The sequence below is a fragment of the Streptomyces sp. NPDC047081 genome (genome assembly GCF_040643775.1).
Classification (GTDB): Bacteria; Actinomycetota; Actinomycetes; order Streptomycetales; family Streptomycetaceae; genus Streptomyces.
The window spans coordinates 1-110,726 of sequence record NZ_JBEYUY010000004.1 but is presented as its reverse complement, the minus strand read 5'-3'; the positions used below and the strand labels follow the sequence as shown (position 1 = coordinate 110,726).

The window sequence follows — 110,726 nt, the reverse complement described above, 5'->3', positions numbered from 1 at the left end:
GGTGCGACGGCTCGCCGGGGCAGGTCACGAGGTACAGGTCCTCGGCCGGAGCGCCGAGTCCCGCCGCGCGCTGGAGCCGGAACCCGCCCGGATCGTGTCCGAGGTCGCCCGGGCCGGCGAAGGCGCCGCCACCGTCCTGGTGTGCGTGCACACCGACGACCAGGTACGTGAAGTCTGCCTCGGCAGCGGACTCCTGGACACCATGCCCGCCGGGGCCGTCCTGGTCCTCCACACCACCGGGAGCCCCGCCACCGCCGAAGCCGTCGCCGCACAGGGGGAGCGGCACGGCGTCGACGTGGTCGACGCCCCGGTCAGCGGCGGCCCGCACGACATCGCCGCAGGCCGCATCACCCTCTTCGTGGGCGGCAACGACGACCCCGTCGCCCGCGTCCGGCCCGTCCTGCGCACCTACGGCGACCCGGTCCTGCACGTCGGCCCGCTCGGCGCCGGCCAGCGGGTGAAGCTCGTCAACAACACCGTCTTCGCGGCCCAGATCGGCCTGCTGGCCCACGCGGTCCGCCTCGGCGGCGAACTGGGCCTCGACGAGAGCCTCCTGCTGGACGCCCTCGCCAACGGCAGCGCGTCGAGCCGCGCGCTCGCCGGCGTCGTACGCCACGGCTCGGTCACCGAATTCGCCCGCACGACAAGGGAGTTCCTCGGCAAGGACCTCGACGTCGTGCGCGCGGTCGCCGGACAGCTGGGCGCCGACCTCGGCGCCCTCGCCCCTGCCCTCGACGCCCTGTCCGACGCCGTCGCACCGGCCGGCACGGGCTGAGCGAGCGGCCCGGGCGGGACACCTCGGGCCGCGGAACAACCACCAAGGAAGGAACCCCCGATGGGACGAGTCGATGGCAAGGTCGCGTTCATCACCGGCGCGGCACGCGGGCAGGGGCGCAGCCACGCCGTACGGCTGGCAGAGGAGGGCGCCGACATCATCGCGGTCGACATCTGCCGCGACTTCGAGACGGTCCGCTACCCGATGGCCACCCCCGAGGACCTCAAGGAGACGGTACGGCTGGTGGAGGCGCAGGGGCGCCGGATCGTCGCCCGCCAGGCCGACGTCCGCGACACCGGCCAACTCCGCGAGGCCCTGAGCGCGGGCCTCGACCAACTCGGCGGCCTGGACATCGTGGTGGCACAGGCGGGCATCGCCCCGCTGCGTGGCAAGCCCAAGATGCAGGCCTGGTGCGACGCCATCGACGTCGACCTGATCGGCACCATCAACACCATCCAGGTGTCCCTGCCGCACCTGCGCGAGCACGCCTCCGTCATCGCCACCGGCTCCACCGCCGCGCTCATGGACCACGGCATCGTCCAGGACCCCGGCAACAACCCGGGCGGCGCCGGATACGCCTTCGCCAAGCGCGCCCTGTCGGAGTACGTGCACGAACTCGCCCGCAACCTGGCCCCGTTGAACCAGCGCGCCAACGTCGTGCACCCCACCAACGTCGATACGCACATGCTGCAGAACCCCTCGATGTACGAGTCCTTCCGGCCCGACCTCGAACACCCCACCCGCGAGGACGCCGAGCCCGCGTTCGCCGTGCAACAGGCCATGCCGGTCCGGTTCGTGGAGCCGCGCGACATCAGCAACGCCGTGCTCTTCCTCGCCTCCGAGGAGGCCCGCTACATCACCGGCACCCAGCTCCGCGTGGACGCCGGCGGCTACATCAAGTGGTACGACTGGCGCCGCTGAACCGCAGGAACCCCCACCGTCACAGGGAGGCAAGCCGTGAAGGTCCGCGTCGATCCGGAGCGCTGCCAGGGCCACACGCTCTGCTGGATGACCGCTCCGAAGTCGTTCCAGCTGGACGAGGTCGACGGTCACTCCTCGGCCGTCAGCGAGGACGTACCGGCCGATCAGGAGGAGGACGTGCGGGAAGCCGCGCACTCGTGCCCGGAACGCGCCATCCAGATCTTCTGACAAGGGAGGCCCCGTGAGCGAGGCACTCAGCAACGACGACCGCAAGAAAAACCGGGTGCACTTCGACCGGCACACCCCCGAATACCGCCATGAGTTCGAGGAGATCACCCACGAACTCCAGGGCAAGTGCCCCATCGCCTGGACCGACACCCACGGCGGCCACTGGGTCGCCAGCGGCAACCGCGAGGTCTTCGAACTGGCCCGGTCCGCCGAGTTCCTCTCCAACGACCACGACGTGAAGGGCGAGCGGCGCGGCTACAAGGGCATCACCATCCCCTCCCCGCCGCGCGCCGCCGAAGTGCAGGGCGGATTCCTGGAGATGGACCCGCCCGGGCAGCGCCACTACCGCCAGGCCCTCAACCCGTACCTCTCCCCGGCCGCCGTCGCCCGCTGGGTGCCGTTCGTCGACGAGGTCGTCCGTGCCTGCCTCGACGAGAAGATCGAGGACGGCGGCATCGACTTCGTCGACGACCTCGCCAACATCGTCCCGGCCGTCCTCACCCTCGCCATGATGGGCATCCCGCTCAAGGACTGGACGGTCTACAACGAGCCCGCCCACGCCTCCGTCTACACCCCGCCCGACTCACCCGACATGCCCCGCGTCGCCGAACTGAGCCGGAACATGGGCATCTCCCTGTACATGGCGCTCCAGGAGGTCCGCCGCAGCCCGCGGCCCGGCCTGATCGACGCCCTGGTACGCGCGGAGATCGACGGCAGGAACCCGCCCGACGAGGAGCTCGTCGGCGTACTCGCCCTGCTCATCGGCGGCGGCTTCGACACCACGACCGCGCTCACCGCGCACGCCCTGGAGTGGCTGTCACTCAATCCCGCTGAGCGGGACCGCCTCAGCCGGGAGCGGAGCACTCTGCTGGACTCGGCGACCGAGGAGTTCCTGCGCTTCTACGCCCCCGCACCGGGCGACGGCCGCACGATCTCCGCCGACTGCGAGATAGCCGGCCAGCGCTTCGAGGAGGGTGAACGACTGTGGCTGTCCTGGGCGATGGCCAACCGCGACCCCTCCGTCTTCCCCGACCCGGACCGCGTCGACCTGGCCCGCAAGGGCAACCGGCACAGCAGCTTCGGCCTCGGCATCCACCGCTGCATCGGCTCGAACGTCGCCCGTACGGTGTTCAAGCGCATGGTGACGGCCGTACTGGACCGGATGCCCGACTACCGCTGCGACGCCGAGGGCACCGTCCACTACGAGACGATCGGCATCATCCAGGGCATGCGCCACCTCCCGGCGACCTTCACCCCCGGCAAACGGCTCGGCCCCTCCCTCGACGAGACGCTGGAGACCCTCCAACGGGCCTGTGACGAACAGCGCCTGGCCGAACCCGTCGTCCGGACGGCCCGCGCCGACACCGCACGCTGAACACAGGAGAGGACGAGTGGTGGCCGCAAACCCAGGACGCCCGCTGCCCCTGATCACCGACCAGAACGAGTTCTTCTGGACCTCGGGGGCGGACGGCCGGCTGCGCATCCAGGAGTGCACCTCGTGCAGCTCCCTGATCCACCCGCCGCAGCCCGTCTGCCGGTACTGCCGGGCACAGGAGTTGGGCGTACGGGCCGTCTCCGGGTACGCGACCCTGATCGGCTTCACCGTCAGCCACCGCTTCAGCGCGCCCGGACTGCCGTCGCCGTACGTCGTCGCCCAGGTCGCCCTCGAAGACGACCGGCGGATCCGCCTCACCACCAACACGGTCGACTGCGACCCCGGCGAACTCGCCCTCGGCATGCGGATGGAGGTCGTCTTCGAGCAGGCCGGCGAGGTGTGGCTGCCGCTGTTCCGGCCCACGGCCGAACAGGGCGAACCGGCACCGCTGCCCGCCGACGAGGTCGAACCCGACGAGGTGCGGCGCCACATCCGGCCCGTGCTCACCACGGAGAAGTTCGAGGACAAGGTCGCCCTCACCGGCGTCGGCGCCTCACCGATCGGCCGCCGCCTGATGGTTCCCCCGCTCTCCCTCACCGTCCAGGCCTGCGAGGCCGCCGTCGCCGACGCCGGCCTCACCCTGGACGACATCGACGGCCTCGCCGCCTACCCGGGAGCAGGCGCCTTCGGAGGCTTCGCCGAGGGCGGAGTCCTCGCCCTGGAGTCGGCCCTCGGGATCCGCCCCACCTGGTACAACGGCGGCAGCGAGACCTTCGGCCCCGGCGGCTCCCTGGTCGCGGCGATGCTGGCGATCGCCGGCGGCCTCGCCCGGCACGTGCTGTGCTTCCGCACCGTGTGGGAGTCGACCTACGGCGAACTCGTCAAGCAGGGCAAAATCCCGCTGCCCGTCGGCGGAGACGCGGGCTGGCTCAAGCCCTTCGGCGCCACCTCCGCCGCCCACACCCTGGCCCAGAACGCCCAGCGCCACATGCACCGCTACGGCACCACCCGCGAGACCCTCGGCTGGATCGCCCTCAACCAGCGCGCCAACGCGGCCCTGAACCCCACCGCGATCTACCGCGACCCGATGACCATGGACGACTACCTGGGCGCCCGCTCCATCACCACACCCTTCGGCCTCTACGACTGCGACGTGCCCTGCGACGGAGCCGTGGCCGTCGTCGTCTCGGCCGTCGACACCGCACGCGACCTCGCCAAGCCGCCCGTCCTCGTCGAGGCCGTCGGCACCCAGCTCGTCGAGCGCGTCGAATGGGACCAGAGCACCCTCACCCACGAACCCCAGACCGTCGGCCAGTCCGCCCACCTGTGGACCCGCACCTCGCTGCGCCCCGCCGACGTCGACGTCGCCGAGCTCTACGACGGCTTCTCCTTCAACTGCCTCTCCTGGATAGAGGCGTTGGGCTTCTGCGGCATCGGCGAGGCGAAGGACTTCCTGGACGGCGGCAAGAACATCGCCCGCGACGGCGTCCTGCCCCTCAACACCCACGGCGGCCAGCTCTCGCACGGCCGCACCCACGGCATGGGCCTCGTCCACGAGGCGATGGTCCAACTGCGCGGCGAGGGCGGGCCACGCCAGGTACCCGGGGCGCGGGTCGCGGTGGTCAGCACCGGCGGACTCGCACCCAGCGGGGTCCTGCTCCTCAGGACGGACACGTGACAGAAAGCCATCCCGACGTGGTGCCCGGCGCGGTCGACATCGACGGCATCTCCCTGTCGTACCGGGCGAGTTGGGTACGACAGCCCCGGGCCGTCGTCCTCGCCCTGCACGGCGGCGCGACCGATTCGGCCTACTTCGACTGCCCGGGCCACCCCCGGCTCTCACTCCTGCGCACCGGCGCAGCCCTCGGCTTCACCGTCGTCGCCCTGGACCGGCCCGGCTACGGCGCTTCCCTGCCCCACGCCCGCGAACTCACCGACCCCGCACGGCGGGTGGACCTCGCCCACGCGGTCCTGGACCGCCTGCTCGCCTCCCGCCCCACGGGAGCGGGCGTGTTCGTGCTGGCCCACTCGGCGGGCAGCGAACTCGCCGTGCGGATGGCCGCGGACGTGCGCGGCCACGGGCTGCTCGGCCTGGAGATCGCCGGCACCGGGCGCCACCACCACCCGCGCTCGGTGGCCTTCCTGGAACTCGGCGACAAGGACCTGCTCCGGGCGCGCGACCGGCTGCGCCAAGCACTGTGGGGAACAGGGGAGTTGTATCCGCCCGAGGTGCACGGCGGCGCGAGCATCGCCGCCGCCTCGCCCGCCTACGAGTCCGCGGCCCGCGGCTGGCGGTACGAGTTCCCGGAGCTGGCGGCGCGGGTGCGGGTCCCCGTGCAGTTCAGCCTCGGCGAGCACGAGGAGGTGTGGAGCTCGGGCCCCGCGGCCCTGGCCGACATCGCCTCGCTGTTCACCGCATCCCCACGCGTGAGGGTCAACGAACAGCCCGACAGCGGGCACAATCTGAGCCTCGGGCATTCGGCCCGGGCCTACCACCTGAAGGTGCTGTCGTTCGCCGAGGAGTGCGCGGTGACCCGGGAGGCCGCCATCGCCGCACCCCCACGACAAGGGAGAGCGGGATGAACGAGACGGATGCCGTCGCACTGCTGCTGCGTCTGATCCTGGGCGTCGTCATGATCGCGCACGGCCTCAACCACTGGCGCGGCGGCGGCCGCATCGCGGGCACCGCCCGCTGGTTCACCGGCCTGGGCCTGACCCACGGCACCCTCCAGGCCTGGCTGAGCGTCCTCACCGAGATCGGCGCCGGCGCCCTCCTCCTGATCGGCCTGTTCACCCCGCTGGCCTGCGCGGCCGTCATCTCGGTCATGCTGGTCGCAGGAGTCCTCGCCCACCGCCCCAACGGCTTCTTCGTCTTCAAAGAGGGTTACGAGTACGTCCTCACGCTCGCCGTCGTGTCCCTGGCACTGGCGGTACTGGGCCCGGGCGGCGCGTCCCTGGACGAGGCGGCCGGTATCGACGTGACCGGCTGGGCGGGCGGCGGCATCGCGCTCGGCGTGGGAGTGGTCGCGACCGCCGGCCTGCTCGCCACCTTCTGGCGCCCGAAGCCCGCCCCGCGGCCCGCGCCCGCCCCCAACCCCGTTGAGCAGGAGGCCAGTTGATGCGCGTCGGTTTCATCGGACTGGGCAGTCAGGGCGCCCCCATGGCCCGCCGGATCATCGACGCGGGCCACGAGACCACCCTGTGGGCCCGCCGCCCCGCGAGCCTCGTCCCCTTCGCGGACACGCCCGCCAAGCGCGCCGCCTCTCCCGCCGAACTCGCCGTCAACAGCGACCTGGTGTGCGTGTGCGTCGTCGACGACGCCGACGTCGAGGAGGTGCTCACCGGCGAGCACGGCGTCCTGGCCGGCCTGCGCAAGGGCGGGGTGATCGCCGTGCACAGCACCGTCCACCCCGACACCTGCCGCCGCCTCGCCGACCGCGCCCGGGCCCACGGCGTCACCCTGATCGACGCCCCCGTCAGCGGAGGTGGGCCGGCCGCGGCCGAGGGCAGGCTGGTGGTGATGGTGGGCGGCGAGCCCGGCACGGTGGCCTACTGCCGCCCGGTGTTCGCGACCTATGGCGACCCGGTCGTCCACATGGGCCCGCTGGGCACCGGCCAGTTGGCCAAGCTCCTCAACAACGTGCTGTTCACGGCCAACCTGGCCACCGCCGCCGACACCCTCGCCCTCGGGCGCGAACTCGCCATCGACCAGGCGGCGTTGGCCCAGGTCCTCGCGAACGGCAGCGCGGGCAGCTTCGCCATGACCAGGGTCGCGGCGGCCGGCGGCACCCTGGACCGCTTCGCCGCCCACGCCGGACCCCTGCTGCGCAAGGACGTCCGGCTGGTCACCGACGTGGCCGCGGCCGCCGGGGCCGAGGCGGACATCGTCACCTCGGCCGCCGGGGCCGCACTCGCCCTGATGAACCAGCAGCGCCCGACGGTCAGTTGAGCGCGTCCGGGTCCGGCCCGGTGCGCAGACCGCGGTCCAGCCGGGCGATCGCGGTCATCTCCTCGTCCGCCAGGGCGAAGTCGAAGACGTCGATGTTCTCCCGGATACGCGCGGGCGTGACCGACTTCGGGATCACGACGTTGCCGAGCTGAAGATGCCAGCGCAGCACCACCTGGGCGGGCGACTTCCCGTGCCGTGCTGCGACGGCGGTGATCGCGGGATCGTCGAGGACCGCGCCCTGCGCCAACGGACTCCAGGCCTCGGTGGCGATGCCCGACTCCGTGTGCAGCGAGCGCAGTTCGCGCTGCTGGAGGCCGGGATGCAGCTCGATCTGGTTGACGGCCGGCACCAGTGAGCTCCCCTCCAGCAGCCGACGCAGATGCGCGGGCTGGAAGTTGGAGACACCGGCGGCACGGATCCGCCCGTCGGCGACCAGCTTCTCGATGGCCCGCCAGGAATCCCGGTACAGGTCGCGGGCCGGCGTGGGCCAGTGGATCAGGTACAGGTCGACGTGGTCCAGGCCCAGCTTGCCGAGGCTCGTGTCGAAGGCCCGGAGCGTGGCGTCGTGACCCTGGTCCGCGTTCCACAGCTTGGTGGTGACGAACAGGTCCTCGCGGGCGATGCCCGAAGCGGCGAGGGCGGCGCCGACGCCCGCCTCGTTGCCGTAGATCGCGGCGGTGTCGATGCTGCGGTAGCCGGCCTCAAGGGCCGCGGTGACCGCGGCGGTGGTCTCGGCGTCGGGGATCTGGAAGACGCCGAAGCCGAGCTGCGGGATCTCGACGCCGTTGTTGAGGGTGACGGTGGGGATGGTCATGTGCCTTGCTTTCCTTGCGAGTTGAGGTCAGTGCCGTGCCGCGGCCGGGGTGTGCTCGACCGGTGTGGACGCGGCCACGACCCGGCCGGCCGGGTGGGTGCGGCGGTCCAGGAACGCGGCCAGGAAGGACAGCAGCAGCGCGGTCCCGGACAGGAGGGCGCCGATCCAGCTGGGGGAGGTGTAGCCGAGCCCGGCGGAGATCACGACGCCGCCCAGCCAGGCGGCCAGCGCGTTGCCCAGGTTGAACGCACCGATGTTCGCGGCGGAGGCCAGGGTCGGGGCGGCCGAGGCCTGGTCGAGCACCCACTTCTGCAGCGGGGGCACGGTGGCGAAGCCCAGGGCGCCGATCAGCGTCAGCGTGACCGCGGCCAGGACCTTGTCGTGGGCGGTGGCCGTGAACAGCAGCAGTGCCACGGAGAGCGCGCCGAGCGCGGTGAACAGCATGGGCATCAGCGCACGGTCGGCGAACCGGCCGCCCACCAGGTTCCCCAGGAACATCCCGATGCCGAACAGGACCAGCAGCCAGGTCACCGCGCCCGCGGAGTACCCGGCGACCTCGGTCATCATCGGCGTGATGTACGTGATCGCGGCGAAGACACCGCCGTAACCCAGGACGGTCATCGCCATCGCGAGCCACACCTGGACGTTGCGGAAGGCGGCGAACTCGGTGCGGATCGTGTGGCTCTCCGGGCGGCCCAGCTCGGGCACCAGCCGGGCCACGCCGAGGAACCCGACGATCCCGAGCGCGGCGACACCGGCGAACGTGACCCGCCAGCCGGCGGCCTGGCCGACGTACGTGCCCAGCGGGACGCCCACGACGTTGGCGACGGTCAGACCGGTGAACATCAGGGAGATCGCGGAGGCCTTCTTCTCCGGCGCGACCAGCCCGGCCGCGACGACCGAGCCGATCCCGAAGAACGCGCCGTGCGCGAGCGAGGCGATCACCCGGCCGATCAGCATCACGCCGAAGACGGGAGCCACCGCCGACAGGGCGTTGCCCACCACGAACACGCCCATCAGGAACATGAGCATCTTCTTGCGGGAGACCTTGGTACCCAGCACGGTCAGCAGGGGCGCACCGAAGACGACGCCGAGGGCGTAGCCGGAGACCAGCCAGCCCGCGGTGGGGATGGAGACGCCGAAGTCGCCCGCGACCTCGGGCAGCACACCCATGATCACGAACTCGGTGGTGCCGATCCCGAAGGCCCCGATGGCCAGGGCCAGAAGGGCGAGAGGCATGGGAAGAACCTTCCAGAGGATTGCGTGTGGCGCTTACCAGCGTTGACAATAGTTGTAGACGCGAATAAGTGCAAGTGCACTGAATAGAGATAGCCGGTAGTCGTCGTCTGCAAGCATCTGGGCAGAGGTGTCCTACAGCGGGTGGGAAGACCTGGCTATGCGGGGATGCGGAGCGTCTCGACCGCCTTGACGAGCGGGGCGAGCTCCGGGTTCCGGGCGGCCGCGTCGAGGGCCTCGCGCAGGGCGGCCTCGTTGGTGGGGCGGGCCTCTTCGAGCAGCTTGAAGCCGGACTCGGTGACATTGGTGTAGATGCCGCGGCGGTCGGTCGGGCACAGGTAGCGCGTGAGCAGTCCACGGTCCTCGAGGCGGGTGACCAGCCGGGTCGTGGCGCTCTGGCTCAGCACGACCGCGTCGGCGACCTGCTTCATCTGCAGATGCCCGCCGTCGCCGTCGTGCTGCCTGCTCAGCACGTCCAGCAGTGAGTACTCCCTGACGCTCAGATCGTGCTCCGCCTGCAGGGCGCGCTCGATATGGGCCTCGATCCGGCCGTGCAGCAGCGACAGGGCGGACCAGCCCGAGGCGAGCGCGGTGAGCGCCGGATCTGTCGCGGTCATGGGTCCTCCGTCACGAAGTGGCTGGGATCCAGGATAGGCCATGGTTGAAATAGTGGGCGAGAGCATGTAGTGGGCGTACACAATCACTGCCCTCACTTGCTATACACATACGGTGACGAACGATTCCAGTGGCTTCGTGGCAGGACAGTCGGCCCTCGTCGTGCGGATCCCCGAGGCCGAACCAGCCGTCCGGACCTGGCGCGAGCGCTACGACCCTGCGGCCCGCGCGGGCGTTCCGGCCCACGTGACGGTGCTGTTCCCCTTCCTCCACGCGGACCTGATCGACACCGCCGCATCCGACGTCCTGGCCGAGGTGATCGGACGCCACAGCCCCTTCGACGTGAGCTTCGAGAGCTGCGGCCGCTTTCCGGGCGTGCTCTACCTGGCCCCGGTCCCAGAGGCCCCCTTCCGTCGCCTGACGGAGGCGATCGTCGAACGCTGGCCGCAGACCCCGCCGTACGGCGGCAAGTACGAGCCCGTCCCACACCTGACGATCGCCCAGGGCCAGGACGACGCCGTCCTGGACGCCCTCGCGACGGACCTCCGCGGCAACCTCCCCGTCACGGCTCACGTCTCCTCGGTCGACCTGGTCGCCTACGACGGCACCGAATGGACCCGCCGGGCGACCTTCACCCTCCGCCGGGGCGACGCATAAGGTGACGCCATGATCAGCCCCCGCCCCACGACGACCCTCTGGCGCCCCACCGGCCCCAAGGAACTGGACCTGGTCCGCGAGCTCGACTGGCGTGCCTGGCCACCGCGTCTGCCCGAGCAGCCGATCTTCTATCCGGTGCTCAACGAGGACTACGCCGTCAAGATCGCGCGGGACTGGAACGTCAAGCACGACGGCGCCGGGTACGTGACCCGCTTCGAGGTCGACACGGAGTTCGTGAGCCGGTACCCCGTCCAGCAGGCCGGTGGCGAGACGATCCTCGAACTGTGGGTGCCCGCGGAGGAACTCGACGAGTTCAACGCCCACATCGTCGGCAAGATCGAGGTCGTGCACGAGTTCGAGTGAGACCGGAAGCCGGAGCAGGCGAAGGTCACCGTCTCGGCCGTCCACGGGGCCGTCCTGCCCTCCGCCGAGACCCGGCAGAGGCTTCACCTGCGAACTGCCGAACCTCGCAGCCCGTCTGACACGACACCCGGCAAGGGTTACGACCGTGCCAAGTGCCGCATGGTCAGCGCCAGTTGGAGCCTGAGGCGGCCCTGTGGAGTGCGTACCGGCCAGCCCAGCAGATGCTCGGCCTGCGTCAAACGGTCCTGGAGCGTGGAGTGGTGGACGTTGATCTCCGCGGCCGCCGCCCGCTGACTCGCCGTCGCGGCCACGGCGTGCAGCGTGGCCAGCAGCCCGGGCACGGCCGCCGCGGCCGCATCGACGGCCTGTACGTCGGCCGGCGGCTCGGCACCGGGCGCGACCAGGTCGGCGAGGAGCGCGATCCCGCCCAGCTCGTCGGCGTACACCACCCGGGGCCCGGGATCCTGCGCGGTGCCCTCGGCCGTGAACCGCAGCGCCGTCCGCGCGGCGGCCAGGGAGCCCGGCAGATCGAGCACGGCAACCGCGGGCCCCACGCCGAGCCGCCCCGCCGGAAGCTCCGCCCCGGCCGGCAGAACGCGGGCCCGCCCGTCGGACGGGGCGAGCGCCCGGACCCGTACGGCCGGATCGGCGGTGTCGATGCCGAGGCCGCGTGCCGCGTGCAGCCGGGCGGGTTCCGGCGTCGTGGCGTCCAGCAGTGCCTCGACCAGCGCGGGATCGTCGGCGGGGGAGGACGGGGCACGGCCCCGGGTACGGTCCAGCACCAGCCGTATCGCACCCGCGGCCCGCTCCAGGATCACCGCGTCGACCACACTCGGCTCACCGCCCGCCCGCTCCAGCCACAGCGCCGGAACACCCCCGGGCTCCAGCGCGGCGCACGGCCAGTCGGTGCCCGGCGGACCCTCGGTGTCCCTCCTGGCCCCGTCGGGCTCTACCCGCACCCGCACATGCCGCCCGGCGTCGACGAGCCGCGCCGGGCATCCCGCCAGCACGGCTGCCCCGCGCACCAGGGCCTCAAGCCCGGCCCTGGTGTCGGCCAGCCGGTCGAAGTAGGAGATGACCTGCACCGCGGCACCCGCGTCCGGATCCAACGCGGTCAGCCGTCCCGCCAGCTCTTTCATACGCACATGGTGCGACACGACCCCACCGGATGGGGACCCCGGTGCCCGCCCCCGCCAGGCGCCGGCGTTCTCCCCAATGGCTCAGGGACCGACCACCTCAGGTCCCGATCAGCCGCCGCAGCCACGTCAGCTGGGCCGCTCGTGCCGCCTGGGACAGGGCCGCCTGCGGGGCGAAGCCGTCGAAGCCGTGGAAGCCGCCGGGCCAGACGTGCAGCTCGGCCGTCCCGCCCGCCTGCCAGATGCGGGACGCGTACGCGACGACCTCGTCGCGGAAGGTCTCCGCCGAGCCGACGTCCAGGAAGGCCGGCGGCAGGCCGGTCAGGTCATCGGCGCGGGCGGCGGCCGCGTACGGCGACACGTCCGGGCCGCCGCGGTCGGCGCCGAGCAGCGCCGTCCAGCCGGTCTCGTTGGCCGTACGGTCCCAGACGCCCAGCCCCGCCATCTGGTACGAGGACACGGTCTCGTTGCGATCGTCCAGCATCGGACACAGCAGCATCTGTCCGATCGGCCGCGGCCCCTTGCGGTCCCGGGTGAGCAGGGCCAGCGCAGCACTCAGCCCGCCACCCGCGCTCGCGCCCGCGACCACGATCCGCTCGGGATCGGCACCGAGCTCCTCGGCGTGCTCCGCCGTCCACACCAGACCGGCGTACACGTCCTCGATCGGAGCCGGATGCGGATGCTCGGGCGCCAGCCGGTACTCGACCGAGACGACGACCGCGTCCAGCTCCTTCGCCCAGGCCAGCGGGCCGTCCACGCCGACGCGGTTGTCGCCGAGGATCATGCCGCCGCCGTGCACGTGGTAGATCACCGGCCGCGGACCCGCCGTCGCCGGGGCCGTCGGGCGGCAGATCAGCAGCGAGATCTCGGGCGCGTTCTCCGGGCCCGGCACGACACGGTCCTCGACCTCGAAGAAGCCCTCCACCGTCAGGTCGAGTTGGCCCAGCATCTCGATGCCGGCCCCTTGGCGCACGGTGGCGATCTCGTCCATGGTGAGGCCGGGCGAGATCATGTCCTTGATCATTTCCAGGGCGGCGGCGAGCTCGGGGTCGAACGGGGGCGGAACCTGACTCATGGCAACTCCTGACGCGGGGCGCGGCGGCTCTGGGCCGTCATGATTCACGCACCGCGGCCCCCGCGGACCGCCGCCGTACGGCGGAACCTCCCCGCCGAACGGCGGGTGGGCGCGCGATACCAGTCCATTGCCTGTTGTTCACCTGTGAGAGGTGGAGGGGATCGCGAACGGCGACAACGCTGTCAAACCCCCCCACCAAGCGGGTCATGACCCCGATGCTCGCGATCGGCTCCACCGACATCTTGTTCGCGCTCTTCGCCCTGAACGTCCCGGAGATCAGCATCCCGTTCTCGCTGGGCTTCATCGTGATCGTGCTGACCGTCACCACGATCACCAGCCTGCGCGCCTCCAAGAAGCAGGAGGGGCAGGGGAGTCCGGAGGTGACCGAGGTGGAACGCTCGGCCTGGCCGCGGCTCAGTCCCGCTCGGGGGCGGCCTTCGCGCGCATCATCACGCAGTCGAACTCGACCACCCGCCCGGTGGCCGCCTCCCGCGTCACCGGGTACATGCCGGTGATCTCGAAGCCGCCGTCCTCGTACGCCGCCACCGCCTCGCCCATCCGGGGGCTGCCCTCGTACAGCCGCAGCGCGGCGACCTCGGACTGCAGGCCCACGAAGTCCCCGATCCGCTCCCCGGCGCCGGCGAACACCTCCAGGTCGTAGCCCTGGGTGTCCATCTTCAGGAACGGGCGCGGCTCCTCGATGCCGTCGAGGGCCTCGTCCAGCACGCCGTCCAGGCGCCGGACGCGGATCTCCTCCGTGCGGGTCTCGGTGAACCGCCGGTAGCGCCCGAGGCCGTAGTCGCTGGGCGGCAGCAGGGAGTTCATGGTGTTCCAGCCGGTGTGGATCTCGGTCACCGCGTCCTCGCGGCCGAGGCCGAGGTGGTGCACCTGCCACGCGGGGTCGTCCGCGGCTGCGGCGGAGAGCCGCTCGAAGGCGTGCGCGGTCGGCTCGAAGGAGACGATCCGGCCGGTGTAGCCGAGCCGCCGCAGCCGTTTCGCGTACTGTCCGGCGTTGGCCCCGACGTCGAACACGCAGTTCACGCCGTACAGTTCCAGCATCCCGGCGACATGCTGGGTGCACAGGTACTCGGCGGCAGCCAGCTGCAGCCTGCGCTCGTCCTTCCCGGCCCGTTCGTCGAACAGCAGCCGCGCGCCGCTGTCGCCCAGCCGCTCGGCGCGCCATCTGCCGAGGCCCTTGCCCCGCGCCACGACCCAGGTGTCCTTGCCGGCCTCGGTCACCGCGTACCGGCCGTCGCCCCTGGTGAGCAGGTCGGCGCCGGGCCCCAGCGGGGTCCGGACCCTTCCGCCGCGCCTGGAGACCACCGCGGTCCCCGGTCCGAGGTCGGTCACGTGCACGCCCAACCTGGGCATCAGGCCGAGCAGTCGTCGGTAGAGGGTCTGCATCCGGTCACCCTTCCAGACGTGACCGGAAGGGGTCCTTGCTTTGAACGAACTTGGTCATTGCTGTGAAGCCCCGATGTCGCGAGATGGCGCAGGAGGGCCACCGCGGTGAGCGCACCGACCACCACGCACACCCCCGACCAGCCGAAGCGGGCGTAGGCACGGGCGCCGAGCCAGGAACCCGCCGTGCCGCCGAGGTAGGCGCAGGTCATGTACGCGGTGTTGAGCCGGCTGCGCGCGTCGGCGGCCAGCGCGTAGATCCGCACCTGGTTGGCGACCATCCCGGACTGCATACCGACGTCGAGCAGCAGCGTCCCGACGACCAGGGCCACCAGCCCGCTCACGCCACCGAGCCCGCCCAACGCCAGCACCAGGGCTGAGGCACCGACGACGAGGAAACAGACGAGGTTCACCGCGTCCGGCCCCCGCCGGTCCACCAGCCGCCCCGCGACCGGCGTGCACAGCATGGTCGCCGCGTTGACGAGCGCGAGCAGCCCGGCGGCCCGCGCGCTCATGCCGTACACCGGACCCGTCAGCAGCAGGGCCACGCCGGTCCACACCGCGGAGAAGCCCGCGAAGACCGCCGCCTGGTAGAGGCAGGAGCGGCGCAACTGGGGTTGCGTGCGCAGGAGTTGCAGGGGCTCGGCGAGCAGGGCCGGGTAGCGCTGGGCGGACGGCGGGGCGAGTGTCGGCAGTGCTCGGGCCAGGAGGGCGGCGGCCGTGAGGGAGAGGGCCGCCGACAGGACGTACGGGGCCCGCCAGCCCAGCCAGTCGCCGAGCGCGGCGCCGAAGGTGCGGGAGAGCAGCATGCCCGCGATGGAGCCGCTCAGCAGCAGGCCGCTGGTCGCTCCACGCCGCTCGGCGGGCACCAGGCCGGCCGCCAGCGGTCCGGCGAGGGGCGCGACCACCGTCGTCACGCCGATCAAAACACTCGCGGCGGCCAGCGGCAGCAGGTCCGGCGCGAGGCTCGCGGCGAGCAGGCCGAGGCCGGTCAGGGTGAGCAGGGTGACGAGCAGGCGGCGCGGAGGCAGACGGTCGCCGAGCGGGACGAGCAGGAAGATGCCGGCCGCGTAGCCGAACTGCGTCGCGGTCACCACGGAGGCGGCGGTGCCGGGGGAGACGCCGAGGCCCGAGGCCACCAACGGGCTGATCGCCTGCGGGAAGTAGACATTCCCCACGGCCACCCCGCAGGTCAGCGCGAGCAGCCAGGTCAACCGGGAGCCGGCGATAGGCTGGCGCGGGTCGTGATCCGTCATGGGCCCAAGTCCAGGGCACCGGCCGACGGTTGCCAAACGATGAAGCCGGGGGCTTAATGATCAGCTTCCTGCTGGATGCCGAGGACCTGGCGGACACCCGGTTCGCCATCTCCCCGTTGCGCGAGGTCATGGGCAGCCTGCGGGCCCTGCGCGCCCCCGCACTCTTCCCGCTGCACACCGAGTGGCGCCGGTCCGTGCTCGCCCGCCTCGACCCGGCCGACGCCCGGCTGCTGTCCGCGCTGGTCGGCGAGACCCTGGCCCTGCCCGACTTCCTCACGCCCAGACCGACGACCTTCGCGCCCACGATCGAGGACCAGCTGGCCGTCGTACACGCGACGCCCGAAGAGGTCGTACGACGGGATCTGTACGCGGCACACGCTCCGCGCCCGCTGCCCGCGGAACTGCGGCCGCGTGCTCCCGAGTTGCTGGAGGAGGTCTGTGAACTGCTGTTCAGGTACTGGAGGTTGGCGATCCTGCCCGACTGGTCTCGGATGCGGCTCGTGCTGGAGGCCGACATCGCCCACCGGGCACGGCAGTTGGCCATGGGCGGGGCCCGGCTGCTCTTCTCCGACCTGCACCGCAACCTCACCTGGCGGGACGGCGAGCTGCGCGTCGGGCAGATGATCGGGCGGCACCGCATCGACGGCGCGGGGCGGGGCCTGCGTCTGGTGCCGTCGCTGTTCGCGCACAAGCCCGCCCCGCCGGTCGGCGCCGGCGAAGCCCCGATGCTGGCCTACCCGAGCCGCGGCGGCGCGACCCTGTGGGAACCGGCCCCCGACCCGGACGGCTCGGCGCTCACCGCGCTGCTCGGCGCGCCCCGGACCACCGTCCTGCGGCTGCTCGCCGAGCCGCTGCCCACCGTCGAACTCGCCCGCCGCCTCGGCGTCACCCCCAGCGCCGTCTCCCAGCACCTCCAGGTGCTGCACGCCACCGGACTCGTCACCCGGGCCCGCGACGGGCGCCGCGTGCTGTACCGGCGCAGTGCCCTCGGCGACCAACTGGCCGCAGGCGCTTGACTTCGAGAGCGCTCCAAGATCTAGCGTCTTGCGAGGACGGTGAAGGTACGGGCGAACGGAGACGGGCATGCGGGTGGGCGTACACATCAACAAGTTCGACCACAGCGGGGGAGGACCCGCGCTCGGCGCCGAACTCGCCGCCGCGGGCGCCGCCGCCGAGGCGGCCGGTGTCAGCTGGCTGTCGGTCATGGACCACTACTTCCAGATGGAGTTCAACGGCGGCGCCGAGGATCCGATGCTGGAGGCCTACACGACGCTCGGCTACCTCGCCGGGCAGACCTCCACGCTCCGGCTCGGCGCGCTGGTCACCGGCGTGACCTACCGCCACCCCGGACTGCTCGCCAAGATCGCCACCACCCTCGACGTGCTGTCCGGCGGACGCGCCACGCTCGGCATCGGGGCGGCCTGGTACGACCGTGAACACGCGGGACTGGGCGTGCAGTTCCCACCGCTCGCCGAGCGCTTCGAGCGGCTGGAGGAGGCGCTGCGGATCTGTCTGCAGATGTGGGACCCGGAGAACAACGGCCCCTTCGAGGGCAAGCACTACCGGCTCGCCGAGACGCTGTGCGTGCCGGCGCCGGTCAGCAGCCCACACCCCGAGATCATGATCGGCGGCGGGGGCGAGAAGAAGACGCTGCGCTTGGTCGCCCGCCACGGCGACGCCTGCAACCTGTTCGCGACCTCGCCGGAGGAGGTCCGCCACAAGCTCGACGTGCTGCGCGGCCACTGCGACACCGAGGGCCGCGACTACGACGCGATCCGCAAGACCGTCGCCTACATGGGAGACGCCGCCACCGAGGGCGACCTCGACGCGTTGCTGAAGGACGTCAACGACTACACGGGGCTCGGCATCGACACCGTGATCCTGGTGCCGCGCCTCGGCGAGACAGCGGCCTGGATGGAGCGCTTCGTCTCCCGGGTCGTGCCTCGCCTGGCCGAACTGGACTGAGCGCGGGCCGGGTGCAGAGCCTGTGTCATGTCCCCGGCCGGGCGCGCGGCGTCTGGCACGCACGCTCGCGGCGTTGCCGAACCGCCCACGTGGCTCCGCCACGCGGACGCTCCGGCGCCTTGCGATCGCACGCACCAGACGCCGCGCGCTGATCCGACCAGGGACATGACACAGGCTCTCAGGCCGGACGGCTGCGGGAGACGATCCGCGTCCCGCAGCCGTCGACCGTCCGGACCTGGAGCGAACCGCAGGCGCACCGGGTCCACACCGTGCTCCCGGCGGCCGTGGTGTGCCGGGACACCACCTGGAAGGGCTCGGCGCCGTCGGGCCAGCCGCAGTGCGGGCAGGCGGTGCCGGTGGTGCTGGTCATGGCTGCTGACTCCTCGGACGTGTGGGGACGGCTGACCGTCGCGACACAGCCAGAGTGCAACCGAAGGTTCGTGCACGTCCAGGTTGACTTTCTGGACCTGACCTTGAAGCGTGGGCTTCATGATTGACCTGCGCCGGCTCCACGTCCTGCGGGCGGTCTCGCACTACGGCACGGTCACCGCCGCCGCCCGCGCCCTCCACTTCACCCCGTCCGCCGCCTCCCAGCAGATCCGCCAGCTCGCCCGCGACCTCGGCGTCGATCTCCTCGAACCGCAGGGCCGCGGGGTACGGCTCACCCCGGCCGCCGAGAGCCTCCTCGCGCACGCCGACGCCATCGCGGCCCGCTGGGAACAGGCCGAACTCGACCTGCGCGCCGACCACCGCGACCCCGCCGGTCCGCTGCGCGTGAGCGGCTTCGCGGCGGCGGTGTCGGTGCTGCTCGCGCCCATGGCGGCACGGCTGCAGAAGCGGCACCGGCGGCTGTCCGTGCGGATCCAGGAGGTGGGCGTACCGGAGAGCTTCGACCTGCTCTTCGAGGGCGCGACCGACCTGGCGATCGTGGAGGCCACCCCGCACAACCCGCCGCTGAGCGACGCCCGCTTCGACCAGCAGCCGCTTCTGGACGACCCGTTCGACCTCGTCGTACCCGAGGACCACGCGCTGGCCGGGCGGGCGCGGGTCGATCTCGCGGACGCGGCGCACGAGCAGTGGATCGCGCCGGTGCCGGAGAGCCCGTGCCGTACACATGTGATGTCGGCGTGCGGTGAGGCCGGGTTCAGTCCCGACGTCGTCCATCACGCGGTGGAGTGGAACGTCACCGCCCACCTGGTCGCCAGCGGTCTGGGCGTCGCCCTGATCCCGCGGCTGGCCCACCTCACCCCGCACCTGCCGATCGCCCGGGTGCAATGCACGGGCAACCCGCACCGCAGGCTCCTGACCTGCACCCGGCGGGGCGGCCGGGAACTGCCGGCGGTCGCCGCGGCGCTCGGGGAGCTGCGGGAGCTGGCGCCGACCGCGGTGGCCTGAGACACGGGAAAGGCCGGAGCCCCTCGGCTCCGGCCCTCTCGGGTGCGTACGGGTCAGGCGGCGACGGTCTCGCCCGCGTGGCCGTGCAGCCGGGCGACGACCTCGGTCACCTGGGCGGCGACCTCGGCGTCGTCGGCCGGGTGGGTCTCGGCGAAGCGGACCACGGAGCCGGGGATGGACAGCTTGACGTCCTCCAGGACCTTGCCGCCGGCGATGCCCACGGCCTTGCGGGTCTCGTCCTGCGCCCACACACCGCCGAACTGGCCGAACGCGGTGCCGACCACGGCGACCGGCTTGCCGCCGAAGGCGCCGGCGCCGTACGGGCGGGACAGCCAGTCGATGGCGTTCTTCAGGACGGCCGGGATGGTGCCGTTGTACTCGGGCGAGAAGAGCAGGAAGGCGTCGGCGGCCTGCGCGGCCTCACGCAGCTTGGCGGCGGGCGCCGGGACGCTGCCCTCGACGTCGATGTCCTCGTTGTAGAAGGGGATCTCGGCCAGGCCCTCGAACAGCTCGACATCCGCGCCCTCGGGTGCGAGCTTGACGGCCGCCTCGGCGAGCTGGCGGTTGTGCGAACCGGCGCGAAGGCTGCCGACGAGCGCAAGGATGCGAACAGACATGCGAACTCCCAGATGCTGAAACATTGCCGTTACGATCCGGACCGAGGTCCGTTTAAAGTTCTAGCACCCTAAGCGGACCGCGGTCCAGTTTTGTTCCCGATGCTTTACGCTGGCTTCATGTCCGCCACCCTGCCGCCCTTCCCGATGCAGCCCCAAGAGCCCGTCGGTGAGCCCGAGTTGCTCCAGCTCGGGTCCCCCGAGGACGAGCCGTGCCTGCGTGCCGACGCGGCGCGCAACCGGGCCCGGCTGCTGGACGCGGCCTCCCGGCTGATCGCGGAGCACGGCGTGGCCGGGGTCACGATGGAGGCGGTGGCCGCGGCCGCCCAGGTCGGCAAGGGGACCGTCTTCCGGCGCTTCGGGGACCGCACCGGGCTGCTGATGGCGCTGCTCGACCACTCGTCGAGGACGCTGCAGGCCGACTTCATGGGCGGGCCCCCGCCGCTGGGTCCCGGCGCGCCGGCGGACGAGCGGTTGCGGGCCTTCGGCGTGGCGGTGCTGTACCGCCTGGTGGAGCAGCTGGACCTGCATCTGGCCGCGCAGTCGGATCCGACCCGCCGGTTCGCCCACCCGTCGTACCGGGCGCTGCACACACACGTGACGATCCTGCTGCGGCAGATCGTGCCGGACGCCGACTGCGAGCTGCTCGCCCAGCCCCTGCTCAGCTATCTGGACCCGGCCCTCATACATCACCTGGTCCGGCAGTGCGGGATGCCCATGGAGCGCCTGGAGGCCGGCTGGGTGGACCTGGTCTCCCGGGTGACGGGCACCGCACCGCCGTGCTGAGCCCCGCTCAGTCGTGGGCGGCGAACATCTCGACCAGGCCCAGGGGCGCGTCGGCGCGGAAGAGCAGCTCGCCGCCGTGCGCCGAGTCGAGCGCCGCTCGCTCACTGCGCGGGAACAGCTTCTCCTCGTAGGCGGCCAGCGCGGCCTCCGTGTCACCCGGGTGCGCCACCAGCGCCAGGCCCAGCTCGGCCCCGTCCAGCAGCGCGAGGTTGGCGCCCTCGCCGGCGAACGGGGACATCAGATGCGCGGCGTCGCCGAGCAGCGTGACGCCGGGGACACGCTCCCAGCGGTGCCCGACGGGCAGGGCGTGGATGCGCCGCGGCACCAGAGCGCCGTCGGCGTCCGCGACCAGCGCCCGCAGACTCTTGTCCCAGCCCGTGAAGTGCTGAAGCACCCGCTCCTTGGCCGCCTCGGTGTCGCCGAAGTCGATGCCGTCGAGCCACTCCTCGGGAGCCGTCACGGCCGCGTAGACGTGCAGGCTGCCGTCGGTCTCGCGGTGCGCGAGGAAGCCCCGGCCCGCCCCGAGCGCGAACAACATCCCGCCGCCCACCACCTCGGCACTCACCGGGTGCCGCAGATCGGCGTCCCGCAGGTCCGCCTCGACGAACGAGATCCCGGTGTACGAGGGCTGCGCGCCGGACACCGGCGACCGCACCCGCGACCAGGCGCCGTCCGCGCCGACCAGCAGATCCGTGGTGAAGACGGTGCCGTCGGCGAGCGCCACCTCGTGCCGGCCGCCGCCCAGCGGGCGCGCGCCGGTCACCTTCGCGCCCCAGCGGACGGTGCCCTCGGGCAGTGAGCCGAGCAGCAGGTCGCGCAGGTCGCCGCGGTCGATCTCGGGGCGCCCGCGCGCCGGGTCGTCGGCCTCCTCGCGGTGCACCACCGCGTCCTGGTCCAGGATCCGCATGGCCTGTCCGCCCTGGTGGACGAGCGACCAGAACTCCTCGTACAGGCCCGCGGCGCGCAGCGCCTCCTGCCCGGAGTCGTCGTGGATGTCGAGCATGCCGCCCTGGGTGCGGGCGGCGGGGGAGGCGTCCAGGTCGAAGACGGCCGCCTCGACGCCGTGCACGTGCAGCACACGGGCGAGGGCGAGGCCGCCCAGGCCGGCGCCGACGACGGCGATGGGGTGATGCGTGGTCATGACGTACTCCTTGAGGTCAGTCGGGCACGGCGGTCCGCTCGATGCCGGCGATCAGCGCGCGCAGGGCCCACGACAGACGGGCCTCGGGCGCTCCGGAGAGCAGGGTGTCGCCGAGCGCGGCGATGCGTGGATGGGTCCGGTCCGAGATCGAGCGCAGGGTGGAGCGCAGCGCGTCCCAGTCCTCCTCGGAGGCCTCGGCGCTGTGCTCGGCCGCCGTCGCGGTGGCGTGCTGCAACAGCAGGTCCACACCCCACGCGGCCTGGGCCGGGGGGACCCCGCCCTCGTCGAGCAGGGCGAGCAGCGTCTCGATCAGGTTCAGATAGTGCGGGCCGCTCGGTCGGGCGGTGAGTGCGGAGCGGGCCAGGCTCGGGTGCTCGAAGAGCATCGCGGTGTAGGCGGTGAGCACCCGCTCCAGGCGCTCGCGCCACGAGCCCTCGGCCGGGGCCGGTCCGACCGTCCCCAGCAGCTCGTCCAGGACCGCCGCGTGCAGCTCCGCGGTGTTGCGGACGTACACGTACAGCGAGGCCGGGCCGGTGTCGAGCTCCTGCGCCAGGCGCCGCATGGTCACCTTCTGCAGGCCCTCGGCGCGCAGGATCGCGACCGCGGCGGCCACGATCCCCTCCCTGGTCAGGGCGGGTTTGGCCGGGCGCTCACGGCGGCTGCGGGGGGTGTCGGGACGCTCTGTCATGCCTTCAGGTTAACGAACATGTTCGCTCCGAACAAGTTCGTGACGAACACGTTCGTCGTATCCCGGGTGTGGCCCCGGCCACAGGTTCTGCAAAGATGCCGTACGTCATGGTGCAGATACCGAACCCGCCCCCGCACTCGTCCCCCGCACCGCGCCCCGTGCCGACGAGCGCCGATGTGGCCCGCCTGGCCGGCGTCTCGCGCGCGACCGTCTCCTACGTCCTGAACAACACCAGCGCCGTACGGATCAGCGAACCCACCCGCCGCCGCGTCCACGAGGCCGCCAAGGAACTCGGGTACGTGCCCCACGCGGCCGCCCGCAGCCTGCGCGCCGGACACAGCCGCATGGTCCTGATGCCCGCCCCGGACTTCCCCGTCGGCCCGCTCTACAGCCGGTTCATCAGCGAACTGCAGTGGGCGCTCGGCCGCCTCGACTACACGGTCGTGCAGTACGGCTCCATCGGTGTGTACGGCGACGAGGCCGCCCGTGCCTGGGCCGAACTGCGCCCGGTCGCCGTCCTGGTGCCCGGCGCCGGACTCGGCCCGCAGGGCGTGTCCGTGCTCAAGCGCTCCGGTGCCCGGGCCGTCGTCACCCTCGGCCCCGAGTGCGTCGACGGCGCCCACTCGCTCCTCATGGACCACGAGGCCGTCGGCCACTGCGCCGGCAGCCACCTCTTCGACCGCGGCCGGCGCCGGATCGGCGTGGTCGTGCCCGCGGAGGCGGGCCTGGAGTCCTTCTCCCAGCCCCGCCTGGAAGGCGTCCGGCGCGCCCTGCACGGCACCGACGCCACCGTCACGGAACTGCCCCTCGCGTACGAGGAGGAGGCCGCCGCGCGCCTCGCCGCCCGTTGGCGCGAGTTCGACCTCGACGCCGTGTTCGCCTACAACGACGAATACGCGATGCTGGTGATGCGCGCCCTGCAGGACGAGGGCGTGCGCATACCGGAGGACACGGCCGTCATCGGCGCCGACGACCTCATGCTCGGCCGGCTGCTCAGGCCCCGGCTCAGCACGGTCCACATCGAGCTGCCGTCCGGCCGCGACCTCGCCGAACTGGTCGACCGCGCGGTGCGCAACCCCGGCGCCGCGCCCGAGACGCACAAGGTGCTCGGAGCCTCGGTGGTCCACCGCGACTCCAGCTGAACCCCTGGGGAGACGCCCATGCGCACGACGGTCGGCATCATCGGCGGCGGCCCGGCCGGGCTGCTCCTCGCCCGGCTGCTGCACCGCACGGGCGTCGACTGCGTCGTCCTGGAGGCCAGGACCCGCGAGTACGTCGAGCACCGCCAGCGCGCCGGCATGCTGGAACAGGGCACGGTCGACGCCCTGCGCGAGGCCGGCGCCGCCGAGCGATTGACCGCCGAGGGCCTGGTCCACCAGGGCATCGAGCTGCGCTTCGACCGGGAACGCCACCACATCGACTTCCCGACCCTCACCGGCGGCCGCACCGTCACCATCTACGCCCAGACCGAGATCGTGAAGGACCTCGTCGCCCTCCAACTCGCCGACGGACCACCGCTGTTGTTCGAGGCCGAGGCCCTCGCCGTCGAGAAGCCGGAGAGCGAGTCGCCCGTCGTGCGCTTCCTGCACGAAGGCCGCGAGCAGACGCTGAGCTGCGACTGGGTGGTCGGCGCCGACGGCTTCCACGGCATCTCCCGCGACACCTTCCCGGCCGCGGGCAGCCGCTCGTACGCACACGACTACCCGTACTCCTGGCTCGGCATCCTCGCCGATGTCGCCCCCTCCTGCGAGGAGTTGATCTACGCGCGCGGCGAGCGGGGCTTCGCCCTGCACAGCATGCGCTCACCGCACGTCTCCCGCCTCTACCTCCAGGTCCCGAACGACACCGACCCCGAGGACTGGCCCGACGACCGCATCTGGGACGAACTCGCCGCCCGCTTCGCCGTCGACGCAGACTGGACCCTTCGGCGCGGCCCGATCACCGCCAAGTCCGTGACACCGATGCGCAGTTACGTCCACGAGCCGATGCGGCACGGGCGGCTGCTGCTCGCCGGGGACGCCGCGCACATCGTGCCGCCGACCGGCGCCAAGGGCCTCAACCTCGCCGTCTCCGACGTCCGGGTCCTGCACCGCGCCCTCGCCGAGCTGCACCGCACCGGATCCGAGCAACTCCTCGACGCCTACTCGGAGTTGTGCCTCGGCCGGGTGTGGCAGGCCACGCGATTCTCGTACGACATGACTAGGATGTTGCACGCTCAACCAGATGGGGACGCGTTCGAGGACCGGCTGCAGCTCGCACGGCTGCGCCGCATCACCGCGTCCCGCCATGCCGCGGCCGAACTGGCCGCCAACTACTCGGGACTTCCGCTCATCACCTGAGCCGAGTCCCGCCGGTGACGAAACGGAGAGCCGCCATGCCGTTGCTCGACCCGAAGACCTGGCAGTCCCGCCCCTTGTCGAGGCCGGAGTACGCCGTGACAGAGCCCGCCACCGGGGACACCCTCGCCACCGTCACCCTCGCCTCCGCCGAGGACGTCGGCACGGCCGCCGAGACCGCCCGCGCCGCCCAGACCGAGTGGGCCCGCGTGCCGCACTTCGTCCGCGCCGGGGTGCTGCGCAAGGCCGGCGACCTGTTCGCCGCGCACGCCGACGAGCTGCGCGAGTGGATCGTGAGGGAGTCCGGCTCCATCGCCGGCAAGGCGGACTTCGAGCTGCACGTGGCCGCCCAGGAGTGCTACGAGGCCGCCGCGCTGGCCTCCCGCCCGGCCGGCCAGATCCTGCCCAGCGAGGCGCCGAGGCTGTCGTACACTCGGCGGGTCCCGGTCGGTGTGGTGGGCGTGATCTCGCCCTTCAACGCGCCGCTGATCCTCTCCATCCGCTCGGTCGCCCCGGCGCTCGCGCTCGGCAACGCGGTCGTCCTGAAGCCCGACCCGCGCACGGCGGTATGCGGCGGCCTCTCGCTGGCCGCGGTCTTCGCGGAGGCGGGTCTGCCCGAGGGGCTGCTGCACGTGCTGCCGGGCGGCCCGGACGTCGGCCAGGCGCTGGTCGCCGACCCGCGGGTGCCGGTCATCTCCTTCACCGGCTCCACCGCGGCCGGGCGCGCGGTCGGCGAGGCGGGCGGCCGCCACCTCAAGCGCGTGCACCTGGAACTGGGCGGCAACTCCGCCATGGTCGTCCTGGAGGACGCCGACATCGACGCGGTGATCTCCACGGCCGCCTGGGGATCCTTCTTCCACCAGGGCCAGATCTGCATGACGACCGGCCGCCACCTGGTCCATCAGTCGCTGTACGAGGACTACGTCGAACGGCTCGCCGCCAAGGCCGACTCCCTCGCCGTCGGCGACCCGCACCGCGAGCAGGTCCACCTCGGCCCGATCATCGACGACGCCCAGCTCGCCAAGGTGCACGGCCTGGTCGAGTCCAGCACCTCCCGCGGCGCCAAGCTGGCCGCGGGCGGCACCCACGAGCGGCTCTTCTACCGGCCGACCGTCCTCGCGGTTGTCGACGACCAGAGCCCCGCCTACGCACAGGAGGTCTTCGGTCCGGTCGCGCCGGTGCGCTCCTTCGCCACCGCGGACGAGGCGGCGGCCCTGGCCTCGGCGGGGGAGTACGGCCTGTCCCTGGGCATCGTCACCCGGGACACGGCCCGCGGCCTCGACCTCGCCGAGCGCATCCCGACCGGCATCGTCCACATCAACGACCAGACGGTGAACGACGAGGCCGTGGCGCCCTTCGGCGGCGTCGCCGCGTCCGGCACCGGCGCCCGCTTCGGCGGTGAGGCCAACCTGGAGGCCTTCACCGACGTGCGCTGGACGACGGTGCGGGGTGACGTGGCGCCGTACCCGTTCTAGAGCAGGCTGTTACTGGCCGTTCTGCTCGGCCTGGGCCTGCTGGGCCTCGACCGCCTTGCGGACCTCGTCCATGTCCAGCTTGCGCGCCTGTCCGATGACGTCCGCCAGGGCGGCCTCGGGCAGCGCGCCCGGCTGCGCGTACACCGCGACCTGGTCGCGGACGATCATCAGGGTCGGGATCGACTGGATGCCGAAGGCCGCGGCCAGCTCCGGCTGCGCCTCGGTGTCGATCTTGCCGAACACCAGGTCCGGGTTGTCCTCGGCCGCCTTCTCGTACACCGGCGCGAACTGACGGCACGGGCCGCACCAGGACGCCCAGAAGTCGATCAGGACGAATTCGTTGTCCGTGACCGTCTGGTCGAAGTTCTCCTTGGTGAGCTCCACGGTGCTGCTCATGACCTGAAATCCCTCTTCCTGCTGTCGGGGCGAAGCCGTCCGCACAACACGGCCGACCGGACACGTATTCCGCGCCCCTACCCGTGTGGTCTGAGCGCACACCACCCACCAGACTGACCCCATGACGGAAACGGAAACCTTCGTGTACGACGTCGTGGTGCTCGGGGCCGGCCCGGTGGGGGAGAACGTCGCCGACCGCACCCGCGCGGCCGGCCTGTCCACCGCGGTCGTGGAGAGCGAGCTGGTCGGCGGCGAGTGCTCGTACTGGGCCTGCATCCCCAGCAAGGCCCTGCTGCGCCCGGTGATCGCCCGCGCGGACGCCCGCCGCGTGCCCGGTCTGCGCCAGTCGGTGCAGGGCCCCCTGGACGCCGAGGCGGTCCTCGCCCACCGCAACTACTACACCTCCGACTGGCACGACGACGGCGCCGCCGGGTGGCTCGACGGCATCGGCGCCGATCTGCACCGCGGCCACGGCCGGCTGACCGGCCCGCGCACGGTGACCGTCACCGGCGCCGACGGCGCGCAGAAGGTGCTCACCGCCCGGCACGCCGTCGCCGTCTGCACCGGCACCGACGCCGTGCTGCCCGACCTGCCGGGCCTGGCCGAGGTCAAGCCGTGGACCAGCAGGAACGCGACGAGTGCCCAGGCCGTGCCGGGCCGGCTCGTCGTCGTCGGCGGGGGAGTGGTGGCCACCGAGATGGCCACCGCCTGGCAGGCCCTGGGCTCGAAGGTCACGCTGCTCGTCCGCGGCAAGGGCCTGCTCAACCGCATGGAGCCGTTCGCCGGGGAGTTCGTCGCCGAGGCCCTCACCGAGGCCGGCGCGGACGTCCGCACCGGCACCTCGGTGGAGTCGGTGACCCGCGAGAACGGCACGGTCGTGGTCGTGACCGGCACCGGCGACCGCATCGAGGCCGACGAGATCCTCTTCGCCACCGGCCGCAAGCCGCGCACCGCCGACATCGGCCTGGACACCATCGGCTTGGAACCGGGCAGCTGGCTGTCGGTCGACGACAGTCTCCGCGTCACCGGCAGCGACTGGCTCTACGCGGTCGGCGACGTCAACCACCGCGCCCTCCTCACCCACCAGGGCAAGTACCAGGCGCGCATCGCGGGCGCCGCCATCGCGGCCCGCGCCTCCGGGGTGCCGATCCTGGAGTCCGACCCCTGGGGCGCCCACGCGGCCACCGCCGACCACCACGCCGTACCGCAGGTCGTCTTCACCGACCCGGAGGCGGCGGCCGTGGGCCTCTCCCTCGCCGAGGCGGAACAGGCCGGCTACCGCGTCCGCGCGGTCGACGTCGACATGACCTCGGCCTCCGGCGCGGGCCTGTACGCCGACGGCTACAAGGGCCGCGCCCGCATGGTCGTCGACCTGGAGGCGGAGATCCTGCGCGGCGTGACCTTCGTCGGCCCCGGCGTCGGCGAACTCATCCACTCCGCCACCATCGCGGTCGCCGGCCAGGTCCCGATCAGCCGCCTGTGGCACGCGGTCCCGTCGTTCCCGACGATCAGCGAGGTGTGGCTGCGGCTGCTGGAGGCGTACCGGGACAACTGACGTACAGACAGGGCCTGTTGACCGGACGGGCCGCCGAAGGGGTTACGGCAGTTCGAAGCCGAGCGCCTTCGCGGCCTCCTCCGGTGTCGGCTGCGTCCACCGCTCCGCCATCGCCTGGTTCGAGGCCAGCGAGCGCAGTTCGGCGCGGTCGAGGTAGAGCACCCCGTCGAGATGGTCCGTCTCGTGCTGCACGATCCGTGCCGGCCAGCCGCTGAACACCTCGTCCAAGGCGCGCCCGTGCGCGTCCTCGCCCGTCAGCCTTACCTCCGCCGCCCGCGCCACGACCGCCTGCCAGCCAGGGACGCTCAGACAGCCCTCGAAGAACGCGGCGCGGGCGGGGCCGACGGGCTCGTACGAAGGATTGACCAGGACCCGGAAGGGCTGCGGGACCCGGCCGCGGGCCAGCCGTACCTCGTCCGGCACCGGCGCCGGGTCCTCGATCACCGCGATCCGCAGCGCCACGCCGACCTGGGGTGCGGCGAGGCCCACCCCTGGTGCCGTGTGCATCGTGACGCGCAGCGCCTCCACGAAACGAGCCAGCAGCGGGGCGTCCAGCTGGCCGTCGAAGCGCTCGGTGCCGCGGCGCAGCACCGGGTCGCCGGCCGAGACGATCGGCAGCGGGCCGCCCGTGGCGAGGAGTTCCTCGACCTGGTCGGCAAGAGACGCGTGGTCACGGGGAGTTGCCATCGGGCCAGCATGCCACGGCAGCCGACCACAGACGTCTCGGTGTGTGACGTACGCCACTCGTGCCTCCGGGAACTCGGTGCCGTTCCGGTCCGACTACTGGACCGCTACAGCCGCACACCCTCCCGTCCCCGTCCCCCGGAGAAGCCCGCCGATGTCCACCGCTCCCTCGACCTCCCCCAATCCCGGCTCCGCGCGATCGGGGGAACCCGCATCGGACGAGGCCCCCCAAGCCGACCCCGCCCCAGCTCCCTCACGCGGCCCCTGGGCCTCCCTGCGACCGCTCGTCCTGCGCCTCCACTTCTACGCCGGCGTGTTCGTCGCCCCGTTCCTGCTGATCGCCGCCGTCACCGGCTTCCTGTACGCCGGCGCGTTCCAGGCCGAGAAGCTCGTGTACGCCCACGAGATGACCGTCGCGAAGGTCGGTGACACCGAGCTACCGATCTCCGAGCAGGTGACGGCCGCTCGCAAGGCCCACCCCGAGGGCACCGTCTCCGCCGTCCGTCCGTCCCCGGAGGACGACGCCACCACCCGCGTATTGCTGTCCGGCGTCAACGGCGTGGACCCCGACCACACCCTCGCGGTCTTCGTCGACCCGTACACCGGCAAGGTGCGCGGCGCGCTCGAACAGTACGGCTCCACCGGCGCGTTGCCGCTGCGCACCTGGATCGACGAGTTCCACCGCGACCTGCACCTGGGCGACACCGGCCGGCTCTACAGCGAGTTCGCGGCGAGCTGGCTGTGGGTCATCGCGGGCGGCGGTCTGGTGCTGTGGTTCTCCCGCCGTCGCGCCCTGCGCAAGGTGCGCGGCACGAGCGGCCGGCGGCGCACGCTCGGCCTGCACGGCACCGTCGGCGTCTGGGCCGCCGCCGGCTTCATCTTCCTCTCGGCGACCGGCCTGACCTGGTCCACCTACGCCGGCGCCAACATCGACACGCTCCGCACCTCCCTCGGCCAGGCCACCCCGTCGGTCTCGTCCACGGCCGGCGGCGACCACGCGGGGCACGGCGCCGCCACTGCCTCCGGGGACGCCGAGCACGGCGTCGGCCTCGACAAGGTGCTGGCAGCGGCCCGCTCCGAGGGCCTCACCGACCCCGTGGAGATCGTGCCGCCCGCCGACGCGGAGTCCGCCTACGTCGTCAAGCAGGTGCAGCGCAGCTGGCCCGAGAAGCAGGACTCGGTCGCGGTCGACCCGGCCACCGGCGAGGTCACCGACACGCTGCGGTTCGCCGACTACCCGCTGCTGGCCAAGCTGACCCGCTGGGGCATCGACCTGCACACCGGCGTCCTCTTCGGCCTGGTCAACCAGCTCGCCCTGATGGCCCTCGCGCTCGCCCTGGTCCTGCTCATCGTCTGGGGCTACCGCATGTGGTGGCAGCGCGGCCACGGCTCCTCCTTCGGCCGCCCGATCCCGCGCGGCGCCTGGCAGCAGGTGCCGCCCCAGGTCCTGGTGCCGTGCGTCGCCGCCGTCGCCGTCCTCGGCTACTTCGTCCCGCTCCTCGGCATCCCGCTGGCCGGCTTCCTCCTCGCGGACGTCGTCCTCGGCGAGATCGCACACCGGCGGCGGAAGGACGCGGCCGAGACGACCGTCAAATAGCGGCAGGGGTACGGGACTTGGTGCCCCCCCGTACGCCGGAACGGCCGGGCCCGGTTCCTGTGCGGAACCGGGCCCGGCCATCCCTCGTGCCGTGCCGCTCAGACCTGTTCGAAGTCGCCCGCCAGCGCGGAGGCGATCCGCAGGTGCGAGGCCGCCTCCTCCTGCCGGCCCTGCCGCTGGAGCGTGCGGCCAAGCAGCAGCCGGGCGTAGTGCTCCACCGGGTCGCGCTCCACGAGGGTGCGCAACTCGCTCTCCGCGCGCCGCAGTTGGGCCGAGTGGTAGTAGGAGCGGGCCAGCAGCAGCCGCGGTCCGGTCTGCTCCGGCACTTCCTCGACCAGCCCGCCCAGCACGCGCGCGGCGGCGGCGTAGTCCTTGGCGGCGAAGAACATCTGGGCGCGCTCCCAGCGCTCCGCCGGTGTCCCGTGGTCGTAGTACGTCGTGTCCACTCGTGACCTCCTTCGGCGTACCACAACCGCGACAGATGGTTGAACATTCCACGAGTCGTGGGCGGTGGCTCAGGCAGACGCCGCGGCCAGCTCGGCGTTGGCCCGCTCGGCCACCAGGGCCAGGACGCGCCCCGCGGCTGCCAGGTCCTCCTCCGGGATGCCGCCCCAGACCCGCGCGGAGATCTTCGAGGACTCGGCGCTCACCGCGGCGTAGAACTCCCGCCCGGCGTCCGTGACCAGGACCCGGGACGCCTCGGCCGTGAGCAGCCCCTTGCCGATCAGCTCCTCGACGACCTGCTCCGCCTCGGCGGCGCCGGCCTTGAGCGAGCCGACGACCTGCGCGACGAGCTCCGCCCGCTCGACCGGAGCCTCGGCGACCACGGCGAGCCGGAGGGTGATCTGTTGCTGGAACGTCGCGCCGTGCCGGCCCAGGACGCTCTCCAGGGCGGCGCGGGCGGCGTAGTGGGCCAGACCGAGAGCGCGGGCGTCGGCCTTGGGTGCGGTGGTGGTCATGACTGCTCCTTCTCGCTGTCACGGGTGTCGACGCTGTCGACGTGGTCGATGGACGGATCAAGAGGTGCGTCGAGCAGGGTCGCCAGATCGGCGCTGAACTCCCGTGCGCGCGGACTGTCGAGGCCGCCGAGGGGCGCGAGCAGCTGCCGCAGCAGTCCCTGTACGACCTTGATCGCACGCCCGGTGACCTCGTGACCCTGCTCGGTGAGCGCCAGCTGCACGGCCCGCGGGTCCCGGGGGTCCCGGGTCCGCTCCAGCAGGCCGGACGTCTCCAGAGCGCGGGCCAGCTTGGACACGTACAGCGGCTCCAGGCCGGTGTGGTCGGCGAGGCGGCGCTGGCTGGGGCGCTCGCCGTCGCGGTGCATGCCGTGCAGCGAGGCCATCAGCGAGTACTGCGCGTGGGTGAGGCCGAGCGGAGCCACCGCGCGGTCCACGGCCACCCGCCACTTCATCGACAGCCGCCACACCAGGAACCCGGGCGTCGCCTTCTCGGAAACCTTGCTCGTGCCCTTGCTCACGGAACCCTTGCTCATGACGAATACAGTACATGGCTACTATGTACATGGCTACTATTTTTCGAACGGCATCGCGAACGGCATCGCGAACGGCATCGCGAACGGCATCGCGAACGGCATCGAGGAACGGCATCGAGTCGGGCCGAGTGACAGCGCGGTGACGGACTGACGGGACCGCCGCGGCGGGACTAGGTTGTCGCCATGAGCAATCTTGATCGCGAGGCGGTTCCCGCCCTGTGCGGTGGCCGTGGCTTCGTGGTGGCGGAGCCCGTACGTGAACTCCTCAGCCCTCGCCGCGTCAAGCTCGGCGAGTCGACCGAAGTCCGCCGGCTGCTGCCCAACCTGGGCCGCCGCATGGTCGGCGCCTGGTGCTTCGTGGATCACTACGGCCCCGACGACATCGCCGACGAGCCCGGCATGCAGGTCCCGCCGCACCCGCACATGGGCCTGCAGACGGTGAGCTGGCTGCACGAGGGCGAAGTGCTGCACCGCGACTCGACCGGCAGCCTCCAGACGATCCGACCCCGTGAACTGGGCCTCATGACCTCGGGCCGCGCCATCAGCCACTCCGAGGAGAGCCCCCGCCCGCACGCCCGCCTCCTGCACGGCGCCCAGCTGTGGGTCGCCCTCCCGGACGGGCACCGGCACACCGACCCGCGCTTCGAGCACCACGCCGACCTGCCGGTCGTCACGGCCCCCGGCCTCGCCGCCACGCTGATCCTGGGCGACCTGGACGGAGCGACCTCGCCCGGTACGACGTACACGCCGATCGTCGGTGCCGACCTCGCGCTCGCCGCCGGCGCGGACGTACGCCTGCCGCTGGAACCGGACTTCGAGTACGCCGTCCTTTCCATGTCCGGCGAGGCCCGTGTCGACGGCGTGCCCGTGCTGCCCGGCTCGATGCTCTACCTCGGCTGCGGCCGCACCGAACTCCCGCTGCGCGCCGAGTCGGACGCCGGCCTGATGCTCCTGGGCGGCGAGCCGTTCGAGGAGGAGCTGATCATGTTCTGGAACTGGATCGGCCGCACCCAGCAGGAGATCGTCCAGGCCCGCGAGGACTGGACGACGGGCACCCGCTTCGGCGAGGTGAAGGGGTACGACGGTGCTCCGCTGCCCGCCCCTGAGCTACCGCCGGTACCGCTCAAGCCGCGAGGGAGACTGCGCTGACCTGCTGAGATGCGCCAACGAGGTTGCCCGGGCCTGGGCTATGCGGGCATCCGACTCCGACGTTCGGTCTGTCGTTGGGGGGAAGCTTGCGGGTGGACTCCGATGTGCCTTGTGCTGTGTGGGTTGGTACTTGCCCTCTGACCAGTGCGGATACGAGGGCTTTGGGCCACGTGATGGGCGCTGGCCCGGGTGTGGTCCGGATCTTGACTGAGGCCGCCGGCCGGGGTGGTCTCCGGCGCAGTTCACCGGTAGCTCCGCCGCCAGACGTGACGGCAGCCACCGAGTGCCCGGGTTCAGGTGCCCGGGCGGACGCCGGGTGCGAAGCGGGCCAGGGCGACGGTCTCGACGGCCGCGATGATGTTGTACGCGAGTGCGGAGACCGCGGTGAGGACCGCGACCGAGGCCCACAGGTGGTCGTAGTCGAAGGTGGACGAGTCCTTGAGCATGGCGTAGCCGAGACCCTGGCCGGTGGAGAGCCACTCGGCGAGCATCGCGCCGATCAGGGCTCCGGGGACGCCCACCCGGGCGCTGGCGAAGAACGCCGGAACCGCGCTGGGCAGCATGACCTTGCGGGCGATCGTCCAGCCCCCGGCGCCGTACGCGCGGCACAGGTCGGCCGCCTGGCGGGAGGCGGAGCGCAGGCCGAAGGTCATGGTGACCAGGGCCGGGAAGAAGACGACCAGGCCGCTGATGACAGTCGTCGCCATCAGGCCGCGGCCGAAGACGAGGGTGATGAGAGGGGTCATCGCCACCAGCGGCACGGACCGCACGACGACCGCCAGCGGCAGCAGCGCCTGCTCGACGCTCCGCAGCAGGACGAAGACGACCGCCACCACGACCGCCGCCACCAGTCCGGCGACGAAGCCGAGGCCGGCGTCCAGCAGGGTGCGGCCCAGGCCCGAGGCGACCAGGGAGCGATGGGCACCCGCGTCCGCGCCCGTGAACAGGTAGTGGAAGATGTCGACCGGTGACTTGGCCACCAGCGGATCCAGGTCGTAGACCTGCAGGAAGACGATCCACAGGACGATGACGGCCGTCATCGTCACGACCACGTTCATGAGCGGGCGCAGTATGCCCGCCGCGATGCGCAACGTCGGGGCCGTTCCCGTCTCCGTCGCGGTGCTCATGCGCCTCCGCCTTCCACTGTCGTCGTGCGCGACCACGGCAGCGCGTAGCGGGCGACGATCCCGACCGCGCCGTACGCGACACCTGCCACCGCACCCGAGACCAGGGCGATGCCCCAGGTGCGGGGCACGTCGAGCTGTTGCTGCGCGATGGTCATGGCGATCCCGAGGCCGCTGTCGACGCGGCCGAGGTACTCGCCGATGATCGCGCCGAGCAGCGCCGCCGGACCGGCGATCTTGAGCGCGGCCAGCGTGCTGGGCAGCGCGGCCATCAGCCGGACCCGCAGCATCTGCTGCCAGCGGCCGCCGCCGTAGGCGCGGACGAGGTCGAGCGTGGCCGGGTCGGCCGAGCGCAGACCGAGCAACGCGCCGATGAGAGTGGTGAAGAAGACCGAGAGCCCGGCCATCGCCGACATCGGCTTGTCACCCTCCAGGACGAGGGACAGGATCGGGCCGATCGCCACGATCGGCAGGCAGTAGGAGGCCACCGCGATCTGCGTGATCACCCGCTCCAGCACGGGCACCAGCAGCACCAGCACCGCCAGGCCCAGCGCGAGCCCGTTGCCGACGAGATACCCGGTCAGGGCCTCGCCCACGGTCTGCGTGACGTGCGGGCTGTAGAAGGACCAGCCGTCGTCGAACACGCTCGCCACCACCGCCCAGGGGGTGGGCACGCCGTCCCCCGCGCCGACGAGCGTGGTGGACAGCAGCGACCACGCCCCGATCAGGGCCGCGACACCGACGGCCCCGCCGGTCCAGGCGGAGCGCCGCGCACTCATGACGCCTCCGCCACGGACTCGTCGGCGCCGGCGGGAGTGCCGATGTCGGCGGCCGGGTCGTTGCGGCCGAACAGGAGCTCCGACAACTGATCTGCGTACGCGTGGAATTCGGGCGAACGCATCATCTCCGGGGTGCGCGGCCGGGGCAGGTCGATGGTGACGACCTCCACGATCCGGCCGGGCCGGGGAGACATCACGGCGACGGTGTCGCTGAGCAGCACGGCCTCACTGATGGAGTGGGTGACCAGCAGGGTGGTCACCGCGCGGGCCTGCCAGATGCGCTGGAGTTCGAGGTTGAGCCGCTGACGGGTCATGTCGTCCAGCGCACCGAACGGCTCGTCCAGCAGCAGCACCTTGGGGTCGACGACCAGCGAGCGGGCGATGGCCACGCGCTGGCGCATACCACCGGAGAGCTGGGCGGGGCGGGCCTTCTCGAAGCCCTCCAGGCCGACCAGACGGATGAGGTCGGCAATCGCCGCCGGGTCGGCCTTGATACCGCTGATCTCCAGCGGCAGCCGGATGTTGGCGGCGACCGAGCGCCACGGCAGCAGGGCGGCGTCCTGGAAGGCTATGCCCAGGTGGTGCCGCTTGCGGGCCGCCTCCGGAGCCTCGCCGTGCACGAGCGCCGTACCGGCCGTCGGGCTGTCGAGCCCGGCGAGGATCCGCAGAACGGTCGACTTGCCGCAGCCCGACGGCCCGAGCAGCGAGAGGAACTGGCCCTCGGTCGTGTCCAGGTCGACCCCGGCCAGCGCGGGGACACTGCGTCGCCCGAGCCGGAACTCCTTGCTCAGCCCGCGCAGGGACAGTCCGGTGCCGATACCGGGCTGCCCACCGGGGTCGTCGGGGGCTTCGGGAACGGTGGCTGCGGTACTCATCAGACGGTGACCTCTGTGTGCGGGGAGGGGCGGTGCGGGAAGTGGCAAGGTGGTGCGCGGCGGGTACGGGTGAAGCCGGTACCGGCGGGCGGACGGGGCCCTGCCGGTACCGCCGGCGGCCTCAGATCAGGCTGGGGTCTTCCTTGTAGACCTCTTCGAGGATCGAGAGGTCGAAGAGCTTGTCGGCGGCGATGTCGAGGCCGCCGTACTTCAGCGTCGCGATGTTCTCCGCGATCAGCTTCGATGTGACCGTGAACAGACCGTTCTTCTTCGTGTCCGCGCTCACCAGCAGTTCGTTCTGGTCCTTGGACTCCAGGGTCTGTTCCTCCGTTGTCAGCCCGAGCCCCTTGCCGTACGTCTCGGCCGCGAGCTTCGCGCCGAGCGCCGGGTCGGCGATGCTCGCCTTCCAGCCCTTGATCTCCGCGCGCAGGAACGCCTTGAGCAGGTCACGCTGCTTGTCGATGGTGTCCTGGCGGACACAGTACGTCTCCGAGACCAGCGGGTAGCCGGTGTCGGCGAGCAGCATCGTCGAGACCTTGAACCCCTTCAGGCGCAGCGCGTTCGGCTCGTTGGTCACGAAGGAGAACCAGCCGTCGACGGTGCCCTGGGTCAGCGGCAGCGGGTCGAACTGCACCGGCACCTTCGTGATCTTCGACTCGTCCAGCCCGGTGGCCTTGAGATACGCCGCCCACACGGACTCGTTGCTCGCCTGGACGCCGATCTTCTTGCCGTACATGTCCTCCGGCTTGGTGATCGGCGCCTTGGTCATCGACATGATGCAGAACGGGTTCTTCTGGTACTGCGCACCGATGATCTTCAGCGGCGCACCCTTGGCGACGGCGGCGCCGGTGATGTCCGGGGCGCTGATCGCGACGAGCGCCTTCTTGGTGACGACGTCCGTCTCCATCGGCGTCGCGGACGGGCCGCCGCCGATCAGCGTGGCCTTCGAGAAGCCCTCGTCCGTGTAGTAGCCCTTGCTGTCCGCTATGTAACTCCCCGCGAACTCGACGTTCTTGATCCAGGACAGCCGCAGTGTCAGCTCACCGAAGCTCTTGGAACCGGACGCCGAGGACGAGGCCGAGGCCGACGAGTCGGAGTCGCCGCACGCGGCGAGCAACGGGCCGCCGAGCAGCACGGCACCCCCGAGCTGCAGTCCCCGTCTGAGGAAGAGTCGGCGGTCGGTGGCGGCGAACGCTCTGTCGTCACTGTTCGTGTTTCTGGGCATTGCGCGTTTCCTTTCACTGGCCGGGCGGGTCCCGGTCATGGCGGACATGAAGAACACCTATGCGGTGAAGAAGTGGCTCAGCCCGAGGTCGCGCAGCCCGCGACGGTAGGCGACGGAGCTACGGTCGGCGGGGATGTTGACTTCGAGTCTGGGATCGAGGGGGAGGTTCTCGGGCTTCTGGACCTCGACGACGGCGCGGTCCTCCTCGAACACCGTGCGGTTGAAGTCGTATACGGCCTGGACGGGCTGGTCGGTGTCGAAGTTGCGCGCGATGGGCGCGAACATGCGGGTTCGGCGGGCGGAGACCGGGGAGGCGGCGTTCATGATGTTGAGCAGTCCGCCGTCGGGGAAGTGCACGACGAGCGTGGCCGTGAAGGGCAGGTGCACGTCGAAGCGGCGCAGCCACTTGAAGCCGGGCGGGGCCTGCTTGGTGCCGTGCGGGTAGTTGCCGACGGTGCTCCAGTAGTCGACCGAGTGGCCGTACCGGTGGCGGACGGGGGTGTAGTCGGGGACCTCGGTGTTGTCGGGGTCGCCGAAGGAGTCGAGGTGGACGAAGCCGAAGTGGGCGACGTCGAGGAAGCCCTCGACCTGGCGGCCGGCGAAGGCGGCGATGTCGATCCAGGGGCAGTTGATCCGCTGGAAGCCTTCGTCGTCCCAGTGCGCCATGGCCGGGATCACCGGGTCCGCCTCGGCGGACGGCCGTAGACAGGTCCACACGAGGCCGTAGCGTTCGACGACCGGGTAGGTCCGCAGGTTCAGCCGGGAGGGGATCTTCGAGGCGGGGTGCGCCGGCACCTGCACGCACCGCCCGCCCGCTCCGAAGCGCAGTCCGTGATAGGCGCAGGTGATACCGCTTCCGTCGCCGCCGCCGAGGCTGAGCGGCACACCCCGGTGCGGGCAGATGTCGTGGGCCACGACCACGCTGCCGCCGACGCGGTAGGCCACCAGGGTCTCGTCGAGCAGGCGTACGGCGGTCGGCGCGTCGCCGATCTCACGGGACAGGGCGACCGGGTACCAGTGCCGGGCGAGGATCGCCCAGTCGTCCGGGTCGAAGGTGCAGTCCCGGGGCAGGGCGGGCCGGGGTGGAGCAGTGGTCATACGAAGGTCCTTCTGTGCAACGCGGCCGTGGCGGCTCGGCAGACACCCATGGGGCGCACATGCCAGGACGACGGCGTCTGGAGCGGCGGGTGGTGAAGTGTGCGGCGGCAAACCGGCCCGGAGAGAGCGACACCGCGCATCCGCGGGTCGGGGGACTCGCCGGCCACCGTCACCGGTGCGCGGTCAGGCGTGCGGGTTCCCGGAACCGGAACCCGGATGGGGACCGTGTGCCACGCGTCCGCGCGTCCAGGCCGACTGGTGGACACGGCACCGGAGGTCCATGCAGGATGCGCTGACGAGGCTCATCGTGTTTCCCTCCGTGCTCAGTGCCGACTTCCTCTCGCCGGACGACCAAGGCGAGCGTGACGCACGGAGATTGCTCAGCCATTCCGCATTTGTTACGTACGAATATTCCCTTGCTCGACTTGTCCTGCTTGTCCCGCATATTCGGCGGAGGAGCCATGACGGATCTGACCGACTTCATCTCGCGTCTGCCCAAGTGTGAGTTGCATGTGCACATCGAGGGCACGCTGGAACCGGAGCTGAAGTTCGCCCTCGCCGCCCGGAACAACGTCCCGCTGCCGTACGCCGACGCCGACGAGATGCGGGCCGGCTACGTGTTCCACGACCTGCCGTCGTTCCTCGCCTGCTACTACGAGGGCATGTCGGTCCTGCTGACCGAGGCCGACTTCTACGATCTGGCGTGGGCGTACCTGAGCAAGGCGAAGGAGCAGAACGTCCGGTACGCCGAGATCTTCTTCGACCCGCAGGCGCACACCTCCCGCGGCATCACCTTCGGCACGGTGATCCGTGGACTTCGCCGGGCGCTGATGGACGCGCGCCGGCTGCTCGACGTGCGGGCACAGCTCGTCATGTGCTTCATGCGGGACTTCTCCGCCGAGTACGCGATGGCCACGCTGATGGAGTCCCTTCCGTACCGGGAGTGGATCATCGGGGTCGGACTGGACTCGGACGAGCGCGGCAATCCGCCGGTCAAGTTCGCCGCCGTCTTCGCGCGGGCCCGGGCGGAGGGCTACCAGCTGACGATGCACTGCGACGTCGACCAGGAGAACTCCGTCGACCACATCCGCCAGTGCCTGGACGTCATCGGGGTGGACCGGATCGACCACGGCGTGAACTGCCTGGAGAGCGAGGACCTGCAGAACGAGATCAAAGCGCGCGGCCTGGGTCTGACGGTCTGCCCGGTCTCCAACAGCTATGTGCGCGGGACCGACGGGCTGGCCGTGGTCCGCAAGATGCTCGACGGTGGACTGCGGGTCACCGTCAGCTCCGACGACCCGGCCTACATGAACGGCTATGTCACCGAGAACCTGCTCGCGGTGCAGGCCACCACTCCGCTCAGCCCGGCGGAGCTCGTGCAGCTGCAGCGAAACGCGTTCGACGTCGCCTGGCTGCCCGACGCGGTCAAGGACACCTACCTCGCCGAACTGGCCGCCTACCGCACTCCCTAGGGGCACTCCCTAGGCGTGGGGAGGCCGGTGAGCAGCAGGGTGAGGGTGAAGTCGAAGCGGTCGTGGCCCTCACCCGCGGTGAGCTCGGCGGCGTGGCGGGTGGTGTGGGGGAAGGTCTCGGGTGGTGGCGCAGCAGTTCGTCGCGGTCGAGGACCCAGGCGTCGTCGTGGGTCGACCGCCTGTCACCCTCGAGGAGGTGCAGCGCAGTCTGCGCCGGGTCTCGGGCACCGACGTCACGGCCCTCTCCCGGCGCCTGTTCGCGGACATCCTCGGCGAGCAGGACGGTCAGCGGAGTTCACCTGGCCGAGCGGCTCGGTCCGCGTGCATGTCGGAGGCCCTGCGGGCATCACCGGGATCAGCGTCCACGGAGGGCCCGGGGAAGGAGTGACGGTCGGTTCGGCCCGGCTGGCGGTCACGTGACCGGCGCCGAGGGCCGGCCGGCCTTGCGGGGCGCAGGCCGGTGACCAGGCCGACGATCACTACGGTGATGCCCAGCCAGACCCACGGCCCCGGTACCCCGGCGCCCGACACGGCGCCGACGACCGCCGCGGCCAGTGGGGCGATCCCGGTGAGCAGCCCGGCCCGCCCGGCCCCCACGGAACGTACCGTCGAATACCACAGGACGAAGGCGACCGCCGTCACCATCACCGCCAGATAACCGAGCGCCGCCCAGTCGGACGCGGTCAACTCCCGTGCCGCAGAAGGCCCTTCGGAGGTCGCCCCGATGACGGCCAGCAGCGCTCCGCCCAGCCAGGTCGCGTGCACGGACACTCCCCACGGCCCGTGCCGACCCAGCACCGGCACCGCGAGCAGTGTGAACGCGGCCTCGCACCCCAGGGCCAGCGCCGCCCAGGCCACCCCGACAGCGTCCGTGCGGCCGGTTCCCTCCACCAGCACCGCGCCCGCCATGACGACGGGCGCCGCCAGCAGGACCTGCCGGCTCGGCCTGCGCCGCTCCAGCAGCGGGCCCACCACCCCGAGAACCAGCGGTACGCACGCCACCGCCACGGCGATCACCGCGGGTTCCGCATGGGCGACGCCGCGCACCACGGCCACGTTGAACAGCACCAGCCCGGTGACGGCGAGCCCGGTCAGCCACAGCCACTCCCGTCCGCGCGGCCACACCAGGCGCGCGCCGGCGATCCGGGCGATGACCACGAGCATCGCGGTCGCGGCCACGTACCGAGCGGCCTGGCCGGTGAAGAGCGGGGCGTCGACGAGGGCGTGCGAGACGGTGACGCTGCTGCCGACCAGCACCATCCCGACCATGCCGGGCAGGAGCTGGGCGAACGATGCGGAAGGTGTGTCCATGCCGTCCACCCTGCCCGCACAATGGACGCCATGGGCAGGTCCACAGAACCACCGGCGGAGGGGTCCAAAACCTCGCGCCCGGCAGCCGGTCCGGCCACGGCGGACAGCGCCTCGGCCGTCGGCTCCGACTTCCTCCAGCTCGACATCGGCCAGGCGCCCGCCGGCGGGCGTACCGCGTGGCTCGCCGAGCGGCTGCGGTCGGCCATCGCCGATGGCCGGCTGCCCGTCGGCACGCGGCTGCCCGCCAGCCGTGTGCTCGCCGAGGAACTGCGTGTCACCCGGGGCGTGGTCACCGAGGCGTACCGGCGGCTCGCCGAGTCCGGTCAGATCGCCGGTCGCGGCAGGCTCGGCACGGTGGTCGTGGCGGCACCGGCAGCACCCCGCGACCGGCCCCCCGAGGCACTGCCCGACCACGCCCCGGACGCCACCTCCGCACTCTTCCGCTCCACCGACCGCGAGGGTGTCGTCGACGCCCTCCGCGGCCTGCCCTGCCGCATCGACCTCTCCCCGGGCGTCCCCGACCTCGCCGCCTTCCCCCGCACCGCCTGGCTGCGCGCCGAACGCGCCGTCCTCGCGCGCGTCACCCCCGCCGACTTCGGCTACGGCGACCCCCGCGGCGCCTCTGCCCTCCGCCGCGCCGTCGTCGGCTGGCTGGCCCGCAACCGCGGCATCCGCGCCGACCCGGACGAGGTCGTGGTGGTCGCGGGCGTGGCGCAGGCGCTCGCACTGCTCGCGCAGCTCCTGCGGGCCGAGGGCATCCGCCGTGTCGCCGTCGAGGACCCCGGATCGCTGGGCGCGCGGCAGCAGTTGGAGTACGGCGGCCACACGATCGTCCCCGTCCCCGTGGACGCGGGCGGACTCGACGTCGGTGCGCTGCGCGCGAGCGGCGCCCGTGCGGTGCTGATGACGCCGGCCCACCAGTTCCCCACCGGTGTCGTCCTCGACGGGGAACGCCGCCGCGATCTGCTGGCCTGGGCGGCCGAGGGCGGGATGGTCTTCGAGGACGACTACGACGCCGAACACCGTTACGACCGGCCTCCGGTGCCGGCGCTGCGATCACTGCTGCCGGAGGGCGTCTGTTACGCGGGCAGTGTCTCCAAGCTGCTCGCACCCGCGCTCCGGGTGGGCTGGCTCCTCGTACCGCCGGACCGGCTGGACACCGTCGTGGCCGCCAAGCGCTACGCCGACCTCGGCAACGGCATCCTCACCCAGCTGGTCCTGGCCCGGCTGATGGACTCCGGCGATCTGGAACGGCATCTTCGCCATGTCCGCGGGCGCCACCGCCGACGCCGGGACGCGATGCTGCGGGCGATCGGCAAGCACCTGCCCGGCGCCCGCGTCCACGGGGCGGCGGCCGGCCTGCACCTCATGCTCACCTTCGACGACCGGGGGACCGGCTTCCGCGACACCGACCTCGCGGCGGCCGCCCTCGCCAAGGGCGTCAAGGTGCACCCCTTGTCCTGGCACCGGATCACCCCGGGCCGGCCGGGTCTCGTCCTCGGCTACGCGGCGGGCCCCGCCCACGAGATCGAGGAGGGCATCGCCCTTCTCGGCGAGGCTCTGCGCGGTTTCCCGCTGCCGGCCGGCGGCCCGGAGCATGATGTCTCATGGAAGCGAGGCCGCGAGGAGCAGTCATGACCACACCACTGGCGGAACAACGGATCCTGAACCGCGTCACCGACAAGCAGCAGCTCGGCCCCGACGCGCAGGTCGACGACAAGGCCCTGGTCTTCGTGCCGACCGACCCGGCGCTGACCGACCCGTTCCTCGCCCTGGTCGAGGACTGGTTCTCGACGCCCGGCTTCGAGTGGCATCCCCACCGCGGGCTGGAGACCGTCACCACCGTGCTCGACGGCGTCCTCGAACACGGCGACAACCTCGGTCACGCCGGTGCTCTGGAGCCCGGCGAGGTGCAGTGGATGACCGCCGGGAGCGGCATCATCCACCGCGAGCTGGCCTACCGCGACGAGCACGCTCATGTGCTGCAGATGTGGTTGAACCTCCCCGCCGGGAAGAAGATGACGCCCTCCCGCTACCAGGACCTCACGAAGCAGGCCATGGCCCGCGTGCAGGCGCCGGGTGTGCGCATCGACGTCCACGCCGGCACCGTCGACGGCGTCACCGGCACCGCCGACACCCATCACCCGGTGCAGGGCCTGGTCGCCACCCTCGACCCCGAGGCCTCGTACGACCTCCAAGTCCCCTCCGAACACCGTCTGTTCGCCTACGTGATGGACGGACGCGTCCTGGTCGGCGGCCGTGAACTCCGTGCGGGACAGACCGGCTGGTCCGACCCCGTCGCCGGGTCGGCGGACACCACCCTGCAACTCGCGGCCGCGGATCCCGACGAACCCGCCCGTGTGATGGTCTACAGCGGTGCACCCCTGCGTGAACCCGTCGCTCTGGGCGGCCCGTTCGTGATGAACACCAAGGTGGAGATCACCCAGGCGTTCACCGACTTCCACTCCGGCGCCTTCGGCCCGGTCCCGCGTCTGGCGCGGCTGGCCTACGACCGCTGACCGCCGCCAGCGGGACGTCCGCGAACCGCTCGGCTACTCTGACTCCGGAGGTGGCCAAGTGGCGGAAAACGCTGGGGAGTTGGCGGATTCGGGGGAGTCGGCCGAGTCCACGACCGTCGTGGTGATCGGCGCGGGCCCCGCCGGGCTCACCGTCGCCAACCTGCTGCGGCGCAGCGGGGTCGACTGTGTCGTCCTGGAGCGCCGGTCCCGCGAATACGTGACGCAGCGCCAGCGCGCCGGCATCGTCGAGACCCGTGCCGTGCGGATGTTCGAGGCCTGGGGGCTGGCCGACCGCGTCCTCGCCGGACCGCCGCACCAGGGCATCCTGGAGTTCCGGGTGGACGGCGAGAGCCACCTGGTCTCCGACAGCGACGGCACCGAAGGCCCCGGGGCTCGCCTCTGCCCCCAGCAGGTACTGGTCCAGAAGCTCACCGCCACCTACCTCGCCGACGGCGGCGACCTGCGCTTCGAGGCCCTCGACGTCTCCCTGCACGACCTGACCGGCGACCGGCCCACCGTCCGGTACCGCACCGCCGACGGCACCCGCCACGCCCTCACCTGCGCCTTCGTCGCCGGCTGCGACGGCGATCACGGCGTCAGCCGCACCGCCGTACCCGAAGGCGCCCTCACCGCGCACGCCTTCGACCACGGCATCGGCTGGCTCACCGTCCTCGCCGACGCCCCGCCCCCGGCCCACCCGCTCCTCGCCGTCAGCGCGCACGGTTTCGCCGCCCACTTCCCCCGCGGTCCGCACAGCAGCCGCTACTACCTCCAGTGCCAGCCCGACGACGACCCCGACGCCTGGCCCGACACCCGCGTCTGGGACGCCCTGCGCAGCCGCCTCGGCGACCCCGCCCTCGCCTCCGGCCCGATCACCGACCGCGAGATCTTCCGGCTCCGCAGCCTGGTCCACGAACCCATGCATCACGGCCGCCTGTTCCTCGTCGGGGACGCCGCGCACATCGTGTCCCCCATGGGCGGCAAGGGCATGAACCTGGCCCTCTACGACGCCGACCTCTTCGCCCGCGCCGTACGGGACTTCGTCGACGACCACGACGAGACCGGCCTGCGCGAGTACTCGCGGCGCTGCCTGCGGCGCGTCTGGAACGACCAGGAGTTCTCCCACTGGCTGACCCGGACCGTCCACGACGCCGGCGACGACACCCACTCCGGCCCCTTCCTCCGCAACCTGGCGCGCGCCCGCCTCGACCGGCTGTTCACCTCCCGGGCAGCCGCCGGCGCTTTCGCGGAACTCATGACGGGGCTGGATCCCGAGTCCCAGTCCGATTCCGTCGGTCCCTGATATCAAGAGGTCCGCATTCCGGGGCCGTTGGTGATCTTGGCCGGGGCCATTGTCAGTGGCGCGTCCTACTCTCGCCATATGACCTACAGCGTCTGGCACAGGGGCCTCGGAATCACGCTCGATCTGACCGAGGCTGATCTCGGCCACCCCGAATACCCACGGCTGCTCGACGAGATCTACGGCAATTACCAGCCGGATCTTCTGTACTGCCTGGAAGCCCATGAGGACGAGGGCTTCGTCTGCCCCGGCTTCATGGCGATCCGCAAGGTCAACGGCCGCCCGCACGCGATGCATGTGGCAAAAGGCGAGCGCCCCGAAACACCGGCCGAAAGCGATCTCCACAAGGCCCTCGGCGAATACACGGCCAAGGTCGCCACGGGAGAGGGATTCCGGGTGGGCCGGCCCGAGGGCGGAGATCCTGGAAAGGGCCGGGTGGATGTGACGGTCGAGGGCGCGGACGATCACCGGCTCGCCTACGAAATCCAACTCGCCGCGATAGCGGGCGGTTCCGTCGACGAGCGCACCCGACTCGCCCGCCAGGCCGGTCTCACCCCGCTGTGGCTCGTGAACAACGAGAACGCGATACCGATAGACCGCGCCCCCTGGGCCCGGCTGAACGTACAGAGCTGGCGTGACGTCACCGACCGGGCCGCGCTCCCGGTGCGCGGCGGGATCAAGCAACTGCACATGTCCCGCTGCGACTGGAGCAACCCCGTGCCCTGTCCGCAGCAGGGCGCGGGCCGCTGCGGCGGCAGGCACGCGCTGTGGGAGCCCGTACGCGGTCTCTATTACGACGACGTCATCCGACGCACGGCCACCGGCGAACTGGTCTCGCTGTACCTGCCCCACCCGGCGGCGGGCCGGCGCGGCTGGCACATGTGGGTCACCCCGACGGACAAGGAGGAGTTCCTCGAAGGCCGCCCCGAGCCTCTGCCCGGGGTGCCGACTCGGCGGCGTGCGAACGGCACGGAGGCCCGGGCGGACGTCTGGCAGGCGGGCCGCGAGGGCCTGGAGCCCGGCACTCCCGCCGAGCTCACCCGGGCCCGGGACGACGGACTGCCCATCGACGCCTCGCTGTGGCACAGCGAGCCCGGCGCGTCCGAGTTCTCCCGGCCCTTCACCGTCGGCGAGTTCGTCATACCCGGCGACCTCGTCGCCGCCCGCCGGACCTTCACCCGGGCGCTGGAGCACTGCGCCGACATCGTCTCGCGCCTGCCCAGCGGGGCCGAGATCGCGGCGGGCCGCGCCGAGATCACCGGCGAGCAGCGGGAGCGCCTGGCGGACGCGCGGGAGCGCTGCCGGCGGCTCGCCGAGGAGATGCACACCCACCCCTGGTGGGAGACGGTCGGAAACCGGCCTGCCGCACGGGAGGCGCTGACGTACGCGGCGACGCACGACACCATGATCTGAATCCGTCCCGGAGTTCATGACCGGAACCTGCTCTGGACTTTCAGTCCAACGGCTGGACGAGTAGTCTAGGCAGCATGGCTGCTGAGCACGCTCGTGACGCCGAGCGGGACGCGATCCTCGCCGCGCTGCGGCCCGTCGTCGACGGGATCGCGGCCACCTTCGGGCCGGTGTGCGAGGTGGTGCTGCACGACTACCGGCGGCCCGAGCAGTCGGTCGTCGCCGTCGCCGGGTCGGTCACCGGCCGGGCCGTGGGCGGGGCGATGAGCGAGATCGGCATGCGGGTCCTCGCGCGCGGCGACGACGTGGCCGACGAGCTGAACTACGTCACCCGCACCGGGACCGGCAAGCTGCTCAAGGCGTCGACCATGGTGCTGCGCGACTCCGGCGGAGCCGTCTTCGGTGCCCTGTGCGTCAACGTCGACGTCACCGCGGTCGGCGAGGCCCACGCCCTGCTCGGCGCCCTCGCCGGACTCGGGGCGGGCGCGGCCGAGGCCCCGCTCACCACCTTCGGCAATGACATCGACTCCGTCGTGGACGCCGTCCTCGACGCCCACCACCTCGGCGGGCACCGCGCCTGGGCCGGGCTCGACCGCGCCGAGCGCCTCGACCTGTTCCGCAGCCTTGACGAACACGGCGTCTTCGCCGTGCGCCGCGCCGTCGAACAGGTCGCCGGCCGCCTCGGCATCTCCCGCGCCTCCGCCTACAGCTATCTCTCCCAGGCCCGCGCCGACACCGACCGAACCCCCGCTGGAGGACACGCGTGACGACCACCGTCCCACCCGTCACCCTCGACGACGTCCGCGAGGCCGCCGCCCGGCTCAAGGGCGTCGCCCACCGCACCCCCGTACTGCGCTCCCGCACCCTCGACGCTCTCGTCGGCGCCGAGGTCCACCTGAAGTGCGAGAACTTCCAGCGGGTCGGTGCCTTCAAGTTCCGCGGCGCCTACAACGCCGCCTCCCGGCTCACCTCCGAGCAGCTCTCCCGCGGCATCGCCGCCTACTCGTCCGGCAACCACGCACAGGCCGTCGCCCTGGCCGCCCGGGAGCTCGGCACCTCCGCCGTCATCGTCATGCCGGAGGACGCCCCGGGCTCGAAGCGGGCCGCGACGGAGGGCTACGGCGCCGAGATCGTGACGTACGACCGCTACACGGAGGACCGCGTCGCCGTGGCCGAGGCCCTGGCCGCCGAGCGGGGGCTCGCGCTCATTCCGCCGTACGAGCATCCGCACGTCATGGCCGGGCAGGGCACCGCGGCCCTCGAACTGCTGGAGGAAGTGGGGGAGTTGGACGCCCTGGTCGTGCCCGTCGGCGGTGGTGGGCTGATCGCCGGGAGCGCCACGGCGGCCAAGGGGCTGCACCCGCGGATCCGGGTGATCGGCGTCGAGCCGGAGGCCGGGGACGACACCAAGCGGTCCCTGGAGGCGGGCCGGCGCGTCAGCATCCCCGTGCCGCACACCATCGCCGACGGACAGGCCCTGCACACGCCCGGCGAGCTGACGTTCTCCGTGAACCGGAGGCTCGTCGACGGGATCGCCCTGGTGTCCGACGACGAGATCCGTGCCGCGATGCGCTTCGCGTTCGAACGGCTGAAGATCGTCGTCGAGCCGAGCGGGGCGACCCCGCTGGCCGCTCTGCTCGCCGGGCGTGCGGGTTCTCTTCCGCGCCGGATCGGGATCATCGTCTCCGGCGGCAATGTGGACGCGGACCGCTTCGCCCGGCTGTGCGGCCGGGCGACGGGGTCATGACCAGAACTCGTTGCCGACGTCGATGTCCTCGACGCACTCGTCGAGGTCGGTGATCTTGTCGCCGACGATCCGGAAGACGATGCCGCCGGTCTCGTCGATGTGCTTGCCGTTCCGGTCGGCCGTGAACCGGTGCACAGAGACGGCGTGCCCTCGCCCGTCCACGAGGATCGAGCGCAGCTCGACCCGGAGCGTGCCGGCGGTCTCCTCGAAGAGCCGGCGGTACATGTCGAGCGCCGCGTCGACGCCCTTGAAGTCACCGGACAGCGGGTGGCTTCCCGGGACGTGATGCGTGGCGTCGCCGGTCATCAGCGAGCGCAGGGTGTCCATGTCACCGCGTGAGAAGGCTTCGTAGCCCTTGCGGACGAGCTGTGCGTGCGGGTGTTCAGCCACGATGATCGCCACCTTTCCAGTGCTTCGGCGATGTGCGGCCTCGCGCCCATTCTCCGCTCGTTCGGCCGGATTGTCCGCCGGTTGCCGGAATGCGCATTCCTTCGGATGGCGGCACCGGCTGGACGGGCGGACGATGGTGTGGTGGGCGGGGCTCGCAATGGAGGGAGCCGTCATGATCGAGATCAAGGCTGTCGAGAAGCCGGACGAGCGGCGCGACTTCCCGCGCGGTCACCTCGAAGCGGTCCATATGAGCGGACTGGACTTCGCCGTGGGGACGTTCGAGCCGGGCTGGCGCTGGTCGGAGTCCGTGGGGCCCATCGCCGGTACGGAAAGCTGCCAGGTGCACCACAACGGGTACTGCGTCTCGGGCCGCATGCGGGTACGCATGGACGACGGCGCCGAGCAGGAGGTCGGACCGGGCGATGTGTTCGTCATAACCCCGGGGCACGACGCCTGGGTGGTCAGCGACGAACCGTGCGTCGTGTACGACTTCGCGGGCGGCATGGCGACGGACTACGCGAAGGCGCAGGGCTGACGGCCAGGAGTCAGACCGGCAGCAGGCGGGCGACTAGCTCGCTCAGCTGCCGGGCGTTGCGGCACTCGTGCATGCCGGCCACGTCGGCGTACTCGGGTGCCGCGGAGTCACCGGTGCCCCACTGGGCGCGCGGCTCCGGGTTCAACCAGTAGAAGCGGCGGGCCCGTTCGGCGATCTGCCGGACGGCCGCGAGGTTCGGGTCGCTCATGTTCGTACGCGCGTCGCCGAGCACGAACACGGTCGTGCGCGGGCCCACCGCGTCGCCGTAGCGCTCCGCGAACTCGCCCAGGGCGACGCCGTAGTCGCTGCTGCCGTGCCAGCCGGTGAGCGTCGCCTCCGCGCGGATGCGGGCGCCGAGGCCCTCCGCGTCGGCCGCGCCGTGCTCCAGCAGTCCGGTCACCTCGTCGATCCGGTTGACGAAGGCGAACACCCGCACCTTGCTGAACTGGTCGTGCAGCGCCTGCACCAGCAGCATCGTGAAGTCCGAGAAACCGGACACCGAGCCCGACACATCGCAGAGCAGGACCAGTTCGGGGCGCGCGGGACGGCGCCTGCGCAGCACCGGCTTCATCGGCACCCCGCCCGTCGACAGCGAGCCGCGCAGCGTCCGGCGCAGATCGATGCTGCCCCGCGCGGCCTTACGGCGACGCGCCGCGAGCCGGGTCGCCAGCTTGCGGGCCAACGGCTGAACCGTCCTGCGCAGCTCGTCGAGTTGAAGCTTCCCGGCGTACAGGAAGTCGAGCCGATCGGGGGTCGTCGCGACCGCGCGCCGGGCGAGCATGTCCCGTTCGCGCCGCTCGGCGACCCGCCGCCGCGCCTCGATCGCCACCTGCCGGCGGAACACGTCGATCCGCCGCCGGATCTCGTCCTCCAGCAGCCGGTCGGTGAACCCCGAAGCCCCGTTGCGCGCCCGGACGCTGTCGCGCACCCGGGCGAACAGCGTCTGGGGACGCAGCTGTTCGAGCGTCTGGTACGACGACCAGCCCGCCGTCTCCGGCGAGGAGCCGTAGCCGCCGAAGCCGTCGACCGCCTCCGCCGCCAGCTGCCCCATCAGCATGATGTCGCCCGCCGCCAGCGCCGCCGCGAGCCGCTCGCGCAGGTCCTCGCGGCTCCCGGGCTGCGACTCGGGCCCGCCGATCGCGCTCGGGAAGTAGAGGTCGAAGACCGGGTCGAAGACCTGCCGCTGGGACGGCCCGTGCAGCAGCGTCGCGGCCAGCCCCTCCCGCAGCAGCTCCCGGTCCGCCAGGCCCAGCGCCGCCACCGCCTCGGCCGCGTCCACGGTCTCGCCCGTACCGATCCGCATGCCGTGCGCACGCAGCGCCCCGACCAGCGAGGTCAGCCGGTCGGCGACGCCGGACGCGGTCACACCGCGTCCAGGTCGAGCTTGGCCGCCGCCTTCTGGATGTCGTCCTGGTGCTTGAGGAGAACGCCCAGGGTGTCGCGTACGACGGTCTCGTCGAGGGTGCCGGCGCCGAGCGCGAGCAGCGTGCGCGCCCAGTCGATCGTCTCGGCGACCGACGGCACCTTGCGCAGGTCCATGGCCCGCAGCGCGCCGACCACCCGGACCACCGACGCGGCGAGCGCCTCGTCGAGCCCCGGCACCTTCAGCCGTACGATCCGGCGCTCCAACTCCTCGTCCGGGAAGCCGATGTGGAGGAAAAGGCAGCGGCGGCGCAGGGCCTCGGACAGCTCGCGGCTCGCGTTCGACGTCAGCACCACGAAGGGGCGGCGGGTCGCGGCGATCGTGCCCAGCTCGGGCACCGTGACCTGGAAGTCGCTGAGCACCTCCAGGAGCAGGCCCTCGACCTCGACGTCCGCCTTGTCGGTCTCGTCGATCAGCAGCACCTTGGGGTCGTCGCCGCGGATCGCCGTGAGCAGCGGGCGGGAGAGCAGGAACTCCTCGCTGAAGATGTCGGTGCGCGTCTCGTCCCAGGTCTCGTCGCGGCCGGCGCTGATGCGCAGCAACTGCTTGGCGTGGTTCCACTCGTACAGCGCCCGGGACTCGTCCACGCCCTCGTAGCACTGGAGCCGCACCAGACGGGCCTGCGCCACCTCGGCCACGGCCTTGGCGAGCTCCGTCTTGCCGACCCCGGCGGGCCCCTCGACCAGCAGCGGCTTGCCCAGGCGGCCGGCGAGGAAGACGGTCGTGGCGACCGCGGGCGAGGCGAGATAGCCGGTCGCCGCGAGACGCGCGGAAACGTCGTCGACGGATGTGAACAACGGGGCCTCCCGGTCGGCGGCGATACCTGGCTCACTATCTAAGCGCTTGTTCACCCCCTTTGTCACGAGGAATCCGCTGCTCCCACCGGTAGACCGATCGGTTTCCGATGCCGCTGCCGCGGAGGTACCCTCGCCGTATGACCACGACAGACAAGGCGTCCACCAGGGACCGGCTGCTCGACGCGGCGGCCGAGCTCTTCTACCGCGACGGCGTGTCCATCGGCGTCGAGGCGCTGTGCCGGACCGCCGGAGTCTCGAAACGGTCGATGTACCAGCTCTTCGCGAGCAAGGACGAGGTCCTCGCGGCCAGCCTGGAGCGGCGCGCGCCCGGATACGCGGCACAGCTCACGCCCGGACCGCAGGACGCCGGCACTCCGCGCGAACGCATCCTGTACGTGTTCGAACAGGCGGAGCAGCTCTCGACCGCACCCGACTACCAGGGCTGCCCCTACCTGGCCGCGCTGGTCGAGCTGAAGAACCCCGAGCACCCGGCGAGCCTGGTGGCCCGCGAGGCCAAGGGGCGACTGCAGGAGGGCTTCCGTGCACAGGCGGAGCTCGGCGGCGCCCGGGATCCCGAACTCCTGGCCCGCCAGCTGATGCTTGTCTTCGACGGCGCCAGCGCCCGCGCCGGCGCCCGCATCGAAACGCTGGACGGACTCACCACGGCGACGGTGACGACGCTGTTGGACGCGGCGGGCGTGCAGTAGGGGAGCGCGGCGACAGCGACACCCCGGACGGGCCACCACAACGAGCCGACCCCGCAGGCCACCCGGTGCAATGGACCCGTGACCGCGCCCCCGGACGACTGCCTCGCCCGCAACATGGGGGTCCCCCCGGGTCGAGCGAAGTCGAGAGCTGGGGGAGGATCTGCGGCGAGTACCTGACCAGCCGCCGCCACATCCTGATCGACGCGATCGTCCAGCACCTCCGGCTGACCGCGGTCTCCGTGCTCATCGGCCTCGCCCTGTCCCTCCCGCTGGCCGTCCTCGCCCGCCGCGGGGGCTGGGCGGTCGGCCCCGTCCTCTACTCGCTGACCCTGCTGGTGCGGAACATCCTGGCCTGCCTGCGCGCCGCCCCCGAGGAGACCCGGCAGGCCGCACGCGGCATGGGGTACGGCCCGATCCGCCTCCTGCTCACCGTGGAACTGCTGCTCGCGCTGCCCGCCGCGATGGCCGGACTGCGCATCGCCATGGTGTCCGCCATCTCCCTGGTGACGGTCGTCAACCGGTCGCGCGCGGGCGGCGCCGGGGTGACGAAGGCGCTCGGCGAGCTGAACCACGTACTGACGACCGCGGATCTGGCGTCCAAGAACGAACAGGTCGACAGCTGGCGGCGGTTGGCGTCGGACGTGGCACGGACCTATCTCGAGGACAAGGGTCTGCTGAAGCAGGGCGGTCAGGCCCCTGCTTGAGTCGGGCGCCCTGCTTGAGTCGGGTCCCCGTCTGAAAGGGGCAGGTCAGGAGTCGGGGTCGATTGTCAGTGGCGCCTTGTACCTTGCGGGCATGGGTATCTATCTGGTCAGCAGCAGTGCGCGGGACTGGTTCGACGCGGACGAGGAAGAGGGCGGCCGGGGCGCCGTCGGGGCCCTGCTCAACGAGGAGTTGGGACGGCGCGGGCTGCCGCCGTACACGTCCGTGCCCGAGCCGGCGAAGCTCGTACGGGGCTCGGGGCAGTCGTTCGAGGAGAAGCTCGTGCCTCCCATGGACGGGTTCAGCGCGCTCTGCGAAGCGCACCTGACCCAGGAGGAGTGGGAGCTGCTCTGCGGCTGGACGGTGCTGGTGCCAATCTCCCTCGACGAGCCGATCGTGCTGCCCGTCGCCTCCTCCTACACCGACGAGACCGTGGTCGTGGGCGCGCCTCAAGTGCTCGCGCTCGCGGAGCGGTTGGCGACGGCCGTCGGGCTGCCTGTGGACGAGATACCGGAGGCCTGCGACAACCTCGACCTGACGTACCTGTTCCTCGACGGTCCCGTGAAGGAGCTGGCCGCCGCGCGACCCGGACCGTGGGCCGAGGACCTGGACGCGGCGTTCTACGTGGCGCTGTACCTGCGTGCCGCCCAGCACTCGCTGCGGCGCGGCTGCCCGATGGTCTACTGCTGACGGACCGGCGAGGCGGCGTACGGCTGTCGCGTACGGCACCCGTCAGGCGTCGGCCAACGAGTCGAACGCCACCTGCCCCCACGACGCACCCAGCGCGTCCGCGTCCACCGACCGCCGCAGCGCCTCATGCAGCTTGCCCGGCGTCAGCACACCCAGGGAGCGGGCCCCGTCCAGCACCGCCACCCACCCGGCGTCGTGCTGGAGCATCACCCCGAAGGCCTGCTTCAGGGGCGCGCCCACCGGCACCCAGGCGTTCATCCGGCGGGCGCGGTCGCCGACCGAGCCGCCCGCGCCCAGGTCGTCGATGCCCACCCAGCCGTGCAGGTCACCCTGCGTGTCCAGGACGACCGCCCAGCGCGCACCCTCCGCCCGCAGGCGGTCCGCTGCGGACGCCGCCGCCTCGTCGAGCCGGGCGACCGGCGGCTGCTCCAGATCCTCGGCCTCGATTTCAGTCACCGACAGGCGCTTCAACCCCCGGTCGGCGCCGACGAATTCGGCGACGTACGGCGTCGCCGGTGTGCCCAGCACCGCCCCCGGCGTGTCGAACTGCTCGATCCGCCCCTGCCCGTACACGGCGATGCGATCACCCAGCCGTACCCCTCCTCGATGTCGTGCGTGACCAGCAGCACCGGCGGATCGGCCGCCATCGCCCGCGCCACACCGACCCTCCCCCAGTGCCTGAACGGCCTGGGGGGACCCCCACCGCTGACCGCCGGACAGCTGGTCCGGGTAGCGGGGCCCGTACCGCTTGGGGGCGAGGCCCACCAGGTCGAGGAGTTCGGCGGCCCGCGCCCGGGCCTTCGCCCGCTTCCAGCCGATCAGCCATAGCCGATACGGCGGCGCAGCCGCACCGGGTCCACGGCCGCGATGTCCTCACCGCCCACGTAGATCCGCCCCGAGGTCGGCTCGATGAGCCGGTTGACCATCATCATGGTCGTCGTCTTGCCACAGCCGGAGGGCCCCACGAGCGTGACGAGCTCGCCCTCGGACACCTCGAAACTCAGGTCGTCCACCGCGGTCGTACCGTCCGGATACCGCTTGCTGACCTGCTCGAACCGGATCATGACCTCACGCTGGCGGCGCTCCCGGCACCCCGCTCTTCGTCAGCCCTCCGCACCCGGCGAATGGCTGAAGCTACCCGTCGGCCTCCGTGCTCGCCCGATCACCCACCAGCACCACCTCCAGCGTGCGCGGACCGTGCACCCCCTCGACCCGGTCCAGCTCGATGTCACTGGTCGCCGACGGACCGGAGATCCACGTCAACGGGCGGGCCGCGTCGAGGCGTTCGAGAGCCTGGGGCACGGAGGAGACGACCTGCTCCGGGACCCGTACGACACAGATGTGGTGGTCGGGGACGAGGGTGATGCGGCGACGGCCCTGGTCGGGGGAGCCGTCGAGGACGATGGTGCCGGTCTCGGCGATCGCGACGGCGCACGCCGTGACCACGCTGTCCACGCGGTCGAGCTCGTGCGGCGTGTTCGACCCGGCGTCGGGGATCTGTTCGGCATCGGTGGCCGCCAGCCATCTGGCATCCAGCCCCGGTGGCACGGCGACCGTCCTCGACCCACGCTCCGCGAGCAACCGGCCCACCACAGCGGTCAGTTCGCCCTCCGGGCACCGGTGCACGATCGCCCGGTAGTCCGCGAGGTTCTCCGCCAGCAGATCCACCGTCTCCGCGGCACTCCGCTCCCCGTGCTCGCGCAGATACTCCCGCGGAACCGCCTGCTCGTACGGCGTGTCGTCCTTCGGTACGGACGCCAGCGCGCGCCGCACCCGGCCCAGGACCCGTTCCCTGCTGCTCACTTCGCCCCGCCCTTTCCGCCCCGCGTCCGCTGCCACCAGTCGCGGAACGGCTCCGCCGGTACGGTCGGCAGCTCCCGCGTCCCGCTCCACGCCTTGCCGGGCCCCGGCAGCGAGCGCGGATGGATCCTGCGCGTGCGCGAGGCGAGCCGCTGTCCGCCGCGCAGCGCGCCCGGGTGCGTGAACGCCCAGCGCGCCGCCCGCATCGCCGCCCGCTCGGCGGCATGCCCCTTGGCCGGCTTGAGGACGACCTTGTTGCCCTCGCGGACCACCGGACCGCCCTCCACGACCCGCTCGCGCAGATGCACCAGCACCTCGGGGATGTCGATGGCGACCGGGCAGACCTCGTAGCAGGCACCGCACAGCGACGATGCGTACGGCAGTGAGGCGTCGATCTCGCTCTGCGTGCCCCGGAGTTGGGGGCTGAGGATGGCGCCGATCGGGCCCGGGTAGACCGAGCCGTACGCGTGGCCGCCCGCCCGCTCGTACACCGGGCAGACGTTGAGGCAGGCCGAGCAGCGGATGCAGCGCAGGGCCTGGCGGCCGACCTTGTCGGCGAGGGTGTCGGTGCGGCCGTTGTCGAGGAGGACCAGGTGGAAGGCGCGCGGACCGTCCTCGTCCGTGGTACCGGTCCACATGCTCGTGTACGGGTTCATCCGCTCGGCCGTCGAGGAGCGCGGGAGGGTCTGCAGGAACACCTCCAGGTCCCGCCAGGTCGGCACGATCTTCTCGATGCCGACGACAGAGATCAGCGTCTCGGGGAGGGTGAGGCACATACGGCCGTTGCCCTCGGACTCCACGACGACCAGCGTGCCGGTCTCGGCGACCATGAAGTTCGCGCCGGAGATGCCGACCTTGGCGCGCAGGAACTTCTCGCGCAGGTGCAGGCGGGCGGCCTCGGCGAGTTCGGCGGGTGTGTCGGTGAGACCCTCGGGCGCCGGGCGGCCCCACTCGCTCATCTCGCGCTCGAAGATGTCCCGGATCTCGCCGCGGTTGCGGTGGATGGCGGGGACCAGGATGTGCGAGGGCCGGTCCCTGCCCAACTGCACGATCAGCTCGGCGAGATCGGTCTCGTAGGCGCGGATGCCCTCGGCCTCCAGCGCCTCGTTGAGCCCGATCTCCTGCGTGGCCATCGACTTGACCTTCACGACCTCCGACTCGCCCGTCTCCTTGACGAGTTCGGCGACGATCCGGTTGGCCTCGTCGGCGTCGGCGGCCCAGTGCACCGTGCCGCCCGCGGCCGTGACCGACGCCTCCAACTGCTCCAGATACCGGTCGAGATGAAGCAGCGTGTGGTCCTTGATCCGCTTTCCGGCGTCCCGCAGCGCCGCCCAGTCCGACACCTCCGCGACGGCCTTGGCCCGCTTGGCGCGGATGGTGTGCGTGGCATGGCGCAGATTGCCCCGCAGCGTCTCGTTGCGTACGGCGTCGTGCGCGGCCTTCGGAAAGGCCGGCATCCCCACGAACGTCCCGCTCATACGGCCGGTTCCTCCTCCGTGCTCGCCAGGATCTCCGCGATGTGCACCGGCCGCAGGTCCGTGCTGAGCCGGGCCATCGTGCCGCCGATGTGCATCAGACAGGAGTTGTCGGCCGCGCACAGCACCTCGGCGCCGGTCGACTCGGCGTTGCGCACCTTGTCCGCGCCCATCGCCGCCGAGACGTCGGAGTTCTTCAGCGCGAACGTGCCGCCGAAGCCGCAGCACTCGTCGGCACCCGGCAGCTCCACCAGCTCCAGCCCCTTGACCGACTGCAGCAGCCGCCGGGGACGGTCGCCCAGCCCCAGGCCGCGCAGGCCGTGGCAGGTGGGGTGGTAGGTGACCTTGTGCGGGTAGTACGCGCCGACGTCCGTCACCCCCAGCACGTCCACCAGGAACTCCGTCAGCTCGTACGTCTTCGGCACCACCGGCGCCAGGGTCGCCGCGAGCGTGTCCCCGCGCCCCTCGGCCCGGGCCCGCTCACCCATCCGCGGATACAGCTCCCGCACCATCGCCCCGCACGATCCGGACGGCGTCACGATCGCCTCGTACTCCCCAAAGACATCGGAGAAATGCCGGGCGAGCGGCTCGGCCTCATGGCGGTATCCGGTGTTGTAGTGGGCCTGTCCGCAGCAGGTCTGGGCCATCGGGAAGTCGACCTCGACGCCCAGCCTGGTCAGCAGTTTCACCACGGCGCGCCCGGTGTCCGGATAGAGCGTGTCGTTGACGCAGGTCAGGAACAGGGCGACACGCATCGCGGCTCCTTGTTGTCGATCATCGGATGAGTGCAGCGTAGTCCGGGTGAGGGGTCCGGGGGAGACCCCGGCTCACCGAGCGGCGAGCCGGGCCTCCGCCTCGCGCCAGCGCGCCACGTCGCCGCGCGGTTCGTAGCGGGTCAGCTGCTGTGTCCGGGCGAGCAGCCGCCGCATGTCGGTGCGGTCGCCGACGAGGCCGTCGGTGCGGGCCTGCACGAGGACGTTCCCGAAGGCGGCCGCCTCGGCGGGACCCGCCACGACCGGCAGGCCGCAGGCGTCGGCGGTGAGCTGGCACAGCAAGGCGTTGCGGGCGCCGCCGCCCACGATGTGCACGACGTCCACCCCCCGGTCCGCGAGCAGCTGGGCGTCCCGGACGGCCCGGCTGTGGGCCAGGGCGAGCGAGTCGAGGATGCAGCGCGTGGCCTCGGCGACGGTGTACGGCTCCGGCTGGCCCGAGGCCCGGCACGCCTCGGCGATCCGCTCCGGCATCCGGCCGGGCGCCAGGAACGCCGGGTCGCCCGCGTCCACGACCGACCGCAGTCCCGGCACCTCGGCGGCCGCGGGCAGCAGCACGTCCAGGCCCGGCTTACCCCAGTGCCGCCGGCTCTCCTCGAGCAGCCACAGCCCCATGATGTTGCGCAAGTACCGGACCGTGCCGTCCAGCCCCAGCTCGTTGGTGAAGTTGGCGGCCCTGCTCTCCTCGGTCAGCACCGGCCGGTCCAGCTCCAGGCCCGCGAGCGACCAGGTGCCGGTGCAGATGTACGCGAACCGCTCGCCCTCGGCCGGTACGGCGGCCACCGCGGACGCCGTGTCGTGCGAGCCGACGGCCGTAACCGGCACCGGACCCGCGAGACCGGTCTCCTCCAGCACCTCCGGCCGCAGGAACCCCGCCGGATCGCCGGGCTGCCGCAGGGGGGCGAACAGATCGAGGCGGACGTCAAGCCGGGAGGCCACGCCGTGCGCCCAGTCGCGGGTCCTGGGGTCGATGAGCTGGGTGGTCGAGGCGTTGGTCAGCTCCGTGCCCTGCTCGCCCGTCAGCCAGTACGAGATCAGGTCGGGGATGAGCAACAACCGCTCGGCCTGGCCGAGTTGGGCCGACGCGCGGGCCGCGGCCAGCTGGTACAGGGTGTTGAAGGGCGCGTACTGCAGACCGGTCGCCGCGTACAGCCGCTCCGCGGGCAGGGTCGCCCACACCTTCTCCGCGATGCCCTCGGTGCGGGAGTCCCGGTAGTGCACGGGGTTGCCGAGCAGCGCTCCGTCCGCGTCCAGCAGCCCGTAGTCCACGGCCCAGCTGTCGATGCCGACCGAGTCGACCGGCCCGGCGGCCTTGAGACCGTCCAGGACACCGCCGTAGAGCCCGAGGATGTCCCAGCGCAGACCCTCGGGCACCCGCACGGGCCGGTTCGGGAAGCGGTGGGCCTCCGTCAGCTCCAGGCTGTCGGGGCCGACGTGGCCGACCATGACGCGCCCGCTGGACGCGCCGAGGTCGACCGCGGCGTACGACTTCACGGGCGCGCTCACCGCAGGAACGCGGTCGCGACGCCGGCGTCGACCGGGACGTGCAGGCCGGTGGTGTGCGTCAACTCGCCGCCGGTCAGCGCGAACACGGCATTGGCGACATGCTCCGGCAGCACCTCGCGCTTGAGGATGGTCCGCTGGGCGTAGAACTCGCCCAGCTTCTCCTCGGGCACCCCGTAGACGGCCGCGCGCTGGGCGCCCCAGCCGGCCGCGAAGATCCCGGAACCGCGCACCACGCCGTCCGGGTTGACCCCGTTGACGCGGATGCCGTGCTCGCCCAACTCGGCCGCGAGCAGCCGCACTTGATGCGCCTGGTCGGCCTTGGTGGCGGAGTAGGCGATGTTGTTCGGACCGGCGAACACGGCGTTCTTGGAGGCGATGTAGACGATGTCGCCGCCCAGCCCCTGCGCGATCATCACCCGCGCCGCCTCCCGCGAGACGAGGAAGGAACCGCGGGCCATGATGTCGTGCTGCAGGTCCCAGTCGCGCGCCGAAGTCTCAAGCAGCGGCTTGGAGATGGAGATCCCGGCGTTGTTGACCACCAGGTCGACCCCGCCGAAGGCAAGCGCGGCGGCCTTGAACGCCTCGGCGATCTGCTCCTCGGACGTCACGTCGACGGTCACGGCGACGGCCTTGTCCGACCCGCCCAGCTCCTCGGCCACGGCGGCCGCGTTCTCGGCGTTCAGATCGGCGACGACGACACAGGCGCCCTCGCCGACCAGCCGGTGCGCGATCGCCTTCCCGATCCCGCTGCCCGCGCCGGTGACCAGCGCCACCCGGGTCGCCAGCGGCTTCGGCTTCGGCATCCGCCGGAGCTTGGCCTCCTCAAGGGCCCAGTACTCGATGCGGAACTTCTCCGACTCCTCGATCGGCGCGTACGTCGAGACCGCCTCGGCCCCGCGCATCACGTTGATGGCGTTGACGTAGAACTCGCCGGCCACGCGGGCGGTCTGCTTGTCCTTGCCGAAGGAGAACATGCCCACGCCCGGGATCAGCACGATCGCCGGGTCGGCGCCGCGCATCGCGGGGGAGTCGGGCAGCGCGTGCCGCTCGTAGTAGGCGGCGTACTCCTCGCGGTACTCGGCGTGCAGCTCCTTGAGGCGGGTGACGGCCTCCTCCAGCGGCGCGGTGGGCGGCAGGTCGAGGACGAGCGGCCGCACCTTGGTGCGCAGGAAGTGGTCCGGGCAGGAGGTGCCGAGCGCGGCCAGCCGCGGGTGCTCGGCGCGGGCCACGAAGTCCAGGACCACGTCGGAGTCGGTGAAGTGCCCGACCTGCGGCCTGTCCTGGGAGGCGATCGCGCGGACGTACGGCGCGAGGGCCGCGGCCCGTTCACGACGCTCGTCCTCGGGAAGCGCCTCGTACCCCTCGATCACCGGCCCGAACGGCTCGGCCCTGCCCCGCTCGGCCAGGAACGCCTCCGCGGTCCGGATGATGTGCAGCGAGTTGCGCTCGCACTCCTCGGACGTATCGCCCCACGCGGTGATCCCGTGCCCGCCCAGGACGCACCCGATCGCCTGCGGGTTCGCCTCCTTGACCGCCGCGATGTCCAGCCCGAGCTGGAAGCCGGGCCGCCGCCACGGCACCCACACCACCGTGTCGCCGAAACACTCGGCGGTCAGCTTCTCCCCGTCGGCGGCGCAGGCCAGCGCGATCCCGGAGTCGGGGTGCAGATGGTCGACGTGCGCGGCCTCGACGAGCCCGTGCATCGCGGTGTCGATGGACGGCGCGGCGCCCCCCTTGCCGTGCAGGCAGTAGTCGAACGCGGCGACCATCTCGTCCTCGCGCTCGACACCCGGGTACACGCCCTTGAGCGCCCGCAGCCGGTCGATCCGCAGCACGGCGAGCCCGGCCTCGTTGAGCGTCCCGAGGTCGCCACCGGACCCCTTGACCCACATCAACTCGACGTCACCCCCGGTCACGGGGTCGGTCTCGACGCCCTTGGCGGAGGCGTTGCCGCCTGCGTAGTTGGTGTTGCGGGGGTCGGAGCCGAGCCGATGGGAACGGGCCAGGAGAGCGGCGGCTTCGGGGTGGGGTGCCATGATCGGTTCTCTTCCTTGCGTCGTGGGAACGTCTGCGGGTCTGCGCATGGCGGGGGAGTCAGGCACCCCAGCCGGCCTGGGTACCACCGACACGCTCGGTGGCGATCTGCTGCTGCCATCCGGAGCGGCGGTAGGCGGCGATCGGGTCGGGGTCGAGGCCCAGATCCTGGCGGACCTCGGCGAGCAGCGGTCGTACGTCGGTGTTGTAGGCGTCCATGAGCACGGCGTTCGCCTCCAGCACATCACCTTCGCGCTGCGCGGCCGCCAGCGCCTCCCGGTCGACGAGCAGCGCCTTGGCCGTGGCTTCCTGGACGTTCATCACGGATCGGATGATGGCCGGGATCTTGGCTTCGATGTTGTGGCACTGGTCGAGCATGAAGGCGACGTCGTCGGTGTATCCACCGCCCCGGATCACCTCGTACATGATCCGGAACAGCTGGAAGGGGTCGGCGGCCCCCACCATGAGGTCGTCGTCGGCGTAGAAGCGGGAGTTGAAGTCGAACCCGCCCAGTTTTCCTTCTCGGAGGAGCGTGGCGACGATGAACTCGATGTTGGTGCCGGGGGCATGGTGTCCGGTGTCCACGACGACCTGCGCCTTGTCGCCGAGCTTGAGGCAGTGTGCGTACGCCGTCCCCCAGTCCGGGACGTCCGTCGCGTAGAACGCCGGCTCGAAGAACTTGTACTCCAGCAGCATCCGCTGCCCCTCGCCCAGACGGTCGTAGACCACCGAGAGCGCCGAAGCGAGCCGGTCCTGGCGTGCGCGGATGTCGTCCTGGCCGGGGTAGTTGGTGCCGTCGGCGAACCAGAGCTTGAGGTCGCGGGAGCCGGTGGCGTCCATGATGCCGACGCATTCCAGCAGGTGGTCCAGGGCCTTGCGGCGTACGGCGGCGTCCGGGTGGCAGACGCTCCCGAGCTTGTAGTCGTCGTCCTGGAAGGTGTTGGAGTTGATCGCCCCCAGGGAGACGCCCAGCTCCTGGGCGAACGCCGCGAGCTTGCCGTAGTCGTCCACCTTGTCCCACGGGATGTGCAGGGCGACCGTGGGGGCCACGCCGGTGAACTCGTGCACCTTCGCCGCGTCCCGCAGTTTCTCCCAGGGGTCGCGCGGCACGCCGGGCTGGGCGAACACCTTGAAGCGTGTGCCGGAGTTGCCGTAGGCCCACGACGGCGTCTCGATCCTCTGGGCCGCGAGTGCTGCCTTCGCGGCGGACAGGTCTTGCATGACCACCTCTGAACACTGTTTGAATCGTTTCAGGGAAGCTAACCGCAGCTCCGTGACGGCGTCAAGACGTCGGCAGGCCCACCTCCGGCTCGCATCGTGAGAAACCGAATCTTCTGCGCCGGAACCCTTGACGGAGGGACCTCCCGGCCCCACGATGCCGTGAAACGTTTCATCGACGTTTCAGGACTGGTTACACGTGTCAGTCGTACCGTGTGGACCGGCCCCCGTCCCCGTACTCCTCTCCCCGAAAGGCCGCCTGATGAGCAACGACGCCATCTCCAGCGCGCCCGGAACGCCCCAGGTGACCCGTCCGCAGTGGCGCCTGGCCGTCCTGTCCGGCATGGCCTCGTACCTGGACTCCGGCATCATCGTCTCCTCCGGACTCTCCCTGGGCCTGTGGCAGAGCCGCTTCCACCTGTCCTCCTGGGGGCTGGGCGCGCTGAGCGCCGCCCTGACCTTCTCCATCGCCGTCGGCTCGCTCGTCGGCGGCCGGCTCGCCGACCGGTTCGGCCGCAAGCGCGTGTACGGCATCGACATCCTCGTCTACGCCGTCGGCGCCGCCCTGGTGGTCCTCGCGCCCAACAGCGCCTTCCTGTACGCGGGCATGATCATCGGCGGACTCGCGGCCGGCGCCGACCTGCCGACCTCGCTCGCGATGGTCTCCGAGTACTCCCCGCGCTCGGTCCGCGGCCGGCTGATCGGTGCGACGCAGACCATGTGGGTCGTCGGCATCACGGCCGCGGTCGTGATCGGCTTCGGCACCTCCACGCTCGGCTACCTCTCCGCCCAGCTCCTCTTCGCCCACCTGGCCGTCGTCGCCCTGGTCAGCTGGGTGCTGCGCAACCGGATGCGGCTGTCCCCGGTGCTGGAGGAGGCCGAGGCGGCAGGCGGCGGCGAGAGCATCGACGCACGCGCCCTGCGGCGCCTGGGCGCCCGGCCGATCCTGGTCCCGCTGCTCGCGACCGGCGGCTTCTACCTCGCCTGGAACCTCGCCGCCAACACCATGGGCCAGTACGGCACGTACTTCCTGACCACCGTCAGCGGCGCCTCCCAGACGCTCGCCACCGGCATCAGCCTGGCGGGCCTTCCGGTGGGGCTGATCTGCTCGCTGACGTTCGTGCGGCTCGCCGACACGCCCTGGCGCGACCGGCTCTTCTACGTCTGTGCGGCCCTGCAGGTGCTGGCCTTCGCCGTGGCCGCCGCCACCGGCGGAGCGGTGATCGCGGCGATGATCTTCTTCATGCTGCTCTACAACGTCGTGAACCAGTTCGCGGGCGAGGCCAACTACAAGATCTGGTCCCAGGAGGCCTTCCCGGAAGAGCTGCGCGCCACGACCCAGGGGCTGACCTACGGCCTCAGCCGGGCGCTGTGCGGCCTCGCCGGTCTGGCCACCCCCACTCTGATGGCGGCCAGCGGTTCCGCCGTCCTGTGGATCACCACGGCGTGTGTCGCGGTGTCCGGGGTGATGGGCGTCTGGATCGTCCGTGGCATCGCCCCGCAGGGCCGGGCCCTGACGGCCGCCGCCGTCCCGCAGAAGGAGGTCATCCGTTGAAGGTCGCCGCACCCGTCCTCGAACACCACCGTGAACCGCTCGGCATCGGGGAGCCCCGGCCCCGCCTGAGCTGGCGCACCGAGACCGGCACACCGGACTGGACCCAGCGGGCCTACCGGATCGAGATCACCGACGCCGAGGGGGCCGTGCTCGCCGACACCGGGCGGGTGGAGAGTGCCGAGCAGGTACTGGTGGAGTGGCCGGGCCCGGCGCTCGGCTCCCGCGACCGGGTCGGGGTGCGGGTCCGGGTGTGGGGCGAGGGCGCCGAGCCGTCCGCCTGGTCGCCGGTCACCCGCGCGGAGACCGGACTGCTCGCCCATGGCGACTGGACCGCACGCCCCGTCACCCCCGACCGCGCGCCCGCCGACACCCCGCTCCCGCCGGCCCTGCTGCACCGCGCCTTCACCCTCGGCAAGCCGGTCGCCGCGGCCCGCCTGTACATCACCGCGTACGGCGTCTACGAGGCCGAGATCAACGGCACCCGCGTCGGCGACCACGTCCTCGCCCCCGGCTGGACCTCCTACCACCACCGACTGCGCTACCAGACCTTCGACGTCACGGACCTGCTCCGCGAGGGCGACAACGCCATCGGCGCGCTCCTCGGCGAAGGCTGGTACACGGGCCGGCTCGGCTTCCACGGCGGGCGCCGCAACCTCTACGGCGACCACCGTGCCCTGCTCGCCCAACTGGAGGTCACCCACCCCGACGGCACCCTCACCACCCTGGGCACGGACGAGACCTGGCGTACGACGACCGGTCCGATCCTGCGCTCGGAGCTGTACGACGGCGAGGTGTACGACGCCCGGCTCGTACGGCCCGGCTGGTCCGAGCCGGGGTACGACACCTCCGACTGGTCGCCGGTCACCGAACTCCCGCGTCCCGAGGCCGAGTTGGTGGCACCCACCGGCCCGCCCGTGCGCCGCACCGAGACGCTCACGCCGGTCGACGTCCTCACCACACCCTCAGGGAGGACGGTTCTCGACTTCGGGCAGAACCTGGTCGGCCGCCTGCGTATCCGGGTCTCCGGCCCGGCCGGCCACACGGTCACCCTGCGCCACGCGGAGGTCCTCGAACACGGCGAACTCGGCGTCCGGCCCCTGCGCCAGGCGGCCGCCACCGACACCTACACGCTCGCCGGCACGGGCGTGGAGACGTACGAGCCCCGCTTCACCTTCCACGGCTTCCGCTACGCCGAACTCGACAACTGGCCCGGCGAGTTGGACCCGGCCGCGGTCGAAGCCGTCGTCCTGCACACCGACATGGAACGCACCGGCTGGTTCGAGTCCGCGCACGAACTCGTCAACCGGCTGCACGAGAACGTCGTGTGGGGCATGCGCGGCAACTTCCTCGACATCCCCACCGACTGCCCGCAGCGCGACGAACGCCTCGGCTGGACCGGCGACATCCAGGTCTTCGCCCCCACGGCGTCCTTCCTCTACGACTGCTCGGGCATGCTCGGTGGCTGGCTGCGCGACCTCGCCGCCGAACAGCTCGCCCGGCCCGACGGATCACCGCCGCTGGTGGTCCCCGACATCCTGCCCGCCTCCTTCGGCGGCACCCCGCACGCGGTGTGGGCCGACGTCGCCGTGCTGGTGCCGTGGACGCTGTACCGCCGCTTCGGCGACCTGGAGGTACTGCGCGTCCAGTACCCGAGCATGCGCGCCTGGGTGGAGTGCGCGGCCCTTCTCGTCGAGGAGGGCGGCGGCCTGTGGCGGCAGAATTTCCAGCTCGGCGACTGGCTGGACCCGGCCGCCCCGCCCGAGGACCCCGGCGCCGCCCGCACCGACGGGGACCTGGTCGCGAACGCCTACGTCGCCCGCTCGGCCGACGTACTCGCCGAGACGGCACGGCTGTTGGGGGAGAAGGACGACGCCGTACGGTACGAGGAACTCGCCCGGTCCGTACGGGCCGCGTTCGCCGAGGAGTTCGTCACGCCCGGCGGGCGGATGTCGAGCGATGCGCAGACCGCGTACGCCCTCGCCCTGTGCTTCGCCCTGCTGCCGACGGAGCGTCAACGGCAGGGCGCGGCCGAGCGGTTGGCGTTCGTCGTGCGCAAGGCCGGCTTCCGGATCGCCACCGGGTTCGCCGGCACGCCGCTGATCTGCGACGCGCTGTGCGCGGGCGGGGAGCCGCAGCTGGCGTACCGGATGCTGCTGGAGGAGGGCTGCCCGTCCTGGCTGTACCCGGTGACGATGGGGGCCACGACGGTGTGGGAGCGCTGGGACTCGATGCTGCCCGACGGGAGCATCAACCCTGGTGAGATGACCTCCTTCAACCACTACGCCCTCGGCGCCGTCGCCGACTGGCTGCACCGGACGGTGGCCGGTCTGGAGGCCGCCGAGCCAGGCTGGCGGCGACTGCGCGTCGCGCCCGTCCCGGGCGGCGACCTCACGTACGCGAAGGCGGCGCACGAGACGCCGTACGGCCGTGCCGAGGCGGGCTGGCGGATCGAGGGCGACACGCTGGTGGTGGAGGTGCTCGTGCCGCCCAACACCCGGGCGGAGGTCCAACTCCCGGGCGAGGAAGAGCCGTTCGAGATCGGCTCGGGCCGCCGCACCTTCCGGCGGCCGTACAGCGCACCAGCTTGGCCGCCGGCCGCGATCCGGCACCCGTTCAGCAGCCCCGAGTAGCCGGCCCGCAGTGGTGCTCAGGCCAGGAACGCGGGCCTGAGCACCTCCTCGCACCACTGCCGGAAGCCGGTCGGGCTGGGCTGCGCTGTGCGGTGCTCCTCGTCGTAGACGCCCGCGTTCTGGGCCTTGGTCATGTCGACGAGCGCCTGCGCCCACGCCTCGTTCACACCGTGCTCCAGCGCGGTCGCCCGGAGCGCGTCCAGGGAGACCTGCTGGTAGCGGACCGGCCGTTCCAGCACCTCGGAGACGACCCGCACCACACCCTCGGGGGTCAGGGTGTCCGGGCTCACCAGGGGCACCTCACCCTGACCGGTCCAGGAATCGTCGCGCAACAGCTCGACGGCCTTCGTGGCGATGTCCCGGGTGGCGATGAGCCCGACGGTACGGTCCGCGGTGTACGGCCAGAAGAGGACGCCCTGGTTCCTGATCGCGTCGAGCTGCCGCAGCAGGTTCTCCATGAAGCCCGCCGGGCGCAGCGCCCGGAACCGCACACCCGTCCCCGCCATCAGGTCCTCACCGGCCTGGGCCGCCGACAGCAGACCGGCGTTCTTCTCGATGCCGCGGCCCATGGTCGAGACGGCGACGACCCGCTGGACGCCGTGGCCGGAGATCGCCTCGCACGCCGCCCGGGTCGGGTCGAGGACGTGCGCGTCGACGTCCGGTGCGGCCGGGTCCGGCGGCACCAGCCAGAACACGGCGTCCGCGCCCGCGAACGCCTTCATGAGGACATCGGGGTCCCGGTGCGAACCCTGGACGACCTCGACCCGGTCACGCACGGCGGGGGAGAGCCGGGCGGGATCGCGTGCGATCACCCGGACCGGCTCCCCACCGTCGAGGAGGCCGTCGACGACCTGCCGTCCGATCTGACCGGTGGGCGTGGTGATGACAAGCATGCGGAAGCTCCAAGAGAGTTGACCGGAAAGGCGGTCGAGACCTGGGCCGGACGCCCGGTGACCGCCTGCACCGATCCTGCGCCGGGGCCCGCGGAGACGGAAGGACCGCCCGGATCCCGCTTGTTACCCTCTGGGTCATACCGAACCGGAGGTGCCAGGCCATGGAGTCCCGGTCACTGCGCTACTTCGTCGCCGTCGCGGAGGAACTCAACTTCGCCCGCGCCGCCGAACGCCTGGGCATCTCCGCCCCGCCCCTCTCACGCGCCATCCGCAAGCTCGAAGCGGACCTGGGCGTCACGCTCTTCGAGCGCACGACCCACAGCGTGACCCTGACCCCGCCCGGCACCGTCCTCCTGACCGAGGCCCGGTTCGCCCTGGAAGCCCTGCACGCGGCCGCCCGGCGGGCCCAGCGCGCCGCCGACCCGCACCCCAAGCTGGTCCTGGCGGTCAAGGCCGACGGCGAGGCGGGCCTGCTGGAGTCGATCCTGGCGCGCTACGCCACGGAACCCGCCGCCCTCCCGGTGACGATCCGTCTCTCCGGCTGGGGCGAACAGGTCCGTCTGCTGCGCGCGGGCGAGGCGGACGCGGCCCTCCTCTACGAACCCTTCGACCGCACGGGCCTGGACGCCGAGACGGTGACCGTCGAACCCCGCCTCGCCGCCATCCCCGCCACCCACCCCCTGGCGTCCCGCACGGACCTCACCCTGGCCGGCCTGTCCCTGCCGGGCGACGCGCAGAGCCTGGCCCGCTATCTCGACACGATCGTTGCGCGACACGGCATAGCTGACCTACCGCAACTGATCACCTTGGTGGAACTGGGCGAGATCGTGACCCTCCTCCCGGAATCGGTCACGACCCGCTACCCCCGCCCGGGAGTCGCCTACCGCAAACTCCCGGACGCCCCACCGGCCACCCTGTCGATAGCCTGGCCCCAAAACTCCCGCTCAACGGCAACGGCAGCGTTGGTCCGCATTGCGACATCAGTGGCATGAGGCGCCCCTTCAGGGGCGCGGGGCTGTATTGATATGCGGCTCCGCCGCGTGGGCGCGACCAGCCACAACGAGCCCGCAGCCGGCGAACAACAAGACCCGGCAGACGAGTAGCCGCTCAGGCCCCCCACCCGGCCTGCTGCCCCCCAACCCGCTCCTCAACGATCTTCGCAGCCCACCCGGACCGCCGATACGCCCCCATCGGATCCCCGTCCAACCCCATCTCCCCCCGCACCTCGGCGAGCAACGGCCGCACATCCGTGTTGTACGCGTCCATCAGCACCGCGTTGGCCTCCAGCACGTCACCCTCCCGCTGAGCCACCGCCAGCGCCTCCCGGTCGACCAACAGCGCCTTCGCCGTGGCCTCCTGCACGTTCATCACCGACCGGATGATCGCCGGAATCTTCGGCTCGATGTTGTGGCACTGGTCGAGCATGAACGCCACATCAGGCCCGTACCCCCCACCCCGCACCACCTCGTACATGATCCGGAACAGCTGGAAGGGATCGGCCGCCCCCACCATCAGATCGTCGTCGGCATAGAAGCGGGAGTTGAAGTCGAACCCGCCCAGCTTCCCCTCCCGCAGCAGCGTCGCGACGATGAACTCGATGTTGGTCCCCGGCGCGTGATGGCCCGTGTCCACCACGACCTGCGCCTTCTCCCCGAGCTTCAGGCAGTGCGCGTACGCCGTCCCCCAGTCCGGGACGTCCGTCGCGTAGAACGCCGGCTCGAAGAACTTGTACTCCAGCAGCATCCGCTGCCCGTCCCCCAGCCGCTCGTACACCTCCGCCAGCCCCTCCGCCAGCCGGTCCTGCCGCTCGCGGATGTCGTCCTGCCCGGGATAGTTCGTGCCGTCGGCGAACCACAGCTTCAGATCCGTGGACCCGGTCGCGTCCATGATGTCCACGCACTCCAGCAGATGGTCCAGCGCCTTGCGCCGCACCGCCGGATCCGCGTGACAGATGCTGCCGAGCTTGTAGTCGTCGTCCTGGAAGGTGTTGGAGTTGATCGCCCCGAGCTTCAGCCCGAGATCCTCCGCGTACTTCGCCAGCGCGGCGTAGTCGTCGACCTTGTCCCACGGGATGTGCAGCGCCACCGTCGGCGCCACCCCGGTGACGGCATGCACCTGCGCCGCGTCGGCCAGTTTCTCGCGGGGATCACGCGGAACGCCCTGCTGGGCGAACACCTTGAACCGGGTGCCCGAGTTCCCGTACGCCCACGACGGCGTCTCGACTGCCTGGGTCTTGAGCGCGGCCTTCACCGCGGCGAGCTCGGTCACTTCGGGGCTCCTGTGACGTCGGTCCGGAACAGCTTCTTCGCTGTGTCTGGATGAATCGATTCAGAAGGGCAAGCTAAGAGCCCCCCGAAGGGGTGTCAAGCATTCGCGCAGGCCCTGTTGCCCGTAGCCTGACCGTGACCTTTGGCTCTCGAAGGAGTCTCGAAACTTTTTCGGGCTCGACCCATTGACGTGACATCTCCGGCGCGCCTAACGTCCCGGCAACCAAGTTGAAACCTTTCACGACGTCGTGAGGGCCTCCAGGAGGCCTCCCGGGCGTCGTCGAGGAGCCCCTCATGACCCACCCGTCCGACGCGGGTCCGGCCCCGGTGCTGGCGCTGGAGGACATCTCCAAGTCCTTCGGGGCCGTACGCGCCCTGCGCGACGTGTCCCTGGAGTTGTTCCCCGGCGAGGTGCACGCACTCGCCGGCGAGAACGGCGCGGGCAAGTCGACCCTGATCAAGACCCTTGCGGGCGTGCACCGGCCGGACGCCGGCCGGGTGCTGCTCGACGGCGAACCGGTCGTCTTCCACGGCCCCGGCGACGCCCGCGACGCCGGCATCGCCGTGATCTACCAGGAGCCCACGCTCTTCCCCGACCTTTCGATCGCCGAGAACATCTTCATGGGCCGCCAGCCCCGGCGCGCCATCGGCCGCATCGATCACAAGGCCACCCATGCCGCGACGCTGGCGCTGATGCAGCGCCTCGGCGTCGAACTCGACCCCGACCGTCCGGCCCGCGGCCTGTCCATCGCCGACCAGCAGATCGTCGAGATCGCCAAGGCGCTCTCCTTCGAGGCCCGCGTCCTGATCATGGACGAGCCGACCGCCGCCCTCACCGGCAGCGAGGTCGCCCGCCTCTTCGGCGTCGTCCGCACCCTGCGCGAGCAGGGTGCCGCCGTGCTGTTCATCTCGCACCGGCTTGAGGAGATCTTCGAGATCTGCCAGCGGGTGACGACGCTTCGCGACGGCGCGCTGATCTCCAGCGAGCCGATCGACGGCATGACCGAGGACGATCTCGTACGGCGCATGGTCGGCCGCGACCTCGACGAGCTGTATCCCAAGCAGGACGTCACGCCGGGTCAAGTGGCCCTGAGCGTAAGGCGGTTGACCCGCGAGGGTGTCTTCACCGACGTCTCCTTCGAAGTACGGCACGGCGAGATCGTCGGTCTCGCGGGGCTGGTCGGCGCCGGTCGCACCGAGGTGGCCCGGGCCGTCTTCGGCATCGACCGCTGGGACGGCGGCGAGGTCGAGGTCCAGGGGCGCAAGCTCGTCAACGGCGCCCCGTCCACCGCCATGGCCGCAGGCCTCGCGCTCGTCCCCGAGGACCGGCGCGCCCAGGGTCTGGTGATGGACATGTCCATCGAGCGCAACATCGGCCTCACCGGCCTGCGTACGACCGTCAGGGCGGGCCTCGTCGACCGCGGCGCCGAGCGCAGCCGGTCCCTCGACTGGGCCGTCAAGCTCCAGGTCAAGTACGCCCGGATCGCCGACGCCGTCTCCACGCTGTCCGGCGGCAACCAGCAGAAGGTCGTCCTCGCCAAGTGGCTCGCCACCGGCCCCAGGGTGCTGATCGTCGACGAGCCCACCCGCGGCATCGACGTCGGCACCAAGGCCGAGGTGCACCGGCTGCTCAGCGAGCTGGCCGCGGACGGTGTCGCCGTCCTGATGATCTCCTCCGACCTGCCCGAGATCCTCGGCATGGCCGACCGCGTGCTCGTGATGCACGAGGGCCGCCTCACCGCCGAGATCCCACGCGCCGAAGCCACCGAGGAAACCGTGATGGCCGCAGCCACCGGGAGGGCCGCCGCATGACGGTGACCACTCCCAGCGAAACCCCCGTCGCCGAGGTACCCAAATCCAGCGGCACCCGGCTCGTCGACCGCGTCTTCAAGATGCGCGAACTCGCCATCCTGGTCGTCTTCCTGGTGATGATCGTCATCACCCAGATCGGCAACAGCGACTTCCTGTCCGAGCAGGGCATCAAGGACCTGCTGCTGAACGCGACCATCCTGGTGCTGGTCGCCACCGGCCAGGCGCTGGTGGTGATCACGAGGAACGTCGACCTGTCGGTCGGCTCCACGCTCGGCATCTGCGCCTTCGCCGCCGGCGACTTCCTGCACGGCGGCGGCAACCCGGTGGTCGCCATCCTGCTGGCGATGCTGATGGGCGTCGGCTTCGGCCTGCTCAACGGCCTCCTCGTCAGCCTCGGCCAGGTGCCCGCCCTCGTCGTCACCCTCGGCACGCTCTACATCATCCGCGGCATCGACTCCATCTGGGTCGGCTCCCGCCAGATCACGGCGGCCGACCTCCCCGGCGGCTTCGTCGACTTCGGCTCCGGCGGCATCTCGGCGGTGCCCTGGCTGGCGCTGATCGCGCTGGCGGTGCTGGTGGCGACGGCGTACTACCTCAAACACTTCGGCAGCGGGCGGGAGTTGTACGCCCTCGGCTCCAACCCCGAGGCGGCGCGGCTCGCCGGCATCCCGGTGCGCAAGCGGATCCTCGCCGCCTACACCTTCTGCGGCGGTCTGGCCGGACTCGCCGGTGCGATGTACCTGGCCCGCTTCGGGAACGTCGACTCCAGCACCGGCAACGGCTACGAACTCACCGTCGTCAGCGCGGTCGTGGTCGGTGGTGTGGTCTTCACCGGCGGCTCCGGCAGCGTGTACGGGGCGGCGCTCGGCGCGCTGCTGCTGACCTCCATCAACAGCGTGCTGCCCGCCCTCGGCGTCAGCTCCGTCTGGGTACTCGCGATCAACGGCATCCTGCTCATCCTCGCCATCGCGGTCGACCGGATCGTCGCCCTGCGGGTGGCCTCCACCCTGAAGAAGACGGCCGCGAAGAACTCGGCCGTGAAGAGCTCGGCCGCGAAGAAGGGGAATGCCGGCCATGCCTGAGTCCTTGACGCGCGCGATCCGCTGGGACACGGTCGTCGGCGCCCTCCTGGTGGTCCTCCTGCTGCTGTCGTTCGGCACGGTCGACGGCTTCGGGAACGCGCTGAACCTGTCCTTCCTGATCGGCAACACCCTGCCGATCGCCCTGATCGCCCTGCCGATGACCCTGCTGGTCGTCGCCGGTGAGATCGACCTGTCCGTCGCCTCGACGGCCGGTCTGTCCGGCGCGGTGATGGGCAAGCTGTGGAACGAGGGCATGGCGATCGAGACGATCATCCCGCTGTGCCTGCTGCTGGGTGTGGTGTGCGGGCTGGTCAACGGTCTGCTGGTCACCCGGCTCGGGTTGCCCTCCCTCGCCGTCACCATCGGCACCCTCGCCGCCTACCGGGGCATCGCACAGATCGTGCTCGGCTCCGACGCGGTGACCGACTTCCCCTCGCAGTACCTGGACTTCGCGGCCGGACGCGTCGGGAACAGCTTCCTGCCGCAGGCCTTCCTGCCCTTCCTGGTACTGCTGGTCGTCGCCGTCGTGGTGCTGCACGCCACGCCGTTCGGGCGGTCGCTGTTCGCGATCGGCGCCAACGAGGAGGCGGCTCGGTTCGCCGGCATCCGCGTCAAGCGGCACAAGCTGATCCTGTTCACGGTGACGGGTCTGATGGCCTCGCTCACCGGGATCTTCTGGGCGCTGCACTACGCCAGCGCGCGGTACGACAACGCGACGGGGCTCGAACTGTCCGTCGTGGCCGCGGTGCTGCTCGGCGGCATCGACTTCGACGGCGGCAAGGGCACGTTGGGCGGCGCCATCGCCGGGGTCTTCCTGCTCGGGGCGCTGCAGAACGTGATGAGCCTCCTGAACGTCTCCGCTCAGTCGCAGATCGTCGTCACCGGCGTCCTGCTCGTCATCTCCGTGCTCGGCCCCCGGGTCGCACGGCAAATCTCCGTAGCGAGGGCGGGACGCAGAGCCGCCGCCTCGACTCCGACGTCGTAACTCCGCTCTCCCTCGTAAAGGACCTTCACCATGCGCAAGTCATCCCTTCGTCGTGCCTGTGCGGCGCTCGCCGCCGGAACCTCCCTCGCCCTCGCCCTCACCGCCTGTGGTGGGACCACCAAGAACAACTCCAAGAGTGACGACTCGGCGGCCACCTCCACCGCCAAGGCCGACCCGAACGCCGCGCTCAAGAAGGGGCTGACCGTCGGGTTCCTGCCCAAGCAGGTCAACAACCCGTACTTCACCTCCGCCGACAAGGGCGGCGAGAAGGCGCTCACCGAACTGGGCAGCAAGTACAAGGAGGTCGGGCCGTCCAGCGCCACGGACACCTCCGGGCAGGTCTCCTACGTCAACACGCTCACCCAGCAGCAGGTGAACGCGATGGCCGTGTCCGCACAGGACCCCGGCGCACTGTGCACCGCGCTGAAGACGGCGATGAAGAACGGCATCAAGGTCGTCACCTACGACTCCGACACCAAGGCCGACTGCCGCAACGCCTTCGTCTCGCAGGCCTCCGCCGAGGACCTCGGCCGCACCGAGGTGCAGCTGCTCGCCGAGCAGATCGGCTACAAGGGCGAGATCGCCATCCTGTCCGCCGCCCAGACCGCCACGAACCAGAACACCTGGATCGGGTACATGAAGGACGAGCTGAAGGACCCCAAGTACAAGAACGTCAAGCTCGTCAAGATCGCCTACGGCAACGACGACGCCCAGCAGTCCTTCCAGCAGACCCAGGGCCTGCTCCAGCAGTACCCGAACCTGAAGGGGATCATCTCCCCGACCACCGTCGGCATCAAGGCCGCCGCCCAGTACCTCTCCGGCTCCAAGTACAAGGGCAAGGTCAAGCTGACCGGCCTCGGCACCCCCAACGACATGCGCACCTACGTGAAGAACGGCACCGTCGAGGGCTTCGAGCTGTGGGACCCGGCGAAGCTCGGCGACCTCGCCGCCCGCACCGCCGTGGCGCTCGCCTCCGGTCAGATCACCGGCAAGGAGGGCGAGACCTTCAAGGCCGGCTCCACCGAGTACACCATCGGCAAGGACGGCGTGATCACCCTCGGCAAGCCGACCGTGTTCAACGCCAAGAACATCGACCAGTTCAACTTCTAGCAGGGGAGCGGTACTTCATGCAGCGCGTCTGTTTCCTCCTCAAGGTCCGCGAGGACCGGCTCGCCGAGTACCGCGAAAGACACGCCGCCGTGTGGCCGGAGATGCTCGAGGCGCTCTCCGCCACCGGCTGGCACAACTACTCCCTCTTCCTGCGCGACGACGGCCTGCTCGTGGGCTACCTGGAGACCGAGGACTTCGCCGCCGCCCAGGCCGGCATGGAGGCCGCCGAGGTCAACGCCCGCTGGCAGGCCGAGATGGCGCCGTTCTTCGAGTCGCTGGACGGCGCCCGGCCCGACGAGGCCATGAAACCGCTCACCGAAGTATTCCACCTCGCCTGACGTCCCCTTTTTCCGGAGCCGCTCATGAGAAGACGCACTGTGCTCGCGTCGGCCATACTGGCCGCCGTGGCAACGCCGGGCATCGCACGGGCCGCCGATCCCGGCCCCTCCGTAAGCAAGACGGGCAGCACTCAACTCGACTCGCAGGCCGTGTTCTTCGTCTCCTACGACGGCCTGGTCAACAACAACTCGTTCCAGAAGAACGGCCTGTTCACGTACAAGGGCTACCAGTACGCCGCCTGGTACACCTCCACGAAGTACGCCGTCATCGCCCGCCGCGTGCTGGGCGCTTCGAGCTGGTCCACGGTCACCCTGTCCCACCAGCTCAAGAGCAGCGACTCCCACAACGTCATCTCCATGGGCGTCTCCAAGGTCGACGGCCGCCTGCACATCAACATGGACTCCCACAGCGACGGCTACTTCTACGTGAAGTCAGTGGCGGGCCTGCTCGACAACCCCGGCTCCACGGCCTGGACCTCGTCCGTCTTCGGCTCCGTCCAGACCTCGTTGGACGGGCTCGCCCTCACCACACAGTTCACGTACCCGCAGTTCGTCTCCACGCCCGAGGGCAAGCTCCAGCTCAGCTACCGGGTCGGCATCTCCGGCAACGGCCGCAACGCCCTCGCGGAGTACGACGGTTCCACATGGACGGCACTGGGGGAGTGGTCCAGCTCGACGGGCACGTACACCAGCTCGCACGGCTCCTCGACCGCCCGCAACATGTACCTCCACGGCATCGACTACGACGTCAACGGCCGGCTGCACTCCTTCTTCACCTGGCGCGAGCAGAACGCCGCCGTGATGTGCAACAGCGGCGGCATCACCAACCACGACACCGGTTACGTCTACTCGACCGACCGCGGGCGCACCTGGCGCAACGACGCCGGCACCCTGGTCGCCGCCACCGGCACCTCGGACACCGTCGCCGTCACCGACTCCGGCCTGGTCGTCGACTCGCTCAACCCGGACCACTCCCTGATGAACCAGGAGAGCCAGTTCACCGACTCGGCCGGCCTCCCGCACGCGATCATCAGCTACGTCCCCGGCCGCTTCGGCCAGTGCACCACCAACTACGTCAGCGACCGCACCGCCAACGGCCGCGCCTTCCACGTCCGCAAGAACTCCTCCGGCACCTGGACGAAGACCGAGATCCCGGTCGCCCTCAACTCCAGCCAGCGCACCAAGCTGGTCCTGGACAAGTACGACAACGCCTACGCGGTCTTCCCGTACGGCCGGATCGCCGGCGCGTCGAAGTCCTCCGGGTACACCGACTGGACCCTGCTCTACGACGGCAGCGACCTGAACGCCTTCGGGGAGGTCGTCATCGACGAAATGCGGGTCAAGGCGGACAACGTGCTGTCGTTCATGTACCAGGAGACGTCGAGCGGTACGACCCCCTCGGCACTCCATGTCGTCGACTTCGCACTGCCCGCGTGACCGGCGCTGACGTGCGGGGCGATGACGGTAATGTGAAGGTCCTCTTCCCGCCGCCCCGCGTTCCTCTGGAGGTCCCTGCCTGATGGCCCAGTCGGTGGGTATCAAGGACGTCGCCCGTGCCGCCGGAGTCTCCGTCGGCACGGTGTCGAACGTGATCAACCGTCCGGACACGGTCGCCACGGAGACCCGGGCACGGGTGCAGTCCGCGATCGACCGGCTCGGGTATGTCCGCAGCGAGTCCGCGCGCCAGCTGCGCGCGGGCCGCAGCCGGATCATGGGACTGCTCGTCCTGGACATGGGCAACCCGTTCTTCGTCGACGTGGCGCGCGGTGCCGAGCGCGCCGCGCGCGAGGCCGGGCTCGGCGTGATGGTCTGCAACAGCGCGCAGAGCGCCGGCGAGGAGGCCGACTACCTCTCGCTCTTCGCCGAGCAGCGGGTGCGCGGCGTGCTGCTCACCCCCACCGACGCCTCCGGCCGCAACATCGACACGTTCCGGCGGCACAACATCCCCTTCGTCCTGGTCGACCGGGTAGCCGAGGGCACCACCGAGTGCTCGGTCTCCGTCGACGACGTGGCGGGCGGTGCCCTGGCCGTACGCCATCTGGTCGACGCCGGACACCGCTCCATCGCCTACGTCAGCGGCCCGCCCGGCCTCAACCAGGTCCGCGACCGCCGCACCGGCGCCCTGAACGCGCTCGCCGAGGCCGGGCTCGGCCCCGACCGCCTGCGCGAGCTGCCCACCGAGCGCCTCGACGTGGCCGCGGGCCGCGACGCCGGCGCCCGCCTGCTCGGCCTCGCCGACCGCCCGACCGCCGTCTTCTGCGCCAACGACCTCCTCGCCCTGGGCGTGTTGCAGGCCATGTACGCGGCCGGGATAACGGTCCCCGACGACCTCGCCATCGTCGGCTACGACGACATCGAGTTCGCCGCCGCCGCGGCCGTCCCCCTCACCTCCGTGCGCCAGCCCGCCGTCACCATGGGCGCCCTGGCCGCGGAACTCCTCCTGGAGGAGACCGAGGCGGAGACCGGCACCAAGCGGCACGAGCACCGGCGGGTCGTCCTCCAGCCGGAACTGGTCGTCCGCCGCTCCAGCCTCTCGGCCCGCTGAGCCGCCGTTCAGTACGATTTCATGATCCCAGGGGTCGGCGGGCGGACGAACTTGTGATGAAGTGGGACGCGGCCAGAAAACCGTCCGTCCCTGGAGCCCTGTTGACCGCCACGTACCGCCAGCCGGGTGTCGTCCTCACCGACCGCCACTTCACCGTGCCCCTCGACCACGACGACCCGGCGGGGGAGAGCATCCAGCTCTACGCCCGTGAGGTCGTCGCCGGTGAGAAGGCGCGCCAGGACCTGCCCTGGCTGCTCTACCTCCAGGGCGGCCCCGGCTTCGGGGCGAACCGTTTCATCGGTAAGCCTTCCTGGCTCGGTCGCGCCCTCAAGGAGTACCGCGTCCTCCTGCTCGACCAGCGCGGCACCGGCCACTCCACCCCGGCCAACCGGCAGACCCTCCCACTGCGCGGAGGCCCCGCCGAACAGGCCGACTACCTGGCCCACTTCCGCGCCGACTCGATCGTCCGCGACTGCGAGGCCATCCGCCCGCAGCTCACCGGCGGCGCCCCCTGGACCGTCCTCGGCCAGAGCTTCGGCGGCTTCTGCGCGGTCAACTACCTGTCCACCGCGCCCGAGGGCCTGGCCGCCGCCGTCATCACCGGCGGCCTGCCCTCCCTCGACGCGCACGCCGACGAGGTCTACCGGGCCGCCTACCCCCGCATCGAACGCAAGGTCGCCGCGCACTACGCCCGCTACCCGCAGGACGTCGAACGCGCCCGCCGCATCGCCGACCACCTCCTCCACCACGAGGTGACCCTGCCGAACGGCTACCGCCTCACCGCCGAGGCCTTCCAGACCCTCGGCATCCTCCTCGGCGGCAGCGAGGGCAGCCACCGCCTGCACCACCTCCTGGAGGAGGCCTTCGTCCGCACCCCGCGCGGTACGGAACTCGCCGACGCCTTCCAGGAGGACGTACAGGCGCTCCTGTCGTACGCGAGCCACCCCCTCTACGCCCTCGTCCACGAGGCGTGCTACGCCCAGGACGAGCGCCCCACCGCCTGGTCGGCCGAGCGGGTGCGCGCCGAGTTCCCGCAGTTCGACGCGGCGAAGGCGCTCGCGGGCGACGGCCCGCTGCTGTTCACCGGCGAATCGATCCACCCCTGGATGTTCGACGTCGACCCCGCCCTGCGCCCGCTGCGCGAGACCGCGGAACTCCTCGCCGCCCGCACCGACTGGACGCCCCTGTACGACCCCGCGCGCCTCGCCGTCAACGAGGTCCCGGTCGCGGCCGCCGTCTACCACGACGACATGTACGTCGACACCGCCCACTCCCTCCGGACGGCGCGCGGGATCCGCGGTCTGCGGACCTGGGTGACGGACGAGTTCGAGCACGACGGCGTACGGGCCGGCGGCCCCCGGGTGCTCGACCGGCTCCTGGCCCTCACCCGCGACGAAGCCTGAAGCGGCGGTTCCGGGCTAGCCTGCGGCCATGACCGAGCCGCAGATCACGCAACTCCAGCCCATGCCCACCGACTGGCGGCGCGCGCTCGCCGTCGTCGCGCATCCGGACGACCTGGAATACGGCTGCTCGGCGGCCGTCGCCGCCTGGACCGACGAGGGCCGCGAGGTCGCCTATGTGCTGGCGACCCGCGGCGAGGCGGGCATCGACACCCTGGAACCCGAGAAGTGCGGCCCGCTGCGCGAGCAGGAGCAGCGGGCGAGCGCGGCCGTCGTGGGCGTGTCGACGGTGGAGTTCCTCGACCACCGCGACGGCGTCATCGAGTACGGCCTCGGCCTGCGCCGGGACATCGCCGCCGCGATCCGCCGGCACCGGCCCGAACTGCTCATCACCCTCAACCACCGCGACACCTGGGGCGGCATCGCCTGGAACACCCCCGACCATGTCGCGGTCGGCCGCGCGACCCTCGACGCGGCGGGCGACGCGGGCAACCGGTGGATCTTCCCCGAGCTGGTCGAACAGGGCCTGGAGCCCTGGAACGGCGTGCGCTGGGTCGCGGTCGCGGGCTCCTTCTCGCCCACGCACGCCGTGGACGCGACACCCGGAATGGAGCGCGCGGTGCACTCGCTGCTCGAACACCGCACCTACATCGAGGTGTTGACCAGCGAGGACCCGGAGACGTACGTCCGCGGTTTCCTCACGGCGAACGCCGAGCGGACCGCCGAACGTTTCGGCGGGAAGCCCGCCGTCGCCTTCGAGGTGTTCGCCCGATAGGCCCGCGCGGGGCGGGCGACGACATGCCCGGCCGAATATTCCGGCATATGGTTCATTTCGTGAATACGAGGACAGTGCATCTGGCCGTGGCCGCCGTCCTGGCGAGCGGAGCGCTGGTGGTGTCGTGCAGCAGCGACGACAGCGGCGGCTCCAGCTCGCCGTCGGCGCGGCCGACGGCACCCGACACCGCCTCCTTCTCGGGCAACACGCCGTCCGCGCTGGAGTCCAAGGCCGCCTCCGCCCTCGCGTCGGCGCGCGCCTCGGCCTCCGCGGCGGCCGCGTCCGCCTCGGCTGCCGCGGCCTCCTTCGAGGCCTCCGTCTCGGCCGAGGTCGAGCGCGCCAACAAGGCCGCCCAGAGCGAGCTGAAGGACGTACAGGGGCAGGGCAACGCGATGTCCGAGGTCGCCATGACCGGGAAGCCGCGCGCCCAGACCGGCGGACTGCTCGCCGTCGTCGTCACCATCACCAACAAGACCGACAAGAAGGCGTCCTACGCCGTCCAGGTCGACTTCCTCGACTCCTCGGGCAAGACGGTCGAGACCCGCTATGTCGGCGCGGAGGACCTCGAACCCGGCGAGAAGGCCCAGCCCCTCGCCATCAGCCGCAAGCCTCCTGAGCCGGTGCTGACCCCGAAACTGGTGAAGGCGCAACGGTACTGACGGCGCAACAGCATTGAGGCGTACGGCGGTCAGCGGTCGGCGTTGAGCGTGTCCACCGCGCCCTGCGCGTCGCCGATCGTCGCGAAGTCCACGGCGATGAAGTTCACCGGCCGACCCCGCTCGCGCTCGCACGCGCGGACCCGGTCGAGCACGAACCGGCGGGCGTTGACCTCACCCGCGTCCAGGCGGCTGCCGCCGTCGGCCGTGATGAAGTGGTTGAGCAGGAACAGCCGTTTGCCGGTGCCGCCCCGGTGCGGGACACAGCTCATCTCGGACGGGGTGCGGAACGCGAACGGCGTCTCCATGCCGTAGCGGTAGAAGTTCCGGTACCAGGCAGCCGGGCCGTCGGCCTGCTCGGCGAAGACCACCAGCCGCCGTCCGCTGTCGATCAGCTCGCCCAGAGTCGGCCAGGGCTTCGCGGGATCGGCGTCCGGAGTGTGCACGAGATCGGTCAACCCGGCCTGCGCGAAGGCCTTTTCGGTGTCCTCGCCGCTGATCGCGTCCTGGACGATCAGGGTCACGACCTCCGTCGGATGGGCCCGCATCCAGTCGCCGAGCTGCTTCAGCGCCGGCACCAGCTCGATCGCCCCGGCCCGGCAGACCGCGTGACACAGCCACAGCCCCTCGCGCGGCGGGTTCAGCTTGGCGACGGCCGCCGCGATGAACTCCCGCTGCTCGGGCGTGAAGTCGGAGTCGGCCAGCCGCCCGGCCACCTCGTCGGGCTGTTCCCAGCGGTAGGTGTCGAGCTGCAGGGCGCGCACGCCGTCGTCCAACTGGGCCGTGATGCCGGGGTCCTGGAGCGGGCCGATGAACCGGTCGACCGTGGTCGACATGGCGTTGTGGGAGGTCAGGTAGGCGACCTCGTCGTAGGGCCGGTCGCACAGGCGGGCCTGGCCCTCGCAGAGTCGGGGCGCGCCCGAACCGGCCGTCAGCGGGACCAGCAGGATCCCGGCGACGGCGGCGCCGCTCGCGGCCAGCCCGAGGCCGCGGATGCGGGGGACGGAGAAGGCGGGCCGGGGGCGGACCTCCAGGAGCCAGCCCGCGCCCACCAGGAGCGTGCCCAGGGCCACCGGTACCAGCGCGGTGGCGAGGGCGGTGGTCGTGAAGCGGTCGAGGGCGGCGTGCTGGAGGTCGTCGACCAGCCGGGCCAGGCTCGGCGGCCAGGTCGCCGGCGGGTCGATCACCCGTCCGCCGGTGGCCAGGCGGACGACCGCGGCGGCCAGCGCACCGACCAGTCCGCCGGCGGCGATCGCCCAGCCCAGCAGGGCCAACCGGCGGGCGGGCGGTGCGGAGCTCAGGAACCACAGGGCGAGGAGGGAGCCGACGAGCAGGACGGCCGCAAGGGTCTCCGCCAGGCCGAGACCGACGGCCGTGTAGGGGCGTATGCGGTGGAGGGCGGTGAGGTCGTTGCCGGAGGCGGCCAGCGTCTGCGTGACGTCCCAGGTGGTGCCGCCCGCGGTGGCGCGCAGGCGGGCCGCCGCGTCCCGGGTGCGGTCGGTCACCACGGCGGGCGCCACGGTCGCCAGGGCCGCGGCCACGTCCCCGTCGGCCAGCGCCGCCTGCACCTCCGTGCGCAGCGGCTCCCGTTCCGCCTCGGGGACGGCGCGCAGCAGGGCGTCGGCCGCCGCGCCGGCCTGCTCGTCGGTCAGCGGAAGGCTCGGCAGGCCCTTGGGGGCGTGCCCGGCGGACACCTCGCGCAGGGCGGCCGACAGGTCGGTGGAGAACGCGTTGAAGTCGGGCTCGGCGCGGTCCTGGATACCGGAGACGAGGTCGCCGAAGTAGACCTGCGCCAGGTCGTTGAGGTTGCCGAGGAAGGGGGCGAGGTCCACCTTCAGCACGAGGTCGTCGCGGTCGCCGTTGAGGTAGCCGACCACGGCGTCGATCTGCCGGCCGGTGACATCGCGGACCGACTCCGGGGGCAGCACGAGCTTGATGTTGGAGGTCAGCTGGGCCTCCGGCACCGGCAGCCGGGCCAGCAGCGGGCGGGTGACGGCGACCGCGCGCGGATCGACCAGGACCTCGTCGTACAGGCGGTCGTACGCCTGTTCGCGATTGAGCACCGAACGGTAGAAGGAGGGCGACACGAGCGTGCTGCGGGCGGTGGCCGTGGCGATGCAGACGGCCGTGCACAGGACGGCCAGCACGAAGGCCGCGATGCGCGCCGGACTGCGGGACGGGACCGGGGCCATGGCCGAACCTCTGGATCGGTGACGCCCTCATCGTCGCGCTCCGGCATGGGCGCCGCAAACGGGGAATTCGGGGTGGGGAGGCGCACGGGCGCATGGTTTGATCAACGGGCCGCGGACGCGGCACCGGGAACGGGACGGGGGAGCGGCATGAGGGAGACGGATGTACTGGCCGGGCGTTTCGAGGAACACCGCGGCCGTCTGAAGGCGGTCGCCTACCGCATGCTCGGCTCGCAGGCCGAGTCGGAGGACGCCGTCCAGGAGGCCTGGCTCAAGCTGAGCCGCAGCGACGCGGACGGGATCGAGAACCTCGGCGGGTGGCTGACCACCGTGGTCGGACGGATCTGCCTCGACATGCTGCGCTCGCGCGGAGCCCGCCGTGAGCAGCCCATCGACGAGACGTTCGTGCCCGACCCCGTGATCAGACCGCTCTCGGAGATCGACCCCGAGGAGGAGGTGCTCCAGGCGGACTCGGTGGGCCTCGCGCTGCTGGTCGTCCTGGAGACGCTGGAGCCGGCCGAGCGGCTGGCGTTCGTGCTGCACGACATGTTCGCCGTGCCGTTCGACGACATCGCGCCGATCGTGGAGCGCAGTTCGGCGGCGACCCGGCAGCTGGCCAGCCGGGCCCGGCGCCGGGTGAAGGGCGCCACCCCGTCGGCGGACCCCGACCTGGGCCGCCAGCGGGAGGTCCTCGACGCTTTCCTGGCGGCTGCCCGCGCGGGCGACTTCGACGCGCTGCTCGCCGTCCTCGACCCGGACGTCGTGCTGCGGGCCGACTCCGGGAGGCTGGCCGTCGGACCCGCCGTGTCCAAGCTGGTGCACGGTGCGCGGTCGGTCGCCCAACAGGCCATGTTCTTCCGGCAGGCCGTGCCCGCCGCGCGGTTCGCGCTGGTCAACGGGGACATCGGCATGGTCAACGTGGTCGACGGGAAGGCCGTGTCGGTGCTGGGGGTCACGGTCTCCGGGGGCCGGATCACCCACATGTACATCCTGGCCGACCCCGAGCGGATGGCCCGCCTCCAGGTGCCCGCCCTCGACCACTGACGGGACCGGGCCCGTACCGTGTCAGGCGGCCGCGAGCAGCCGCCGCTCGCGGCGCGGGCCCACGACCCGGCCGTCGGGCAGGAGTTCACCGGTGTCGTCGAAGACGATGGTGCCGTTGCACAGCAGACTCCAGCCCTGCTCGGGGTGGGCCGACACGATGACGGCTGTTTGGTGGTCGGTGCTGTCGGCGGTGGGGCACGGGGGCTGGTGGGTGCACATGACGGTCTCCTCGTCGCGAACGGCTCCTGCCTCGTCGGCTGCTACCTCAGTGGTAGCCGAGCTTGTTTTCAGTTGTATGAGAAGACCCCCACAACGCCGGAAACTCATCGGTGAGATTCGGTTGCCGCGGTCTCGGCAAGCGGTCTCGATAAACTGTGCGACATGCAAGACCAGACAGTCGGCCGGGCCGACCTGCGCGGCGACTGCGAGCGGTGTTTCGGGCTGTGCTGTGTCGCCCTGCCCTTCGCCGCCTCCGCCGACTTCGCGCTCGACAAGCCGGCCGGCAAACCCTGCCCGAACCTCCGCGCCGACCACCGCTGCGGCATCCACGCCGAGTTGCGGCAGAAGGGCTTCAACGGCTGCACGGTGTACGACTGCTTCGGCGCCGGTCAGAAGGTCTCGCAGGTCACCTTCGGCGGGGCGGACTGGCGCACGGGTTCCCGCGAGGACGCCCGGCGGATGTTCCACGTCTTCCCGGTCGTACGGCAACTGCACGAGCTGCTCTGGTATATCGCCGAGGCGCTCGACCTGGACGCCGCCCGCCCGCTCCACGCCGAGCTGCGCCGCGCCCTGGACCGGACGGACGCGCTCACTCGTCAAACCCCGGACGAACTGGCCGAGTTGGACGTCCCGGCCCACCGCCAGGAGGTCAACGCCCTGCTGCTGAGGACCAGCGAGCTGGCCCGGGCCGGCATCCGCGGCCGCAAGAAGGACCGCCGGGGCGCCGACCTGATGGGTGCCCGCCTCAAGGGCGCCGACCTGCGCGGCGCAAGCCTCCGCGGCGCCTACCTCATCGCGGCCGACCTGGCCGGAGCCGACCTTCGGGGCGCGGACCTGATCGGCGCCGACCTGCGCGACGCCGACCTCACCGACGCGGACCTCACCGGCGCGATCTTCCTGACCCAGCCGCAGCTCAACGCGGCCCGGGGCAGCGCCGGCACCCGCCTGCCGGGCTCAGTCACGCGCCCCGTGCACTGGACAACGCGGCTCTGACGAGGCCTCGTCGATCGATTCCGCCGGGGCCGCCTTCGCAGTCGTCGCCGCCCGCCGCTCCAGATGCAGCCGCAGCCCGTCCGGCATCATCGTCAGCCGCTCCGTCACCCGCAGCCGGTAGTCCGGGTCGGCCCGCAGGTCGTAGCGGCGCAGCAGCAGGCCCAGGACCAGCGTCGCCTCGTGCAGCGCGAACTGCCGGCCGATGCACGCCCGCGCGCCCGTCCCGAACGGCTTGAAGGTGTGCGGAGCCCGAGACCGTACCGCCTTGGGGTCGAAGCGGTCCGGGTCGAAGCCCTCGGCGTCCGTGCCCCACACCTCGGGGTCCCGGTGCAGCAGCATCGTCAGGACCAGCGCCCACGCACCCCGCCGCATCGGATGGTCCCCGGCCAGCACCGTGTCCTCCCGCGCCTCCCGCGCGAAGGCCGGCGCCGTCGGCCACAGCCGCAGCGCCTCGTCCAGCACCCGGCGCACGTACCGCAACTTGGCCACTTGGTCGTACCCGGGCACCTCCGCGTCGCCCCACACGGCGTCCACCTCGGCACGCGCGCGTGCCGCGATCCCGGGGTGCCGGGAGAGGTAGTGCAGGGCGAAGGAGAGCGCGCCCGAGGTCGTCTCGTGGCCGGCCACCAGGAAGGTGATCACCTGCCGCCGTACGTTCTCGGCGGACAGCCGCTCCCCGGTCTCCGGGTGGGCCGTCTCCAGCATCCGGTCCAGCAGATCGCCGTCCCCGCCCGCCGCCCGGCGTGCACGGACCAGGTCGTCGACCGTGCTGTTGAGGTAGGCGATGTCGGCCTCGTTGCGGCGGGTGGCGTCACGCAGCAGGAACGGCGCCAGCGGCACCGGCACGGTGTTCAGGCGCTGGGCGTACGTCAGCGTGCCCACCATCGCCGAGACGAAGGGATGCGGCCGGTCGCGCTCGAAGGAGCCGAAGTCGTGCCCGAACCCGGTGCGCGCGATCGTCTCCAGCGTCAGCTTGGTCATGTCGCCGGGCACGTCCACCGACCGCCCCGCCGCCAGCTCGCGGTCCCAGTGGTCGGTGAGCCGCCCGGCCACCGCCAGCATCATCGGGTGGTAGGCCTCCATGGCCTCCCGGCTGAAACCGGGCGCCAGGACGTCGTGCGCCAGCTGCCAGTTGGGCTCGTGGTTGTACGCCGTGAACAGCCCGTCCCCGGCCACCGGGCGGAGGTTGGCGACACCGAGTCCCACGTGCTTGGCGAAGCGGGACTCGTCCGCCATGTCCGCCGCGAGCTCCGCGCCCCACACGAACACGAACTCGTTGCCGAACGCCTTGCGCCGGAAGATCGGCCCCAGCTGCCGTCCGTAACGCATCGAGTCCTGGACCGGCGTGCTCCGGTTCACGCCGAGCACGTCCCCGAGGAGCGGGACCCGGCGCGGCGGATGCGGAATGCGCCGCAGCTCGGGCCAGCCCTGCTCGGCCCCGCGGAAGCCCTTCGGCAGCGGTGCCCGTGTCGTCGTCTCCGCCATGACGCGATCTCCCTCGAACCAGCGGCAGTTGAGCCTGTTGTACGTGGGTTCAATAGCGCGACCAGTCTGATCCCGTTGTTGAACCGACGTCAAGTAAAGTGCGTGCATGTCCGCGAACCAGGGCGCGCGCACCCGGCGCCGGCTCAGCACCGAGGAGCGCCGCGAGCAGCTGCTCGCGGTGGGGGCGCGGCTGTTCTCGGAGAGCCCGTACGACGAGGTGTGGATCGAGCGGGTCGCCGAGATCGCCGGGGTCTCGCGGGGACTGCTCTACCACTACTTCCCGACCAAGCGGGACTTCTTCCTCGCGGTCGTCGAGCGGGAGAGCGAGCGGATGCTGCGGATGACGGCCGCGGTGCCGGGGGTTCCGGCCCGCGATCAGCTCACCGCGGGCCTGGACACGTTTCTCGAGTACGTCGACACCCACGCGCACAGCTTCCGCGCCTTTCATCGCGCCGACGCGGCCGGCGACCAGGCGGTGCGCCGGGTCTACCAGCGGGCGCTGGGCGCGCAGGAGCGGCAGATCCTGGCCGCGCTGGCCGAGGACCCCGAACTCGGCCCGATCGCCGGGGAGTTGCCTGATCTGAAGCTCGCGGTCCGCGGGTGGCTGGCTTTCACCACGGCGGTCTGCCTGGATTGGCTTCGGGGTTCGGATCTGACGCGCGAGCAGGTCCGCGACCTGTGCGCCCGCGCGCTGTTGGGTGTCCTCGCCCCCTGAGTGGTGGCGCTCGGCCGGCAGGGCGGTGCCGGAACTCTCACCTTGCACACGGTTGGCGTACACCCCGATCTTCGATAGGTTAGGCAAGGCTTACCTAATGAGGAGGTTCCGGGATGGGTGACAGCCAGAGCTGGACGGCCGCGCCTGCCGCGGCGGAACGAGCCCGCTCGGTGCTCGCCGTCGCATGGTCCTGCGCGGTGACCGCGGACGGCGGACGCGAGGAGTTCGTCGGCGCGCACACCGTGGACGAGGACGGCCGGGTGCATGTCCATGTGCCCGAGGACAGCGCCCTGCTCACGGCCGCGATCTGCGCGCCCCGCGGCGAGCCGAACGCCGTGCTGGAGTTCGCCGACGTCGCGCCCGTCCCGGTCCGGGGCCGTATCCGGGCCCGGCTCTGGCTCGCCGGGTACTTCGTGCCCGAGGACGACCACCTGGTCTTCCACCCCACGCGGGTGGTGCTGCGGCAGCCGTCCGGCGCCGTGGTCGTCGACCTCGACGAGTTCGCCGCCGCCGCGCCCGACCCGCTGGCCCTCGCCGAGTCCCATCTGCTGACCCACCTCGCCGACTGCCACGGCGACGCGGTCGAGCGCCTCACCCGCCTCGTCGACCACGCCAGCCTGCACGGCGCGGTGCGCGTCCAGCCCCTCGCCGTCGACCGGCACGGACTGACGCTGCGCATCGAGCGCAACCGCGCCCACGGCGACGTACGACTGCCCTTCCACACCCCCGCGGACGACGTCGGCCAGCTCACCGAGCGCATGCACGTCCTGCTCACCCAGGCGAGCGCCGCCTCCTGCCCCCGCGCCCTACAACGGCAGCGCACAGACGGCGACCGGTGAGGCGAACGGCTCACCCGCGAGCCGCAGTTCACCGCTCTCGCCGTCGACGTGGAAGACGCTGACGGTGCTCGACTTCTGGTTCGCCGCGAACAGCAGCGTCCCGTCCGGCGAGAAGGCGATCTGCCGCGGGAAGTCGCCCTCCACCGGCACGGTGCCGAGCAGGCGCAGCCGGGCGCCGTCGGCCTCGATCGCGTAGCGCGCGATGCTGTTGTCGCCCCGGTTGGCGAGAAAGGCGTACGAGCCGTCGGACGTCACCAGGATCTGCGCCGGGTAGTTGGTGCCCGCACCGGAGCCCGAGGACTGCTCCTCGCCGATCGCCAGACGGCCGGTGGACGGGCCGTACGCGCAGACCGCGACCGTGTCGTCGACCTCGTTGGCCAGATAGGCGTGGCGTCCACCGGGGTGGAAGGTGAGGTGGCGCGGGCCGGCGCCGGGCCGGGTGTGCGCCTGGGAGACCTCGGTGAGGGTGCCGCGGCGCTGGTCGAGACGGTAGGTGTAGACGGTGTCCGTGCCGAGGTCGACCGCGAGTACGTGGCCCCCGTCCGGGCTGGTGATGAACTGATGGGCGTGCGGGCCCTGTTGGCCGGGTCCGGGTGCCGGGCTCGAGTGCTTGACCAGGTCGGTGCGCTCGCCCAGCGCCCCCTCGCCGTCGATCGGGTGCACGGCCACGCTGCCCGAGGCGTAGTTGGCGCTCAGCAGCCAGCGGCCGCCCGGGTGCACGGAGAGGTGACACGGTCCGGCCCCGCCCGTGCCGCGGCTGCCCAGGACCTTGCGGTCGGCCAGGCGTACGGCGGTCACCGCGCCGTCGTCCTGCTCGTCGACCGCGTAAAGCGTACGGCCGTCCGGGTGCAGAGCCAGGTAGGACGGGTTGGAGATCCCCGTGAGGGTTCCGGTGCCGGTGATGCCGCCGGTCTCGGTGTCATACGTGGCGAGGCCGATGCCTTTGCCGCCGCCCTCGACCGAGGTGTAGGTGCCGAGGTAGAGGGGCCGGGGACCGGTGGGTGTGTTCGACGGCCGCGGCGAGGGCTGTGCCGTGGACGGCTTGGCCGAGGGCTGTTCGGTTACGGCGGCCACCGATTCCTCAGGCCCCGAGGTGCCCTTCGGCGGGGCGGGCGCGGGCAGGGCGGTGACCGCGGCCGCGCCCGCGAGCGCGCCGACGAAGCGGCGCCTGCTCCAGCCGCCGCCCGCCGCTCCTGTCCCACTGCCCATACCCGCACCTCAGATGATCGCTTGCCCCGGTCGTGACAAGCCACCATGACCCGGACCGCCCCGACCGTGCAAGAACGGCACCGGCCGTTGCGGAGGGTGCAACGGGTTGGACGGTGTCTACCAGTCGCCGTCCTCCACCGGCTTGCCCGGCGCGTCCTTCAGGGGCTTCACCTGGTGCGGTGCCGGGTCCTCCCAGGGCTCGTGGTCGTCGCCGAGCCAGTCGCCGACCGGCTTGACCGCCTCCAGCGTGTCCGTGGGGGCGAGATCCTCGGCGTCCTGGTCGTAGTAGTCGTACCAAGGCAGTCCCGCCTTGGTGTACGCCGCCCGGTCCACCGGCGACGGCGGGGGAGCCTCGCCGGTGATGCGGCGCCACTCCGGCGGCGTGACCAGATGCACGAAGACGCGCCCGGCGGGCTCCTCGGCCCAGTCCTTCAGGGACCGGTCGTCCTGGTAGACCTCCTGCCGCATCGAACCGCCGACCCCGAGCCCCATCGCGGCGGCGGCCCGTGGCCGCGCCGCCGCGGCCGGTGCGGGTACGGCGCCGGGCGCTGGCGGCGCCGACATCGGCAGCGCCGTGCCGTAGCCGCCGGCCGGCATGGTCAGTGCGCGGGTCCGCTCCGCCCGGCGCCGCTGCTCCTCGCGCCACTCGGCCAGCTTCGGCTCACGCAGCGGGAACGCCTGCAGCTGTACGCCGCCCCAGACCTCCTCGCCCGTGACCTGGCCCTCGACCGTCGCACCCAGGCCGAGCGGGACGGCCACGAACTGGCGGACCGTGCCCTTGCCGGAGTTGATCCCGTCCAGCCATGGCTGGCGGGGGAGGACCACGTAGTTCTGCGGCTTCCGGGTCAGCCGGTCGCTCCACTTCTTGCCCGAGACCGCGCACACCTTGCCCACGCCGACCTGGAGCGCGGCCGGTTCGGTCGTCCCGGCGAAGCTCAGCCACATCGCCTCGCGCAGATACACCGGCAGCATCACACCGCCCCGCGCCCGCCACTGCTCGGGCACGGTGTCCCGGTAGTCGGAGACCCGGCGGACCGGGAACTCGCCGAGGCCCGGAGGCAGCGGGTGGGTGCCCGTCTCGGGCAGCCGCAGCGTGCGGACGAACCGCACCGCCACACCGCCCGGCAGGCGCAGTGTGTTCCCGTCGATCCGCACGGTCGAGTCGCTCATCCGCCGCCCCCAAGCTTCCGGTGCCGAAGGCGTGCGCCGCCCCCGGTGACTTCGTCACCTAGAACGACGGGCGCCGTCGGCTTGGTTCCGGCGCAGCACCTCCGGCACGCGCAGCAGCCCTGAGTCGCGCAGGCTCTCGCGCATCCGGGTGATCCGGGGCATGCGCTCGCGCTGCTCCAGGGAGGCGCGGTCCAGCTCCTCCAGCAGCCGGCGCGAGCGGTGCTCGGTGTCCATCTCGTCGAGGATGCGGTTGACCTCGGTCAGGACGGCGCCGTAGAGCTGCCAGGTGCGGGCGTCGCGCTGGACCTCCTCCAGGAGCAGCTGGGCGAGCTTGTCGCGGGTGGCGGCGGCCTGCCGCAGCTCGGCGGCGAGCCGGGCCTCGGCCGACTGGGCGCTGGCACTGACGCTGGCGGTGACCAGCACCGCGAAGCTCACCACCGCGTCGGCGATCTCGGACAGCAGCCTCTCCACGGCGGCCCCCGTCTCGGGCGCGAACAGCCGGTCCGGATCGCGCTCCTTCGCCAGGTCGGTCAGAGTGCGCGCGAGCACGCGCAGGACGACCGTGCAGATCTCCAGAGTGTCCAGCCCCGTGCGCAGCACCACCCGGTGCAACAGGCCTTCACGCACGCGTGGATTGAGGCGCAGGCTGTCCTCGGCCTGTCTGAGCGCCGCGTCCACCTCGACGATGTCGTGGTCCAGCCGGCGCGCCTCGTGCAGCCGCTCCGTGGCGTGCTCGACCGGCGTACGGCCCGCGGCTTCCTCGCCCATGCGCAGCATCAGCTGCCGCACCCGCCGGGCCAGCCCCTCGATGGACTCGCCCGCCTCGTCCACCCACACCGGCGGCGCGAGCAGCAGATTGCAGCCGAGCCCGACGACCGCGCCGATGAGCGTCTCCACGATCCGAGCCCAGGCCGTGTCGCCGACGGCCGTGACCCCGAGCACCAGCATCGCGCTGATCGCCACCTCGGGCACGTACTCCTCGACCCGCACCAGCCGTCCGACCGCCAACGAGGCCACGATCAGCAGCGCGAGACTCCACCAGGTCAGGCCCACCAGCTGGCTGAAGGCGATGGCGACCAGGACGCCCGCCACCACGGAGTTGACCCGCCGGATGCCGTTGGTGAGCGTGGCGTACAGGGTGACCTGGACGACCAGCAGCGCGGTGAGCGGCGCGGTCAGCGGGGCCGCCTCCGGGCTGAGGCGCAGGGCGACGACGTACGCGACCGTCGCTGCGACCGCCGACCGCAGCGTCTGCACGACGACGGGATCCCGTCGCCGCTTCACGAACTCGACGACGGGCGCCGTCCACGCACGTACCTCTCGCACCTCGGGATGTTCCCTTTCCACGGATTCGTTCGGATGGTCATTGCGGACCGTAACTGTCCGCAAGGACCCCTAGATTGTTGGTAACGGCCGAAGGACGGCAAGAGGGGAGAACGGTGATGGCGGACACCCGAGGCTTCGAGGTTCTCACACGTGCACACACCTATCTCGCCGAGGTGGTGGCCGCGGTGCCGCAGCCGGCGTGGGGAGCGCCGACGCCGTGCACCGAGTGGACCGCACGGCAGGTCCTCAACCACGCCCGCATCGACCAGCAGGGATACGGCCTGGCGATCAACGGGGGACGGCCTGACTCCGACCCCTTCCACCCCGCCGACGCCCTCGACGGGGACCCGGCGGCCGAGCTCGAGAAGGTACTGCGGCAGGTGGCCGACGCGTACGCCGGAGTGGCCGCCGACGCCGAACAGGTGCCGACCCCGCTCGGACCGCTGCCCGCGCCGCTCGCCGCCGCGGCGGCCGCGATGGACGCGGCCGTGCACGCCTGGGACATCGCGGTCGCGACCGGGCAGGACCGGCCGCTCGGCGGGGAACTGGCCGAGGGGATCTGGCCGGTGGCGGAACGGCTCGTCGACCATCTCCGGGACTCGTACCGGGTGTTCGCCCCGGCCCGCGAGGTGCCGGACGACTACGACAGGGCCGAGGCGCTGCTCGCCTTCCTCGGCCGCGACCCGCGCTGGACCCCGGCGACGGCCTGACGCGCGCGGCGCAGCGCGCCCGAGACGACGACCAGCAGGAACAGCCCGACCAGCCAGTTGGTCACCGCGGAGAACTGGTTGACGACGAAGTCGAAGAACTGTCCCGCCAGCAGGTCCACCAGCACAGAGGCGCGCAGCAGCGAGAGGCCCCGCACCCGGTCGCCGCGCAGCCGCACCGCGCCGGCGACCGCCAGCCCCAGCATGACGGCCGAGCACACGACGAGTCCGGTCACCGCACCCCACTCCGGTTCGTGCCGCAGCCGCCCCGCGGCCAGGTCCCGGCCGACACCGACGAGCAGCACCGCACCTTGCAGCACGGTCCACGTCACCGCCGCCGACAGCGTCACGCGGTGCGCGCACAGGGCGGCTACGGCACCTCGCCCGCGCGCCATCGCGTGGCGTACGGCGTCCGGCACGCGCACGCGTGGCCGCGCCGGGGCCGTCTCCACGCACTCCAGCAGCCGCACCAGCGCCAGGTCCACGGGCCGCGTCGAGCCCTCCAACGACCGTAGAGCGGAACGCCGTTGGGCCTCACTGAGCCCTGACACGACACCCGTGAGCGCGAGGTCGGCGGCGCGTGCCGTACGCGCCGTCGGCGGACCGGGGCGCCGCACCACCCACCGGCTCAGCACCACCAGCGCGGCGAAGGCGAGGTAGATCAACCCGGCGGCGGGCCGGTAGAGATAGCCGCCGCCGTCGCTGACCACCTTGCCGATCTCGTCGATGAACAGCCCGAACCCCACCCCGCCCGCCAGCGCGCCGCACAGCCGCACCCGGCGGCCCAGGAAGACGATCAGCACCAGCAGTCCGCCCGCCATCAGCAGACCGCCCCAGAGCATGTGCGCGATGTGCAGTCCCGTGCCGTGGCCGCCGAGTTTCGGGTAGCCCATGCGGGCGAGCAGCCAGCGGGTCAGCAGCACGGTCGCGATGCCGGTGAGCAGGAACACCCGCAGATCGGTGCCGGTCGTCGCCGAGCGCGAGGGCAAACTGGGCCGCCAATTCGTCATGACAGCATGATCGCGGCCGTACGCCCCCGGGATCCATGAGGCCAACCCCCGTCTTCTCAGGGGCGTTTCGCGCACCCCGGCCCGGAGGACTCCCGGATGGTGCCCGACCCGCCCCGGCCGTCGCGGCGACGGCACCCCGCCAGGCCCTCAGGCGGGTGCGGCCGAAAAATCGCCGGAGCGGTCCGGTCGACCGTGGCAAGATCGTCCTGGCGGTGGCCGGGCACTGACGTCTCCTTACCGCCGCCCCAACGGGAAGGGGAGCCAGTGGAGTTCGGGCATGTCGAGTCGGCGCGGGCGCGGGCGGCGCTGCGCCATCTAGCCGCCCGTTCGACGGGCCCGGCCGTGAGCGCGGAAGTGCGGATCACCCTGAACTTCCACCCCGACCGGCTGATCGGCGGGCTGCCCGTGCTGGCGGCGCTGGCCCAGGACGGCGTGTACCACTCACAGTTCGTCACCGGCACCAGCAACGGCGGGCTCACCGCGCACCCCGGCGGCGACCGCTGGCGGTGGGAGAGCCGCATCTTCGGCGGTGCCTACGACGACGGGGACCCGCACGAGCGGCCCGTCTACGGCGCGCTGAACTTCCGCCGCCAAGTCGTCGGCGCCGCCCCGCGGTTCGGCTCCTCACACTTCCGGCTCACCGCCGACGCCCTCACCCGCACCACCTTCTGCTACCCCGACAGCGCCGCCGAGCCGACCGACTTCGGCGTCGCCGCCGGCATGTCCCTCATCGCACTCGCCGAGGCCGACGAGCAGGACGCCCTCAACGACTACATCGAGGCCCAGATCCACGGACGTGTCCTGCTCGACCGGCACGTGGAGGCGCTCGTGCTGGACGCGAGTTACCGCGGCACGCCCGTCGAGGCGGCGGCCCGGCAGCTGCCCTGCCCGGTGGAGTGGCACCCCGGCTACCGGCTCACCGTCGCCGAACTGCGGCGGCACGGCGACTACCGCGGGCAGGAGTACGTGGAGCTGGGCGCCCGCATCGCCCAGGACGGCCGGATCGACCCCCGGATCATCGGGGACGCGTCCCGCACCGGCCACCACGAACTCCAGGACCTGAAGATGATCTGGCACACCCTCGCCCGCTTCGGGGCACCGGAGGGGGCGGGGACGGCCCGTGCGGAGGGTGCGGGAAGCCGGGGTGCGGGTGCGGCGGTGGCGAGCGGCGCGGACGTCGGGGGAGCGGGCAGGGGTTGTGCCTCCGGGCGGGAGACCGCGGCCTGAGTCTCGGCGCGGCCGCCCCGGCCTCGTACCCACTCGGCACCCCTACACGGCGAGCCAGACCGCCCGGTCCGGTGCCAGCAGGCCGTCCTCCAGTGGGCCGCTGGACAGGAGTACCGACGTGTGGTCGGGCAGGTGGCAGGGCTCGGGTGACAGGTTGACGACGCACACGAATCCGGGGTCACGGCTGAAGGACAGGACTCCGGCCGGGGCGTCCAGCCAGGTCAAGTGGCCCTCGCCCAGGGCGGGATGTTCGCGGCGCAGACGCAGCGCGGCGCGGTACAGCTCCAGCATCGAGCCCGCGTCCCCGCTCTGCGCCGCCACGCTCAGGTCCGCCCACGCCTGCGGCTGCGGAAGCCACGGCTCGGCCCGTGCACCCTGCGCGCTGAAGCCGTACGGCGCACTCCGCCCCGACCAAGGGATCGGCACCCGGCAGCCGTCCCGCCCCCGGTCGGTGTGCCCGGACCGCTCCCAGACAGGGTCCTGCAGCACTGTCTCGGGCAGGTCCTCGACCTCCGGCAGACCCAGCTCCTCGCCCTGATAGACGTACGCCCCGCCGGGCAGCGCCAGCATCAGCAGGGCGGCGGCCCGGGCCCGCCGGGTGCCCAGCTCCAGGTCCAGGGGACCCTCGGGGCGGTAGGGCTCGTTCGCCACCCAGCGCCGGGCGACCTTGCGGCCGTAGCGGCTGGGATGGCGTACGACGTCGTGGTTGGAGAGGACCCAGGTCGCGGGCGCGCCCACCGCGCCGAGCATCGCGAGGGAGTCGTCGATGACCGCGCGGAGGTCCTTCGCGTCCCAACTGGACATCAGGAAGTCGAAGTTGAAGGCCGTGTGCAGCCCGTCCCGGCGGACGTAGGCGGCCAGCCGTTCCGGAGTGTCCGCCCACGCCTCGGCGACGAACGACCGGTCGCCGGGGAACTCGTCGGCCACCCGGCGCCAGGCACGGTAGATGTCGTGGACCTCGTCGCGGTCCCAGTGCGGATGGTCGAGATGTCGGCGGGGCTGCTCGGCCGCCGTCTCCTCGTGGGGCGGCAGATCGGGCAGTTCGGGGTGCTTGATCAGGCCGTGCGCCACGTCGATGCGGAAGCCGTCCACGCCCCGGGCGAACCAGAACCGCAGGATCGACTCGAACTCCGCCCGCACTTCCGGGTGTTGCCAGTTCAGGTCCGGCTGCTCGGGTGCGAACAGGTGCAGGTACCACTCCCCGTCGGGCAGCCGGGTCCAGGCCGGGCCGCCGAAGCAGGACACCCAGTCGTTGGGCGGCTCGGCCCCGTCCGCACCGCGCCCGGGCCGGAAGACGTACCGCTCTCGCTCCGGGCTGCCCGGCCCCGCCGCCAACGCGGCCCGGAACCAGGCGTGTTGGTCGGACGTGTGGTTCGGCACGATGTCCGGGATCACGCGGATGCCGTGGCCGTGCGCCTCCTCGATCAGCCGCTCCGCCTCCTCGACCGTGCCGAACAGCGGGTCGATCTCCCGGAAGTCGGCGACGTCGTAACCGTGGTCCGCCATCGGCGACTTGTACCAGGGGTTGATCCAGACGGCGTCGACGCCCAGCGACGCGAGGTACGGCAGCCGGGAGCGGAGTCCGGCGATGTCACCGACGCCGTCGCCGTTCCCGTCGGCGAAACTGCGGATGTAGACCTGGTAGATGACGGCGTCGCGCCACCAGGGCGCCGGGCTGTTGGACATAGGGGCGCTTACTCCTCACCTGTGACAACGCTTGCAAGCTTGGAGCCTCGCCCGGGACACCGTCAATGAGGCATGCACCGGCATCCCCGTGACAGCGCTGCCACGACCCCCGCACACCCGTGCTAGCGTCCGCGCATGTCACCAGCTCAACGGCACCCCACGATGGCCGATGTCGCCGAACGGGCCGGGGTCTCCGCGTCCACCGTCTCGCGCACTCTGCGCGGATTCGCGAACGTGTCGCCTGCTGTCCGGTCGCGGGTCGAACTGGCCGCCCGGGAGCTGGACTTCGCCGTCTCCCGGCATGCGTCGAGCCTCGTGACCGGCAGGACCGGCGTCGTCGCCGTCCTTGTGCCCACCCTGAACTCCTGGTTCATGGGCTCGGCGCTGTCCAGCCTGGGCCCGCTGCTGCGCGCCGCCGACATGCAGCTGGCGGTCTACGTGATACCCGATCTGGCCGAACGCGCCGCGTTCTTCGAGCGGTTGCCCGCCCGGCGCAACGCCGACGCGCTGCTGGTGTTCTCCTTCGACCTCACCGAGGAGGAGAGCGCACGGCTCGACGACCTCGGCATGCCCGTCGTCTACGTCAGCCAACACGCCGACGGGCGGCCGAGCGTGTACGTCGACGACGTCGCCGGGGCCAGGCACGGCACCCGGCACCTGCTCAACCTCGGGCACCGGCGGATCGCCTTCCTGCAGACGGCGGGCGCCACCGGCTTCGCCTTCAGCGCGCGCGAGCGGCTGCTCGGCCATCAGCAGGCGCTCACCGAGGCCGGCGTCCCCCTGGACGACTCCCTCGTCGTGGCCACCGAGACCGACGGCAAGCGCGGTGTCGCCGAGGCCCTCGGCAGGCTGCTGAGCCTGCGCGAGCCGCCGACCGCCGTCTTCGCCGAGCAGGACGAGCTGGCCGCAGACCTCGTGTGGACGCTGCGCCGGGCCAGGATCGAGGTGCCGGAACGCATGTCCGTGCTCGGCTTCGACGACCAGCCCGCGGCCGAGTGGTTCGACCTGTCCACGGTGGCCCAGTCGCCGTCGGAGATGGGCCGCGTGGCCGGCGAACTCGCCCTGGAACTGATCGACGACCCCGACGGCGACCACCACCGGCACGTCGTCCTGCCGACCCGTCTCATCCCGCGCGCCAGCACCGCCCCACCGCCCGCGCCCGAGAAAGATCCCTGCTGAGGGCTTTGGCAAGCCCCTCCGCTGTGCTTCGGCGCCCGCGTGTACGTCTGTGGCTACGGATCTCGAATGGTCCCCGGCGTCAGGGAGGCGTTCCGTACCCTGTTCCGGAAGCGCACGCCTGACGCCGACGGGCTGCTGCGGGAGGGGCGTTACGTCGAGGACGTGTACGCCGCGGGGTGGCACGACGGAGGGGGCGGGGCGTTGGTGGACTCCTGGGAATGGGCCCGACGGGTGCTGGAAGGCGCGGGCCTGGACCCCGACCTGCTCGCCGGGCTCCGGCCGCTGAGCGGCGGCACGTACAACACCGTCGAGGAACTCCTCCTCACCGACGGCACGCGTTACGTCCTCAAGGTCCCGCCCGCGTCCACCGTCCCGGGCATGCGCTACGAGCGCGGACTCCTCACCGCCGAGGCGGAGTTCTACCGCGCGGCCACCGTGGCCGGGGTCCGGGCGCCGCGCCTCGTGGCCGTCGGCGAGGACCCCGCCGTACCGCACCTGCTCATGACGGCCTGCCCCGGCGACCCCTGGGACGGAACGGTCGCCGAACCCGAACGGGCTTTACTACGCAGGGAGTTGGGCCGTCAGGTGGCCCGGCTGCACACGGTGACCGGGCCGGGCTTCGGCTATCCCTCCGGCGCCCTCGGGCCGCTCGCCCCCGACTGGCGGACCGCGTTCACGGGCATGGTCGAGGCCGTCCTGGACGACGCCCTGGACTACGGAGCCCGGCTGCCCCGCTCCGTCGACGAGGTGGCGCGTGCACTCCGGCTCGGCTACTCAGCGCTCGACGAGGTCACGACCCCCGCGCTGGTCCACTTCGACCTGTGGGACGGGAACATCCTGCTGGAGCGTCCGGCGGGGGAGGAGCCCCGGATCGGCGGGCTCATCGACGGGGAGCGGATGTTCTGGGGCGACCCCCTCGCGGACTTCGTCTCCCTCGCTCTGCCGGCCGACATCAGGAAGGACGAGGCGTTCCTCGCGGGCTACCGGGAGGCGGGCGGCCGGGCCGACTTCGACGTCCCGGCGCGGGTGCGCCTGGCCCTCTACCGGGCCTACCTCTACCTGATCATGCTCACCGAGACGGTTCCCCGCGCGGTCGACCAGGAGCACGAGCGCTGGGTCCAGGCGGTGGTCGCACCGGAGCTCGTCATCGCCCTGGAAGAGGCCGAGGAGCTGACCGCGTCTTAGCTCACATCATGAACTAAGGGTTGGAGGAATGTCGCGCCGGACCTGCGGTCGGAGGTATGTTGCAGGTCGAACAGGGTGCGAAGGGAGCCACATGGCAGGGCGGAACGGGCGCACGGTGCGCGACCTCAGGCGGGCCAACCGCACGGCCGTGCTGCAGCGGCTCTACTTCGACGGACCCCTCAGCCGCTTCGAGCTCGGCCCGGCGACCGGGCTGAGCTCCGGCTCGGTCAGCAATGTCGTCGCGGACCTGGTCGCCGACGGCCTGGTCGAGGAGGCCGGCAGCGTCGACTCCGACGGCGGCCGGCCCCGGACCCTGCTGCGGGTCGCGCCGGGCAGCGGGCACATGATCGGCGTCGACGTCGGCGAGACCCGGGTCCGCGTCGAGCTGTTCGACCTCACGCTGACGGAACTCGCCCGCGCCGAACGGCCGTTGGAGCAGCAGCGGTACGAGGTCGAGGTGATCGTCGGGCACATCCGCGACGGCATCGACGAGGTGCTGGCGGGTGCGGGTGTCCCCGCGGATCAGCTGCTCGGCGTCGGCATCGGCGTTCCGGGGATCGTCGAGTACACGCCGGACCGGGGTGCTGTCGTACACGGGCAGACGATCGGGTGGGACGCGGTCCCGCTGGAGAGCCTGCTGCGGACGACGTCCCAACTTCCGGATTCTGTGCGGTACTTCATCGACAACGGTGCGAAGACCCTGGGGCAGGCCGAGATGTGGTTCGGCGGTGGACGGGGTGCGCGCAACGCGATCGTCGTCCTCTTCGGCTCGGGTGTCGGGGCGTGTCTGGTGACGCCCGAGGTGGAGCACGGGCGGGCGGTCGAGTGGGGGCATCTGACGGTACGGGTCAGGGGGCGGCGGTGCCGGTGCGGTGCGCTCGGGTGTCTGGAGGCGTACGCCGGGGCGGAGTCGCTGCTCGACCGGTGGCGTGAGGAGGGCGGGCGGCCGCCGGAAGGGACGGACGAGGAGACGGCGCTCACGGCGATGCTCGCCGCGGCGTATCCCTCCGGGGGGTCGGCCGATGCTGCCGATGCTGTGGCGCTGTCGGTGTTGGAGGAGACCGCCGAGTATCTGGGGGCGGGGCTGTCCGACCTGATCAATCTGTTCCAGCCCGAGCGGATTCTCATCGGGGGGTGGGCGGGGCTTCAGCTGGGGGCGCGGTTCCTGCCGGCGGTGCGGCGGCATGCGGCGTCGTATGCGCTGCGGTATCCGGCGGAGAAGGTGGCTATCGAGCTGGGGCGGTTGGGGTCGGATGCGGTGACTGTCGGGGCGGCGATCTTGCCGCTTGCGGACTTTTTTGCCCGTGGGGGGCGGCGGCCCGAGCCTGTGCCGGAGGGGCCGGCGCCGGCTTGGCAGACGGCGTTGGAGGAACGGGCTCCGCATTAGTCATCAGCGGCGGATTGTGGTTTGGCGGGTGCGGGCCGGTGGGGGCTGGTCGCGCAGTTCCCCGCGCCCCTTAGGGGCGCGCTGCCCTGCTGTCGGCTCCAAAAGGACTCCAGGTTTCAGTCGTCCCCGCCAGAGGTACTCGCGTGTCGCTCGTCGACGTGAAGGGAGTTCCTCGTGGCTGATCGGCGCGAGACGGGGGCCGACGGGGAGCCCGTGCCCAGGGATCTGCCGGATCAGCAGGTGCGGGACGGCGAGGATCCCTTGGACATCCCCGTTCCCGATGAGGACGCGGACGAGTCGGGTGCCCCGGTGCCCGACACCGACGAGGCCGGCACCGGGCGGCAGGGTGGACCCCGCTCCGCCACCGTCCATCCCGAGCACCCCGACCCCGACGAGTCCTCCGCCTGACCGGCACAGGGAGCCCAGCATGGGTATGGCCGACCGGGTCCGTTCCTGGCCCGTCTACCGTCAGCTCACCGGCAGCGACCGCACGGGGCGGGGGAGCGCGGCGAAATCCTCGTACACGGAGAATCTGCGGCCGCGCACCGACCGCGCGCAACGCGTCGTCCAGTCCGTCTGCCCGTACTGCGCGGTGGGGTGCGGGCAGCAGGTGTACGTCCAGGACGACAAGGTCGTCCAGATCGAAGGGGATCCCGCCTCTCCAGTGAGCCGAGGGCGGTTGTGTCCCAAGGGGTCGGCCACGCTGGAGCTGACCAGCGGGCCCGCCCGTGAGCACCAGGTGCTGTACCGGCGTCCGCACGGGTCGGACTGGGAGCCGCTCGATCTGGAGACGGCCATGGACATGGTCGCCGAGCGGGTGATCCGGACCCGGCGCGAGACCTGGGAGTGGGAGTGGGACGGACTGCGCACCGCCCGCACCATGGGCATCGCCAGCCTCGGCGGTGCCACCCTCGACAACGAGGAGAACTACCTCATCAAGAAGCTGCTGACCGGCCTCGGTGTGGTCCAGGTGGAGAACCAGGCGCGGGTCTGCCACTCCTCGACCGTCGCCGGGCTCGGTACGTCGTTCGGGCGCGGCGGGGCCACCACCTTCATGCAGGACCTCCAGCACTCCGACTGCATCGTCATCGAGGGTTCCAACTTCGCCGAGTGCCATCCCGTCGGCTTCCAGTGGGTCATGGAGGCCAAGAAGCGCGGGGCCACGATCATCGACGTCGACCCGCGCTACAACCGCACCAGCGCCCTCGCCGACCTGTACGTGCCGATCCGCGCGGGCACCGACATCGCCTTCCTCGGCGGGATCATCAACCATGTCCTGAGCGAGGAGAAGGACTTCCGTGAGTACGTCCTCAACTACACCAACGCGGCGACCCTGGTGAGTGAGGACTTCCGGGACACCGAGGATCTCGACGGTGTGTTCTCCGGGCTGGACGAGGAGAAGGCGCACTACGACCCGCACAGCTGGCAGTACGAGGGGGTCGAGGTCCAGCAACCGGCCGGTGAGGCCGACGAGTTGTACGAGGAGCGCACCCGGAAGTCCGCGGGTGCCGAGGCGCACGGATCCGGCGGCGCCCGGACCGGCCACCGCGCCCCCACCGACGAGACGCTCCAACACCCGCGCTGCGTCTACCAGATCCTCAAGCGCCACTACGCCCGCTACACCCCGGAACTGGTCGAGGACGTCTGCGGCATCCCGCGCGATACCTTCCGGCGCGTCTGCGAGGAACTGACCGCCAACTCCGGCCCCGAGCGCACCAGCGCCTTCTGCTACGCCGTCGGCTGGACCCAGCACACCACCGGCGCCCAGTTCATCCGCGCGGCGTGCATCCTCCAACTGCTGCTCGGGAACATCGGCCGCACCGGCGGCGGCATCCAGGCCCTGCGCGGCCACGCCTCCATCCAGGGCTCCAGCGACATCCCCACCCTCTTCAACCTGCTGCCCGGCTACATCCCGATGCCGCACGCCCACACCGACATGAACCTCGACAACTTCATCCAGGCCAGCCGCACGGTGAAGGGCTTCTGGTCCGGCATGCGCGCGTACGTCGTCAGTTTGCTGAAGGCCTACTACGGCGATGCCGCCACCGCCGACAACGACTTCTGCTTCGACCACCTCCCGCGCCTCACCGGCTCCCACTCCACCTACGACACGGTGATGGCCCAGCTCGACGGCGACTGCAAGGGCTACTTCCTGCTCGGCGAGAACCCGGCCGTCGGCTCCGCAAACACCCGGCTGCAGCGCCTCGGCATGGCCAACCTGGAGTGGCTGGTCGTCCGGGACTTCTCCCTGATCGAGTCGGCGACCTGGTGGAAGGACGGCCCCGAGATCGAGACCGGCGAGCTGCGCACCGAGGACATCGGCACCGAGGTGTTCTTCTTCCCGGCCGCCGCCCACACCGAGAAGTCCGGCTCCTTCACCAACACCAACCGCTGGGTGCAGTGGCACTACCAGGCCGTCGAACCCGAGGGCGACGCCCGCAGCGACCTGTGGTTCATGTACCACCTGGGCCGCCGCATCAAGGAGCGGCTGGCCGCCTCCACCGACCCCATGGACCGCCCGGTTCAGGACCTGGCCTGGGACTACCCGGTCAGCGGGGAGCTGGCCGAACCCGTCGCCGACGCCGTGCTCGCCGAGATCAGCGGCCACGGCCCCGAGGGAGGTCCCCTCGGCGCGTACACCGAACTAAAGGAGGACGGCTCCACGCGCTGCGGCTGCTGGATCTACTGCGGTGTCTACGCCGACGGCGTCAACCAGGCCGCCCGCAAGAAACCCGGCTGGGAACAGGACTGGGTGGCCGCCGAATGGGCCTGGGCCTGGCCCGCCAACCGCCGCATCCTCTACAACCGGGCCTCCGCCGCCCCCGACGGCACGCCATGGAGCGAACGCAAGAAGTACGTGTGGTGGGACGGCGAGGCCGGCAGGTGGACCGGCCGCGACGTGCCCGACTTCGTGCCGGATCTGGCACCGGACCATGTGCCCGACGAGGACGCCGAGGGCGTGGAAGCGCTGCGTGGCGACGACCCGTTCATCATGCAGGCCGACGGCAAGGGCTGGCTCTACACCCCGGCCGGCCTGGAGGACGGCCCGCTGCCCACGCACTACGAGCCCCAGGACTCCCCGTTCCCCAACGCCCTCCACCCCTCGACACCGCGCAGCCCGGTACGCCAGCTGCTGCCCCGCGAGGGCAACCGCTACCACCCCAGCGGCGACGAGAAGGGCGCCGACGTCTTCCCGTACGTCGTCACCACGCACCGCCTCACCGAGCACTTCACGGCGGGCGGCATGAGCCGCTGGTCGAACCATCTCTCCGAGCTGCAACCGGAGTTCTTCTGCGAGGTCTCGCCCGCGCTGGCCCGTGAACGCGGGCTGGAGAACGGCGGCTGGGCCACCGTCGTCACCGCACGCAACGCCGTCGAGGCACGGGTGCTGGTGACCGACCGCATCCGCCCGCTGCGCGTGCAGGGCCGCACCGTCCACCAGATCGGCCTGCCCTTCCACTGGGGGCCCAACGGCGTCGCGACCGGCGACGCGGCCAACGAGCTGACGTCCATCGCCCTCGACCCCAACGCCCACATCCAGGAGGACAAGGCCCTCACCGCCGACATCCTCCCGGGCCGCCGGCCGCGCGGACCGGACCTGCCGAAGCTGGTCGCCGAGTACCGCAGGCGGGCCGGCATCACCCCGGACACCGGACGGGAGGTGCGCAAGTGAGCGAGGAACGCGTCGGCTTCTTCACCGACACCTCCGTCTGCATCGGCTGCAAGGCCTGCGAGGTGGCGTGCAAGGAGTGGAACGCCATCCCCGAGGACGGCCTTTCGCTCAGCGCCATGTCGTACGACAACACGCAGGCCCTCGGCGCCTCGACCTGGCGGCACGTCGCCTTCGTCGAGCAGCCGAAGCCGGAAGGGCGCACCCAACTACCGCTCGCCGACGAGGAGTCGGGCGACGGCGAGATGCGGTGGCTGATGTCCTCGGACGTCTGCAAGCACTGCACCCACGCCGCCTGCCTCGACGTCTGCCCGACCGGCTCGCTCTTCCGCACCGAGTTCGGCACGGTCGTCGTCCAGGAGGACATCTGCAACGGCTGCGGGTACTGCGTGCCCGCCTGCCCGTACGGCGTCATCGAGCAACGCCCGCACGACGGACGGGCGTTCAAGTGCACGCTGTGCTACGACCGCCTCGGCGCCGGACAGGAACCGGCCTGCGCCAAGGCCTGCCCCACCGAGTCCATCCAGTACGGCCCCCTCGACGAACTCCGCGAGCGGGCCGCGCTGCGCGTGGACCAGCTGCACGAGGCGGGGTCCACCGAGGCCCGCCTCTACGGCGCCGACCCGGACGACGGCGTGGGCGGCGACGGCGCGTTCTTCCTGCTCCTAGACCGCCCCGAGGTGTACGGCCTGCCACCCGATCCCGTCGTCACGACCCGGGACCTGCCGACGATGTGGAAGCACGCGGGCGTGGCGGCGCTGTCCGTGCTGGGCGGCCTCGCGGCGTGCTTCGCCGTCTCGGGACGGCCGGGAAGGGGACCGCGATGAGCATCACGGAACGCGCGGGGCGCAGGCGCCGGCGTGGCGAGCAGCCGATGGTGCCGAGGGCCGAGTTCGAGTCGTACTACGGCCGCCCGGTCATCAAGGCGCCGTCCTGGGCCGCTCCGGACATCGCCGGCTACTTCTTCCTCGGCGGCCTCGCGGGCGCCGGGTCCGTCCTCGCGGCGGGCGCCCAGCTGACCGGTCGCACCACCACCGCCACCGCCCTGAAGGTGTCCTCACTGACCGCGGTCTCCCTCTCAGCCGCCGCACTCGTCCACGACCTCGGCAGGCCCGCCCGCTTCGCCAACATGCTGCGCGTCTTCAAACCGACCTCGCCGATGAGCATGGGTTCCTGGCTGCTCTCGGTGTACGGGCCCGCGGCGGGTGCGGCCGCCGCGAGCGCCGTCACGGGCCGGTTGCCGCGGCTCGGGGGAGCGGCAACCGGCGCGGCGGCGGTGCTGGGCCCGGCGGTGGCCACGTACACGGGTGTCCTGGCCGCCGACACCGCCGTACCGGCCTGGCACGGCGCCCACCGCGAACTGCCCTACCTCTTCGGCGCCTCGGCCACGGCTGCGGCGGCCGGCATGGCCCTCGTCACCGGCCCCGCCCACGAGAACACACCCGCGCGCTGCGCCGCCGGGCTGGCCGCAGTGGCCGACGCGGCGGCGGAGAAGGCGGCGGAACGGCGGCTGGGTATGGTCGCGGAGACCTGGCGGGAGGGCAGGGCGGGCGCGCTGCTGCGGACCGCACGCGTCCTCACCGCCGCGGGCGCCCTGGGAGCCGCCGCCTTCGGCGGACGCCGGGCCCCGGCCGTGGCCTCCGGCCTGGCCCTGCTCGCCGGCTCGGCCTGCACCCGCTTCGGCGTGTTCGCGGCGGGGATGGCCTCGGCGGAGGACCCGAAGTACACCGTGGTGCCGCAGCGGGAGCGGCTGGACACCCAGGCCGAGTAGGTCCAGGTGATCTCAGCCGACCTTGCGCCCCCGCATCGGCTCCGTGCTGGCGCCTTCCCCACGCTGCAGCCCCTGCAGGAACTCCTCCAGCACCTCCGTCGCCGTGTGCTGCGGCTGCCAGCCCAGTTCGGTGTGCGCGCGTGTGCAGTCCATCAGCGGCAGGCGCAGGACCGCGTCGAAGAGGTGGGGCGAGGCGGGCAGCAGGTGCAGGCCCCACGCGGCGGCGATCGCGGAGCGGGCCGCGGCCCGGGGGAGCCGGATCGGCCGGTTGCCCAGCATCTCGGCGAGCATTTCGGCGTTGACCGGAGGCTCGGCGGCCAGGTTGAACGCGCCGCGGGCCTCGCCGGCGAGTGCGTGGACGTACGCGTCGGCCGCGTCGTCGGTGTGCAGCGCCTGGACCCGCAGGCCGGGGATGTCAGGCAGGAACGGCAGCAGTTCCGGACGCGCCAGCGGCCCCGGCAGGAAGCGCCCGCCGAAGATCCGGCGCTGCTCGCTCGCCGACTCCCGCTTGAACAGGAACGCCGGCCGCATCCGCACCACCCGCACCTCGGGATGCTCCCGCTCGAAGATGTCCAGGGTCCGCTCCAGATACGCCTTCTCCCGGCAGTACGCTGCGTCCGGCCAGCCGTGCGTCGGCCACGACTCGTCGACAGGACGGCCCTTCGGCCCCGGCGAGTACGCGCCGACCGACGAGGCGTGCACCAGCGTCGGCACACCGGCCGCCGCCACCGCGTCGAACACCCGGATGCCGCCGAGCACGTTGGTGCGCCAGGTGGCCGCGGGATCGTGCGTGGGCTGGAACGCCCACGCCAGATGCACCACCGCGTCGGCGTCCGTGAACTCCTTGACCAGGTCCGCGCGTTCGGACCCGAGGTCGACCTGCGACCAGTCCGTCCGCGGCGGCGACCACTCCGGGATCCGGCGGGCCAGCCCCAGCACGGAGCCGACGTCCGAGTCCTCGGCGAGGGCGCGCACCACACTGGTCCCCACGTTGCCGGTGGCACCCGTGACCACGATCCTGCTGCCCGTCATGCCGCTCACGTCAGCCTCCCTTCCGAGGGGAGTGACCGGGTACCCGGCCGGGGCGGAATTCACGACGCGGGAGGCGATGGATCCCCGGACGGCCGGAGATGATCGGCACATGACCGAGATCATCCTGATGTCCGACGCCCGGGTGGCGGCCGTACCGGTGCAGGAGACCGGCGACCCCCTCGTCGACGTACGCGACTCGCTCCTGATCGACGACCGCAAGCACGAGGACTCCCACGGCGCCGAGCACCACCTCCGCCGCGGCGTCCTGGAACGCCTCCTGACCGCCCAGTCCCTGCTGCCCGACGGCCTGCGGCTGCTCTTCGTGGAGGGATACCGGCCACCGGCCCTGCAGCGGCTCTACTTCGAGCGGTACGCCGACGAACTGCGGGCCGCGCACCCCGACTGGCCCGCCGACCGCATCCGTACCGCCGCCAGCCGCTATGTCTCCCCACCCGAGATCGCCCCGCACAGCGCGGGCGCGGCCGTCGATCTGACCCTCGCCGACGCCGGCGGCCGTGAACTCGACCTGGGTACCGCCATGAACGCCAGTCCCGAGCAGAGCGACGGCGCCTGCTACACCGGGGCCGGGAACATCTCCGGTGAAGCGCGGGCCAACCGGGCGGTGCTCGGGGAGGCGCTCGGCTCGGCCGGGCTCGTCAACTACCCGACCGAGTGGTGGCATTGGTCGTACGGCGACCGGTACTGGGCCCTGATGACGGGGGCGCCCGCCGCGCTGTACGGGCCCAGGGAACTGGCCGGCTGCTAGGCGGCGAAGGCGTTCACGCCCGTCAGCTGTGCCGACAGGTCCCACAGGCGTGCCGCCTGCTCCGGGTCCGTCGCCCAGGACTTGACACCGCTGCGCTGGTCGCCGTCCACCGCGGGCTCGGCGATGTCGCAGTCCTCCAGATAGACGCCGCCGAGACCCTCCAGCTGCGGAGAGGTCGCCGCCCACACCTGCGTGGCCGCACCCTGCGGCGGGGTCTTGAAGCCCTCGGGGTTGAGGACGTTGCCGTCCTCGTCGATCCAGCCGCGCTCGACCATCTCCTCCTTGGGGATGTGCCGTTGGAGCGGAGTGATGATGCCGCCGGGGTGGAGGGAGAAGGCACGCACGCCGGCGTCGCGGCCGAGCCGGTCGAGGTGGACGGCGAACAGCACGTTGGCGGTCTTGGCCTGGCCGTACGCCTCCCACTTGTCGTAACCCCGCCGCCACTCGACGTCGTCCCAGCGGATGCCGGAGAAGTGGTGGCCGCGGGAGGAGACGGAGACGATCCGCGCGCCGCCCGGCTCGATCGCCGGCCACAGCCGGTTGACGAGGGCGAAGTGGCCGAGGTGGTTCGTGGCGAACTGGGCCTCCCAGCCGGGCCCGACCCGCGTCTCCGGGCACGCCATGATCCCGGCGCTGTTGATGAGGATGTCCACGGTCCGCCCGGAGGCGAGGAACCGCTCGGCGAACCCGCGCACGCTCTCCAGGTCGCCGAGGTCCAGCTCGTCGATCTCCACGCGGTCGAGGTCGGCCAGCGCCTCCTCGGCGCTGGCCCGGCGCCGGGCCGGGACCACCACGTGGGCGCCCGCCTTGACGAGCGAGCGGGTGGTCTCCAGGCCGAGGCCCGAGTAGCCGCCGGTGACGATCGCGAGCTTCCCCGTGAGGTCGATGCCCGCCAGGACGTCGTCTGCGGTGCTGGTGGCGCCGAAACCGGATCCGATCTTGTGCTGTGCAGTGGTCATACCGGGAACGCTACGAATTGGAGTGCTCTCGAAGTCAAGCGCGGCCGAGCGCGATCCGCGGCCGGACAGAGGAAAGCCCCGACCGGACGGGGGAATCACGGTCGGGGCGGTCAAGGGTGGGCGCGGATGGCGGTCGCCTCTCGGCGAAAGGCTCCACAGGGCTTCAGCCGAACGATCGTCCCTGTGGGCAAAAGGTGAGGCCCGGGGACACTGTCCCATCCGCACCCACGGCTGGTTCAACGGCGAACCACCCGCCGGTGTTCCAGCACCCGCCCACGGAGCGTGGTGATGTGCGTCACTCCCTGTGAGCCCAGGTCAGCAGCCGCTCCAGCGGCCAGGTGGTCACCACACGCTCGGCGGGCACCCCGCACTCCTCCGCGCGGGCACAGCCGTACACCTGCCAGTCCAGCTGGCCCGGCGCGTGCGCGTCCGTGTCGATCGAGAACAGCACGCCCGCCTCCACCGCCCGCCGCAGCAGCCGGCGGGGCGGATCGAGCCGCTCGGGCCGGCTGTTTATCTCCAGCGCCGTGCCGGTCTCGGCACACGCGGCGAACACCGCGTCCGCGTCGAACTCCGACTCCGGCCGCCCCCGCCCGGTCACCAGCCGCCCGGTGCAGTGACCGAGCACGTCCGCATGAGGATCGCGTACGGCGGCCACCATCCGCCGGGTCATCGAGCGGGCGTCCATGCGCAGCTTGGAGTGGACCGACACCACGACCACGTCGAGCTGTTCCAGCAGCTCCGGCTCCTGGTCGAGGGAGCCGTCGTCGAGGATGTCGCACTCGATGCCGGTCAGCAGCCGGAAGGGCGCCCAGGTCTCGTTGAGCCGCGCCACCACCTCCAGCTGCTCGCGCAGCCGTCCGGGGGACAGGCCGCGGGCCACGGTCAGCCGGGGCGAGTGATCGGTCAGCACCGCCCACTCGTGTCCGAGCGCCGCCGCGGCCCGGCCCATCTCCTCGATCGGGCTGCCGCCGTCCGACCAGTCCGAGTGCAGATGACAGTCGCCGCGCAGCAGCGCCCGCAGCCGCTCACCGCCCTCGGGCAACGTGGCCGCGGGCTCGGCCTCCAGCTTCTCCAGGTAACCCGGCACCCGCCCGTCCAGCGCCTCCCGGACGACCTGTGCCGTCTTCGGGCCGATGCCCTTGAGCGACTCCAGCGACCCGTCGGCGGCCCGCTCGCGCACCTCCGCCTCGGGCAGGGAGGCGAGCACCCTGGACGCCGTGCGGAAGGCGCGGACGCGGTACGTCGGCGCCAGCGTGCGCTCCAGGAGGAAGGCGATCCGGTCCAGAGCCTCGACGGGATCCATCGAGACCTCCTTTCTGGACGAATCGGGAGATTCGCGAGCGCGGATTGCGTTCTACGCTCTATTGCATGACCGAAATCGCCAGCCCGCACATCTCCCATCCGCGGATCATGGTGCTGGGGGTCCAGCCCGGTACACCGCCCTTCCGGATCGTCGAGATCGACGGTGTCGTGGTCGGTGAGGCCAAGACCGTCACCGACGTCCTGGCGGCGGCCGCCGCCTTCGGAGTACCCATCCACGACATGGACGACCCGGACGTGGTGCGCTGGGTCGGCGGCGACAAGTACACCTGGAAGCTGCACTGACCGGTCCGGTCAGCCGACCGTCCACTTCTGGTTGGCGCCGCCCGAGCAGGTCCACAGCTGGAGCCGGGTGCCGTTGGCCGAGCTGTTGCCGGTCGCGTCCAGGCACTTGTCGGCCTGCGGGTTGACGATGTCGTGCGCCGCGGTGACCGTCCACTTCTGGTTCGGACCGCCGGTGCAGTCCCACAGCTGGGCCGGCGTGCCGTCGGCGGTGCCGTTGCCGGTGGCGTCCAGGCACTTGCCGAGCGCGCGCAGGGTGCCGTCCGAGCCGGTCGTCCACTGCTGGGCGGCGGTGCCGTTGCAGTCGTAGAGCTGTACGGGGGTCCCGTTGGCGGGGTTCGCCCCTGCCACGTCCACGCACTTGCCGCCCAGGCCCCTGATCGCCGCCCCGGCCGCGGTGTCACCCGTGGTGACCGACACCGAGTCCACCACCAGCTGCTGCGGGAAGGCCGTGGAGCCGTCCGGGTCGCCGGGCCAGTAGCCGCCCACCGCCAGGTTCAGGATGAGGAAGAACGGCTTGTTGAACACCCAGGTCTTCCCGCCCAGGTCGGCGGGCGTGCGCCGCTGGTAGACGTTGCCGTCCACCGACCAGGTGATCGAGTCCGGCGCCCAGTCCACCGCGAAGGTGTGGAAGGCGTCGGCGAAGGCCTGGCCGTTCGGGAGCGAGTAGGCGGCGCCTATGCCGCCCGAGCCCGAGTAACCGGGGCCGTGGATGGTGCCGTGCACCGTGGAGGGCTCGAAGCCGACGTTCTCCATGACGTCGATCTCGCCCGAGTCCGGCCAGTTGACCGGCGTGCCCAGCATCCAGAACGCCGGCCACATGCCCTGCCCGCGCGGGATCCTCATCCGCGCCTCGACATGCCCGTACTGAGCGTTGAACTTCCCGGAGGTGTTCAGCCGCGCCGAGGTGTACTGGCAAGTGCCGTACCAGCACTGGTAGTTGGCCGGGTTCTCCTTCCGGGCGGTGATCACCAGGTGCCCCTGGCCGTCCAGGGCCGCGTTCTTGTTGCCCGAGGTGTAGTACTGCCGCTCGTGGTTGTTGACGTTGTCGCCGGTCTCGATCTGCCACTTCGAGGAGTCGACCGCGGCCCCGGCGGGCCCGTCGAAGGTGTCCGAGAAGGCCACCGCGGCGGCGGCCTTCGCCGTCGGCGGATCCGCCTGCGCCGCACCGGTCGCGGCGAACGCGACCAGTACGGCGGACAGGGCGGCGAACAGACAGGTGCGCAGCAGCGCCCCGCGGTTGCAGTACTCCTCCCGGTCGACCGTCGGCGAGGGCTACTGCCTCCTCGCAGACGCCGGCGGTTTCGTCGACCCGCTCTACTCG

At 71.8% G+C, this 110,726-nt stretch carries 106 protein-coding genes and 2 pseudogenes (1 of these 108 running past the window's edge); 61 read left to right on the top strand and 47 right to left on the bottom strand.

Annotation, left to right across the window (positions count from 1 at the left end; translation table 11 throughout):
- The 8 genes in view from ABZ848_RS08830 to ABZ848_RS08795 are tightly spaced (at most 60 nt apart) and all read left to right on the top strand, a layout consistent with a single transcriptional unit that may run on beyond the window.
- A protein-coding gene (locus tag ABZ848_RS08830; RefSeq protein ID WP_360827555.1) for an NAD(P)-dependent oxidoreductase crosses the window boundary here: on the top strand, positions 1-775 show its 3' portion. Its footprint begins 41 nt before the window's first position; the window shows 775 of its 816 coding nt (coding positions 42-816); its start codon lies off the left edge, out of view; the stop codon is at positions 773-775.
- Positions 776-835: 60 nt separating this feature from the next.
- The gene (locus ABZ848_RS08825; protein ID WP_360827552.1) at positions 836-1,696 is read left to right on the top strand and encodes a mycofactocin-coupled SDR family oxidoreductase; all 861 of its coding nucleotides are present in this window, start codon (positions 836-838) and stop codon (positions 1,694-1,696) included.
- 36 nt (positions 1,697-1,732) lie between these two features.
- Entirely contained in the window at positions 1,733-1,924 is a 192-nt protein-coding gene (locus ABZ848_RS08820) for a ferredoxin (protein ID WP_242767568.1), read from the top strand.
- Positions 1,925-1,937: 13 nt separating this feature from the next.
- Positions 1,938-3,299, top strand: a complete 1,362-nt coding sequence (locus ABZ848_RS08815) for a cytochrome P450 (protein WP_360827549.1) — start codon at positions 1,938-1,940, stop codon at positions 3,297-3,299.
- A 19-nt stretch (positions 3,300-3,318) separates the two neighbouring features.
- Positions 3,319-4,977: an OB-fold domain-containing protein gene (locus tag ABZ848_RS08810; protein WP_360827546.1), complete on the top strand. Its 1,659-nt coding sequence runs from the start codon at positions 3,319-3,321 to the stop codon at positions 4,975-4,977.
- Positions 4,974-5,882 carry an alpha/beta fold hydrolase gene (locus tag ABZ848_RS08805; RefSeq protein ID WP_360827543.1) on the top strand — a complete coding sequence of 303 codons (909 nt, stop codon included), beginning with the start codon at positions 4,974-4,976 and terminating at the stop codon, positions 5,880-5,882. The genes ABZ848_RS08810 and ABZ848_RS08805 overlap by 4 nt, the downstream gene beginning before the upstream one ends.
- Positions 5,879-6,418: a DoxX family protein gene (locus ABZ848_RS08800; protein WP_360827540.1), complete on the top strand. Its 540-nt coding sequence runs from the start codon at positions 5,879-5,881 to the stop codon at positions 6,416-6,418. Before ABZ848_RS08805 ends, ABZ848_RS08800 begins: the two co-directional genes overlap by 4 nt.
- Positions 6,418-7,248, top strand: a complete 831-nt coding sequence (locus tag ABZ848_RS08795; RefSeq protein ID WP_360827537.1) for an NAD(P)-dependent oxidoreductase — start codon at positions 6,418-6,420, stop codon at positions 7,246-7,248. The genes ABZ848_RS08800 and ABZ848_RS08795 overlap by 1 nt, the downstream gene beginning before the upstream one ends.
- Here the strand turns inward: ABZ848_RS08795 and ABZ848_RS08790 are convergent.
- From ABZ848_RS08790 to ABZ848_RS08780, 3 genes are all read right to left on the bottom strand, one after another.
- Positions 7,241-8,062, bottom strand: a complete 822-nt coding sequence (locus tag ABZ848_RS08790; RefSeq protein ID WP_360827534.1) for an aldo/keto reductase — start codon at positions 8,060-8,062, stop codon at positions 7,241-7,243. The two genes, ABZ848_RS08795 and ABZ848_RS08790, sit on opposite strands and share 8 nt — an antisense overlap.
- A 27-nt stretch (positions 8,063-8,089) precedes the next feature.
- Entirely contained in the window at positions 8,090-9,301 is a 1,212-nt protein-coding gene (locus ABZ848_RS08785; protein ID WP_360827532.1) for an MFS transporter, read from the bottom strand.
- Positions 9,302-9,456: 155 nt separating this feature from the next.
- On the bottom strand, positions 9,457-9,915 hold the full coding sequence (locus ABZ848_RS08780; RefSeq protein WP_360827529.1) for a MarR family transcriptional regulator: 459 nt from the start codon (positions 9,913-9,915) through the stop codon (positions 9,457-9,459).
- 112 nt (positions 9,916-10,027) lie between these two features.
- Here ABZ848_RS08780 and ABZ848_RS08775 point away from each other — a divergent pair, with 112 nt between their 5' ends.
- On the top strand, positions 10,028-10,570 hold the full coding sequence (locus tag ABZ848_RS08775; RefSeq protein ID WP_360827526.1) for a 2'-5' RNA ligase family protein: 543 nt from the start codon (positions 10,028-10,030) through the stop codon (positions 10,568-10,570).
- A gap of 9 nt (positions 10,571-10,579) precedes the next feature.
- A complete protein-coding gene (locus tag ABZ848_RS08770) occupies positions 10,580-10,933 on the top strand; it encodes a hypothetical protein (protein ID WP_360827523.1) in 354 nt (117 codons plus the stop codon).
- A 137-nt stretch (positions 10,934-11,070) separates the two neighbouring features.
- On the opposite strand, the gene ABZ848_RS08765 is transcribed toward ABZ848_RS08770, so the two are convergent.
- The 4 genes from ABZ848_RS08765 to ABZ848_RS08750 all read right to left on the bottom strand — a co-directional run bounded on the left by ABZ848_RS08765 (position 11,071) and on the right by ABZ848_RS08750 (position 15,801).
- Complete coding sequence (locus tag ABZ848_RS08765; RefSeq protein WP_360827520.1) at positions 11,071-12,072, bottom strand: helix-turn-helix domain-containing protein; 1,002 nt, start codon at positions 12,070-12,072, stop codon at positions 11,071-11,073.
- A 97-nt stretch (positions 12,073-12,169) separates the two neighbouring features.
- Complete coding sequence (locus tag ABZ848_RS08760; protein WP_360827517.1) at positions 12,170-13,144, bottom strand: alpha/beta hydrolase; 975 nt, start codon at positions 13,142-13,144, stop codon at positions 12,170-12,172.
- Between the two features lie 414 nt (positions 13,145-13,558).
- Complete coding sequence (locus ABZ848_RS08755) at positions 13,559-14,548, bottom strand: FkbM family methyltransferase (RefSeq protein ID WP_360827514.1); 990 nt, start codon at positions 14,546-14,548, stop codon at positions 13,559-13,561.
- Positions 14,515-15,801: an MFS transporter gene (locus tag ABZ848_RS08750; RefSeq protein WP_360827511.1), complete on the bottom strand. Its 1,287-nt coding sequence runs from the start codon at positions 15,799-15,801 to the stop codon at positions 14,515-14,517. Before ABZ848_RS08750 ends, ABZ848_RS08755 begins: the two co-directional genes overlap by 34 nt.
- Before the next feature lie 56 nt (positions 15,802-15,857).
- Here ABZ848_RS08750 and ABZ848_RS08745 point away from each other — a divergent pair, with 56 nt between their 5' ends.
- Together ABZ848_RS08745 and ABZ848_RS08740 are read left to right on the top strand one after the other, a co-directional pair.
- The gene (locus ABZ848_RS08745; RefSeq protein ID WP_360827508.1) at positions 15,858-16,817 is read left to right on the top strand and encodes a metalloregulator ArsR/SmtB family transcription factor; all 960 of its coding nucleotides are present in this window, start codon (positions 15,858-15,860) and stop codon (positions 16,815-16,817) included.
- A gap of 67 nt (positions 16,818-16,884) precedes the next feature.
- A complete protein-coding gene (locus ABZ848_RS08740) occupies positions 16,885-17,766 on the top strand; it encodes an LLM class F420-dependent oxidoreductase (RefSeq protein ID WP_360827505.1) in 882 nt (293 codons plus the stop codon).
- Positions 17,767-17,944: 178 nt separating this feature from the next.
- On the opposite strand, the gene ABZ848_RS08735 is transcribed toward ABZ848_RS08740, so the two are convergent.
- On the bottom strand, positions 17,945-18,136 hold the full coding sequence (locus ABZ848_RS08735) for a hypothetical protein (RefSeq protein ID WP_360827502.1): 192 nt from the start codon (positions 18,134-18,136) through the stop codon (positions 17,945-17,947).
- A 119-nt stretch (positions 18,137-18,255) separates the two neighbouring features.
- Here ABZ848_RS08735 and ABZ848_RS08730 point away from each other — a divergent pair, with 119 nt between their 5' ends.
- The gene (locus ABZ848_RS08730; RefSeq protein ID WP_360827499.1) at positions 18,256-19,161 is read left to right on the top strand and encodes a LysR family transcriptional regulator; all 906 of its coding nucleotides are present in this window, start codon (positions 18,256-18,258) and stop codon (positions 19,159-19,161) included.
- 53 nt (positions 19,162-19,214) lie between these two features.
- Here the strand turns inward: ABZ848_RS08730 and ABZ848_RS08725 are convergent, their stop codons facing one another.
- A complete protein-coding gene (locus ABZ848_RS08725; protein WP_360827496.1) occupies positions 19,215-19,778 on the bottom strand; it encodes an NAD(P)H-dependent oxidoreductase in 564 nt (187 codons plus the stop codon).
- 99 nt (positions 19,779-19,877) lie between these two features.
- On the opposite strand from ABZ848_RS08725, the gene ABZ848_RS08720 reads away from it, so the two are divergent.
- Entirely contained in the window at positions 19,878-20,561 is a 684-nt protein-coding gene (locus ABZ848_RS08720; protein WP_360827493.1) for a helix-turn-helix domain-containing protein, read from the top strand.
- A 7-nt stretch (positions 20,562-20,568) separates the two neighbouring features.
- Here ABZ848_RS08720 and ABZ848_RS08715 read toward each other — a convergent pair whose 3' ends face one another.
- Positions 20,569-21,702: an NAD(P)/FAD-dependent oxidoreductase gene (locus ABZ848_RS08715; protein ID WP_360827490.1), complete on the bottom strand. Its 1,134-nt coding sequence runs from the start codon at positions 21,700-21,702 to the stop codon at positions 20,569-20,571.
- Positions 21,703-21,718: 16 nt separating this feature from the next.
- Complete coding sequence (locus ABZ848_RS08710) at positions 21,719-22,390, bottom strand: TetR/AcrR family transcriptional regulator (RefSeq protein WP_360827487.1); 672 nt, start codon at positions 22,388-22,390, stop codon at positions 21,719-21,721.
- 107 nt (positions 22,391-22,497) lie between these two features.
- Between ABZ848_RS08710 and ABZ848_RS08705 the strand changes: the two genes are divergently transcribed.
- The 3 genes from ABZ848_RS08705 to ABZ848_RS08695 are packed head-to-tail and all read left to right on the top strand — an operon-like array spanning position 22,498 to position 26,201.
- Complete coding sequence (locus ABZ848_RS08705; protein ID WP_360827485.1) at positions 22,498-23,532, top strand: LacI family DNA-binding transcriptional regulator; 1,035 nt, start codon at positions 22,498-22,500, stop codon at positions 23,530-23,532.
- An 18-nt stretch (positions 23,533-23,550) separates the two neighbouring features.
- Positions 23,551-24,729 (top strand): 4-hydroxybenzoate 3-monooxygenase, encoded by a 1,179-nt coding sequence (locus ABZ848_RS08700; protein ID WP_360827482.1) that lies wholly within the window; start codon positions 23,551-23,553, stop codon positions 24,727-24,729.
- A 35-nt stretch (positions 24,730-24,764) separates the two neighbouring features.
- Positions 24,765-26,201, top strand: coding sequence for a benzaldehyde dehydrogenase (locus tag ABZ848_RS08695; protein ID WP_360827479.1), 1,437 nt, complete (start codon positions 24,765-24,767; stop codon positions 26,199-26,201).
- Positions 26,202-26,210: 9 nt separating this feature from the next.
- On the opposite strand, the gene trxA is transcribed toward ABZ848_RS08695, so the two are convergent.
- Positions 26,211-26,597 (bottom strand): thioredoxin, encoded by a 387-nt coding sequence (trxA, locus tag ABZ848_RS08690; protein ID WP_242767542.1) that lies wholly within the window; start codon positions 26,595-26,597, stop codon positions 26,211-26,213.
- A gap of 121 nt (positions 26,598-26,718) precedes the next feature.
- Between trxA and ABZ848_RS08685 the strand changes: the two genes are divergently transcribed.
- On the top strand, positions 26,719-28,152 hold the full coding sequence (locus ABZ848_RS08685; RefSeq protein WP_360827475.1) for an NAD(P)/FAD-dependent oxidoreductase: 1,434 nt from the start codon (positions 26,719-26,721) through the stop codon (positions 28,150-28,152).
- A gap of 42 nt (positions 28,153-28,194) precedes the next feature.
- On the opposite strand, the gene ABZ848_RS08680 is transcribed toward ABZ848_RS08685, so the two are convergent.
- Positions 28,195-28,839: a peptide deformylase gene (locus ABZ848_RS08680; protein ID WP_360827472.1), complete on the bottom strand. Its 645-nt coding sequence runs from the start codon at positions 28,837-28,839 to the stop codon at positions 28,195-28,197.
- A 151-nt stretch (positions 28,840-28,990) separates the two neighbouring features.
- Here ABZ848_RS08680 and ABZ848_RS08675 point away from each other — a divergent pair, with 151 nt between their 5' ends.
- Positions 28,991-30,433: a PepSY domain-containing protein gene (locus tag ABZ848_RS08675; protein WP_360827469.1), complete on the top strand. Its 1,443-nt coding sequence runs from the start codon at positions 28,991-28,993 to the stop codon at positions 30,431-30,433.
- 98 nt (positions 30,434-30,531) lie between these two features.
- Here ABZ848_RS08675 and ABZ848_RS08670 read toward each other — a convergent pair whose 3' ends face one another.
- From ABZ848_RS08670 to ABZ848_RS08660, 3 genes are all read right to left on the bottom strand, one after another.
- Positions 30,532-30,879: a tetratricopeptide repeat protein gene (locus tag ABZ848_RS08670; protein ID WP_360827466.1), complete on the bottom strand. Its 348-nt coding sequence runs from the start codon at positions 30,877-30,879 to the stop codon at positions 30,532-30,534.
- Positions 30,880-30,948: 69 nt separating this feature from the next.
- The gene (locus tag ABZ848_RS08665; protein WP_360827463.1) at positions 30,949-31,392 is read right to left on the bottom strand and encodes a MarR family transcriptional regulator; all 444 of its coding nucleotides are present in this window, start codon (positions 31,390-31,392) and stop codon (positions 30,949-30,951) included.
- Positions 31,389-31,925, bottom strand: coding sequence for a MarR family transcriptional regulator (locus ABZ848_RS08660; protein ID WP_360827460.1), 537 nt, complete (start codon positions 31,923-31,925; stop codon positions 31,389-31,391). Before ABZ848_RS08660 ends, ABZ848_RS08665 begins: the two co-directional genes overlap by 4 nt.
- Here ABZ848_RS08660 and ABZ848_RS08655 point away from each other — a divergent pair.
- Positions 31,924-32,076: a hypothetical protein gene (locus ABZ848_RS08655; protein ID WP_360827457.1), complete on the top strand. Its 153-nt coding sequence runs from the start codon at positions 31,924-31,926 to the stop codon at positions 32,074-32,076. The genes ABZ848_RS08660 and ABZ848_RS08655 overlap by 2 nt on opposite strands.
- 32 nt (positions 32,077-32,108) lie before the next feature.
- The gene (locus ABZ848_RS08650) at positions 32,109-33,074 is read left to right on the top strand and encodes a pirin family protein (protein ID WP_360827454.1); all 966 of its coding nucleotides are present in this window, start codon (positions 32,109-32,111) and stop codon (positions 33,072-33,074) included.
- Between the two features lie 293 nt (positions 33,075-33,367).
- Here ABZ848_RS08650 and ABZ848_RS08645 read toward each other — a convergent pair whose 3' ends face one another.
- The 5 genes from ABZ848_RS08645 to ABZ848_RS08625 all read right to left on the bottom strand — a co-directional run bounded on the left by ABZ848_RS08645 (position 33,368) and on the right by ABZ848_RS08625 (position 38,175).
- Complete coding sequence (locus ABZ848_RS08645; protein WP_360827451.1) at positions 33,368-34,201, bottom strand: ABC transporter permease subunit; 834 nt, start codon at positions 34,199-34,201, stop codon at positions 33,368-33,370.
- A complete protein-coding gene (locus tag ABZ848_RS08640) occupies positions 34,198-34,977 on the bottom strand; it encodes an ABC transporter permease subunit (protein WP_360827448.1) in 780 nt (259 codons plus the stop codon). Before ABZ848_RS08640 ends, ABZ848_RS08645 begins: the two co-directional genes overlap by 4 nt.
- Complete coding sequence (locus tag ABZ848_RS08635; protein ID WP_360827445.1) at positions 34,974-35,852, bottom strand: ABC transporter ATP-binding protein; 879 nt, start codon at positions 35,850-35,852, stop codon at positions 34,974-34,976. The genes ABZ848_RS08640 and ABZ848_RS08635 overlap by 4 nt, the downstream gene beginning before the upstream one ends.
- A gap of 121 nt (positions 35,853-35,973) precedes the next feature.
- A complete protein-coding gene (locus ABZ848_RS08630; RefSeq protein WP_360827442.1) occupies positions 35,974-37,077 on the bottom strand; it encodes an ABC transporter substrate-binding protein in 1,104 nt (367 codons plus the stop codon).
- A gap of 57 nt (positions 37,078-37,134) precedes the next feature.
- Complete coding sequence (locus tag ABZ848_RS08625; protein ID WP_360827439.1) at positions 37,135-38,175, bottom strand: aromatic ring-hydroxylating dioxygenase subunit alpha; 1,041 nt, start codon at positions 38,173-38,175, stop codon at positions 37,135-37,137.
- Between the two features lie 461 nt (positions 38,176-38,636).
- On the opposite strand from ABZ848_RS08625, the gene add reads away from it, so the two are divergent.
- Positions 38,637-39,647: an adenosine deaminase gene (gene add, locus ABZ848_RS08620; protein ID WP_360827436.1), complete on the top strand. Its 1,011-nt coding sequence runs from the start codon at positions 38,637-38,639 to the stop codon at positions 39,645-39,647.
- On the opposite strand, the pseudogene ABZ848_RS08615 reads toward add, so the two are convergent.
- Both ABZ848_RS08615 and ABZ848_RS08610 read right to left on the bottom strand, forming a co-directional pair.
- A pseudogene (locus ABZ848_RS08615) lies at positions 39,644-39,828 on the bottom strand (TetR/AcrR family transcriptional regulator); the annotation flags it as partial. The gene add and the pseudogene ABZ848_RS08615 overlap by 4 nt on opposite strands.
- 104 nt (positions 39,829-39,932) lie before the next feature.
- On the bottom strand, positions 39,933-40,958 hold the full coding sequence (locus ABZ848_RS08610; protein WP_360827433.1) for an EamA family transporter: 1,026 nt from the start codon (positions 40,956-40,958) through the stop codon (positions 39,933-39,935).
- A gap of 21 nt (positions 40,959-40,979) precedes the next feature.
- Here ABZ848_RS08610 and ABZ848_RS08605 point away from each other — a divergent pair, with 21 nt between their 5' ends.
- The 6 genes from ABZ848_RS08605 (at position 40,980) to ABZ848_RS08580 (ending at position 47,934) form a co-directional block, all read left to right on the top strand.
- Positions 40,980-42,596: a PLP-dependent aminotransferase family protein gene (locus tag ABZ848_RS08605; RefSeq protein ID WP_360827430.1), complete on the top strand. Its 1,617-nt coding sequence runs from the start codon at positions 40,980-40,982 to the stop codon at positions 42,594-42,596.
- A complete protein-coding gene (locus ABZ848_RS08600) occupies positions 42,593-43,477 on the top strand; it encodes a pirin family protein (RefSeq protein ID WP_360827427.1) in 885 nt (294 codons plus the stop codon). Before ABZ848_RS08605 ends, ABZ848_RS08600 begins: the two co-directional genes overlap by 4 nt.
- Positions 43,478-43,535: 58 nt before the next feature.
- Positions 43,536-44,780: a 4-hydroxybenzoate 3-monooxygenase gene (locus ABZ848_RS08595; RefSeq protein WP_360827424.1), complete on the top strand. Its 1,245-nt coding sequence runs from the start codon at positions 43,536-43,538 to the stop codon at positions 44,778-44,780.
- Positions 44,781-44,858: 78 nt separating this feature from the next.
- Positions 44,859-46,190 (top strand): hypothetical protein, encoded by a 1,332-nt coding sequence (locus ABZ848_RS08590; protein WP_360827421.1) that lies wholly within the window; start codon positions 44,859-44,861, stop codon positions 46,188-46,190.
- 74 nt (positions 46,191-46,264) lie between these two features.
- Positions 46,265-46,954 carry a helix-turn-helix transcriptional regulator gene (locus ABZ848_RS08585; protein WP_360827417.1) on the top strand — a complete coding sequence of 230 codons (690 nt, stop codon included), beginning with the start codon at positions 46,265-46,267 and terminating at the stop codon, positions 46,952-46,954.
- Complete coding sequence (locus ABZ848_RS08580; protein ID WP_360827414.1) at positions 46,951-47,934, top strand: threo-3-hydroxy-L-aspartate ammonia-lyase; 984 nt, start codon at positions 46,951-46,953, stop codon at positions 47,932-47,934. The genes ABZ848_RS08585 and ABZ848_RS08580 overlap by 4 nt, the downstream gene beginning before the upstream one ends.
- On the opposite strand, the gene ABZ848_RS08575 is transcribed toward ABZ848_RS08580, so the two are convergent.
- Positions 47,929-48,324, bottom strand: a complete 396-nt coding sequence (locus ABZ848_RS08575) for a nuclear transport factor 2 family protein (protein ID WP_360827411.1) — start codon at positions 48,322-48,324, stop codon at positions 47,929-47,931. The genes ABZ848_RS08580 and ABZ848_RS08575 overlap by 6 nt on opposite strands.
- A gap of 172 nt (positions 48,325-48,496) precedes the next feature.
- Here ABZ848_RS08575 and ABZ848_RS08570 point away from each other — a divergent pair, with 172 nt between their 5' ends.
- Positions 48,497-48,859: a cupin domain-containing protein gene (locus ABZ848_RS08570; RefSeq protein ID WP_360827408.1), complete on the top strand. Its 363-nt coding sequence runs from the start codon at positions 48,497-48,499 to the stop codon at positions 48,857-48,859.
- A gap of 10 nt (positions 48,860-48,869) precedes the next feature.
- On the opposite strand, the gene ABZ848_RS08565 is transcribed toward ABZ848_RS08570, so the two are convergent.
- Together ABZ848_RS08565 and ABZ848_RS08560 are read right to left on the bottom strand one after the other, a co-directional pair.
- Positions 48,870-50,162 carry a VWA domain-containing protein gene (locus tag ABZ848_RS08565; RefSeq protein WP_360828614.1) on the bottom strand — a complete coding sequence of 431 codons (1,293 nt, stop codon included), beginning with the start codon at positions 50,160-50,162 and terminating at the stop codon, positions 48,870-48,872.
- Positions 50,163-50,221: 59 nt separating this feature from the next.
- Entirely contained in the window at positions 50,222-51,079 is an 858-nt protein-coding gene (locus tag ABZ848_RS08560; protein WP_360827406.1) for a MoxR family ATPase, read from the bottom strand.
- Positions 51,080-51,216: 137 nt separating this feature from the next.
- Here ABZ848_RS08560 and ABZ848_RS08555 point away from each other — a divergent pair, with 137 nt between their 5' ends.
- The 3 genes from ABZ848_RS08555 (at position 51,217) to ABZ848_RS08545 (ending at position 53,178) form a co-directional block, all read left to right on the top strand.
- Positions 51,217-51,786, top strand: coding sequence for a TetR/AcrR family transcriptional regulator (locus ABZ848_RS08555; protein ID WP_360827403.1), 570 nt, complete (start codon positions 51,217-51,219; stop codon positions 51,784-51,786).
- A 98-nt stretch (positions 51,787-51,884) separates the two neighbouring features.
- On the top strand, positions 51,885-52,490 hold the full coding sequence (locus ABZ848_RS08550) for a hypothetical protein (protein WP_360828611.1): 606 nt from the start codon (positions 51,885-51,887) through the stop codon (positions 52,488-52,490).
- Positions 52,491-52,581: 91 nt separating this feature from the next.
- On the top strand, positions 52,582-53,178 hold the full coding sequence (locus ABZ848_RS08545; protein ID WP_360827400.1) for a hypothetical protein: 597 nt from the start codon (positions 52,582-52,584) through the stop codon (positions 53,176-53,178).
- Positions 53,179-53,220: 42 nt separating this feature from the next.
- On the opposite strand, the pseudogene ABZ848_RS08540 reads toward ABZ848_RS08545, so the two are convergent.
- The 7 genes and pseudogenes from ABZ848_RS08540 to rhaI (ABZ848_RS08510) all read right to left on the bottom strand — a co-directional run bounded on the left by ABZ848_RS08540 (position 53,221) and on the right by rhaI (ABZ848_RS08510) (position 61,984).
- Positions 53,221-54,242: pseudogene (locus ABZ848_RS08540) on the bottom strand (ATP-binding cassette domain-containing protein).
- 70 nt (positions 54,243-54,312) lie between these two features.
- Complete coding sequence (locus ABZ848_RS08535) at positions 54,313-54,981, bottom strand: lactate utilization protein C (protein WP_360827397.1); 669 nt, start codon at positions 54,979-54,981, stop codon at positions 54,313-54,315.
- Positions 54,978-56,456, bottom strand: a complete 1,479-nt coding sequence (locus tag ABZ848_RS08530) for a LutB/LldF family L-lactate oxidation iron-sulfur protein (RefSeq protein WP_360827394.1) — start codon at positions 56,454-56,456, stop codon at positions 54,978-54,980. The genes ABZ848_RS08535 and ABZ848_RS08530 overlap by 4 nt, the downstream gene beginning before the upstream one ends.
- Positions 56,453-57,208: a (Fe-S)-binding protein gene (locus tag ABZ848_RS08525; RefSeq protein WP_360827391.1), complete on the bottom strand. Its 756-nt coding sequence runs from the start codon at positions 57,206-57,208 to the stop codon at positions 56,453-56,455. Before ABZ848_RS08525 ends, ABZ848_RS08530 begins: the two co-directional genes overlap by 4 nt.
- A gap of 72 nt (positions 57,209-57,280) precedes the next feature.
- Positions 57,281-58,729 carry a rhamnulokinase family protein gene (locus tag ABZ848_RS08520; protein WP_360827388.1) on the bottom strand — a complete coding sequence of 483 codons (1,449 nt, stop codon included), beginning with the start codon at positions 58,727-58,729 and terminating at the stop codon, positions 57,281-57,283.
- Positions 58,726-60,765 (bottom strand): bifunctional aldolase/short-chain dehydrogenase, encoded by a 2,040-nt coding sequence (locus ABZ848_RS08515; protein WP_360827385.1) that lies wholly within the window; start codon positions 60,763-60,765, stop codon positions 58,726-58,728. The genes ABZ848_RS08520 and ABZ848_RS08515 overlap by 4 nt, the downstream gene beginning before the upstream one ends.
- Before the next feature lie 58 nt (positions 60,766-60,823).
- Positions 60,824-61,984: an L-rhamnose isomerase gene (rhaI, locus tag ABZ848_RS08510; RefSeq protein ID WP_360827382.1), complete on the bottom strand. Its 1,161-nt coding sequence runs from the start codon at positions 61,982-61,984 to the stop codon at positions 60,824-60,826.
- A gap of 259 nt (positions 61,985-62,243) precedes the next feature.
- Here rhaI (ABZ848_RS08510) and ABZ848_RS08505 point away from each other — a divergent pair, with 259 nt between their 5' ends.
- Both ABZ848_RS08505 and ABZ848_RS08500 read left to right on the top strand, forming a co-directional pair.
- Positions 62,244-63,536, top strand: coding sequence for an MFS transporter (locus tag ABZ848_RS08505; protein WP_360827380.1), 1,293 nt, complete (start codon positions 62,244-62,246; stop codon positions 63,534-63,536).
- Positions 63,533-66,166: a glycoside hydrolase family 78 protein gene (locus ABZ848_RS08500; RefSeq protein WP_360827377.1), complete on the top strand. Its 2,634-nt coding sequence runs from the start codon at positions 63,533-63,535 to the stop codon at positions 66,164-66,166. The genes ABZ848_RS08505 and ABZ848_RS08500 overlap by 4 nt, the downstream gene beginning before the upstream one ends.
- Before the next feature lie 17 nt (positions 66,167-66,183).
- Here ABZ848_RS08500 and ABZ848_RS08495 read toward each other — a convergent pair whose 3' ends face one another.
- Entirely contained in the window at positions 66,184-67,059 is an 876-nt protein-coding gene (locus ABZ848_RS08495) for an NAD(P)H-binding protein (RefSeq protein ID WP_360827374.1), read from the bottom strand.
- Between the two features lie 161 nt (positions 67,060-67,220).
- On the opposite strand from ABZ848_RS08495, the gene ABZ848_RS08490 reads away from it, so the two are divergent.
- A complete protein-coding gene (locus ABZ848_RS08490; RefSeq protein WP_360827371.1) occupies positions 67,221-68,051 on the top strand; it encodes a LysR family transcriptional regulator in 831 nt (276 codons plus the stop codon).
- Between the two features lie 115 nt (positions 68,052-68,166).
- Here the strand turns inward: ABZ848_RS08490 and rhaI (ABZ848_RS08485) are convergent, their stop codons facing one another.
- Positions 68,167-69,327: an L-rhamnose isomerase gene (rhaI, locus tag ABZ848_RS08485; protein WP_360827368.1), complete on the bottom strand. Its 1,161-nt coding sequence runs from the start codon at positions 69,325-69,327 to the stop codon at positions 68,167-68,169.
- 293 nt (positions 69,328-69,620) lie between these two features.
- Between rhaI (ABZ848_RS08485) and ABZ848_RS08480 the strand changes: the two genes are divergently transcribed.
- The 10 genes from ABZ848_RS08480 (at position 69,621) to ABZ848_RS08435 (ending at position 80,032) form a co-directional block, all read left to right on the top strand.
- Positions 69,621-71,138: a sugar ABC transporter ATP-binding protein gene (locus tag ABZ848_RS08480; RefSeq protein ID WP_360827365.1), complete on the top strand. Its 1,518-nt coding sequence runs from the start codon at positions 69,621-69,623 to the stop codon at positions 71,136-71,138.
- Positions 71,135-72,220 carry an ABC transporter permease gene (locus ABZ848_RS08475; protein WP_360827362.1) on the top strand — a complete coding sequence of 362 codons (1,086 nt, stop codon included), beginning with the start codon at positions 71,135-71,137 and terminating at the stop codon, positions 72,218-72,220. The genes ABZ848_RS08480 and ABZ848_RS08475 overlap by 4 nt, the downstream gene beginning before the upstream one ends.
- A complete protein-coding gene (locus tag ABZ848_RS08470) occupies positions 72,213-73,205 on the top strand; it encodes an ABC transporter permease (RefSeq protein ID WP_360827359.1) in 993 nt (330 codons plus the stop codon). The genes ABZ848_RS08475 and ABZ848_RS08470 overlap by 8 nt, the downstream gene beginning before the upstream one ends.
- A 30-nt stretch (positions 73,206-73,235) precedes the next feature.
- Positions 73,236-74,315 (top strand): rhamnose ABC transporter substrate-binding protein, encoded by a 1,080-nt coding sequence (gene rhaS / locus ABZ848_RS08465; protein WP_360827356.1) that lies wholly within the window; start codon positions 73,236-73,238, stop codon positions 74,313-74,315.
- Positions 74,316-74,332: 17 nt separating this feature from the next.
- Positions 74,333-74,653 carry an L-rhamnose mutarotase gene (locus tag ABZ848_RS08460; protein WP_055635320.1) on the top strand — a complete coding sequence of 107 codons (321 nt, stop codon included), beginning with the start codon at positions 74,333-74,335 and terminating at the stop codon, positions 74,651-74,653.
- 24 nt (positions 74,654-74,677) lie between these two features.
- Positions 74,678-76,090 carry a BNR repeat-containing protein gene (locus tag ABZ848_RS08455; protein WP_360827352.1) on the top strand — a complete coding sequence of 471 codons (1,413 nt, stop codon included), beginning with the start codon at positions 74,678-74,680 and terminating at the stop codon, positions 76,088-76,090.
- An 82-nt stretch (positions 76,091-76,172) separates the two neighbouring features.
- Positions 76,173-77,198 carry a LacI family DNA-binding transcriptional regulator gene (locus tag ABZ848_RS08450; protein WP_360827349.1) on the top strand — a complete coding sequence of 342 codons (1,026 nt, stop codon included), beginning with the start codon at positions 76,173-76,175 and terminating at the stop codon, positions 77,196-77,198.
- Between the two features lie 101 nt (positions 77,199-77,299).
- A complete protein-coding gene (locus ABZ848_RS08445; protein WP_360827346.1) occupies positions 77,300-78,601 on the top strand; it encodes an alpha/beta fold hydrolase in 1,302 nt (433 codons plus the stop codon).
- Between the two features lie 28 nt (positions 78,602-78,629).
- Positions 78,630-79,373, top strand: coding sequence for a PIG-L deacetylase family protein (locus ABZ848_RS08440; protein ID WP_360827343.1), 744 nt, complete (start codon positions 78,630-78,632; stop codon positions 79,371-79,373).
- A 59-nt stretch (positions 79,374-79,432) separates the two neighbouring features.
- Positions 79,433-80,032 carry an FxLYD domain-containing protein gene (locus ABZ848_RS08435; protein ID WP_360827340.1) on the top strand — a complete coding sequence of 200 codons (600 nt, stop codon included), beginning with the start codon at positions 79,433-79,435 and terminating at the stop codon, positions 80,030-80,032.
- A 29-nt stretch (positions 80,033-80,061) separates the two neighbouring features.
- Here the strand turns inward: ABZ848_RS08435 and ABZ848_RS08430 are convergent, their stop codons facing one another.
- A complete protein-coding gene (locus ABZ848_RS08430; RefSeq protein ID WP_360827337.1) occupies positions 80,062-82,221 on the bottom strand; it encodes a hypothetical protein in 2,160 nt (719 codons plus the stop codon).
- Positions 82,222-82,368: 147 nt separating this feature from the next.
- Between ABZ848_RS08430 and sigJ the strand changes: the two genes are divergently transcribed.
- Positions 82,369-83,262 (top strand): RNA polymerase sigma factor SigJ, encoded by an 894-nt coding sequence (gene sigJ, locus ABZ848_RS08425; protein WP_360827334.1) that lies wholly within the window; start codon positions 82,369-82,371, stop codon positions 83,260-83,262.
- A gap of 21 nt (positions 83,263-83,283) precedes the next feature.
- Here the strand turns inward: sigJ and ABZ848_RS08420 are convergent, their stop codons facing one another.
- Positions 83,284-83,481 carry a DUF5999 family protein gene (locus tag ABZ848_RS08420; RefSeq protein ID WP_360827331.1) on the bottom strand — a complete coding sequence of 66 codons (198 nt, stop codon included), beginning with the start codon at positions 83,479-83,481 and terminating at the stop codon, positions 83,284-83,286.
- Positions 83,482-83,643: 162 nt separating this feature from the next.
- Between ABZ848_RS08420 and ABZ848_RS08415 the strand changes: the two genes are divergently transcribed.
- Positions 83,644-84,474, top strand: coding sequence for a pentapeptide repeat-containing protein (locus ABZ848_RS08415; RefSeq protein ID WP_360827328.1), 831 nt, complete (start codon positions 83,644-83,646; stop codon positions 84,472-84,474).
- Here ABZ848_RS08415 and ABZ848_RS08410 read toward each other — a convergent pair.
- Positions 84,436-85,959 (bottom strand): cytochrome P450, encoded by a 1,524-nt coding sequence (locus ABZ848_RS08410; protein ID WP_360827326.1) that lies wholly within the window; start codon positions 85,957-85,959, stop codon positions 84,436-84,438. The genes ABZ848_RS08415 and ABZ848_RS08410 overlap by 39 nt on opposite strands.
- Positions 85,960-86,065: 106 nt before the next feature.
- Between ABZ848_RS08410 and ABZ848_RS08405 the strand changes: the two genes are divergently transcribed.
- Together ABZ848_RS08405 and ABZ848_RS08400 are read left to right on the top strand one after the other, a co-directional pair.
- Positions 86,066-86,674, top strand: a complete 609-nt coding sequence (locus tag ABZ848_RS08405; protein ID WP_360827323.1) for a TetR/AcrR family transcriptional regulator — start codon at positions 86,066-86,068, stop codon at positions 86,672-86,674.
- Positions 86,675-86,787: 113 nt separating this feature from the next.
- The gene (locus ABZ848_RS08400; protein ID WP_360827320.1) at positions 86,788-87,513 is read left to right on the top strand and encodes a DUF2470 domain-containing protein; all 726 of its coding nucleotides are present in this window, start codon (positions 86,788-86,790) and stop codon (positions 87,511-87,513) included.
- Here the strand turns inward: ABZ848_RS08400 and ABZ848_RS08395 are convergent.
- The 3 genes from ABZ848_RS08395 to ABZ848_RS08385 all read right to left on the bottom strand — a co-directional run bounded on the left by ABZ848_RS08395 (position 87,481) and on the right by ABZ848_RS08385 (position 91,218).
- On the bottom strand, positions 87,481-88,722 hold the full coding sequence (locus ABZ848_RS08395) for a lactonase family protein (protein WP_360827318.1): 1,242 nt from the start codon (positions 88,720-88,722) through the stop codon (positions 87,481-87,483). The two genes, ABZ848_RS08400 and ABZ848_RS08395, sit on opposite strands and share 33 nt — an antisense overlap.
- A 117-nt stretch (positions 88,723-88,839) precedes the next feature.
- Positions 88,840-89,892 (bottom strand): hypothetical protein, encoded by a 1,053-nt coding sequence (locus ABZ848_RS08390; RefSeq protein WP_360827315.1) that lies wholly within the window; start codon positions 89,890-89,892, stop codon positions 88,840-88,842.
- A 54-nt stretch (positions 89,893-89,946) separates the two neighbouring features.
- Positions 89,947-91,218 carry an FUSC family protein gene (locus ABZ848_RS08385; RefSeq protein WP_360827312.1) on the bottom strand — a complete coding sequence of 424 codons (1,272 nt, stop codon included), beginning with the start codon at positions 91,216-91,218 and terminating at the stop codon, positions 89,947-89,949.
- 116 nt (positions 91,219-91,334) lie between these two features.
- Here ABZ848_RS08385 and ABZ848_RS08380 point away from each other — a divergent pair, with 116 nt between their 5' ends.
- Entirely contained in the window at positions 91,335-91,928 is a 594-nt protein-coding gene (locus tag ABZ848_RS08380) for a TIGR03086 family metal-binding protein (protein WP_360827309.1), read from the top strand.
- Here ABZ848_RS08380 and ABZ848_RS08375 read toward each other — a convergent pair.
- Positions 91,859-92,935, bottom strand: coding sequence for a hypothetical protein (locus ABZ848_RS08375; RefSeq protein ID WP_360827306.1), 1,077 nt, complete (start codon positions 92,933-92,935; stop codon positions 91,859-91,861). The two genes, ABZ848_RS08380 and ABZ848_RS08375, sit on opposite strands and share 70 nt — an antisense overlap.
- 264 nt (positions 92,936-93,199) lie before the next feature.
- On the opposite strand from ABZ848_RS08375, the gene ABZ848_RS08370 reads away from it, so the two are divergent.
- Entirely contained in the window at positions 93,200-94,162 is a 963-nt protein-coding gene (locus ABZ848_RS08370; RefSeq protein ID WP_360827303.1) for a DUF3626 domain-containing protein, read from the top strand.
- A 42-nt stretch (positions 94,163-94,204) separates the two neighbouring features.
- On the opposite strand, the gene ABZ848_RS08365 is transcribed toward ABZ848_RS08370, so the two are convergent.
- Complete coding sequence (locus ABZ848_RS08365; protein WP_360827300.1) at positions 94,205-95,848, bottom strand: glycoside hydrolase family 13 protein; 1,644 nt, start codon at positions 95,846-95,848, stop codon at positions 94,205-94,207.
- Positions 95,849-95,983: 135 nt separating this feature from the next.
- On the opposite strand from ABZ848_RS08365, the gene ABZ848_RS08360 reads away from it, so the two are divergent.
- From ABZ848_RS08360 to nrfD, 7 genes are all read left to right on the top strand, one after another.
- On the top strand, positions 95,984-97,027 hold the full coding sequence (locus ABZ848_RS08360; protein WP_360827297.1) for a LacI family DNA-binding transcriptional regulator: 1,044 nt from the start codon (positions 95,984-95,986) through the stop codon (positions 97,025-97,027).
- 201 nt (positions 97,028-97,228) lie between these two features.
- Positions 97,229-98,212, top strand: a complete 984-nt coding sequence (locus ABZ848_RS08355; RefSeq protein WP_360828609.1) for an aminoglycoside phosphotransferase family protein — start codon at positions 97,229-97,231, stop codon at positions 98,210-98,212.
- A gap of 91 nt (positions 98,213-98,303) precedes the next feature.
- Positions 98,304-99,599 carry an ROK family transcriptional regulator gene (locus ABZ848_RS08350; RefSeq protein WP_360827294.1) on the top strand — a complete coding sequence of 432 codons (1,296 nt, stop codon included), beginning with the start codon at positions 98,304-98,306 and terminating at the stop codon, positions 99,597-99,599.
- A 174-nt stretch (positions 99,600-99,773) separates the two neighbouring features.
- Complete coding sequence (locus ABZ848_RS08345; protein ID WP_360827292.1) at positions 99,774-100,007, top strand: hypothetical protein; 234 nt, start codon at positions 99,774-99,776, stop codon at positions 100,005-100,007.
- Positions 100,008-100,026: 19 nt separating this feature from the next.
- The gene (gene fdh, locus ABZ848_RS08340; protein WP_360827289.1) at positions 100,027-103,272 is read left to right on the top strand and encodes a formate dehydrogenase; all 3,246 of its coding nucleotides are present in this window, start codon (positions 100,027-100,029) and stop codon (positions 103,270-103,272) included.
- Positions 103,269-104,096 carry a 4Fe-4S dicluster domain-containing protein gene (locus tag ABZ848_RS08335; RefSeq protein ID WP_360827287.1) on the top strand — a complete coding sequence of 276 codons (828 nt, stop codon included), beginning with the start codon at positions 103,269-103,271 and terminating at the stop codon, positions 104,094-104,096. Before fdh ends, ABZ848_RS08335 begins: the two co-directional genes overlap by 4 nt.
- Positions 104,093-105,040, top strand: coding sequence for an NrfD/PsrC family molybdoenzyme membrane anchor subunit (gene nrfD / locus ABZ848_RS08330; protein ID WP_360827285.1), 948 nt, complete (start codon positions 104,093-104,095; stop codon positions 105,038-105,040). Before ABZ848_RS08335 ends, nrfD begins: the two co-directional genes overlap by 4 nt.
- A gap of 12 nt (positions 105,041-105,052) precedes the next feature.
- Here the strand turns inward: nrfD and ABZ848_RS08325 are convergent, their stop codons facing one another.
- Positions 105,053-106,081 carry an SDR family oxidoreductase gene (locus ABZ848_RS08325; RefSeq protein ID WP_360827282.1) on the bottom strand — a complete coding sequence of 343 codons (1,029 nt, stop codon included), beginning with the start codon at positions 106,079-106,081 and terminating at the stop codon, positions 105,053-105,055.
- A gap of 100 nt (positions 106,082-106,181) precedes the next feature.
- On the opposite strand from ABZ848_RS08325, the gene ABZ848_RS08320 reads away from it, so the two are divergent.
- Positions 106,182-106,838, top strand: a complete 657-nt coding sequence (locus ABZ848_RS08320) for a M15 family metallopeptidase (protein ID WP_360827279.1) — start codon at positions 106,182-106,184, stop codon at positions 106,836-106,838.
- Here the strand turns inward: ABZ848_RS08320 and ABZ848_RS08315 are convergent.
- Positions 106,835-107,797, bottom strand: coding sequence for an SDR family NAD(P)-dependent oxidoreductase (locus tag ABZ848_RS08315; RefSeq protein ID WP_360827276.1), 963 nt, complete (start codon positions 107,795-107,797; stop codon positions 106,835-106,837). The genes ABZ848_RS08320 and ABZ848_RS08315 overlap by 4 nt on opposite strands.
- A 295-nt stretch (positions 107,798-108,092) precedes the next feature.
- Positions 108,093-109,103: a PHP domain-containing protein gene (locus tag ABZ848_RS08310; protein ID WP_360827273.1), complete on the bottom strand. Its 1,011-nt coding sequence runs from the start codon at positions 109,101-109,103 to the stop codon at positions 108,093-108,095.
- 65 nt (positions 109,104-109,168) lie between these two features.
- Here ABZ848_RS08310 and ABZ848_RS08305 point away from each other — a divergent pair, with 65 nt between their 5' ends.
- A complete protein-coding gene (locus tag ABZ848_RS08305; protein ID WP_242767464.1) occupies positions 109,169-109,405 on the top strand; it encodes a hypothetical protein in 237 nt (78 codons plus the stop codon).
- Positions 109,406-109,414: 9 nt separating this feature from the next.
- On the opposite strand, the gene ABZ848_RS08300 is transcribed toward ABZ848_RS08305, so the two are convergent.
- Positions 109,415-110,617: a family 16 glycosylhydrolase gene (locus ABZ848_RS08300; protein WP_360828606.1), complete on the bottom strand. Its 1,203-nt coding sequence runs from the start codon at positions 110,615-110,617 to the stop codon at positions 109,415-109,417.
- Between ABZ848_RS08300 and ABZ848_RS08295 the strand changes: the two genes are divergently transcribed.
- On the top strand, positions 110,511-110,726 hold a 216-nt coding region (locus ABZ848_RS08295), incomplete at its 3' end, for a hypothetical protein (protein WP_360827270.1). The genes ABZ848_RS08300 and ABZ848_RS08295 overlap by 107 nt on opposite strands.

Excerpts from the sequence above, each read along its gene's own strand:
- ABZ848_RS08590 (WP_360827421.1), top strand. The coding sequence starts at position 44,859 with ATGACCTACAGCGTCTGGCACAGGGGCCTCGGAATCACGCTCGATCTG.
- ABZ848_RS08600 (WP_360827427.1), top strand. The coding sequence starts at position 42,593 with ATGACCACACCACTGGCGGAACAACGGATCCTGAACCGCGTCACCGAC.
- ABZ848_RS08390 (WP_360827315.1), bottom strand. The coding sequence starts at position 89,892 with ATGAGCGACTCGACCGTGCGGATCGACGGGAACACACTGCGCCTGCCG.
- ABZ848_RS08415 (WP_360827328.1), top strand. The coding sequence starts at position 83,644 with ATGCAAGACCAGACAGTCGGCCGGGCCGACCTGCGCGGCGACTGCGAG.
- ABZ848_RS08380 (WP_360827309.1), top strand. The coding sequence starts at position 91,335 with ATGGCGGACACCCGAGGCTTCGAGGTTCTCACACGTGCACACACCTAT.
- ABZ848_RS08490 (WP_360827371.1), top strand. The coding sequence starts at position 67,221 with ATGGAGTCCCGGTCACTGCGCTACTTCGTCGCCGTCGCGGAGGAACTC.
- ABZ848_RS08610 (WP_360827433.1), bottom strand. The coding sequence starts at position 40,958 with ATGGACACACCTTCCGCATCGTTCGCCCAGCTCCTGCCCGGCATGGTC.
- ABZ848_RS08660 (WP_360827460.1), bottom strand. The coding sequence starts at position 31,925 with ATGAGCAAGGGTTCCGTGAGCAAGGGCACGAGCAAGGTTTCCGAGAAG.
- sigJ (WP_360827334.1), top strand. The coding sequence starts at position 82,369 with ATGAGGGAGACGGATGTACTGGCCGGGCGTTTCGAGGAACACCGCGGC.
- ABZ848_RS08710 (WP_360827487.1), bottom strand. The coding sequence starts at position 22,390 with ATGACAGAGCGTCCCGACACCCCCCGCAGCCGCCGTGAGCGCCCGGCC.
- ABZ848_RS08640 (WP_360827448.1), bottom strand. The coding sequence starts at position 34,977 with ATGAGTGCGCGGCGCTCCGCCTGGACCGGCGGGGCCGTCGGTGTCGCG.
- ABZ848_RS08825 (WP_360827552.1), top strand. The coding sequence starts at position 836 with ATGGGACGAGTCGATGGCAAGGTCGCGTTCATCACCGGCGCGGCACGC.
- ABZ848_RS08750 (WP_360827511.1), bottom strand. The coding sequence starts at position 15,801 with ATGACGGATCACGACCCGCGCCAGCCTATCGCCGGCTCCCGGTTGACC.
- ABZ848_RS08720 (WP_360827493.1), top strand. The coding sequence starts at position 19,878 with ATGCTTTACGCTGGCTTCATGTCCGCCACCCTGCCGCCCTTCCCGATG.
- ABZ848_RS08765 (WP_360827520.1), bottom strand. The coding sequence starts at position 12,072 with ATGAAAGAGCTGGCGGGACGGCTGACCGCGTTGGATCCGGACGCGGGT.
- ABZ848_RS08375 (WP_360827306.1), bottom strand. The coding sequence starts at position 92,935 with ATGACGAATTGGCGGCCCAGTTTGCCCTCGCGCTCGGCGACGACCGGC.
- ABZ848_RS08625 (WP_360827439.1), bottom strand. The coding sequence starts at position 38,175 with ATGACCACTGCTCCACCCCGGCCCGCCCTGCCCCGGGACTGCACCTTC.
- trxA (WP_242767542.1), bottom strand. The coding sequence starts at position 26,597 with ATGAGCAGCACCGTGGAGCTCACCAAGGAGAACTTCGACCAGACGGTC.
- ABZ848_RS08410 (WP_360827326.1), bottom strand. The coding sequence starts at position 85,959 with ATGGCGGAGACGACGACACGGGCACCGCTGCCGAAGGGCTTCCGCGGG.
- ABZ848_RS08760 (WP_360827517.1), bottom strand. The coding sequence starts at position 13,144 with ATGAGTCAGGTTCCGCCCCCGTTCGACCCCGAGCTCGCCGCCGCCCTG.
- ABZ848_RS08705 (WP_360827485.1), top strand. The coding sequence starts at position 22,498 with ATGGTGCAGATACCGAACCCGCCCCCGCACTCGTCCCCCGCACCGCGC.
- ABZ848_RS08685 (WP_360827475.1), top strand. The coding sequence starts at position 26,719 with ATGACGGAAACGGAAACCTTCGTGTACGACGTCGTGGTGCTCGGGGCC.
- ABZ848_RS08700 (WP_360827482.1), top strand. The coding sequence starts at position 23,551 with ATGCGCACGACGGTCGGCATCATCGGCGGCGGCCCGGCCGGGCTGCTC.
- ABZ848_RS08430 (WP_360827337.1), bottom strand. The coding sequence starts at position 82,221 with ATGGCCCCGGTCCCGTCCCGCAGTCCGGCGCGCATCGCGGCCTTCGTG.
- ABZ848_RS08515 (WP_360827385.1), bottom strand. The coding sequence starts at position 60,765 with ATGGCACCCCACCCCGAAGCCGCCGCTCTCCTGGCCCGTTCCCATCGG.
- rhaI (WP_360827382.1), bottom strand. The coding sequence starts at position 61,984 with ATGCAAGACCTGTCCGCCGCGAAGGCAGCACTCGCGGCCCAGAGGATC.
- fdh (WP_360827289.1), top strand. The coding sequence starts at position 100,027 with ATGGGTATGGCCGACCGGGTCCGTTCCTGGCCCGTCTACCGTCAGCTC.
- ABZ848_RS08530 (WP_360827394.1), bottom strand. The coding sequence starts at position 56,456 with ATGAGCGGGACGTTCGTGGGGATGCCGGCCTTTCCGAAGGCCGCGCAC.
- ABZ848_RS08395 (WP_360827318.1), bottom strand. The coding sequence starts at position 88,722 with ATGGGCAGTGGGACAGGAGCGGCGGGCGGCGGCTGGAGCAGGCGCCGC.
- ABZ848_RS08665 (WP_360827463.1), bottom strand. The coding sequence starts at position 31,392 with ATGACCACCACCGCACCCAAGGCCGACGCCCGCGCTCTCGGTCTGGCC.
- ABZ848_RS08800 (WP_360827540.1), top strand. The coding sequence starts at position 5,879 with ATGAACGAGACGGATGCCGTCGCACTGCTGCTGCGTCTGATCCTGGGC.
- ABZ848_RS08630 (WP_360827442.1), bottom strand. The coding sequence starts at position 37,077 with ATGCCCAGAAACACGAACAGTGACGACAGAGCGTTCGCCGCCACCGAC.
- ABZ848_RS08715 (WP_360827490.1), bottom strand. The coding sequence starts at position 21,702 with ATGACCACGCATCACCCCATCGCCGTCGTCGGCGCCGGCCTGGGCGGC.
- ABZ848_RS08680 (WP_360827472.1), bottom strand. The coding sequence starts at position 28,839 with ATGGCAACTCCCCGTGACCACGCGTCTCTTGCCGACCAGGTCGAGGAA.
- ABZ848_RS08405 (WP_360827323.1), top strand. The coding sequence starts at position 86,066 with ATGTCCGCGAACCAGGGCGCGCGCACCCGGCGCCGGCTCAGCACCGAG.
- ABZ848_RS08460 (WP_055635320.1), top strand. The coding sequence starts at position 74,333 with ATGCAGCGCGTCTGTTTCCTCCTCAAGGTCCGCGAGGACCGGCTCGCC.
- ABZ848_RS08440 (WP_360827343.1), top strand. The coding sequence starts at position 78,630 with ATGACCGAGCCGCAGATCACGCAACTCCAGCCCATGCCCACCGACTGG.
- ABZ848_RS08455 (WP_360827352.1), top strand. The coding sequence starts at position 74,678 with ATGAGAAGACGCACTGTGCTCGCGTCGGCCATACTGGCCGCCGTGGCA.
- ABZ848_RS08305 (WP_242767464.1), top strand. The coding sequence starts at position 109,169 with ATGACCGAAATCGCCAGCCCGCACATCTCCCATCCGCGGATCATGGTG.
- ABZ848_RS08735 (WP_360827502.1), bottom strand. The coding sequence starts at position 18,136 with ATGACCAGCACCACCGGCACCGCCTGCCCGCACTGCGGCTGGCCCGAC.
- ABZ848_RS08650 (WP_360827454.1), top strand. The coding sequence starts at position 32,109 with ATGAGCAATCTTGATCGCGAGGCGGTTCCCGCCCTGTGCGGTGGCCGT.
- ABZ848_RS08360 (WP_360827297.1), top strand. The coding sequence starts at position 95,984 with ATGTCACCAGCTCAACGGCACCCCACGATGGCCGATGTCGCCGAACGG.
- ABZ848_RS08505 (WP_360827380.1), top strand. The coding sequence starts at position 62,244 with ATGAGCAACGACGCCATCTCCAGCGCGCCCGGAACGCCCCAGGTGACC.
- ABZ848_RS08755 (WP_360827514.1), bottom strand. The coding sequence starts at position 14,548 with ATGCAGACCCTCTACCGACGACTGCTCGGCCTGATGCCCAGGTTGGGC.
- ABZ848_RS08565 (WP_360828614.1), bottom strand. The coding sequence starts at position 50,162 with ATGCGGATCGGTACGGGCGAGACCGTGGACGCGGCCGAGGCGGTGGCG.
- ABZ848_RS08525 (WP_360827391.1), bottom strand. The coding sequence starts at position 57,208 with ATGCGTGTCGCCCTGTTCCTGACCTGCGTCAACGACACGCTCTATCCG.
- ABZ848_RS08480 (WP_360827365.1), top strand. The coding sequence starts at position 69,621 with ATGACCCACCCGTCCGACGCGGGTCCGGCCCCGGTGCTGGCGCTGGAG.
- ABZ848_RS08320 (WP_360827279.1), top strand. The coding sequence starts at position 106,182 with ATGACCGAGATCATCCTGATGTCCGACGCCCGGGTGGCGGCCGTACCG.
- ABZ848_RS08310 (WP_360827273.1), bottom strand. The coding sequence starts at position 109,103 with ATGGATCCCGTCGAGGCTCTGGACCGGATCGCCTTCCTCCTGGAGCGC.
- ABZ848_RS08470 (WP_360827359.1), top strand. The coding sequence starts at position 72,213 with ATGCCTGAGTCCTTGACGCGCGCGATCCGCTGGGACACGGTCGTCGGC.
- ABZ848_RS08780 (WP_360827529.1), bottom strand. The coding sequence starts at position 9,915 with ATGACCGCGACAGATCCGGCGCTCACCGCGCTCGCCTCGGGCTGGTCC.
- ABZ848_RS08365 (WP_360827300.1), bottom strand. The coding sequence starts at position 95,848 with ATGTCCAACAGCCCGGCGCCCTGGTGGCGCGACGCCGTCATCTACCAG.
- ABZ848_RS08495 (WP_360827374.1), bottom strand. The coding sequence starts at position 67,059 with ATGCTTGTCATCACCACGCCCACCGGTCAGATCGGACGGCAGGTCGTC.
- ABZ848_RS08605 (WP_360827430.1), top strand. The coding sequence starts at position 40,980 with ATGGACGCCATGGGCAGGTCCACAGAACCACCGGCGGAGGGGTCCAAA.
- ABZ848_RS08635 (WP_360827445.1), bottom strand. The coding sequence starts at position 35,852 with ATGAGTACCGCAGCCACCGTTCCCGAAGCCCCCGACGACCCCGGTGGG.
- ABZ848_RS08350 (WP_360827294.1), top strand. The coding sequence starts at position 98,304 with ATGGCAGGGCGGAACGGGCGCACGGTGCGCGACCTCAGGCGGGCCAAC.
- ABZ848_RS08675 (WP_360827469.1), top strand. The coding sequence starts at position 28,991 with ATGTCCACCGCTCCCTCGACCTCCCCCAATCCCGGCTCCGCGCGATCG.
- ABZ848_RS08545 (WP_360827400.1), top strand. The coding sequence starts at position 52,582 with ATGGGTATCTATCTGGTCAGCAGCAGTGCGCGGGACTGGTTCGACGCG.
- ABZ848_RS08420 (WP_360827331.1), bottom strand. The coding sequence starts at position 83,481 with ATGTGCACCCACCAGCCCCCGTGCCCCACCGCCGACAGCACCGACCAC.
- ABZ848_RS08725 (WP_360827496.1), bottom strand. The coding sequence starts at position 19,778 with ATGTCTGTTCGCATCCTTGCGCTCGTCGGCAGCCTTCGCGCCGGTTCG.
- ABZ848_RS08795 (WP_360827537.1), top strand. The coding sequence starts at position 6,418 with ATGCGCGTCGGTTTCATCGGACTGGGCAGTCAGGGCGCCCCCATGGCC.
- ABZ848_RS08475 (WP_360827362.1), top strand. The coding sequence starts at position 71,135 with ATGACGGTGACCACTCCCAGCGAAACCCCCGTCGCCGAGGTACCCAAA.
- ABZ848_RS08315 (WP_360827276.1), bottom strand. The coding sequence starts at position 107,797 with ATGACCACTGCACAGCACAAGATCGGATCCGGTTTCGGCGCCACCAGC.
- rhaS (WP_360827356.1), top strand. The coding sequence starts at position 73,236 with ATGCGCAAGTCATCCCTTCGTCGTGCCTGTGCGGCGCTCGCCGCCGGA.
- ABZ848_RS08450 (WP_360827349.1), top strand. The coding sequence starts at position 76,173 with ATGGCCCAGTCGGTGGGTATCAAGGACGTCGCCCGTGCCGCCGGAGTC.
- add (WP_360827436.1), top strand. The coding sequence starts at position 38,637 with ATGACGGATCTGACCGACTTCATCTCGCGTCTGCCCAAGTGTGAGTTG.
- ABZ848_RS08790 (WP_360827534.1), bottom strand. The coding sequence starts at position 8,062 with ATGACCATCCCCACCGTCACCCTCAACAACGGCGTCGAGATCCCGCAG.
- nrfD (WP_360827285.1), top strand. The coding sequence starts at position 104,093 with ATGAGCATCACGGAACGCGCGGGGCGCAGGCGCCGGCGTGGCGAGCAG.
- ABZ848_RS08555 (WP_360827403.1), top strand. The coding sequence starts at position 51,217 with ATGACCACGACAGACAAGGCGTCCACCAGGGACCGGCTGCTCGACGCG.
- ABZ848_RS08695 (WP_360827479.1), top strand. The coding sequence starts at position 24,765 with ATGCCGTTGCTCGACCCGAAGACCTGGCAGTCCCGCCCCTTGTCGAGG.
- ABZ848_RS08745 (WP_360827508.1), top strand. The coding sequence starts at position 15,858 with ATGATCAGCTTCCTGCTGGATGCCGAGGACCTGGCGGACACCCGGTTC.
- ABZ848_RS08400 (WP_360827320.1), top strand. The coding sequence starts at position 86,788 with ATGGGTGACAGCCAGAGCTGGACGGCCGCGCCTGCCGCGGCGGAACGA.
- ABZ848_RS08730 (WP_360827499.1), top strand. The coding sequence starts at position 18,256 with ATGATTGACCTGCGCCGGCTCCACGTCCTGCGGGCGGTCTCGCACTAC.
- ABZ848_RS08645 (WP_360827451.1), bottom strand. The coding sequence starts at position 34,201 with ATGAGCACCGCGACGGAGACGGGAACGGCCCCGACGTTGCGCATCGCG.
- ABZ848_RS08570 (WP_360827408.1), top strand. The coding sequence starts at position 48,497 with ATGATCGAGATCAAGGCTGTCGAGAAGCCGGACGAGCGGCGCGACTTC.
- ABZ848_RS08785 (WP_360827532.1), bottom strand. The coding sequence starts at position 9,301 with ATGCCTCTCGCCCTTCTGGCCCTGGCCATCGGGGCCTTCGGGATCGGC.
- ABZ848_RS08740 (WP_360827505.1), top strand. The coding sequence starts at position 16,885 with ATGCGGGTGGGCGTACACATCAACAAGTTCGACCACAGCGGGGGAGGA.
- ABZ848_RS08655 (WP_360827457.1), top strand. The coding sequence starts at position 31,924 with ATGACGAATACAGTACATGGCTACTATGTACATGGCTACTATTTTTCG.
- ABZ848_RS08585 (WP_360827417.1), top strand. The coding sequence starts at position 46,265 with ATGGCTGCTGAGCACGCTCGTGACGCCGAGCGGGACGCGATCCTCGCC.
- ABZ848_RS08770 (WP_360827523.1), top strand. The coding sequence starts at position 10,580 with ATGATCAGCCCCCGCCCCACGACGACCCTCTGGCGCCCCACCGGCCCC.